This window comes from Longimicrobium sp. (assembly GCF_036399255.1).
GTDB lineage: Bacteria > Gemmatimonadota > Gemmatimonadetes > Longimicrobiales > Longimicrobiaceae > Longimicrobium.
In genome coordinates this window covers 1-98873 of the sequence record NZ_DASWNM010000166.1, presented here as the reverse complement: position 1 = coordinate 98873, position 98873 = coordinate 1, and the positions used below count along the sequence as shown (strand labels likewise).

87 protein-coding genes are annotated in these 98873 nt (G+C 70.4%); 47 read left to right on the top strand and 40 right to left on the bottom strand.

Features of this window, described 5'->3' with window-relative positions:
- Window positions 1-491: 491 nt before the first annotated feature.
- On the top strand, window positions 492-695 hold the full coding sequence (locus VGC13_RS31980; protein WP_331129421.1) for a DUF4177 domain-containing protein: 204 nt from the start codon (window positions 492-494) through the stop codon (window positions 693-695).
- Here the strand turns inward: VGC13_RS31980 and VGC13_RS31975 are convergent.
- Window positions 688-1104: a DUF6010 family protein gene (locus VGC13_RS31975; RefSeq protein ID WP_331129420.1), complete on the bottom strand. Its 417-nt coding sequence runs from the start codon at window positions 1102-1104 to the stop codon at window positions 688-690. The two genes, VGC13_RS31980 and VGC13_RS31975, sit on opposite strands and share 8 nt — an antisense overlap.
- 331 nt (window positions 1105-1435) lie before the next feature.
- On the opposite strand from VGC13_RS31975, the gene VGC13_RS31970 reads away from it, so the two are divergent.
- Entirely contained in the window at window positions 1436-3745 is a 2310-nt protein-coding gene (locus tag VGC13_RS31970; RefSeq protein ID WP_331129419.1) for a DUF2723 domain-containing protein, read from the top strand.
- Between the two features lie 334 nt (window positions 3746-4079).
- On the opposite strand, the gene VGC13_RS31965 is transcribed toward VGC13_RS31970, so the two are convergent.
- Complete coding sequence (locus VGC13_RS31965; RefSeq protein ID WP_331129418.1) at window positions 4080-6797, bottom strand: TonB-dependent receptor; 2718 nt, start codon at window positions 6795-6797, stop codon at window positions 4080-4082.
- Window positions 6798-7004: 207 nt separating this feature from the next.
- Here VGC13_RS31965 and VGC13_RS31960 point away from each other — a divergent pair, with 207 nt between their 5' ends.
- The 11 genes from VGC13_RS31960 to VGC13_RS31910 all read left to right on the top strand — a co-directional run bounded on the left by VGC13_RS31960 (window position 7005) and on the right by VGC13_RS31910 (window position 17120).
- Window positions 7005-7286 carry a hypothetical protein gene (locus VGC13_RS31960; RefSeq protein ID WP_331129417.1) on the top strand — a complete coding sequence of 94 codons (282 nt, stop codon included), beginning with the start codon at window positions 7005-7007 and terminating at the stop codon, window positions 7284-7286.
- A 104-nt stretch (window positions 7287-7390) separates the two neighbouring features.
- Complete coding sequence (locus VGC13_RS31955) at window positions 7391-7744, top strand: hypothetical protein (protein ID WP_331129416.1); 354 nt, start codon at window positions 7391-7393, stop codon at window positions 7742-7744.
- 69 nt (window positions 7745-7813) lie between these two features.
- The gene (locus tag VGC13_RS31950; protein WP_331129415.1) at window positions 7814-8200 is read left to right on the top strand and encodes a hypothetical protein; all 387 of its coding nucleotides are present in this window, start codon (window positions 7814-7816) and stop codon (window positions 8198-8200) included.
- Window positions 8201-8514: 314 nt separating this feature from the next.
- Window positions 8515-10110 carry an alkaline phosphatase family protein gene (locus VGC13_RS31945; RefSeq protein ID WP_331129414.1) on the top strand — a complete coding sequence of 532 codons (1596 nt, stop codon included), beginning with the start codon at window positions 8515-8517 and terminating at the stop codon, window positions 10108-10110.
- A 1028-nt stretch (window positions 10111-11138) separates the two neighbouring features.
- Complete coding sequence (locus VGC13_RS31940) at window positions 11139-12053, top strand: metal ABC transporter solute-binding protein, Zn/Mn family (RefSeq protein ID WP_331129413.1); 915 nt, start codon at window positions 11139-11141, stop codon at window positions 12051-12053.
- A 4-nt stretch (window positions 12054-12057) separates the two neighbouring features.
- Window positions 12058-12870 carry a metal ABC transporter ATP-binding protein gene (locus tag VGC13_RS31935; RefSeq protein WP_331129412.1) on the top strand — a complete coding sequence of 271 codons (813 nt, stop codon included), beginning with the start codon at window positions 12058-12060 and terminating at the stop codon, window positions 12868-12870.
- Window positions 12871-13060: 190 nt separating this feature from the next.
- Window positions 13061-13351 (top strand): hypothetical protein, encoded by a 291-nt coding sequence (locus VGC13_RS31930; RefSeq protein WP_331129411.1) that lies wholly within the window; start codon window positions 13061-13063, stop codon window positions 13349-13351.
- 7 nt (window positions 13352-13358) lie between these two features.
- Window positions 13359-14477, top strand: a complete 1119-nt coding sequence (locus tag VGC13_RS31925) for a metal ABC transporter permease (RefSeq protein WP_331129410.1) — start codon at window positions 13359-13361, stop codon at window positions 14475-14477.
- A 2-nt stretch (window positions 14478-14479) separates the two neighbouring features.
- Entirely contained in the window at window positions 14480-15601 is a 1122-nt protein-coding gene (locus VGC13_RS31920) for a metal ABC transporter permease (RefSeq protein ID WP_349264272.1), read from the top strand.
- Between the two features lie 509 nt (window positions 15602-16110).
- A complete protein-coding gene (locus VGC13_RS31915; protein ID WP_331129408.1) occupies window positions 16111-16371 on the top strand; it encodes a hypothetical protein in 261 nt (86 codons plus the stop codon).
- A 98-nt stretch (window positions 16372-16469) separates the two neighbouring features.
- Window positions 16470-17120: a hypothetical protein gene (locus VGC13_RS31910; RefSeq protein ID WP_331129407.1), complete on the top strand. Its 651-nt coding sequence runs from the start codon at window positions 16470-16472 to the stop codon at window positions 17118-17120.
- A gap of 905 nt (window positions 17121-18025) precedes the next feature.
- Here the strand turns inward: VGC13_RS31910 and VGC13_RS31905 are convergent.
- Window positions 18026-18895 (bottom strand): cyanophycinase, encoded by an 870-nt coding sequence (locus tag VGC13_RS31905; RefSeq protein ID WP_331129406.1) that lies wholly within the window; start codon window positions 18893-18895, stop codon window positions 18026-18028.
- Between the two features lie 366 nt (window positions 18896-19261).
- Here VGC13_RS31905 and VGC13_RS31900 point away from each other — a divergent pair, with 366 nt between their 5' ends.
- Window positions 19262-20566, top strand: coding sequence for a 4-hydroxy-3-methylbut-2-enyl diphosphate reductase (locus VGC13_RS31900; RefSeq protein ID WP_331129405.1), 1305 nt, complete (start codon window positions 19262-19264; stop codon window positions 20564-20566).
- Here VGC13_RS31900 and VGC13_RS31895 read toward each other — a convergent pair.
- The 8 genes from VGC13_RS31895 to VGC13_RS31860 all read right to left on the bottom strand — a co-directional run bounded on the left by VGC13_RS31895 (window position 20556) and on the right by VGC13_RS31860 (window position 29113).
- Complete coding sequence (locus tag VGC13_RS31895) at window positions 20556-22169, bottom strand: HD domain-containing phosphohydrolase (protein ID WP_331129404.1); 1614 nt, start codon at window positions 22167-22169, stop codon at window positions 20556-20558. The genes VGC13_RS31900 and VGC13_RS31895 overlap by 11 nt on opposite strands.
- 118 nt (window positions 22170-22287) lie before the next feature.
- Window positions 22288-22491, bottom strand: coding sequence for a hypothetical protein (locus VGC13_RS31890; RefSeq protein ID WP_331129403.1), 204 nt, complete (start codon window positions 22489-22491; stop codon window positions 22288-22290).
- Between the two features lie 244 nt (window positions 22492-22735).
- Window positions 22736-23098 (bottom strand): hypothetical protein, encoded by a 363-nt coding sequence (locus VGC13_RS31885; protein WP_331129402.1) that lies wholly within the window; start codon window positions 23096-23098, stop codon window positions 22736-22738.
- Window positions 23095-23613 (bottom strand): cytochrome c, encoded by a 519-nt coding sequence (locus VGC13_RS31880; protein WP_331129401.1) that lies wholly within the window; start codon window positions 23611-23613, stop codon window positions 23095-23097. Before VGC13_RS31880 ends, VGC13_RS31885 begins: the two co-directional genes overlap by 4 nt.
- Before the next feature lie 195 nt (window positions 23614-23808).
- Window positions 23809-24288 (bottom strand): SufE family protein, encoded by a 480-nt coding sequence (locus tag VGC13_RS31875; RefSeq protein ID WP_331129400.1) that lies wholly within the window; start codon window positions 24286-24288, stop codon window positions 23809-23811.
- A 128-nt stretch (window positions 24289-24416) separates the two neighbouring features.
- Window positions 24417-26045 carry a phosphoenolpyruvate carboxykinase (ATP) gene (pckA, locus tag VGC13_RS31870; protein ID WP_331129399.1) on the bottom strand — a complete coding sequence of 543 codons (1629 nt, stop codon included), beginning with the start codon at window positions 26043-26045 and terminating at the stop codon, window positions 24417-24419.
- A 200-nt stretch (window positions 26046-26245) separates the two neighbouring features.
- Window positions 26246-26644: a hypothetical protein gene (locus VGC13_RS31865; RefSeq protein ID WP_331129398.1), complete on the bottom strand. Its 399-nt coding sequence runs from the start codon at window positions 26642-26644 to the stop codon at window positions 26246-26248.
- 405 nt (window positions 26645-27049) lie between these two features.
- Window positions 27050-29113, bottom strand: coding sequence for a TonB-dependent receptor (locus VGC13_RS31860; RefSeq protein ID WP_331129397.1), 2064 nt, complete (start codon window positions 29111-29113; stop codon window positions 27050-27052).
- Between the two features lie 378 nt (window positions 29114-29491).
- Here VGC13_RS31860 and VGC13_RS31855 point away from each other — a divergent pair, with 378 nt between their 5' ends.
- Window positions 29492-30061 carry an NYN domain-containing protein gene (locus VGC13_RS31855; protein WP_331129396.1) on the top strand — a complete coding sequence of 190 codons (570 nt, stop codon included), beginning with the start codon at window positions 29492-29494 and terminating at the stop codon, window positions 30059-30061.
- Between the two features lie 140 nt (window positions 30062-30201).
- Entirely contained in the window at window positions 30202-30573 is a 372-nt protein-coding gene (locus tag VGC13_RS31850; protein WP_331129395.1) for an addiction module protein, read from the top strand.
- 375 nt (window positions 30574-30948) lie between these two features.
- On the opposite strand, the gene fadI is transcribed toward VGC13_RS31850, so the two are convergent.
- Window positions 30949-32247 (bottom strand): acetyl-CoA C-acyltransferase FadI, encoded by a 1299-nt coding sequence (gene fadI / locus VGC13_RS31845; protein WP_331129394.1) that lies wholly within the window; start codon window positions 32245-32247, stop codon window positions 30949-30951.
- Window positions 32248-32793: 546 nt separating this feature from the next.
- On the opposite strand from fadI, the gene ybaL reads away from it, so the two are divergent.
- Window positions 32794-34584, top strand: coding sequence for a YbaL family putative K(+) efflux transporter (gene ybaL, locus VGC13_RS31840; protein ID WP_331129393.1), 1791 nt, complete (start codon window positions 32794-32796; stop codon window positions 34582-34584).
- A 729-nt stretch (window positions 34585-35313) separates the two neighbouring features.
- Complete coding sequence (gene gcvP / locus VGC13_RS31835; RefSeq protein ID WP_331129392.1) at window positions 35314-38187, top strand: aminomethyl-transferring glycine dehydrogenase; 2874 nt, start codon at window positions 35314-35316, stop codon at window positions 38185-38187.
- Between the two features lie 87 nt (window positions 38188-38274).
- On the opposite strand, the gene VGC13_RS31830 is transcribed toward gcvP, so the two are convergent.
- Entirely contained in the window at window positions 38275-39336 is a 1062-nt protein-coding gene (locus VGC13_RS31830; protein WP_331129391.1) for a serine hydrolase domain-containing protein, read from the bottom strand.
- A gap of 210 nt (window positions 39337-39546) precedes the next feature.
- Here VGC13_RS31830 and VGC13_RS31825 point away from each other — a divergent pair, with 210 nt between their 5' ends.
- Together VGC13_RS31825 and VGC13_RS31820 are read left to right on the top strand one after the other, a co-directional pair.
- On the top strand, window positions 39547-39855 hold the full coding sequence (locus VGC13_RS31825; protein WP_331129390.1) for a type II toxin-antitoxin system MqsR family toxin: 309 nt from the start codon (window positions 39547-39549) through the stop codon (window positions 39853-39855).
- 1 nt (window position 39856) lies between these two features.
- Entirely contained in the window at window positions 39857-40330 is a 474-nt protein-coding gene (locus VGC13_RS31820; protein ID WP_331129389.1) for a type II toxin-antitoxin system MqsA family antitoxin, read from the top strand.
- 100 nt (window positions 40331-40430) lie between these two features.
- Here VGC13_RS31820 and VGC13_RS31815 read toward each other — a convergent pair whose 3' ends face one another.
- Complete coding sequence (locus VGC13_RS31815) at window positions 40431-41612, bottom strand: HAMP domain-containing sensor histidine kinase (protein WP_331129388.1); 1182 nt, start codon at window positions 41610-41612, stop codon at window positions 40431-40433.
- A 178-nt stretch (window positions 41613-41790) separates the two neighbouring features.
- Here VGC13_RS31815 and VGC13_RS31810 point away from each other — a divergent pair, with 178 nt between their 5' ends.
- A complete protein-coding gene (locus VGC13_RS31810; RefSeq protein ID WP_331129387.1) occupies window positions 41791-42507 on the top strand; it encodes a class I SAM-dependent methyltransferase in 717 nt (238 codons plus the stop codon).
- Between the two features lie 736 nt (window positions 42508-43243).
- Here VGC13_RS31810 and VGC13_RS31805 read toward each other — a convergent pair.
- From VGC13_RS31805 to VGC13_RS31790, 4 genes are all read right to left on the bottom strand, one after another.
- Complete coding sequence (locus tag VGC13_RS31805; RefSeq protein WP_331129386.1) at window positions 43244-44137, bottom strand: TraB/GumN family protein; 894 nt, start codon at window positions 44135-44137, stop codon at window positions 43244-43246.
- A gap of 79 nt (window positions 44138-44216) precedes the next feature.
- Window positions 44217-45383: a M20/M25/M40 family metallo-hydrolase gene (locus VGC13_RS31800; RefSeq protein WP_331129385.1), complete on the bottom strand. Its 1167-nt coding sequence runs from the start codon at window positions 45381-45383 to the stop codon at window positions 44217-44219.
- An 89-nt stretch (window positions 45384-45472) separates the two neighbouring features.
- A complete protein-coding gene (locus VGC13_RS31795; protein ID WP_331129384.1) occupies window positions 45473-46018 on the bottom strand; it encodes a hypothetical protein in 546 nt (181 codons plus the stop codon).
- A 229-nt stretch (window positions 46019-46247) separates the two neighbouring features.
- A complete protein-coding gene (locus VGC13_RS31790) occupies window positions 46248-47135 on the bottom strand; it encodes a hypothetical protein (RefSeq protein WP_331129383.1) in 888 nt (295 codons plus the stop codon).
- Window positions 47136-47458: 323 nt separating this feature from the next.
- On the opposite strand from VGC13_RS31790, the gene ispG reads away from it, so the two are divergent.
- From ispG to VGC13_RS31775, 3 genes are all read left to right on the top strand, one after another.
- On the top strand, window positions 47459-48709 hold the full coding sequence (gene ispG / locus VGC13_RS31785) for a flavodoxin-dependent (E)-4-hydroxy-3-methylbut-2-enyl-diphosphate synthase (RefSeq protein ID WP_331129382.1): 1251 nt from the start codon (window positions 47459-47461) through the stop codon (window positions 48707-48709).
- Between the two features lie 244 nt (window positions 48710-48953).
- On the top strand, window positions 48954-49550 hold the full coding sequence (locus VGC13_RS31780) for a Uma2 family endonuclease (RefSeq protein WP_331129381.1): 597 nt from the start codon (window positions 48954-48956) through the stop codon (window positions 49548-49550).
- Window positions 49547-50152, top strand: a complete 606-nt coding sequence (locus VGC13_RS31775) for a Uma2 family endonuclease (protein WP_331129380.1) — start codon at window positions 49547-49549, stop codon at window positions 50150-50152. Before VGC13_RS31780 ends, VGC13_RS31775 begins: the two co-directional genes overlap by 4 nt.
- Window positions 50153-50158: 6 nt before the next feature.
- Here VGC13_RS31775 and VGC13_RS31770 read toward each other — a convergent pair whose 3' ends face one another.
- Window positions 50159-50668 (bottom strand): AAA family ATPase, encoded by a 510-nt coding sequence (locus VGC13_RS31770; protein WP_331129379.1) that lies wholly within the window; start codon window positions 50666-50668, stop codon window positions 50159-50161.
- A 241-nt stretch (window positions 50669-50909) separates the two neighbouring features.
- Here VGC13_RS31770 and VGC13_RS31765 point away from each other — a divergent pair, with 241 nt between their 5' ends.
- Window positions 50910-51284, top strand: coding sequence for a hypothetical protein (locus VGC13_RS31765; protein ID WP_331129378.1), 375 nt, complete (start codon window positions 50910-50912; stop codon window positions 51282-51284).
- 81 nt (window positions 51285-51365) lie between these two features.
- Window positions 51366-51782, top strand: coding sequence for a hypothetical protein (locus tag VGC13_RS31760; RefSeq protein ID WP_331129377.1), 417 nt, complete (start codon window positions 51366-51368; stop codon window positions 51780-51782).
- Between the two features lie 101 nt (window positions 51783-51883).
- On the opposite strand, the gene VGC13_RS31755 is transcribed toward VGC13_RS31760, so the two are convergent.
- Together VGC13_RS31755 and VGC13_RS31750 are read right to left on the bottom strand one after the other, a co-directional pair.
- Complete coding sequence (locus VGC13_RS31755; RefSeq protein WP_331129376.1) at window positions 51884-53206, bottom strand: APC family permease; 1323 nt, start codon at window positions 53204-53206, stop codon at window positions 51884-51886.
- 114 nt (window positions 53207-53320) lie between these two features.
- The gene (locus tag VGC13_RS31750; RefSeq protein WP_331129375.1) at window positions 53321-54919 is read right to left on the bottom strand and encodes a M14 family metallopeptidase; all 1599 of its coding nucleotides are present in this window, start codon (window positions 54917-54919) and stop codon (window positions 53321-53323) included.
- Between the two features lie 492 nt (window positions 54920-55411).
- Here VGC13_RS31750 and VGC13_RS31745 point away from each other — a divergent pair, with 492 nt between their 5' ends.
- A complete protein-coding gene (locus VGC13_RS31745; RefSeq protein WP_331129374.1) occupies window positions 55412-56386 on the top strand; it encodes a DUF4097 family beta strand repeat-containing protein in 975 nt (324 codons plus the stop codon).
- A gap of 271 nt (window positions 56387-56657) precedes the next feature.
- Complete coding sequence (locus VGC13_RS31740) at window positions 56658-57956, top strand: amidohydrolase (RefSeq protein WP_331129373.1); 1299 nt, start codon at window positions 56658-56660, stop codon at window positions 57954-57956.
- Between the two features lie 214 nt (window positions 57957-58170).
- Here the strand turns inward: VGC13_RS31740 and VGC13_RS31735 are convergent, their stop codons facing one another.
- Window positions 58171-58404 carry a hypothetical protein gene (locus tag VGC13_RS31735; protein WP_331129372.1) on the bottom strand — a complete coding sequence of 78 codons (234 nt, stop codon included), beginning with the start codon at window positions 58402-58404 and terminating at the stop codon, window positions 58171-58173.
- Between the two features lie 600 nt (window positions 58405-59004).
- On the bottom strand, window positions 59005-59436 hold the full coding sequence (locus VGC13_RS31730; RefSeq protein ID WP_331129371.1) for a hypothetical protein: 432 nt from the start codon (window positions 59434-59436) through the stop codon (window positions 59005-59007).
- A gap of 353 nt (window positions 59437-59789) precedes the next feature.
- On the opposite strand from VGC13_RS31730, the gene VGC13_RS31725 reads away from it, so the two are divergent.
- Window positions 59790-60674 carry a transglycosylase domain-containing protein gene (locus tag VGC13_RS31725; protein WP_331129370.1) on the top strand — a complete coding sequence of 295 codons (885 nt, stop codon included), beginning with the start codon at window positions 59790-59792 and terminating at the stop codon, window positions 60672-60674.
- Here VGC13_RS31725 and VGC13_RS31720 read toward each other — a convergent pair.
- A complete protein-coding gene (locus VGC13_RS31720; RefSeq protein ID WP_331129369.1) occupies window positions 60589-61188 on the bottom strand; it encodes a nuclear transport factor 2 family protein in 600 nt (199 codons plus the stop codon). The two genes, VGC13_RS31725 and VGC13_RS31720, sit on opposite strands and share 86 nt — an antisense overlap.
- Before the next feature lie 179 nt (window positions 61189-61367).
- Here VGC13_RS31720 and VGC13_RS31715 point away from each other — a divergent pair, with 179 nt between their 5' ends.
- On the top strand, window positions 61368-62078 hold the full coding sequence (locus VGC13_RS31715; protein WP_331129368.1) for a hypothetical protein: 711 nt from the start codon (window positions 61368-61370) through the stop codon (window positions 62076-62078).
- Window positions 62079-62201: 123 nt separating this feature from the next.
- Here VGC13_RS31715 and VGC13_RS31710 read toward each other — a convergent pair whose 3' ends face one another.
- Complete coding sequence (locus VGC13_RS31710; protein ID WP_331129367.1) at window positions 62202-62684, bottom strand: SRPBCC family protein; 483 nt, start codon at window positions 62682-62684, stop codon at window positions 62202-62204.
- A 30-nt stretch (window positions 62685-62714) separates the two neighbouring features.
- Window positions 62715-63062 (bottom strand): hypothetical protein, encoded by a 348-nt coding sequence (locus tag VGC13_RS31705; protein ID WP_349264271.1) that lies wholly within the window; start codon window positions 63060-63062, stop codon window positions 62715-62717.
- 99 nt (window positions 63063-63161) lie between these two features.
- Here VGC13_RS31705 and VGC13_RS31700 point away from each other — a divergent pair, with 99 nt between their 5' ends.
- The 5 genes from VGC13_RS31700 (at window position 63162) to VGC13_RS31680 (ending at window position 67925) form a co-directional block, all read left to right on the top strand.
- Window positions 63162-63704 carry a hypothetical protein gene (locus VGC13_RS31700; protein ID WP_331129365.1) on the top strand — a complete coding sequence of 181 codons (543 nt, stop codon included), beginning with the start codon at window positions 63162-63164 and terminating at the stop codon, window positions 63702-63704.
- Between the two features lie 41 nt (window positions 63705-63745).
- A complete protein-coding gene (locus VGC13_RS31695) occupies window positions 63746-65581 on the top strand; it encodes a DEAD/DEAH box helicase (protein ID WP_331129364.1) in 1836 nt (611 codons plus the stop codon).
- Window positions 65582-65897: 316 nt separating this feature from the next.
- Window positions 65898-66296 carry a hypothetical protein gene (locus tag VGC13_RS31690; RefSeq protein WP_331129363.1) on the top strand — a complete coding sequence of 133 codons (399 nt, stop codon included), beginning with the start codon at window positions 65898-65900 and terminating at the stop codon, window positions 66294-66296.
- Window positions 66297-66456: 160 nt separating this feature from the next.
- Window positions 66457-67239, top strand: a complete 783-nt coding sequence (locus tag VGC13_RS31685) for a hypothetical protein (RefSeq protein ID WP_331129362.1) — start codon at window positions 66457-66459, stop codon at window positions 67237-67239.
- Between the two features lie 116 nt (window positions 67240-67355).
- On the top strand, window positions 67356-67925 hold the full coding sequence (locus tag VGC13_RS31680) for a hypothetical protein (RefSeq protein ID WP_331129361.1): 570 nt from the start codon (window positions 67356-67358) through the stop codon (window positions 67923-67925).
- A 396-nt stretch (window positions 67926-68321) separates the two neighbouring features.
- Here the strand turns inward: VGC13_RS31680 and VGC13_RS31675 are convergent, their stop codons facing one another.
- The 14 genes from VGC13_RS31675 to VGC13_RS31610 form a co-directional block, all read right to left on the bottom strand.
- Complete coding sequence (locus VGC13_RS31675; RefSeq protein WP_331129360.1) at window positions 68322-69626, bottom strand: RagB/SusD family nutrient uptake outer membrane protein; 1305 nt, start codon at window positions 69624-69626, stop codon at window positions 68322-68324.
- 13 nt (window positions 69627-69639) lie between these two features.
- Window positions 69640-72702, bottom strand: coding sequence for a SusC/RagA family TonB-linked outer membrane protein (locus VGC13_RS31670; protein ID WP_331129359.1), 3063 nt, complete (start codon window positions 72700-72702; stop codon window positions 69640-69642).
- A 572-nt stretch (window positions 72703-73274) separates the two neighbouring features.
- Window positions 73275-74192 carry an N-acetylmuramoyl-L-alanine amidase-like domain-containing protein gene (locus tag VGC13_RS31665; RefSeq protein ID WP_331129358.1) on the bottom strand — a complete coding sequence of 306 codons (918 nt, stop codon included), beginning with the start codon at window positions 74190-74192 and terminating at the stop codon, window positions 73275-73277.
- A gap of 2 nt (window positions 74193-74194) precedes the next feature.
- Window positions 74195-74755: a hypothetical protein gene (locus tag VGC13_RS31660; protein ID WP_331129357.1), complete on the bottom strand. Its 561-nt coding sequence runs from the start codon at window positions 74753-74755 to the stop codon at window positions 74195-74197.
- Window positions 74756-74817: 62 nt separating this feature from the next.
- The gene (locus VGC13_RS31655; protein WP_331129356.1) at window positions 74818-76713 is read right to left on the bottom strand and encodes a hypothetical protein; all 1896 of its coding nucleotides are present in this window, start codon (window positions 76711-76713) and stop codon (window positions 74818-74820) included.
- A 222-nt stretch (window positions 76714-76935) separates the two neighbouring features.
- Window positions 76936-77559, bottom strand: coding sequence for an LON peptidase substrate-binding domain-containing protein (locus VGC13_RS31650; protein ID WP_331129355.1), 624 nt, complete (start codon window positions 77557-77559; stop codon window positions 76936-76938).
- 296 nt (window positions 77560-77855) lie between these two features.
- Window positions 77856-78380 carry a hypothetical protein gene (locus VGC13_RS31645; RefSeq protein WP_331129354.1) on the bottom strand — a complete coding sequence of 175 codons (525 nt, stop codon included), beginning with the start codon at window positions 78378-78380 and terminating at the stop codon, window positions 77856-77858.
- Window positions 78381-78421: 41 nt separating this feature from the next.
- Window positions 78422-78892, bottom strand: coding sequence for a Uma2 family endonuclease (locus VGC13_RS31640; RefSeq protein ID WP_331129353.1), 471 nt, complete (start codon window positions 78890-78892; stop codon window positions 78422-78424).
- Between the two features lie 151 nt (window positions 78893-79043).
- Complete coding sequence (locus tag VGC13_RS31635) at window positions 79044-79598, bottom strand: Uma2 family endonuclease (RefSeq protein WP_331129352.1); 555 nt, start codon at window positions 79596-79598, stop codon at window positions 79044-79046.
- A gap of 164 nt (window positions 79599-79762) precedes the next feature.
- A complete protein-coding gene (locus VGC13_RS31630) occupies window positions 79763-80740 on the bottom strand; it encodes a hypothetical protein (RefSeq protein ID WP_331129351.1) in 978 nt (325 codons plus the stop codon).
- A 7-nt stretch (window positions 80741-80747) separates the two neighbouring features.
- A complete protein-coding gene (locus tag VGC13_RS31625; protein ID WP_331129350.1) occupies window positions 80748-83264 on the bottom strand; it encodes a xanthine dehydrogenase family protein molybdopterin-binding subunit in 2517 nt (838 codons plus the stop codon).
- Window positions 83261-83761 carry a (2Fe-2S)-binding protein gene (locus tag VGC13_RS31620; RefSeq protein WP_331129349.1) on the bottom strand — a complete coding sequence of 167 codons (501 nt, stop codon included), beginning with the start codon at window positions 83759-83761 and terminating at the stop codon, window positions 83261-83263. Before VGC13_RS31620 ends, VGC13_RS31625 begins: the two co-directional genes overlap by 4 nt.
- Before the next feature lie 439 nt (window positions 83762-84200).
- Complete coding sequence (locus tag VGC13_RS31615) at window positions 84201-85940, bottom strand: ATP-binding protein (RefSeq protein ID WP_331129348.1); 1740 nt, start codon at window positions 85938-85940, stop codon at window positions 84201-84203.
- Between the two features lie 292 nt (window positions 85941-86232).
- Window positions 86233-86412, bottom strand: coding sequence for a hypothetical protein (locus tag VGC13_RS31610; protein ID WP_331129347.1), 180 nt, complete (start codon window positions 86410-86412; stop codon window positions 86233-86235).
- 630 nt (window positions 86413-87042) lie between these two features.
- On the opposite strand from VGC13_RS31610, the gene VGC13_RS31605 reads away from it, so the two are divergent.
- From VGC13_RS31605 to VGC13_RS31550, 12 genes are all read left to right on the top strand, one after another.
- Complete coding sequence (locus VGC13_RS31605; protein WP_331129346.1) at window positions 87043-87672, top strand: nucleotidyltransferase family protein; 630 nt, start codon at window positions 87043-87045, stop codon at window positions 87670-87672.
- Entirely contained in the window at window positions 87669-88490 is an 822-nt protein-coding gene (locus tag VGC13_RS31600; RefSeq protein ID WP_331129345.1) for an XdhC/CoxI family protein, read from the top strand. Before VGC13_RS31605 ends, VGC13_RS31600 begins: the two co-directional genes overlap by 4 nt.
- A 141-nt stretch (window positions 88491-88631) precedes the next feature.
- Window positions 88632-89681: a hypothetical protein gene (locus VGC13_RS31595; RefSeq protein WP_331129344.1), complete on the top strand. Its 1050-nt coding sequence runs from the start codon at window positions 88632-88634 to the stop codon at window positions 89679-89681.
- Window positions 89682-89753: 72 nt separating this feature from the next.
- On the top strand, window positions 89754-90749 hold the full coding sequence (locus tag VGC13_RS31590) for a hypothetical protein (RefSeq protein WP_331129343.1): 996 nt from the start codon (window positions 89754-89756) through the stop codon (window positions 90747-90749).
- An 81-nt stretch (window positions 90750-90830) separates the two neighbouring features.
- Window positions 90831-91919, top strand: a complete 1089-nt coding sequence (locus tag VGC13_RS31585) for a hypothetical protein (protein WP_331129342.1) — start codon at window positions 90831-90833, stop codon at window positions 91917-91919.
- 57 nt (window positions 91920-91976) lie between these two features.
- Entirely contained in the window at window positions 91977-92963 is a 987-nt protein-coding gene (locus VGC13_RS31580) for a hypothetical protein (protein WP_331129341.1), read from the top strand.
- A 65-nt stretch (window positions 92964-93028) separates the two neighbouring features.
- Window positions 93029-94045, top strand: a complete 1017-nt coding sequence (locus VGC13_RS31575) for a hypothetical protein (protein ID WP_331129340.1) — start codon at window positions 93029-93031, stop codon at window positions 94043-94045.
- A gap of 2 nt (window positions 94046-94047) precedes the next feature.
- Window positions 94048-95064: a hypothetical protein gene (locus VGC13_RS31570; protein ID WP_331129339.1), complete on the top strand. Its 1017-nt coding sequence runs from the start codon at window positions 94048-94050 to the stop codon at window positions 95062-95064.
- 121 nt (window positions 95065-95185) lie between these two features.
- Window positions 95186-96277: a hypothetical protein gene (locus VGC13_RS31565; RefSeq protein ID WP_331129338.1), complete on the top strand. Its 1092-nt coding sequence runs from the start codon at window positions 95186-95188 to the stop codon at window positions 96275-96277.
- Between the two features lie 57 nt (window positions 96278-96334).
- Entirely contained in the window at window positions 96335-97363 is a 1029-nt protein-coding gene (locus tag VGC13_RS31560) for a hypothetical protein (protein ID WP_331129337.1), read from the top strand.
- A gap of 228 nt (window positions 97364-97591) precedes the next feature.
- Complete coding sequence (locus VGC13_RS31555; RefSeq protein ID WP_331129336.1) at window positions 97592-97909, top strand: XdhC family protein; 318 nt, start codon at window positions 97592-97594, stop codon at window positions 97907-97909.
- Between the two features lie 230 nt (window positions 97910-98139).
- Window positions 98140-98505 (top strand): TraR/DksA family transcriptional regulator, encoded by a 366-nt coding sequence (locus VGC13_RS31550; protein WP_331129335.1) that lies wholly within the window; start codon window positions 98140-98142, stop codon window positions 98503-98505.
- Window positions 98506-98873: the final 368 nt, after the last annotated feature.

Sequence of the window (98873 nt, the reverse complement as noted above, 5' to 3'; positions counted from 1 at the left end):
CATCGCCGCGGCGGCGAAATCGCCAGACGGGGCCGGTCCGGGGCTTCGCGGCAGGCCACGAGGAAACGGACAGTAGAGTCCTCGGTCGCGCGCCAGCACCGGAGAGAGCGGAGAAGGTGGGGTGGGCGCTCCCTCGGAATGACAGATGGGGGGAGTGCGGCCTGTCATTCCGAGGTCCGGCGACACCGCCGCCCAATGATCGCGCCACCCGTTGCAGGGCCGAGGAATCTACCTTCGGCCCGCGCGCGGCCGGACGCGGCAGCCCGCACCATCGCCGCGGCGGCGAAATCGCCAGACGGAGCCGGTCCGGGGCATCGCGGCAGGCCACGAGGAAACGGACAGTAGATTCCTCGGTCGCGCGCCAGCACCGGAGAGAGCGGAGAAGGTGGGGTGGGCGCTCCCTCGGAATGACAGATGGGGGTGCGGCCGATGGTTTTTCGATTTCGCGGAGCTCCGTTCCGCAACTACCGCAACTACACGGGGGAGGAACGATGGCCGGGTGGGAGTATCAGACGCTGAAGGTGGAGCCGGGGGGCTGGCTGGGCGGCAAGGTAGACATCGACGAGCTGCGCGACCGGCTGAACGCGCTGGGACGCGAAGGGTGGGAGCTGGTGAGCGCGCTGGACACGGCGTACGGCCAGGGCCAGGGCGGCACGCGGGAGATCATCGCCATCCTCAAGCGCCCGCTCAGCTGAAGAAGACCACCATCGCCGCGATGGCCCAGTCCCACGCGGCGCAGAACGGGGGAAACCACCGGCGCACGCCGTGCCGCACACCGCCGGTGTGGTGCACCAGGTCCCACACACCGTGCAGCACGAACCCCAGCGCCATCCACAGCGGCGTCCACGTCAGCGACAGCAGCCCCAGCACCACCATCACGGCACCGAAGACGCTCTCGACGATCAGCTTGCCGCGCGATTCCCCCTGCAGCGCCGCCCCAAGGTAGATGCCGCCCGTGAACGCCAGGATGAGCGCCAGCAGGTCGAACGCGCCATCCGGATGGATGCGGAACAAGCCCAGGAACGGCAGCGCCAGCGCGAACCCGATGAACAGCGGGATCAGCGGCGAGCGGCGTCGGGGCGCGGGGGCGGTTTCGGCGTGCATGCGGCTCGTGGTCGGGCGGCGGCGGTGCGTGAACGGGGCACGATAACGCGCGGGCGCCGCACCTGGCTAGCGGTCCGCCCGCCGGATCGATCGGCGAACCGCATCCCCATCCAACAATCCGCCCCGCGCCGGCATCCCATTCCCCACATGGATGCGTAAGGGAGCCAGCGCGAATCCGTACGCGTCCGCGCGGCGGGATGCGGCGCGGCGCCCCGCTTTCGCGCCGCCGGACCCCGGCACTCCTTCCCACGCCCCGGCCAACCGCTTACTTTCCATGCGTTTTGCCCCCAGAGCACAGTCCACGTCCCGGACCTCACGGCCGAGTGGTTTCATGAACCAGGCAGCACAGACCGCGCGGGCAGGCGCCGCCCGCGCGGAGCCCGTCTCCCTTTCCGTCGCCGCCCACCGCCCGCCCTACCTGTGGGCCGGGGCGTCGGCGCTGGCGCTGTTCATCCTGTACGCCCTGACCCTGGCGCCCACCACGGCGTTCTGGGATACCAGCGAGTACATCGCCACCGCGCACATCCTGGGCATCCCGCATCCGCCGGGGAACCCGCTGTTCGTGCTGCTGGCCCGCGCGTGGGAGCTGCTGCTGTCGCCGCTGGGGCTGTCGGTGGCGGTGCGCATCAACCTGTTCTCGGCGGCCATGAGCGCCGGGGCCGCGTTCTTCTGGTTCCTGGTGGTGCACCGCATTCTCGTGGCGTTCACCCCCAACGAGACGGTGCGGCGGGTGGGCGCGTTTGCGGCGGTGTGGGTGTCGGGGACGGCGTTCACGGTGTGGAACCAGAGCAACGTGAACGAAAAGGTGTACACCGTCACGCTGTTCACCATCGCGCTGATCTCGTGGCTGGCGTTTCTGTGGCGCGACAACGTCGAAGAGCACCGCGGCCAGCGCAACCGCCGCTTTCACGACGACAACGCCATCCTGCTGGTGATCTTCATCCTGGCGCTGTCGGTGGGCAACCACCTGATGGCGTTCCTGGCCGCGCCGGCGCTGTTCGTGTTCCTGCTGCTGGTAAAGCCGCAGTCCCTCGCCAACTGGAAGCTGTACCCGCTGCTGGCGGGCGTGGCCGTGCTGGGGTTGAGCGTGCAGCTGTACCTGCCCATTCGCGCCAACCAGGACCCGGTCATCAACGAGGCCGCGCCCAAGTGCGAAAGCCTGGTGACGGCGGTGATGTCGTCGGTGACGATGGGGCGCTACGTGGGCGACTGCCCTGACCTGGCGTCGGCGCTGAAGCGCGAGCAGTACCAGAAGCCGCCCATGACCCAGCGCATGGCGCCGTTCCCCGCGCAGATGGCCAACTTCTTCCAGTACTTCGACTGGCAGTGGTCGCGCTCGCTGGACGGGCATTCGGGCTACTTCGCGGCCATGCGGATGCCGTTTACGCTGCTCTTCCTGCTGCTGGGGCTGTTTGGCGCGGTGCAGCACTACGCACGCGACCGGAAGAGCTTCTGGTACGTGGCGGTGCTGTTCTTTACGCTGTCGTTCGGCCTGGTGTACTACATGAACTTCAAGTACGGCTACCGCCAGCAGCAGGTGATGGGGTACCCGGACTCGGAGGTGCGCGAGCGCGACTACTTCTACGTCATCACCTTCAGCGTGTGGGGGCTGTGGGTGGGCGTGGGGCTCACCGCGCTCTGGCTGCGGCTGGTGGAGGCGCTGGGCAACCGCCGGGGAATGCTGGCGGCGGCCAGCCCCATCATGGCGCTGGCGCTGATCCCCCTGCTCACCAACTGGAAGTACGCCACCCGCACGGGCGACTACGCCGCGCGCGACTTTGCCTACAACGTGCTGCAGTCGGTAGAGCCGTACGGGGTGCTGATCACCAACGGCGACAACGACACCTTTCCGCTGTGGTACCTGCAGGAGGTGGAGGGAATTCGCCGCGACGTCACGGTGATCGTGATGTCGTACTTCAACACGCCGTGGTACGTAAAGCAGCTGCGCGACCTTACGCGCCCCTGCCCCACGCCCGGCGCGGCGATGCAGGACCCCACGCGCATCATCTGCCAGCGCCCGTTCGATCCCTCGAAGGCGCCGCGCATCTACGGGAATCCCAAACCGCCCACGCGCTCCATCCTGGACCTGAGCGACGTGCAGATCGAGCAGCTCACCAGCAGCGGCGGCATCCTTTCCACCGAGGGGATGGGCTTCGAGGCGCGCGGGATCACCTTTCAGCTGCCGCCCAACCAGGAGATCTACCCGTCGCACCAGTTCGTGACGCTGATGGTGACGGGCACCTGGGGCGACCGGCCTATCTACTTTGCGGCCACCACCAACACGCACATCGAGCTGGGGCTGGTGCAGCAGACGGCGCGGCAGGGGCTGGCGTACAAGCTGATGGGGCCCGACGAGACCGCGGGGCTCATGCCCATGCCGGCGGACCCCAACGTGATGCAGTTCACGGGCGGGTACTTCGACGTGCAGCGCAACACCGAGCTGCTGGACCGCGTCTTCATGTTCCGCAACATGCCCGACCGCGCCGTGTGGGCCGACGACGCCACGCGCAACATTCCCATGCAGTACTACTACGCGTACGCGGCCCTGGCCACCGTGGCCGACATGCGCCGCGACGAGCCCACCGTAATCCGCTACAGCAAGCGGGCCGAGGCCTTTCAGGAGCTCGCCCAGAACCGGTAGCGGCAGGGGACGCGGGGTGGATGACGTGAAGCGCCCCGCCGGATCCGTCCGGCGGGGCGCTTCGTCGATATCCGGCCGCGCCATCCACCCCAGCAGGGCCTTATACCGAATCCGGGGAAACGACACCTTCATGGGGTACAGAGGAACAGAGCAGACAGAGGAACCGGGAGGATGTTCAGCTCGCTTTCTCTGTCTGACTCTGTTCCTCTGTACGATCATTTCTTTTTCAGGATCTGGCCTCACGTAGAGGCGCGGAGGCGCGGAGAGGACAATTCTTCCTTTCTCTCTCCGCGTCTCCGCGCCTCTGGTGAGGTCTTCTTCTACGAGGCCGGCGCTACAGCCCCTGCCAGCTCAGGCGCACGTAGTAGAAGGCGCCGTTGAAGCCGAACGGGCTCACCTGGTTGTACGGAAAGATCCCCGCGTTGCTGTTGTCGGCGCCGGTGGGGCTGCGGAAGTTCTGCTCGGGGTACACGCCCAGCACGTTGTTGGCTCCGATCGCCGCCGTAAGCCCGCCGCGCACCCGGTAGCTCACGTCCACGTCCGTGATCCACCGCGCCCCGAACGTCTGGTCGGTGTTGGTGGGCGAGTCGGCCGGCGCCGCGCCGTACACCGTCACCTCGCCGAAGCGGCGGTTGTTCAGGTTGAAGGTGAACCGCTCCATCGCATAGTTCAGCGCCAGGTTCAGGCTGCTGCGGGGCTGGCCGCGCTCCAGCCGCCCGCGCTCCACCCGCCCGAACAGCACCTCGCCCAGGCCGACCAGCTGCGGCGGCGTGACCACCGAGTCCGTCAGCACCTCCGTCTTCGTCAGGTTGCCGCCGCCGGTAAAGCGCAGCATCCCGGGCCCCACCGGACGCGCGTACTGCAGCACCACGTCCACGCCCGTGGTGCGCGTGTCGATGGCGTTGGTGAAGAAGCGCCCGCCCGTTACCCCCACGAAGCCCGCCGCCTCGAACAGCTGGCGGATGGCCGTGCCCGTAAAGTTTTCGGAAAAGACGATGCGGTCGTCGATGTCGATGCGGTACGCGTCCACCGTCAGCGACAGCTCGCGCGCGGGCTCCCAGGCGAACCCCGCGCTGTAGTTCACCGACTCTTCCGGCCGCAGCGGCGTGGCGCCCAGCACCGCCGCCTCGTCGCTCCCCGCGGGAAAGGTGCGCACGTCCACCGGCGTGTTGACGCCGTTGATCACCAGGAAGTTGGTGGCCGTGGACGAGAAGTAGCTCTGCCCCAGCGACGGCGCGCGAAAGCCGGTGCCCACCGCGCCGCGCACGGCCAGCGCGGGCATCACCTGCAGCCGCGCGGCCAGCTTGCCGTCGCGGGTGCTGCCGAAGTCGCTGTAGTCCTCGAAGCGCCCCGCCACGTTCAGCAGCAGCCCGCGCACCGGCGTCACCTCCACGTCCACGTAGCCGGCCCAGTTGTGGCGCGACACGTCCTTGGCGTCCGACGGGCGAAAGCCGGGAAACACCTGCGCGCCCACCGCCGCCAGCTGCCCCGCCGAGGGGCCGTCCAGGATGGCCACGCCGCCGTTCTTGTACGACGCCTCGTCGCCCGCCTCGATGCCGTAGCCGTCGCGGCGGTACTCGGCGCCAAAGGCCACGTTCACCGCGTCGGGAAGCCCCAGCGCCAGCTCGCGCGACAGGTCCAGGTTGGCGGTGGCCTGGTCGAAGCGCAGCGTCCCCGCGTAGAAGTCGGTGGGGCTGTCGTTGCCCATCGACACGTTGTTGCTGTTCAGCACGTCGAAGGCGAACGTGTTGCGGCCGTACACGCCGCTCAGGTCGTAGCGGAACCCCGCCGCCGTGCCGCGCACCCCCGCCACGCCGGACCCGTCCACGATGGTGGTGGAGATCAGGGGGAGGAACCCGTCGGGGTGGATGGAGCGCACCGTGCGGGCGTCGTTGGCCCGGCGAAAGAAGCCGGCCGCCTCGCCGTCGCGCCGGGACAGGCCGCCGAACGCGTACGCCTCGACGACCGGGCCCAGCGGGACGGCGGCGTTCAGAAAGAGCCCCGCGTCGCGCGAGTCGCTGTCGCCCTGGCGGTGGTTGACCCGGGCGCGGTTGTTGTTGCGCGGGTCGCCGGGAAAGTACTGCTGGCGCGTGTCGGGGAGGGAGCGGTTGGTGTTCTCGCGGTCGCGCAGCTCCACGCTCAGCGACACGAACCCCGCCTCGCCGAAGTCGCGGCCGCCGGTGCCCGCCAGCTGCAGCACGCGCCCGTCGCCCTCGGTGGTCTGCCCCGCGCTCAGCAGCGCCTCGCGGCGGCCGCCCTGCTTGAGGACGATGTTGATGACGCCCGCGATGGCGTCGGAGCCGTACTGCGCCGCCGCGCCGTCGCGCAGGATCTCGATGCGCTCGATGGCCGACGCGGGAATGGCGTTCAGGTCCACCGCGGTGCTGCCGCGGCCCACGCTGCCGTTTACGTTCACCAGCGCGCTGTTGTGGCGCCGCTTGCCGTTCACCAGCACCAGCACCTGGTCGGGCGCCAGGCCGCGCAGGGTGGCGGGGCGCACGTGGTCGGTGCCGTCGCTGACGGTGGCGCGCGGAAAGTTCACGGAGGGCGCCAGCCGCTGGATGATCTGCGCCGTCTCGGTAAGGCCGGTGGCCTGGATGTCGGCCGCGGTCAGCACGTCCACGGGCACCGTCGCGTCGGTCACGGTGCGGTCCGGCCGCCGCGTGCCCACCGCCACCACCGCCTCCAGCACCTGCGCCGACTCGAACAGCGCCAGGTCCAGCGTGGTGGTCTCGCCCGCCGTCAGCCGGACGGGGCCGCGCGCCGCGCTGAAGCCCAGGCGCGTCACGGTGACCTCGTAGCTGCCGGCCGGCGCCTCCAGCCGGTAGGTGCCGTTCGCGCCGGTGGTGGCGCTGGGGCCGCCGCCCAGGCGGACCACGGCGCCGGACAGCGGCGCGCCGTCGCCCGCGTCGGTCACGCGGCCGGTCAGGGTCCCGTTCTGGGCCGCCAGCCCCGGGGCGAACACGGCGGCCAGGAGCAGCGCGGCGGCGTACAGCAGGCGCCGCGGGCGGTGGGTGCGGGCGTGCGACGGCTGCACACGGGATGGATTCATGGGATCGACGGGGGTACAGGTGCGCCGTCCGCGTTCAGGGGCCGCGGGAGCGCGGCGCGGGCGGGTGCTGCCGGACTGGCGAGACGGCTTTGTATCGAACAGATAGGGACGGATTCCGGTAGATGCAAGAACCTTGTCACACCGGGATGCCGTTCCGGCCCGGTGCTACAGTCGCACGATCATCGCGTTCACGAAAGGGAGGGATGAATGGACTGGAAGCCGTACGATCCCGCATGGCTGGCGGAGTGGGTGCGAACGAGCCGGCCGGACCTGCCGTGGCTGCCGGACGCGCTCGCCTGCTGCACCCGCGCGGCGGAGGACGGGCGCGCGTACCTGTGCTTCGTGGATCCGGCGGATGCCAACCAGCCCGGCGCGGAGTGGCAGATCGCCGAGAACGTCATGCTGGAGCACCCCAGGGAGGGCACACTGGTGCTGGACGTGCTGGAGGGCCGGCGGATCGGGGGCATCGAGTTCCTGCGCCGGCTGTGACCGCTCCGGTATCGACGCGCCATTACGTCCGGATCTTGCGTGCACGGCCGGGGACCTGCCCGGGTGCGCCGGCCGGGAGGCCATTACGCGTTCCCCATCCGACGATGAAGCTCGTCCGCCACCTTCTGCTCGCCGGCCTGGTCGCCGCGACGCCCGGGTGCATGGGCTGGCGGCGGGCGAGCCTGCCCGCCCCGGCGCCCGATGCCCCGGTCCGGCTGGCGTCCACGCGCGTCACGCACGTCGACGGCTACTCCGTGGTTCTGAGCTCGGTGGTGGTGACCGCCGATAGCCTGGCCGGGTTTCGCGCCCGGGAGCCCATGGCCGGCCGGCGGCTGGCCCTGCACAGGTCGGAGGTGCGGCACATTCAGCATGAGGGGTTCGACCTGGTGAGGACGGCGCTCCTCTTCCTGGGGGTCGGGGCCGCGGCGCTGCTGGTGGAAGGCGCCGAGGCCCCCTGACGGTCGCACCCGCTGCCTCGGGCCCCGCGATGCGGTGGCGTCCATCCACCAGCACCTGGAGCCGTCCTGATGAACCTCGCCCTTCGCCTTGCGCTGGTGGCCCTGGCCATCGCGTCGTCCGGGTGCACGCAGTGGCGGCACGTGCCTGCGATGCCGTCGCCGCGGGAAGAGGGCGTGGTGCTGATCGGCGCGGCGCGCGTCACTCCCAGCGGCGCCGGGACGATGATGGAGTTGCGCAACGTGCAGATCACGATGGACAGCGTGATCGGCTGGCGCGAGGGCGCGGCGGACCCGTCGGGACTGCTGCGCGGTCCTCGCACGCGTGTGTCGCTGCACCGCAGCCAGGTGCTCATCTACGAGCCGGCGGTCCCGGACTCCTGGGCCACCGCCGGCGCGGCGCTGCTCGCCGGGCTCGTGGCGTATGGCCTGTACGTCCTGAACAGGCTGAGCATTTGATCCTTGCTCAAACCGAACCGCGGAAACGCCTGTCATTCCGAGAAAGCGCCCACTCTCGACTGTCGGGAAAACCGCGGAGCCAGGTGGCGCGACCGAAGAATCCCGCACCCCTCGCGCGGACCCTTTCCCGGGCATCGCCCCGGAATTCTGTGTGACAAAAAGATCCCGCCGTCCAGCATACACGCTCTATCGCCGCCGCGATTCCTGTCCTCCCTCCGCCTGGGCAAGGCGCCGGTCCGGTAGCGTATGTACGTGCGGATGCCTAGGTTGGACCCGCTCGCATCCGTCATCGACCTGACGACCCGCAGGACCCCATGATCAGACGATTCTTCGCGTCCCTCGTCGCCGCGCTGGCGCTCGCCCCCACGTCCGCGCGCGCGCAGGTGCAGGCGGAGCGGCCGGCGCTGGTGGTGTTCATCACCGTGGACCAGCTGCGGCCGGACTACTTTACCCGCTACCAGCGGCAGCTCACCGGCGGACTGGCGCGGCTGGCGCGCGGCGGGGCGTTCTTCAGCCGCGGGTACCAGGACCACGCCGTCACCGAGACGGCGCCGGGGCACGCCAGCACGCTTTCCGGGCGCTTTCCCGCCAGCACGGGCATCGTGGGCAACGCATACGGCGTGCTGGATTCGCAGACCACGCTGATCGGCGGCGGGACCGGCGCGTCGCCCTTCCGCTTTCGCGGCAGCACCCTGATCGACTGGATGCGCACGGCGGACGCCCGCAGCCGCGCGCTCTCCATCTCGCGCAAGGACCGCGGCGCCATCCTGCCGCTGGGGCGCGCGCACCAGTCCGTGTTCTGGTACGACTTCCGCGGCGGGTTCACCACCAGCACCTACTACGCCGACACGCTGCCGGACTGGGTAAAGGCGTTCAACGCGCGGCGCATCCCGCAGTCCATGGCGGGGCGCCAGTGGACCCTGCTGATGGACCGCCGCCAGTACCCCGAGCCCGACACCGTCCGCTGGGAGAGCGCGTCGCCCATCGCCGGGGGGCGGCACGAGCCCGCCTTTCCGCACCGCATTCCCGCGCACCCGGATTCGGCCGCGAAGTACTTCACCGAGTTCCCGTTCATGGACCAGCTGACGGCCGACGCCGCCATCGCCGGGCTGCGGGCGATGAACCTGGGGCGCGGCGCCGCGCCGGACCTGCTGGCGGTGTCGTTCTCCACCACGGACGCGGTGGGGCATCGCTACGGCCCCGACTCGCGCGAGATCCACGACCAGGTGCTGCGGCTGGACCGCACGCTGGGCGCCTTCATCGACTCCGTGTACGCGCAGGTGGATTCGTCGCACGTCGTCTTCGCGCTGACGTCGGACCACGGCGTGGCCTCGTTTCCGGAGGTGGCGTACGGCGACAGCGCGGGGGCGTTCCACGTGAGCGTCGACACCATCATCCGGCGCCTGGGCGGGCAGGTGAGCGCAATGGGCGCCGGCGCCGCGGCCATCGAGTGGGACGACGGGCTGCTCTTCGTCCGGCGGGACCGGCTGCCGGCGGGGATGGATGCGGACGCGTTCCTGCGTGACTTTGCCGCGGCGGCGCGGCGGGTGCCCGGTGTGGCGCGCGTGGACCGGATGGAGGACCTGCGGGCGATGGATACCGAGGCGGTGCAGCGGGACGAGGTGGCGCGCCGGTGGCTGCACATGATCCCCCGCGACCAGCCCATCCCCCTGGTGGTGACGCTGCGGCCCGGCGCGGTGTGGGGCGCGCGCAGCTACGCCATGCACGGCACCCCGCACGGGTACGACGCGCACGTCCCCGTGATCTTCTACGGCGCCGGCATCCGCCCCGGCCGCTATGACACGTTCGCCCGGGTGGTGGACATGGGCCCCACCCTGGCGCACGTGCTGGGCGTGGCGCCCACGGAGACGCTGGACGGGCGGGTGCTGGAGCAGGCGCTGGCGCGGTAGGGGGCCCCCTACCCCACCCCCCCCCGGCCGAAAAGCAGCGCGACGCTTCGAACGACATCGAGCTGCGCCGGCGGGCGCCCCCTCCGGCTCGCTTAGGCTCGCCACCTCCCCCAAAATTGCTGGGGGAGGTTGAGGTGTCCGACGGATCAGGGCTCGGCGAATGGGTCGAACTGCGTCCGAGGCGGCCCCCTCTCCCGGCCCCTCCCTGCTCGTTCCTCGCGGAGAGGGGAGAATTCGATCCCGCTCCGATACCTGTTGAGCGCGTCACCCTCCCCCGCGCAGTTCGCGGGGGAGGGCCGGGGAGGGGGGCGGCCCACCATCTCGCCCCACACACACGGCAACACCCGATCTCCGCTTCACCCCCAACCTCCCCCAGCAGTTTTGGGGGAGGTGGGCGAGTAATGCGAGCCCGGAGGGGGCGTGCCCCTCGGGCAGAACTCTCCGAAGCGCGATCGAATTCTCCCCGTTCTCCCGCTCCGCGGGGAGAGGGGCCGGGGGAGAGGGGGCTCTGTCGGGCGCCAGTTGGATCTCCTTCGACGAGCCTCCACTCTCCGCTTCACCCTCAACCTCCCCCAGCAGTTTTGGGGGAGGTGGGCGAGTAATACGAGCCCGGAGGGGGCGTGCCCCTCGGGCAGAACTCTCCGAAACGGGATCGAATTCTCCCCTTTCTCCCGCTCCGCGGGGAGAGGGGCCGGGGGAGAGGGGGCCCTGTCGGGCGCCCGTTTGATCTCCTTCGACGAGCCTCCACTCTCCGCTTCACCCCCAACCTCCCCCAGCAGTTTTGGGGGAGGTGGGCGAGTAATGCGAGCCCGGAGGGGGCGCGCCCCTCGCGCTGAATCTGCCGAAACCTCCCTCCACCCGCTCTCATCCCGCCACATGTGACATCCCCCAATCCACAGCCCCCTTGACGCCAGCTACAGCAAAGTGTATCCTGGCTGAGAGAAATTTAAGCGACTCTAAAAATCTTCTACGGGCGGATGAAGCAAATGGACGGGCGGGGCCTCGGAAGGAGGATCGGCAAAGTAGGGATGGCGTTCGCGCTGGTCTTCGCCGTGGCGGCCGGGGCCTGCGCGCCGCCCAACCCGCCGGAAGAGGCGGGGCGGGTGAACGTGGTCACCACCATTGGCATGATCCGCGACGTGGTGGAGAACGTGGGGGGCGAGCACGTGCGCGTGGTGGGGCTGATGGGGCCCGGCGTGGACCCGCACCTGTACAAGGCCAGCGAGGGCGACGTGCGCCGCCTGTTCCGCGCCGACGTCATCTTTTACGGCGGCCTGCACCTGGAGGCCCGCATGGGCGAGGTGCTGGAGGAGATGGGCGGCCGCACCCGCGTACGCGCGGTCACCCGCGGCATTCCCGTGGACCAGCTGCTCACCCCGCCCGAGTTCCAGGGCGCGCACGATCCGCACGTGTGGTTCGACGTGCGCCTGTGGGCGTACACGGTGGACGTGATCGCCCAGACGCTGGCGGAGGAAGACCCCGCCCATGCCGCCGACTACTACGCCAACGCGCAGCGCTACCACACCCGGATGGCCGCGCTGGACCAGTACGTCCGCGCCCGCGCGGCCCAGGTGCCGCGGGACAAGCGGGTGCTGATCACCGCGCACGACGCCTTCAACTACTTCGGGCGGGCCTACGGATTCCAGGTGCGGGGGCTGCAGGGCATCAGCACCGCCTCCGAGGCGGGCACGGCCGACGTGCAGGCGCTGGCCGAGTTCATCGCCACGCGGCGCATTCCCGCCGTGTTCGTGGAGTCGTCCATCCCCCGCCGCACCATCGAGGCGGTGCAGGAGGCGGTGCGGGCGCGCGGCTTCGACGTGCGGATCGGCGGGTCGCTGTACTCCGACGCCATGGGCAACCCGGGCACGTCGGCGGGGACGTACGAGGGGATGGTCCGCCACAACATCGACACCATCACGGGCGCGCTGCTGCGCGAGCCCTGACGCCATGAGAGAACCCGTCATGCACGACCAGACGCCCGCCATCGAGGTAAACGACCTCACCGTGGCCTACCGCGAAAAACCGGTGTTGTGGGACGTTGACCTGCAGGTCCCCGCGGGGGTGCTGATGGCCATCGTGGGCCCCAACGGCGCGGGCAAGTCCACGCTCATCAAGGCGGCGCTGGGGCTGGTCCGCGCGGCGGCCGGCCAGGTGCTGGTGCACGGGCGCCCGTACGCCGAGCAGCGCAAGCTGGTGGCCTACGTCCCCCAGCGCGGCAGCGTGGACTGGGACTTCCCCACCAGCGTGCTGGACGTGGTGATGATGGGGTGCTACGGCGCCCTGGGGTGGCTGCGGCGGCCGGGAAGGAAGCAGCGCGAGTCGGCCATGGCGGCGCTGGCGCAGGTGGGAATGCAGGACTTTGCCGAGCGGCAGATCTCGCAGCTCAGCGGCGGGCAGCAGCAGCGGGTGTTCCTGGCGCGCGCGCTGGTGCAGGACGCGCGGCTGTACCTGATGGACGAGCCGTTCCAGGGCGTCGACGCCAAGACGGAGCGCGCCATCGTCACCGTCCTCCAGCAGCTGCGCGAGGAAGGAAAGACGGTGGTGGTGGTGCACCACGACCTGGAGACGGTCTCGGAGTACTTCGACCAGGTGCTGCTGCTGAACGTGCGCCGCATCGCCAGCGGCCCGGTGGACGAGGTGTTCACCGAAGAAAACCTGCGCCTTACCTACGGCGGCCGCGTTCCCTTCCTGCAGCGGCGGCGCGAGGAGCAGGTGGAGGCGGCGGATCCCGCTCCCCACCTGCACGCCGCCGCGGACTGAAGGGCAAGCCGGAGAATCCGGGGCGATGTGACGCACTCGGCAGCCGTTCGAGCGGGATCGAATTCTCCCCTCTCCGTGAGGAACGAACGGGGAGGGGCCGGGGGAGGGGCACCCCGCGGACGCAGCGTGATGCCTGTCGCGGGACGAGGGAAACAAGCTCCCTGGAGCCAGCACATATCCGGAGGGAACCATGTACTTCGAGCTGTTCATCGCCGCGGGGCTGCTGTGCCTGGGGCTGGTCCTCTTCGGCCGGTTCGAGGAGGGAACGTCCAAGGCGCGCCGCATCCGCAAGGTCGTGCTTTTCTTTGCCATCACGGCGCTGCTCTCGAACTTCGCGGGGCGGACGGCGGCGCTGGCGTGGGTGTTCGGGGCAATGGCGCTGGGGCTGGCGGTGCACGCGTGGTGGACGCGCAGGCACGGCATCGCCTTCTGGAACCCCGAGCCGTGGGACCGCTACCGCGCCCTCCGCGGGTGGAGCTGATCCGGTGATGCAGCTTCCCGACCTCTTCGGCGACTACACGCTCCGCACGGTGGCACTGGGCGCGGCGGCACTGGGCGCCACCAGCGGCGCGCTGGGCTCGTACGCCGTGCTCCGCAAGCAGAGCCTGCTGGGCGACGCCATCAGCCACGCCGCCCTTCCCGGCATCGCGCTGGCCTTTCTGCTCACGGGGAGCAAGGCGCCGCTGGTCCTGGTCCTCGGCGCCGCCGTGGCCGGGTGGCTGGGCACGCTGCTGGTAATGCGCATCGTCAGCGCCACGCGGGTCAAGGAAGACAGCGCGCTGGGCATCGTCCTCTCGGTCTTCTTCGGCTTCGGGCTGGTGCTGCTGACCTTTATCCAGAAGCGGCCGGACGCCAGCCAGGCCGGGCTGGACCGCTTTCTCTTTGGCCAGGCGGCCACGCTGCTGCAGCGCGACGTGGTGATGATCGCCATCCTGGGCGGCATTGCCCTGGGGATCGCGGCGCTGTTCTGGAAGGAGTTCAAGCTGCTCTCGTTCGATCCCGACTTCGCCGCCAGCCTGGGCTTCAACGTGCGCTGGCTGGACGTGCTGCTGACCTCCGTCCTCGTCCTCTCCATCGTCATCGGCCTGCAGACGGTGGGCGTGGTGCTGATGAGCGCCATGGTGGTGGCCCCCGCCGCCGCCGCGCGCCAGTGGACGGACCGCATGGGGATGATGGTGATCGTCGCCGGCGGGATCGGCGCGCTGGCCGGCGTCTCGGGCGCCGTCATCAGCTCCTCCGCCGAGCACGTGCCCACGGGGCCCACGATCGTCCTCTGCCTGACGGCGATCGTGCTGGTCTCGCTGGCGCTGGCGCCCAACCGGGGGCTGGTCTGGGAGTCGGTGCGGCAGGCGCGCAACCGGCGGCAGCTTCACGTGACGGCGGTGCTGCGCGACCTGCACGCGCTGGCGGTGCAGCACGGCGGGCAGGAGCACGTGCACACCTCCGCCGTGCTCGAGGCCATGCACCCCGGCGCCCGGCACGAGCTCGACGCGCTGGCGGAGCGCGGCTGGGCTCGGCGGACGGGGGCGGACGGCTGGTCCATCACCCCCGAGGGCCGCACGGAGATGGACCGCCGCGGCGGCGGCGCGGACGAGGAGGGCTCGTGATGATGGTTCCCGAACAGGAGATCCAGTGGATCGCGGCCGTCACCGCGGCGGCGTGCGCGCTTCCCGGCGTGTTCCTGGTGCTGCGGCGGATGTCGCTGATGAGCGACGCCATCAGCCACGCCATCCTGCTGGGCATCGTCCTGGCCTTCTTCGTCACCGAGAACATCGCCAGTCCGCTTCTCGTCCTGGCGGCGGCGCTCACCGGCGTGCTGACGGTGTCGCTGGTCGAGGTGCTCAACCGCACGCACCTGGTCAAGGAGGACGCGGCCATCGGCCTGGTCTTTCCCGCGCTGTTCAGCGTGGGGGTCATCCTGATCTCGCGCTACGCGGGAAACGTGCACCTGGACGTGGACGCGGTGCTGCTGGGCGAGCTGGCCTTTGCCCCCTTCAACCGGCTGGTGGTCGGCGGCACGGACCTGGGCCCGCGCACGCTCTGGCTGATGGGCGTGGTGCTGCTGCTGAACGCGGGGTTCATCCTGGCGTTCTACAAGGAACTGAAGCTGACCACGTTCGATGCGGCGCTGGCCGGCGCGCTGGGGTTTGCGCCGGGCCTCATCCACTACCTGTTCATGACGCTGGTCAGCGTGACGGCGGTGGGGGCGTTCGACGCGGTGGGGTCCGTACTGGTGGTGGCGCTGATGATCGCCCCGCCGGCCAGTGCATACCTGCTGACGGACCGGCTGCCGCGGATGATCGGGCTGAGCATGGGGCTGGGGGTGGTGAGCGCGCTGGCGGGGTACTGGATGAGCTACCTGCTGGACGTGTCCATCGCGGGGTCGATGGCGACGATGACGGGCGTGGTCTTTCTGCTGGTCTTTCTCCTTGCGCCGGAGCGGGGGCTGCTGGCCATCGCGCGGCGGCGGGCGCGGCAGCGGTGGGAGTTCGCGCAGACCATGCTGGCCATTCACCTGCTGAACCACGAGGGCTCGCCCGACGCCGCCGAGGAGTGCCGCGAGGCGCACCTGCACGAGCACCTGCGCTGGCAGAACGACTTTGCCCACCGCGTGGTCCGCGGCGCCGAGAAGACCGGCCTGCTGACCCGCGCCGGCGACGACCGCCTGGCGCTGACGGAGCGGGGGCGGACGGCGGCGCGGGAGGCGGTGGGGATGGGGGTGGCGGGGTGAACGGGTGAAGGGGTGAAGGGGTGAAGGGGTGAAGGGGTGAACGGGACGTCGCCGGCGGGTTTCGTCCCGGGCGGGTGAACCCGCGGCTGGAAAAGCGGGAAGCCCCGCAAACTGCGCGCGGGCTTCAACTGCGCAACGGCGATTTTGATTTCCTGAGGGAGCGCCACACCACGACCTGCCGTACCGAAAACCCGGCGCGCGACCGAAGGACCTCGCGTCGGCATCCATGGGGAACATCGAAGCGCCTGGTCACCCGCGGCTGGAGGGGCAGCCGGCAAACTGCGCGGGTCGGCACCCGCTGATTGGATCACGCAACACCCGTCCGCGAAGGCGGACACCGCGTTGTCACAGTCGCGAATTCATTCGCCTCGGGCCGCCAAGGCCGTGCTTCTCTGCTTCTTCTTTGCTCCTCCGCGTGACATTCCTCTCGTGGATCTCGGGACGGCACCCGCCTTGCCCCCTGGAACCGGCTGCAGGATGCGGCTGATTCCAGACCAGAGAGGATTTCGATGGCGTGTCCCACGTTCACGCTGACGGGCGTGACTCCGCCGGTGTGGGAATGTGTGCGCAGGCGGGCCGCGGAGATGGGGGTGCCGGTGCCGCCGGGCGACCGCGGCTCCGTGCACCACACGCTGGCCGACGCCGACTACGTGTGGGACCCCGCCGCGGCCACGCTGTCCATCACCTTTACCCGCAGCCCCAAGTGGATCGGCTGCGGCGCCATGGCCGCGCGCGTGCGAAAGGTGGCGGCCGGCTGCGGCGCGTCCTGAGCCGGCGCGGGGTCCGCGACTTGCGACTGCCGCACCCCTTGAGCGGCTCCGGGGAGGTGCCCCGGGCCAGGTGTGACGACGCGAGGGAGGGTAACACGATGGCACGCTACGAGCGCGATTTCATCGGCCGGGTTCGCGGGATGTTCCACCGTCTCGCCGCGGACGACGACCGCCCGCGCCGCCCCATGATGGACGCCTCCGGACCCGGCGGAGAAGGCTACTACCTGACCCGCGGCATGCGGTACGACGCCGAGTACGGCTCCAGCGGCGGCCGCGGAGGATACGACCGCGGCTACGGCATGGCCCAGTTCGGGCGCGCGGGGCGGGGCCGCGGCTACGGCGGCGACTTCCAGACCGGCCGCGGCGGGCCCGACCGTGACGAGTTCTTCGTCAACCGCCGCCCCGGCGACAGCGGGTACAGCGGCGGCGCCTACGAACGCGACCTGGGCCCGCGTGGCGCGATGGGCTACGGCGGCGCCCAGCCGCGCGGCCGCGGCTACGCGGGCGACTACGGATCGGAGCCGGGCCTGCAGGGCTTTCCCATGGGCTACGACCGCGGCTACCGCGCCGGCCGCGGCGTCCCGCGCAACGCCGACGACATGGATTCCGGGCTGCGCGGCTACTACAGCGGCACGGCGCGCGTGGGCGGCGTCATCGGCCAGACCTCCACCGAGCCGGGAATGGTGTACCCGCCGGACCAGGGCGACCGCTACGGCCGCGCCCGCAATCCGCGCAACTACGGCCGCTGACCTCCCCGCCGGGAGGGATGCACGCGGGCGCTCCACGGGGCGCCCGTCGGCGTTCATCCACGGATCGATCGTACCCGTGTGACCGCTGGACGGCTGGGACGTCCTGTGACCGATTCATCACGATCGGATCACACCTCCCCAGCCACACCACTGCCCATGTTCCGCATCACGCGCGGGATGCACGTGCAGCACATCCAGTTCCCGTTCCCCGTCCTCGGCCCCCGCGACCTGGATGCCGGCGACGGCGAGACCCCCGCGGACGCCGAGGCCCCCCACGGCGGAAGCCGCACCCGCCGAGGCCCAGGGCGCCGCGGAGGACATCGTCGGCTGGCGTTCTCCGGCTTCCGCACGCTGCATCTGTACGGATCCGCGGATGCTGGAGGCCTGGCATCTGTTCCACGAGGACGGCGACGCCTCCGTCTTGGCCTGCTTCTTCGCCGAGGCGCGGCAGCCTGCCTGGCCGGCATCGGGGGATCGATGACGGCGAGGCGCCCCGCGGAATCCCGCGGGGCGCCTCGTCTCGTGCTCGGTAGATGCCGCGAGTTCTCAGAGGGTGTTGCCAAACCCTCAACGAAGCGATGACTTCGTGAGAAGGTGTTGCCAAACCCTCAGACTCCCCACGAAGCGGTGACTTCCTGAGAGGGTGTTGCCAACCCCCAAACTCACAACGACGCGATGACTTCCTGAGGGAGCGCACCACGGGTACCCAGAAGCCACACCGCCGCCCGCGCGCGACCGAAGGACCTCGTCTCGGTGGCGCAGGAGCCAGATCAGGGCACGGGACCCGACCCGTCGTTCTGCTGGCGAGGTCCTTGGGTCGGCGTGAAGGTGCAGTGTACAGGCGAGTTGCCGGGCGGTGTCTCCCTCAGGAAGCCAATCACGCCGGGAGGCTTGGCAACACCCTCTCAGGGCAGGCGCGCGCGCCCCGTCCGTGGATCGAAGACGGCGCCGGGCGGAAGCAGGTGCATCCGCACCTCCGCCGTCCCCAGCACCGGCGCGTCGGGGGCGGTGATGCGGGCCCGCCGCGCGTCGTAGATCACCACCGCACCGCTGCCGCGCACCGTCCAGCGCCCGTCCGGCCCCACCTCTACCGCCGTCGACTCGTCGATCCCCACGCCGATCAGCGCCGGCCGCTCCAGCACCGCCGCCAGCAGCCGGTTGTGCCGCTCGCGGCGGATGAAGTGCTGGTCGATGATGGTCCCCGGCAGAAACCCGAGCCCGGGCGCCACCTGGATGGTCCGCCGCGCCACGTCCGGGTACTCGTCGCCGTAGTAGCCGGCCGTGTCCGTGCGGAACTGGTTGCCGGTCAGCATGGAGTCCGGCATCACCGCCGCGCCCGCGGAGGTGCCGCCCACCACCGCGCCCTCCCGCCAGCGCGCGAGGATCGCCCGCAGCACCGGCGAGCCCAGCAGCACCGGCGTCACCCGCGCCTGGTCGCCGCCGGTGAACCAGATGCCCGTCACCCCATCCAGCAGCCGCGCCGCCGAGTCCGTCATCGCCGCGTCACGCGCCAGGTTCATCACGAACGTCTCCGCGCCCAGCACGCGCAGCTCGTCCGCCTTCTCCCGCCCCGACGCCTCCGGCTCCGCGCTGGCCATCGGCAGCACCGCGATGCGCGCCCGCCCCGGCCCGCCCGCCAGCTCCACGAACCGCGCGACCAGCTCCCGCGGCTGCTGCCCGCCGCCCACGATCAGCAGGTGCCCGCGACCGCTCTCCGCCGCCGCCGCGGCTCCCCCCGCCGCCGCGCATCCGCCGAGCAGCAGCAGCGGGAGCATGGCCGTGAAGGACCAGCGGAGGGTTCGATGAACAGGGATCATCCGTAGATGCCGTCGAGGGCAAGGGACTGGCGCGCGAGGGCGTGGTGGCCGTCGTCACCGCCGAGGACCTGGGCGACTACTGGTAGCCGGCGAGCGGGTGGCCCCGAATCTAAAAGAGCCTGCCCCGCGTACAGGTGTCGAGACACAGCCGGAAAACGGAATCGTGGCCCTCTCGGCGCCTCTGCGTGAGGATTGCTGTTGCGAATCCCGATCCCGCGATCGGTGCGCGGGTCGGCACGAGTGCCCGAAATCAAGCCGCCGCAACGGCTTCGCGCGCGCGCCGGTGGCGTGGCGGGGCCGGTGCGGTTACCTTTCGGGGCCGCGATGCACCCGCGTCCCGGCCTTTACGACGCCCCGCGCACGCTGATGGAGCAGACCTACTTTCGCCGCGGCTTCGGCCTTCGCAAGCAGATCGAGCCGCTGATCCGTTCCGAGTACCACAGCGCGCTGGTGGAGCGCATCCGCGCGAACGGCTACGAGGAAAGCTGGGGGGACGGCGACGCCCGCGTCACCGTGCGCCTGGCCGAGGAGTTCGGCTTCTGCTACGGCGTGGACCGCGCCGTGGAGTACGCCTACGAGACGCGCACCCAGTTCCCCGGGCGGCGCATCTTTCTGCTGGGCGAGATCATCCACAACCCGCACGTAAACCGGCGCCTTACCGACATGGGCGTCGTCTTTCTGCAGCCGGACGCGCAGGGCCGCTTCGACTTCGGCGGCATCGTTCCCGAGGACGTGGTCATCCTTCCGGCCTTTGGCGCCACCGTGGACGACTTCCGCCGCCTGCAGGCCATCGGCTGCATCCTGGTCGACACCACCTGCGGCAGCGTGCTGAACGTGTGGAAGCGCGTGGAGCAGTACGCGCGCGACGGCTACACCGCGCTCATCCACGGCAAGCACCACCACGAGGAAACGCGCGCCACCGCCAGCCAGGCCCTCAAGTACCCCGAGGGACGCTTTCTCATCGTCCGCGACATGGACGACACGCGGCGGGTGATGGACTACCTGGAGGGCCGACCGGGGGCGATGACGCGCGAGCAGTTCCTGGCGCACTTCGCGGAAAAGATGTCGGCCGGGTTCGACCCCGACCTGCACCTGTCGCGCATCGGGGTCGCCAACCAGACCACCATGCTCTCCGGCGACTCGCTGGGCATCGCCGCCGAGGTTGGAAGGTCGCTGCAGCGGCGCTTCGGCGGCGAGCCGGGCTTCGACATCGGCCAGCACTTTCGCTCGTTCGACACCATCTGCTCCGCCACGCAGGAGCGCCAGGACGCCGTCGAAAAGCTGATGAGCGGACCGGAGGGCGCGCCGGACGTGATGGTGGTGATCGGGGGATACAACTCGTCCAACACCAACCACCTGGCCGTGCTCTGCGCCCGCCACGCCGTGACCTTTCACGTGGCCGACGCGTCATGCATTGATCCCGAGCGTGGCACCATCCGCTTCAAGCCCGCCGGAACCCCGCTGGACGCGCCCGAGGTGGAGGCCGAGGACTGGCTGCCCGCCGGCCCCCTGGTGGTGGGGCTGACCGCCGGCGCCTCCACGCCCAACGTAAGGATCGGCGAAGCGGTGGAGCTTTTGCTGCGCGTTCGGGGCCTGCAAGTGCAGGAAGAATCAGTGGCTACGGCGTAAATGTTTTCGCCGTGGCGTTAGATGAGCGTTGCTCGGTGCCGGCGAAAGCGGCGTTGATGGCGGTGGGCGCGAACTCGGGGAACAGCTCCAGGAAGATGGCGAAGAGCTCGGGGTCGAACGAGCCCGCGTCGTCTTCCATGATGGCGAGCGCCTCTTCCGGGGTCAGCGGGGCGCGGTAGCTGCGGGCCGTGGTCAGCGCGTCGAACACGTCGGCGATGCGCATGATGCGGGCGGAGCGGGGGATCTCTTCGCCCACCAGGGCGTCGGGGTAGCCGCGGCCGTCCCACCGCTCGTGGTGGCTGCGCACCATGGGGCGGATGTCCCAGGGAAACTCCACCGGCGCCAGCATCTCGTCGCCGATCACCGTGTGGCGCTCCATGATGGCGCGCTCCTCGTCCGTCAGCCGCCCCGGCTTGTTCAGGATCTCCTCGGGCACCTCCGTCTTCCCCACGTCGTGCAGGAAGGCGCCCATCCGGAACCACACCAGGTCCCGCTCCGACAGCCCCGCCCGCTCCGCGATGCGGCAGGCGTAGTCCGCCACGCGGGCGCAGTGGCCCAGCGTGTAGCGGTCCTTGGCCTCGATGCTCTCGCCCCAGAACCGCACCAGCGAGAGGAAGTCCACCTCCAGCTCGGCCACCCGCTCGTCGATGTCGGCGAGGTCGGGCCGCGCCTGCAGGCTGGTGAAAAGCGCGTGCGAGCGGTTCAGCGCCTCCAGCGCTTGCCGGTTGCGCCCCTGCAGCCGCAGCACCCGCGCCATCTCGCGCTGCGCCTCGGCTTCCAGCAGCGGCTCCTCGCGGGCGGCGATGTCGATCGCCTGCCGCAGGTGGATTTCGGCGAGGTGCAGCTTTCCGCTTTCCCGGTAGATGATCCCGTAGAACTTGAGCGCCTCGGCTTTGCGGACCGCGTGGTTCACGCGGCTGAAGATTTCGAAGCCCTCATCGCAGCTCTGCCGGGCGCGCTCCAGCTCACCGCGCGCCAGGAACAGCTCCACCATGTTCACGTGGATGACACCCTCTTGGACGATGTCTCCGCGCGTCTCGCAAAGTGCCAGGGCCTGCTCGAAATACTCTTCGGCGGTGTCGAGGCTCCCCAGGTCCACGTGGAGCATTCCCAAGTTGTTGAGCACGGCTATCTGGGCGCCGACGTTGCTGGCGGCCTGAAGGTGTCCCAGACCGGTGCGGTACAGGTCGGCGGCTTTCTCGAGGTCGCCGCGGATGTTGGCGACGATGCCCAGGTTCTGGACCGCGGCGCCCAGTAGCCAGTGGTCGCCCAGCCGCTCGGCCCGGTCCCGTGCCGCCCCGAAGTAGCCTTCGGCGCGCTCCAGGTCACCGCGGGCCTGCGCCATCTGCCCAAGGCCGTTGAGGGCGCGGCTGGCCACGTCGTCGCTGGCATGCCGCTCCGCCAGCGTCAGCGCCAGCTCGAACAGTTCCAGCGCAAGCTCGTGCTGCCCCGCGTAACGGCGCGTGTGGCCCAGGCGCACCACGACATCCAGCACCCCGGCCGCGTTATGCGCCGCCAGGTGCTCGCGGTACACGGCGTCGTACGTACCCGCGGCGGCAGCCCAGTCTCCGGACCGCTCCTGTTCGGCTGCGCGCTCCAGCAACGGGTGCAGTGAAGGGTTCAACACAGCGGCGGGCAGAGAAAGTGACGCGGGGGCCTCTGCGCAGCGGCGCAGGGACCCCCGTCGTGCCGGGTGCAGCGTGGGCCGGGCGGCGAACCGCTCAGCCGCCGACGGAGATGTAACCCGACTGGACCGTGACTTCGCCGGTCTCGGTTTCCTCGACCGGCTCGGGCGCCTTGCGGCTGCTCGCCTCGACGCGCTCGGCGGTGGCGGCCTCAGGGGCCGTGGCCGAGTTGCTGCAGCCGCCGGTGCTGATCAGGATGCCAAAGAAGGCCAGGACGTAGCTTACACGAACACGGGACATAAGTCCTCCACAGTGAGAAAAGGAGCAGGAAACGTATGGGTACTTGGGCCATTCGCATTTGGGATGTGAGACACAATACGTTGCAGAGTGCTCGCTGTCAACTCCTCGAGACGCTCCTTAACGGTCCTGCCGTCCATTCATCCCCGTAGAGCAGATTCAGGCGCGGCGATTTTCCGCCGCCGGCCCTCGGTCCGCCCCTTCCGGTTCCGGCCTTTTCGTCGGGCGAAAAGGCCGGCTTCAAGGCTCAGTGGTGCTCCGGCGCTTCGCCGGGGATGATGCGGAACACGTGGTTGTACGTGGCCGCCAGCGCCCCCAGCCCCGCCAGGATCAGAAAGAACGTGGCGATGGAATATGCAACCGCCGCGCCGCTGCGGTCCACGCGCGCCCACGATGCCGCGGCCGTGGCCGTGACGGCCGCCAGCAGCAGGAGCAGCGCCCCCGCGCCGAAGCCCGCCGCCATCCCCAGCGTCTTCTCCACCGCGTCGCTCATCTCCGGCACCTTGATGGCGGAGGGGCCGCGGCGGCGCGGGTTGGCCTCGCTCCACTTCTGGTGCCGGCCCTTCACCGTGCCGAAGGTGTCGTCGGCGTTCTGGTCTTCGCGGCTCATGCGCCCCCCTGATGGCTCAGCGCGTATACGTAGGCGGCGATGGCGGCCACCTGCTGGTCGTCGAAGCTGCCGCCGCCCTTGGGCGGCATGACCCCCGGGTACTGCTTGGGGTTCGCCACGCCGACGTTGATGATGTTGATGATCTCGGGGTACTGCCCCGTGATGTTGAGCCACTGTGCGTCATTCAGCGCCGGTGCCGCCGGGCTTCCCGCGCCGCCTTGGCCGTGGCAGCTGGCGCAGACGGTGCCGAACTGGTCCTGGCCCTGGTCCACCATGGCTTGGGTGACGCCCTGCGGCAGGTTGGTGGCCACGATGCGCGCCGCGGTGGCGCCCACGGTGGTGCCGGGGGTCACCGCCGGCGGGTCGGGGAACGCGGCCTTCGGCACCTGCGGTTCGCCGCGCCACGACACGCGGTCAAAGCCACCCTCCGCGCCGGGTTCGCACCCGGCCAGCAGCACCGCCACCGGCAGCCAGGCGGCCCCGCGCATGCGCCGCCGAAACACGTCAGCCTTCACGACTCGTTCTCCTGTGTCTACACGCCGCGCGGCCAGGAGGCGCTTTCCCCCGGCCGGGCCGGTAAAAGAAGCGCTGGCCTCTGCTAGCGCAAGGGGCGCGCCGTTCGGCGGCGCACGCGTGCCCGCCGTGCAGCGAGCGGGTAAGTGATTGGGAAAGAACTGCTTGCGTATTCCACGGCGGTTCCCGGAACGGGCTCACGCCGCGTCCGGTTCCCGGACGGCGTCGCGTTCCCGCACGGCGATGCGGGCGGCGCGCTTCAGCCGCTCCACCATGGCGGTGAGCCCCGCCTCGCGCGCGGAGAGGCCGATCTTGCCCATCACCTCCCGCACGAAGTCGGGCGGGATGGCGATCACCGTCTCGGGCGGCTGGCCGTTGACGGCGTCGAAGATCATCGCCAGCAGGGCGCGGATGGCGGCGCTTTCCCGCGGCACCTCGGCGTGGTAGTACATCTTTCCATCCACCACCTCGGGAAAGATGGCCACCGGCGTCTGGCACTCGTGCACGCGGTACTGCTCCAGGTCCACCCCGCGCAGGTGCTCGGGAAGGGGCGGCAGCCTGTTGGCGTACTGCACCAGCGCCTGGCGCGTCATGTCGGGCGACAGGGTGGCGAAGCGCCGCAGGATCTTTTCGATGGACGGCGGAATCTGCCGCGGGGCCGGCTGTGTGTCTGTCATGGTCGGTCTTGGGGTCCCTGGGGTCCACGTCCGGAAATCTACGTCCCGCGCCGCCGGGCACAAAGCAAAGGCGGGCCGGAGCGCCCGTCGGCTCCGGCCCGCCTTCCCTCATCCACCGGAGCCGCCGTTTACGAAGACTTGGGCCCGGCGTTGCGCACGGCCTCGGGGACGCGGTCGGCAAAGCGCTCGAAGTTGGTGCGGAACGCCTCGGCCAGCTCGCTGGCCTTGGCATCGTACGCGGCCGCGTCGGCCCACGTGTCGCGCGGGTTCAGCACCTCGGAGGGCACGCCGGGGACGCTGGTGGGGATCTGCAGGCCGAAGAAGGGCGCGGTGGCCGTCTCCACGTCGTCCAGCTGGCCCGCCAGCGCGGCACGCACCATGGCGCGCGTGTACGACAGCTTCATCCGGCTGCCCTCGCCGTACGGGCCGCCCGTCCAGCCGGTGTTCACCAGCCACACCCGCGCATCGTGCTCGCGCAGCTTGTCGCCCAGCATCTCGGCGTACACGCCGGGGTGCAGGGGGATGAAGACGGCGCCGAAGCAGGCCGAGAAGGTGGGCTGCGGCTCCTTTACCCCCCGCTCCGTGCCGGCCACCTTGGCCGTGTAGCCCGAGAGGAAGTAGAACATGGCCTGCTCGGGCGTGAGCCGGGCGATGGGAGGCAGCACGCCGTACGCGTCGGCGGTCAGGAACACCACGTTGCGCGGATGGCCGCCCTGCGCCTGCGGAACGTGGTTGTGGATGTAGTGCAGCGGGTACGAGACGCGGGTGTTCTCGGTGATGGACTGGTCGTCGAAGTCCACCCGGCGCTCCTCGTCCAGCACGCAGTTCTCCAGCACCGTGCCGAACATGCGCGTGGTGGCGTAGATCTCGGGCTCGCCCTCGGGGGACAGCTTGATGGCCTTGGCGTAGCAGCCGCCCTCGAAGTTGAAGATCCCCTCGTCGCTCCACCCGTGCTCGTCGTCGCCGATCAGCGCGCGCTCGGGGTCCGCCGAAAGCGTCGTCTTGCCGGTGCCCGAGAGGCCGAAGAAGAGCGCGCTGTCACCCTCGGGGCCCACGTTGGCGCTGCAGTGCATCGACAGCACGCCCTGCTTGGGAAGCAGGTAGTTCAGCAGGCCGAAGACGGACTTCTTGATCTCGCCCGCGTACCGCGTGCCGCCGATGAGCACTTCCTTCCGTCCGAAGTGGATGAGGATGAAGGTGCTGGTGCGGGTGCCGTGGCGCTCGGGGTCCGCCTGGTACTCGGGTGCGTGCAGGATGGTGAACCCGGGGACGAACTCCTCCAGCTCGGCGGCGGAGGGGCGGCGGAACATGTTGTACGCGAACAGGTTGTGCCACGCGTTGGGCGTGACCACCCGTACGCCCAGCCGGTAGCGCGGATCCGCGCCGCCCCACATGTCGCGCACGAACAGGTCCTGGCCCTCCAGGTGCCCCATCACGTCTTCGCGCAGCCGGTCGTAGTTCTCGGCCTCGAAGGGGATGTTGACCTTGCCCCAGTCGATGTCGCCCTCGGACGCGGGCTCGCGCACGATGAAGCGGTCCTGGGGCGAACGCCCGGTGTGCGGGGTGGTGACGGCGTTGAACGGCCCGCCGTCCACCAGGCTTCCCTCGCCCCGGCGGATGGCGTGCTCCACCAGCTCCACCGGGTTCAGGTTCCAGAAAACGGTTCCGGGGTTCCGGATGCCGTGGTTGTCCAGCCCGTAGCGGCTCTCACGCCCGAAGGTGGGCGCCGGGGCCTCGGGGTTCAACGTGGTGGCCATGGTCGGTGTCGGTGCGGGTCGTGCGGCCCCGCCGCGGCCGCATCTGCGGCGGCGGGACGGAAACGGCAACTCTAGCACGGCCCGCCGGGCACGGCAAGGTGAGCGCCATCCACCACCCGCCGGCGGGCCGCGGTGTCACACGCGGAGCGGGGCCGCTCCCGGTGGTGGAAGCGGCCCCGCGAATTCCGATCCGGCCCGGTTCAGCGCAGGACCACGTCGAAGGTGTGCGACGCGGCGTTGCGTCCCACCCGCGCCATCATGCTCTGCCCCAGGTGCCAGATGAGCGGCGCGGAGGCGAAGGCGCGTCCCCCGCCCACCGGCTGCGCGATCAGCGACACCTGGTACGAGGAACGCTCCTCGGGGCGGGGGAGCTGGAACTGCGCCGTCTCCATCCGGCTCACCCGTCCCAGCCGGAACCGCACGCCGTCGCGCACGGCGTACAGCACCATGTCCTGGTGGCCGTCGTTCACCACCTCCACCTCGCCGTCGGCATAATTGGGAGCCTCGAACTGCGACTCTCCACCCCCGGCCGATGCGCACGCGGTGGCGAGCGAGAGAAGGAGCACGCCGAAGAGCGGGGTGCGGATGGTGGTACGCATGGCTCCCTCCAGGGTCAAACCGGTTCAGGACGCATGGGTGTCATCAGACACCCGGCAGTGGCTCCGGGCGCGTCCTGATCCCATTGTCGCGCCGCCGTTTGCGGCGCCGGGGTATCGATTGGACGGGGCATAAGGCATGCCAGATTTCACGTCACAAAACGCGCGCGGGAGCCCGGGTTTCCCATCCCCCGCCCGCACATCGACTTGCGCCGGATCCGCGGTTGCTCGTGGAGGGCAGGCCGGATCATTTTCGAGCGCCGCGGCTGCCCCGTCCCGGCACAGGTGGGATGATCCTGTCCCGCACGCAGGCAGCCGCCTTCCGCGGAAATGCATCGGGATGGTACGATCCAGCGCCGCTCGCCCTGCCGAGGGTCGACCCGACGACGGGGTGAATGGGTCCGTGCACTATCGATCCGGCATCCCCAGCGAGAGGCGGACGCCCGCGTAGACGGTGCGGCCCGGGCCGGGCTCGTAGTAGCGCCGCCCGAACGCGTTCACCGTGACCGACGTGTTGTACGCGCGGTCCAGCAGGTTCATCACCCCCGCGAACGGCGACAGCGCGAGTCCGCCGATGCGCGCGCCCTCCCAGCCGCCGCGCAGGTCCACCAGCGTGTAGGCGGGCGAGCGGAGCCGGCCCTCCGCGTCGTCGTCCGCCACGGGCGTGCTGGAGACGTGGCGCAGGTCAATCCCGGCGAACGGCCCGCGCGCCGGGCTCGCCAGCAGCGACAGGTCCAGCCGGTGCGGCGCCACGCCGGGGACGGGGTTCCCCTCGCGGTCCTGCCCGTTGACCACGTACCGGCCGAAGCGCGCGTCCGTCCAGCTGTAGGCCGCCCGCGCCGTCCATCCCGCGCGCGGCGTGAGGACGGCGCTGGCCTCCACGCCGCGGTGCCGCGCCCGGCCCGCGTTGCGGTAAAAGACGCGGCCCGGCGCGCCGGCCACCTCGAAGGGGATCAGCGCATCGTGCACGCGGGCCAGGTAGGCCGCTCCCTCCAGCCACGCCCACGGCGCCACCCGCGCCTTGGCCCCCACCTCGCCCGACACGGTGCGCTGCGGCTGCAACTCCGGGTTAAAGCCGCCCGCGCCGGTGGGGCGGTTGGCCAGCTCCGTCGTCGTCGGCGTTTCGAACGCCGTCGCCACGTTGGCGTACAGCGCCAGCCGCTCCGTCGCGGCGAAGGAAACGCCCAGGGCGGGGCTCAGCCGCTGCATCGTCCGCGCGCCGGAGTCGTCCGCGTTCTCGGCGGAGACCAGCCGGTCGCGCACGGCAAAGCGGAAGCGGTCGTAGCGCAGCGCGCCCAGCACCTCCACCCGCGACAGCGCCGCCGTCCCCTGCGCGAACGCGGAGGCCGAGGCCACGCGCTCGCGCTGGTCCAGCGTACGCGCGCCGCGCTCCCCCGCCTGGTTGGCGAAGTTCAGCCGGTCGTCGCGCTGCCCCTCCATCTCCCCACCCGCCAGCCAGCGCAGCGGCCCCGCCTCCGCCGACCACGACGCGCGCACCCCGCCCACGCGCCGGTCCAGGTCGATGACGGCGTTGGGGATGGGGTTGTCGATGGATCTGCCCAGCGCGTACGCCGCCACCTCCAGCGCACCGGCGCCCGCCTGGTGCCGCCACCACACCCCGGCCTGCCCCTGGCGCCCCTCCTCGCCCGTGCGCTGCTCCACGTTGCGCGCGAACGCCGCGCCCCGGTCCACCCGCAGGAGCGAGTCGGTGAGCGAGCCGGGGTTCAGCGCGTCATAGCGCACGGCGGTGAACGACAGCCGCACCTCGTCCGGGCCGCGCGCCAGGTGCAGCATTCCGCCCGCGTTCAGGTTGTCGGCGGACGCGTGCTCCCGGTAGCCGTCGTACGACAGCCGCGACACGTAGGCGCGGTACGCCGAGGCGCCGGTGCGTCCCCCCACGCTGGTCTCCATCCGCAGCAGTCCGTGGCTCCCCGCCAGCACGCGGTGCTCCGAGGCCAGCGGCGCCAGCGGCGGCGGCGCGGTGGAGAGCCGGATCACCCCGCCCGACGCGTTGCCGTACAGCGCCGACGCCGGTCCGCGGATCACCTCCACGCGCCCCAGCGCGGACGGATCCACGTGGTTCAGCGTCGTCTGCCCGTCCGGAAGCGTGGCGGGAATGCCGTCCACCAGCACGCGCACCCCGCGCATGCCGAACTGCGCCCGCGCGCCCTGCCCGCGCACCGAGATCCGCTCGCCCAGCGCGTAGTTGAAGCGGTTGTCCACCTGCACCCCGGGCACCGCCGACAGCGCCTCGGTGAGCGCCAGCCCCGGCCGCGCCCGCCGGATCTCCGCCTCCTGCACCACGGAAACGGGGAACGGCGCCCGCAGCACAGGCCCCGGCGTGCCGAGCACCTGCACGCTCACCGTGTCCAGCGGCACGATGCGCACGGTGTCCTGCGCCAGGAGGGCCGCCGGCGTGCTGAAGAGCAGCGCCGCGAAAAGGCCGGCGGCGCGTGCGTGGCGCAAAGTCATCGCGAACGTGAGCGAGGGCTGAGGGCGGATGAGACGGAGCCGGCGGGCGGACCCGCAAAAGCGCTGCCCCGGCGCCGGTCAGCCCCTTCCGCGGCGGGTAGATCAGGGCCGTTGCTGGCGCGAAAAACTCGTTCGCGTGTTGGCGGCCGGGGGTTTTGAGAATCGCCGCCCGGCGACTATCCTGCGGCCCGGCTCGCGACCGTTCACAACGTTCACGTCGGGGGCGAATCACGAGCCGCATCAACCCCCTTGACCGAGCTGCCCAGCGCGTTTAGCTTGGATGCAGACGGTCGCCCCCTGCCTGCGGGCAGTGTGGGTACTCACCTCCGGGGGGTTGTGCCAGCAATGGTGCAACCCCTCGTTATTTGGGTCATCCTGATGACCGTCTCCTCCGCTGTGCGGCCTCCGAAGCTCGAGATCTTCGTCGACGGCAGCAACTTCAACCTCGCCCTGATGCACGACGGGTTTGGCCACTCCGTCGACCTGAACCTGCTCGCCACCCGGCTCAGCCGCGAGCATCACTTCGTAAAGCTGCACTACTACACGTCGCCGCTGCCGGATGCCCATAGCCCGGCCTACCGGCGCCAGCAGAAGTTCTTTGACCAGCTACGCCGCAGCCGCCGCATCGAGCTGGTGCTGGGCCGCCACGAGCCGCGCTGGGACGACAGCGGCCGCCGTTACCACGTGGAGAAGGAGACGGACGTGAACCTGGCCGTGGACATGGTGAGCGGCGCGTACGAGGACCGCTTCGACGTCGCCATGCTTGTGGCCGGCGATACCGACTACGTCCGCGCCATCCGCGCGGTGCAGGCCCGCGGCAAGCGCGTGGTCTGGTGCCACCTTCCCACCCAGCGCCACACGCACCAGCTCGCGCAGCTCTGCGACGAAAAGCGCGAGCTCACGGCGAAGTTTCTTCGCACCTGCGCCCTCGGTGCTCACGTGCGGTGACCCGGCCGGCGCTCTCCCGTGCCGTGCAGCCCGCCGCCCATGGACCACGTGGGTTGGAAGACCGCCCGGCCCGTGTTAACCTCCATCCCAGGAACCGGCCGTTCCGGCCAGGGAGGCCCCGCGTAATGAGCAGTGCAACCATGGACGTCTCGATCGACCAACTCCGCCAGCTTCCCTTGGAAAAGCGCCTCGCGATCATCGAAGCGCTCTGGGAGAGCGTCGAGGAGGAACTCGGACCGGTCCCGATCCCGGATGATGTTCTGGATGAGGCGGAACGGGAGTTCGAGGCGCACCTCGCGGACCCCTCGACCTCCGTTCCGTGGGAGCAGGTGCGTGCCGAAATGCGGAGGCGCCTCGAGGATTCGGCCGGGGAGGAATCTCCGGGGGAAATGCACCTGTCGGAGCGCGAGCAGGCAGAGATCGACCGCCGGCTTGCGGCGCACGAGCGCGATCCGGGCGCGGCCAGGCCGGTGGATGCGTTCCTGGATGAACTGGACCGCCGGTACGCGTGAGCCGCGCGTTCGTCATCCTGCCGGATGCCCAGCGCGAGATCACCGAGGCGGCCGACTGGTATCACGCAGGAACTCGCGGCTTGGGGCTGCGTTCCGCCGGGAGCTGCGCTCCACGCTGGCGACCATCCGGGGGCACCCGCTGCGATTCGCGCCCGTGTACAGAAACGCTCGCGCCGCGTTCCTGTCCCGGTTTCCGTACCGCGTCACCTATGTAGCGGATGATGCCGGGATCGTCGTCGTCGCATGCACGCACCACCGGCGCGACCCGCAGGTCTGGATGGAACGCGTTCGCTGACGCAGCGGGCGGGGAGGTGAGAATACGAAGCTCCCCGCCTGACGGCCGGGAGCTTTCGTGTAAATGGAGCTGCCGACCCATCAGGCCGGCGCGGCCTCGACGATCATCACGAAGCCCATGGCGCCGGCGGCACAGACGGAGATCATCCCGAACTGCTTGCCGCGGCGGCGCAGCTCGTTCAGCAGGGTGACCGTGATGCGCCCGCCCGTGGCACCGAAAGGATGGCCGATGGCGATGGAGCCGCCCATCACGTTGATCTGGTCCACCGGCGGCAGGCCCAGCGCCCTGTCGCGCCCCAGCCGCTCGCGAGCAATCTTGTCGGAATCGAACCACTGCAGGTTGCTCAGCACCTGCGCCGCGAACGCCTCGTGCACCTCGAGCAGGTCGATGTCCTTCATGGTGAGCCCCGCGCGGTCAAACGCCGTGGGCGCGGCGTAGACGGGGCCCTGCAGCAGCTGGTCGCCCGGGTCCAGCGCGGCGTAGGCGTAGCTGCGGATGAAGCCCAGCGGCTTGTACCCCAGCGCGGCCGCCTTTTCCTCGCTCATCAGCAGCACCGCGCTGGCGCCGTCCGTCAGCGGCGACGCGTTGCCCGCCGTCACGCTGCCGTACCTGCGGTCGAACACCGGCTTCAGCGAGGCCAGCTTCTCGTACGAGGTGTCCGCGCGGATGCCGTTGTCGCTGGTGACCACCTGCTCGTACTTCGGCGGCACGTAGAACTGCGCGATCTCCGCCGTCAGCCGCCCGTCGGCCGTGGCCGCCGCGGCCAGCTGGTGCGAGCGCAGCGCCCAGCGGTCCTGCTCCTCGCGGCTGATGCCGTTCTGCTTGGCCATCTTTTCCGCGCTCTCGCCCATCGTCTCGCCCGTGGTGGGCTCGGCGATGGCGGGGGTGATGGGGGCCAGGTGCCGCGGCCGGATGGCGCGAAAGGCCTGCAGCCGGTCGCCCAGCGACTTGGCCTTGCTGGCGCGCACCATCGCCTCGCGCATCTCCTTGCTGAACAGGATGGGCACGTCCGTCAGCGACTCGGCGCCGCCGGCGATCACGATGTCGGCCATCCCCAGCGCGATCTGCTCGGCGCCCGAGGTGATGGCCTGGTTGCTGGACGCGCACGCGCGGCCCACGGTGAACGACGGCACCCGCGGCGGGATTCCCGCGCCCAGCGTGACCTCGCGGGCAATGTTGGGCTCCTGCACCGACTGCACGACGGTGCCGTAGACCACGTGGTCCACCAGCTCCACGTCCAGCTCGGTGCGGGCGATGAGCTCGCGGACGGCGGCCTTGCCCAGCTCGGTGCTGGTGACGTCCTTGAAGTCCGTCCCCGACTTGGCGAAGGGCGTGCGGCACCCGTCGATGATGGCGACCCTGCGGCCGATGTTGTTCATGTGCACCCGTCGTTCGCGCGGCGTAAGTCGTTCGTGGGCGCGACAATCTCAGTGTGAACGCTGCTCATAACAAGGGATGCGCCGGCTGAGGTCGATGCGTCGGCTCGGAACCACGACTGCAACGGCGGGTTGGGCGTGTCCCTCCGCTGCGCTCCGGGCCGGGCTGCGCGCGCCGTAGGCAACGATACAACTGTTGCCAACGGCGCCGAGCCCCCGGCGCTCACCTGCATCGTCGCGTCTCCGCTCCTCTCGTGCATGCGCGCCGGTGTCTCGGCCCTGCGGGCGCGCATCCCTCACGCATGCGAAGCGCCAGGCCTCCATCGTCGAGGCCGATCAGCGTCATTCACCACGTCGGATGCCGCCGCGCGGAGGCGGCGCGGCCGGTGGAGGACCGATGGGCTGGCGTCGGCGGCCAATGCTTGCCCCGGCCGCCGGATGTGGCTAAGTAGGGAGTTCGCTCCGGTTTGCGGACCCCTGAACCGATGATGCCCGTGCGCCAGAAACCCGGTCCCACCGCCTTGCCCAACGCCACGCGGGAGATCCGCCATGCATCATGAGACGGGGCTGATCGCCCTGCTGGCCGTGGGGTTCGGGCTGGCGTTCGTGCTGGGCTTTGCGGCCAACCGGCTGCGCCTGCCGCCGCTGGTGGGATACCTGCTCGCGGGCGTGGCGGTGGGGCCGTTCACGCCGGGGTTCGTGGGCGACGCCGGGCTGGCGTCGCAGCTTGCGGAGATCGGCGTGATCCTGCTGATGTTTGGCGTGGGGCTGCACTTTTCGCTCGACGACCTGCTGGCGGTGCGGAAGATCTCCCTTCCCGGCGCCGTGGCGCAGATCACCGCGGCCACGGGGATGGGCGCCCTGCTGGCGCGGCTGTGGGGGTGGCCGTGGGGGCAGGGGGTGGTGTTCGGCCTCTGCCTTTCCGTGGCCAGCACGGTGGTGCTGCTGCGCGCGCTGGAGCAGCGGGGGCTGGTGGACTCGGCGGAAGGGCGCATCGCCATCGGCTGGCTGATCGTGGAGGACCTGGCCATGGTGCTGGCGCTGGTGCTGCTTCCGGTGCTGGCGGGGGTGCTGGGCGGCACGCCGCCGGAGGGCGGCGGAAGCATTGCCGCCGCCGTGGCGATGACGCTGGTCAAGGTGGCGGCGTTCCTGGCCGTGATGTTCGTGGGGGGGCGGCGTGCGGTGCCGTGGCTGCTTGGGTGGGTGGCGCGCACCGGCTCGCGCGAGCTGTTCACCCTCAGCATTCTGGCGGTGGCGCTGGGGGTGGCGGTGGGCGCGGCGGGGCTCTTTGGCGTGTCGTTCGCGCTGGGGGCGTTCTTCGCGGGGGTGGTGATCAGCGAGTCGGACCTCAGCCACCAGGCCGCGGCCGATGCGCTCCCCTTCCAGGACGCCTTCGCGGTGCTCTTCTTCGTCTCGGTGGGGATGCTGTTCGATCCGTCCGTGCTGGTGGAGCAGCCGCTGCAGGTGCTGGGGACGGTGCTCATCATCCTGATCGGCAAGTCGCTGGTGGCGCTGGCCATCGTGCTGGCGTTCCGCTATCCCGTGCGGACGGCGCTGGTGGTCTCCGCCAGCCTGGCGCAGGTGGGCGAGTTCTCGTTCATCCTGGCCGGCCTGGGCATTACCCTGGGGCTGCTGACGCCCGAGGGGCAGAGCCTGGTGCTGGCGGGCGCGCTGCTCTCCATCACCGCCAACCCGCTCGTCTTTGGCGCGGCGACCTGGCTGGAGCGCCGGGTGCGCGCCAGCCCCCGTCTGGCCGCCGCGCTGGAGCGGCCCGCCGGCGCGCTGGCCGAGCTCCCCGCGGGGGTGGACGAGGCGGGGCTGCACGGCCACGCGGTCCTCATCGGCCACGGCCGGGTGGGGGCCCCGGTGGCGCACGCGCTGGAGCGGCAGGGGATTCCCTACGTGGTGGTGGAGCAGAACCGGGAGGAGGTGGAGGCGCTGCGGGCGCGCGGAATGCCCGCCCTGTTCGGTGACGCCAGCCGGCCCGGCATCCTGCGGCACGCGCACCTGGAGCGGGCGCGGCTGCTGGTGGTGAGCGCGCCCGACGCCTTCCAGGCGCGCCTCATCCTGGACCACGCCCGCAAGATGAACCCCGACATCGACGCGGTGGTGCGCACCCACAGCGACGAGGAGCGCGCGCACCTGGAGCGCACGGGCGTGGGCCGCGCCGTGGTGGGCGAGCGGGAGCTGGCGCTGGCCATCATCCGCTACGCGTTCGGCACCTTTGGCGTGCGCGAGGACATGGCCGCCGTCGCCGCCGAGACGCTGCAGCTTCCCGATCCTCACACCGGGCGGGGCGGCGGCAGGGGGCAGCCCATCCCCGGCGCGCGCGACGGCTGATCCCGGATCCGCAGGAAAAACACACACAGGTTCATCGCAGATCTGGTTGCAGGCAACGCTGCGGGTGCGTCACGCGGCGAGGCCTGCCGTCGTGCCGTCGCAAGCTCCCGCAACGGTGAGTATCGCGGAATCTTCCGCAGACACCTTTCCGGCCGTGTACGCGCTGCAACCGGCGGCCGCCTTCACCTGCCGCGCGTCTTTTCCAGGAGCCTGCCTCGCCGTTGAGCCGGACGGGAGCGCCGGTGCGTCCGCCGGACCGGGACGTCGCTCCAGAGCTTTGGTGCGTCCGGGAGTCCGCGGGATCGCGCGGCGGGTGTCGGTGACGGCTTGCTCCCGGAGCGCTACGGCGGCATGGGTGCCTCCCCCGAAAAACGCGGATGGCCCCCTGCCGCGCTTCCATCCCTCTGCCGACCCTCCGCTTCGCCCCGACCCCGGCGCCGTGCCGCAGCGATGGATCGGGTGCTCACCCCGCCCGACACATGATCTGCCGCCCCTGCATCGAAAGCGGACGGAGAACCAAAAACAACGGAAGACCTCACGCAGAGACGCGGGGAGAGAAGGAAGAACGTTCTCTCCGCGTCTCTGCGTGAGGCTTTTCTTCATCGGTTGCGCGCAGGGGCACTTGACGCCCGGTGTACTGTATTCAACGCCGTCACGGGGTTTGCCATCCGGCGCGGGGACGGATAGATTCCGCCGCCTTCACCGCCCCCTTCAAAAGAGACGTAGATCGTGGATCGATCGGCACTTACCCATACGGACACCTTCGTGCGCCGGCACGTGGGGCCCGACGAGGCAGAGATCCGGCGCATGCTGGACACGGTCGGCTACGGGTCGCTGGACGAGCTGGTGGACGCCACCATTCCCTCGTCCATCCGCCTTGACCGGCCGCTGGCGCTGGGCCCGGAGCGCAGCGAGTACGAGCTGCTCAAGGAGCTGCGCGCCATGATGTCGCGCAACCGCGTCTTTCGCAGCTACCTGGGGATGGGCTACCACGACTGCATCACCCCGCCCGTCATCCAGCGCAACATCCTGGAAAACCCGGGCTGGTACACGCAGTACACGCCCTACCAGGCCGAGATCGCGCAAGGGCGGCTGGAGGCGCTGCTCAACTTCCAGACGATGGTCGTCGATCTTACCGGCCTCCCCATCGCCAACGCGTCGCTGCTGGACGAGGGCACCGCCGCGGCCGAGGCCATGGCGATGGCGTACGGAATCGGCGGCGGGGAGAAGAAGAACACCTTCTTCATCTCGTCACTCTGCCATCCGCAGACCATCGACGTGGTAAAGACGCGCGCCCGGGCCCGCGGCATCGACGTGGTCGTCGGCGACTTGGAGCACTTCGACTGGACGCAGCCCGTCTTTGGCGCGCTGCTGCAGTATCCGGCCACCGACGGCGAGGTGTCCGACTACCGGCCGTTCACGCAGCGGGCGCGCGAAGAGGGTGTCGTTGTCGTGGCGGCGGCGGACCTGCTGTCGCTGGTGCTGCTGACGCCGCCGGGGGAGTGGGGCGCGGACATGGCCGTGGGGACCACGCAGCGCATGGGCGTGCCCATGGGCTTCGGCGGGCCGCACGCGGCGTACTTCGCCTGCCGCGACGAGTACAAGCGCCAGATCCCCGGCCGCATCATCGGGGTGAGCGTGGACGCCAACGGCAACCCCGCGCTGCGCATGGCGCTGCAGACGCGCGAGCAGCACATCCGCCGCGAAAAGGCCACCAGCAACATCTGCACGGCGCAGGTGCTGCTGGCGGTGATGGCGGGGATGTACGCCGTCTACCACGGGCCGGACGGCCTGCGGAAGATCGCGGAGCGGGTGCACACCCTGGCGGAGCTGCTGGCCGCCGGCGCCGAGCGGCTGAACTACCGCGTGGTGCACGGCGCCTTCTTCGACACCGTGCGCATCGACGTGGGAACGCGCGTGGGGGGCATCCTGGCCTCTGCCCGCGACCGCGGCATCAACCTGCGTGCCTGGGACGACGCCTCCATCTGCATTGCCCTGGACGAAACCACGGGCGTGGAGGACGTGGAGGAGATCCTGGTCTCGCTGAACCGCGGGGCGCCGCTGGACTTCACGGTCGACGAGCTGCTGGACGGGTTGACGTCGGGGATCGCGGAGGGCTTCCGCCGCAGGAGCGACATCCTCACCCACCCCGTGTTCAACCGGTACCACAGCGAGACCGAGATGCTGCGGTACATCCGGTCGCTGGAAAGCCGCGACCTGTCGCTGACGCACAGCATGATCCCGCTGGGCAGCTGCACCATGAAGCTGAACGCCACCGTCGAGATGATCCCGGTGACGTGGCCCGAGGTCAGCCGCATCCACCCGTTCGCGCCGCCCGAGCAGACCGCCGGCTACCTGGAGCTGTTCCGGTCGCTGGAGTCGGACCTGGCCGAGATCACCGGCTTCGACGCGGTGTCGCTGCAGCCCAACGCCGGCAGCCAGGGCGAGTTCGCGGGGCTGCTGGTGATTCGCGAGTACCACGAGGGGCGCGGACAGGGGCACCGCAACGTGTGCCTGATCCCGCAGTCCGCGCACGGCACCAACCCCGCCTCCGCGGTGATGGCGGGGATGAAGGTGGTCGTCGTGGCGTCGACGAACGAAGGCAACGTGGACCTGGACGACCTGCGCAAGAAGGCCGACCAGCACGCGGACGACCTCTCCGCGCTGATGATCACCTATCCCAGCACGCACGGCGTGTTCGAGTCGGAGATCCGCGAGATCTGCGACATCGTCCACAAGCGCGGCGGGCAGGTGTACATGGACGGCGCCAACATGAACGCGCAGGTGGGGCTGTGCCGCCCGGGCGACTTTGGCGCGGACGTGTGCCACCTGAACCTGCACAAGACGTTCTGCATTCCCCACGGCGGCGGCGGTCCGGGGATGGGGCCCATCTGCGTGGCCAGGCACCTGGCGCCGTACCTGCCCGGCCACCCGGTCATCCCCGTGGGCGGCGGGGAGCACGGCTCCATCTCGGCGGCGCCGTGGGGCAGCCCCAGCATCCTTCCCATCTCGTGGGTCTACATCCACCTGATGGGTGCCGAGGGACTGACGCACGCGACCAGGGTGGCGATCCTGAACGCCAACTACATCGCGAAGCGGCTGGACGAGCACTACCCGGTGCTGTACCGCGGCGCCAACGGCACCGTGGCGCACGAGTGCATCGTCGACATGCGGCAGCTCAAGGGGAGCGCGGGGATCGAGGTCGAGGACATCGCCAAGCGGCTGATGGACTACGGCTTCCACGCGCCCACGGTCAGCTTTCCCGTCGCGGGGACGATGATGATCGAGCCCACCGAGAGCGAGGCGCTGGGCGAGCTGGACCGCTTCATCGAGGCGATGGTGATGATCCGCGACGAGATCCGCGAGATCGAGGCGGGGATCGCCGACCGGCAGGACAACCTGCTCAAGCACGCCCCGCACACCGCCGCCGCCGTGACGGCGGACGCGTGGACGCACGCCTACGGCCGCGAGCGCGCGGCGTTCCCGGCCGCGTGGGTGCGCGAGCGCAAGTTCTGGCCGGCCGTGGCGCGCGTGAACAACGCCGCAGGCGACCGCAACCTGGTGTGCAGCTGCCCCCCCGTGGACATGTACGCGCAGGTGTAGCGTGCTGCGTCGCTGCGGTGGATGAAAAATCGGCCCGGCGCTCTCCTCGAGCGCCGGGCCGATCCGCGTTTGGGTGGATGGAGAGACTCAGTCCGATCCCGTGGGCGGAGGCGTGCCGTACAGGACCGCGAGGATGCGCTCGCCGATCTCCTGCAGGGCGGGGCCTTCGTGGCTGTCCAGCAGGATGATGACGCCGTCGTCGTCGGGAATGCGCAGGAACCACGCGCCAAAGCCGCCCAGGCTGCCGCGCCGGTCCACCAGCGTCAGCGTGCGCCCGCCGCCGAACGGCCGCGCGTACACCCAGCTGCCGAACGCGGCGGCGCCCGGCCCCGGCGCGTACATGGTGTCGCGCCAGGCGGGTGCCAGCAGGCGCCCGTCCGCCAGGGCCCGGTCCAGGCGGTACAGGTCGCCCGCGGTGGAGAACATGGACGCGGCGCCGTGGAAGTTGCGCAGGTCGATCTCCGGCGGGCGGCGCAGGCCGCCGCTGTCCGTGGCCGCGTAGCCCACCGCCTCGCCGGGGAGCGCGGCCGGGTACGGATGCTCGCCCGTGTGCCGCATGCCGGCAGGGCGCAGCACGCGCTCCGCGAGAAGATCGGCGAAGGTGCGACCGGTCACGCGCTCCAGGATGCGCGCCAGCAGGTAGTAGTCGCGGTTGTTGTACTGAAAGGTGGACCCGGGCTCCGCTAGCAGCTCCGCATCCAGCCCCTCCTCCGGGTGGTACTCGTGCGAGGGCGTGCTCTGGTCGTGCGGCAGGCCGGACCGGTGCGTCAGCAGGTGCCGCAGCGTGATGCGGTCCCCCGTCGCGCGCCGGAACTCGGGAAGCCAGGTGGTGACCGGCGCGTCCAGGCGCAGCCGGCCCTCCTGTACCTGCTGCATCACCAGCAGCGCCGTGAACGCCTTGGTGACGGAGGCGATGCGCATCGGCGTCGTGGGCGTGAGCCGCGCCCCCGTCTCGCGGTCCACCGTGCCGAACGCCCCCTCGTAGACGACCTCCCCCCGGCTGGCGACCAGCGCCGTCCCGTTGAACCGCCCCGCCTCCGCGTACGACCGCAGGATGGAGTCGATGCGCGCGCCGTGCTCCTGCGCCGCAAGCGGCGTCGCCGCCGCGGCAATGCAGACGAAGCCGACCCGGAGGATGACGGGATGCACGTGACTGCCTCCGCTGTATCGGGCTTGTTCAATGTAGGATTCGGGAGGATACGCTTCCGTGGCACGATCGGCAATGGCGAGACGATTCCGCGCAGCTTCGGGGCTGGCGCAAACCGCACACTCTGTCTATCTTCAGCCGTTCACTCCGAGCACTTGACGGGCGCGAACCACTTGTGCGGCGGGTAGCAAGATGCTACCATTGGAGGGCGGATGGGCAGAGGGGAGCCAGCGTATGATCTGCGGGAGCTGCAGCGGCTGATTGGGCAGGGACCGATATCCTCATCCATCACCAATGTGGCGGACGAGGGAGCATCGGAACTCGGCTTGAGCCGCAGCGACATCGTGGAAGCCGTGCTCGAGCTTTCGAGCCGGAACTTCTACAAATCGATGGAGTCCGAGCGATTGCCCGGCCTGTGGCAGGATGTCTATCACCTGGAGTTCAGGGGCGTCTGGTTGTACATCAAGCTGCAGTTGGCAGTGAACGGACGCGCGTTCGTGGTGCAGTTCAAAAGGAGGTGAGATGATTCCGAAGAACGATACCTGCCCGTTGTGTGGCGGCCCAGCCACCTTGGTGGAAGAGCCACACTCCATGCGCATGGGAGATCGGCCCGTCACCTTCATGGACTGCTTCTACCGTTGCGCCAGGTGTGGTGAGGAGTACTTGAATGGCGAGATGATGGATGACTCGCAACGTCGTGCGAGCGCCGTCATCCGCGCGGAGGACGGGCTGCTGGCGCCGGCGGAGATCGTGGAATTGCGCCGCAAGTACTCGCTGACGCAGGCGCAGCTGGAGCGGCTGATCGGGGCGGGTGAAAAGACGGTGGTGCGGTGGGAGCGCGGCACGGTGGCGCAGAACAAGACCGCCGATACGCTGCTCCGCGTCCTGCGCGATCATCCCGAGGTCGTCGCCGATCTCGCGAAGCGGCATACGCGTCCGGCGAAGCCCCGCCGCGCGCCCGCGGCTCGCCCCCGCCGGAAGGCCGGCAGCGGCTGACCCGTTGAGGAGCCTCCGCATCCATCAGGCGAAACGCCGCCCCGGATCACCGGGGCGGCGTTTTCGCAGGCGGTCAGGTTCGCGCTTCGGGCGGAGCCGGTCAGGCCGACAGCGCCTCTTCGGGCACGGCGGCGCTGGCGGGGAGCGCGACGCCGAACTCGGCGCCGCCTTCCAGGCGGTTGCGGGCCCACACGCGGCCGCCGTGCGCCTGCACCGTCTGCCGCACCAGCGCCAGCCCCAGCCCCGTCCCGCGCGTCTTGGTGGTGAAGTCGGGCTCCCACACGCGCGCCACGTGCTCCGGCGCGATCCCCGGGCCGTCGTCCATCACCCGCACTTCCAGGTTGCCGTCCGCCTCGCGCACGTCCACGGTCACCGATCCGCCGCCGGCCTGCGTCACCACCTCACCCGCGTTCAGCAGCAGGTTGGCGAAGGCGCGGGAGAGCGCGTCGTGGTGGCCCAGCACGGCCGGCAGCGCGTTGGGCGCGCGCAGGTCGTGCCGCACCTGCGGCGGCAGGTGCGTGCGCAGCAGGTAGTCCAGCATCTCGCGTACGTCCACCTCGCTAGGCGGGCCCTCGGGCATGCGGCCCATCTGCGCGAAGGTGCGCGCCAGCTCCTCGAGCCGCGCGGACTCGGCCTCCAGCACCTCCAGCGCCTCGCGCGCGTCCGGGCGCTCCGGCGTGGTGCGCTGCAGCGTGTGCAGCGCAAAGCGCATCGGCGTGAGCGGGTTCTTGAGCTCGTGCGCCACGCGGCGCGCCATTCCCACCCAGGTGCGCGCGCGCTCCGCCTCGAGTTCGGCCTCGCGCGAGGCCTCCAGCTCCGCCGCCATCCGCCGGAAGGCGCGGCGCAGCACCGCGAACTCGTCCGCCGCGGCCACGCCGTCGTTCTCCGGCAGCGCCTCGCGGCGTCCCACCATCCGCGCCCACCCGGCCAGCTCTTCCACGGGGTGCGAGAGCCGCCGCCCCATGCCGCGCGACGCACGCAGCGCCAGCACGGCCAGCACGCCGCCCACCAGCAGCCCGGCCAGGGGGATGAGCGCCACCGAGCGGCTGAGCAGGTAGTCCCAGCGCCGCGCGTTGGTGATGGAGGCCTCCAGCTCGCGCCGGTGGCGGGCGGCGGCGCGGGCCAGCGCGGGATCGCCCGAGCGCTCGGCGCGGCGGATGAGCTCGCCGCCGCTGGCGCCCGCGCGCTCCCACGCACCGTCCGCGTCCGAAAGCTGCACGGCGCGCGACACGGCGTACGCACCCAGCCCCACCAGCAGCAGCGAGGGGAGCACGGAAAACATCAGCAGCGCACGGCGGAGCCGGCGTTCAAAGGGACGGCGCCAGGCCATCACACCCCCCTTGGTGCACGCGACGGGTTGACCGGAAGCCGCGCGCGGCGAGAGCTTGTCGCGCGCAGCCGGCGCAAAGGTATGCCCAAAGCGGGCGCCGCGGCAAGCAACGCGTTGTGGACGGGAGCGGATGACGGGGAGCCTTGAGGCGGAGCTGCGCGCGCGGTTCGACGTGCGCGAAGAGCGGTTCGAGCACGGCGGGTGGGGGGTGGAGCTCATCCTTCCCCGCGCCGCCGACGAGCTGATCGACGAGGCGGAGTTCGAGGGCGACGAGCGGCTGCCGTACTGGGCGGAGCTGTGGCCGTCGGCGCGGGCGCTCGCGCGCTACCTGCTGGAGAACGGCAGTGCGAACGTGCGAGAGTGCGAAAGTGCGAGAGTGGATGATTGGACCGGCCTCCGTGTGCTGGAGCTGGGGTGCGGGGTGGCGCTGCCGTCGCTGGTGCTGGCGGCCCGCGGCGCCGGCGTGCTGGCGACCGACTGGTACGACGACGCGCTGCGCTTTGCCCGCGCCAACGCCGAGCGCAACGGCCTGCCGCCCCTGCAGACGGAGCTGCTGGACTGGCGCCAGCCGCGCGGCGGGTGGGGCTACGACCTGGTGATCGCCGCCGACGTGCTGTACGAGCCGCGCAACGGGCCGCTGCTCACCGCCCTCTTTCCCCGCGTGGTGGCGCCGGGCGGCACGGTGCTCATCGCCGATCCCGGCCGCGTGTACGCCGGCGACTTTCTGCGCCTGGCGCGCGGCGAAGGCTGGAGCGTGGACGAGGCCGCCGTCCGCATGGAGCCCTCCGCCGCCGGCGCCGAAAGCCGCGTCCGCATCCACCGCCTGCGCCGCGCCGACGGTGGCTGATCGGCCATCTACGGCCCCGCGCCGGCCACCGGGCGAATGAATTCGCGGCTGGGAAAACGCGATGTCCGCCTTCGCGGACGAGTGTTTCGCGATCCGCTCAACAGGTGCAGCCCCGCGCAGTTTGCGGGGCTTCCCGCGGTTGTTGCGGCGAGTTTACTCGCTCCCGCGGGCTCGGGCGGGGGAGATGGGCATCCCGCCACCGCCCGCCCGGGCGAATGAATTCGCGGCTGGGACAACGCGATGTCCGCCTTCGCGGACGAGTGTTTCGCGATCCGCTCAACAGGTGCAGCCCCGCGCAGTTTGCGGGGCTTTCCGCAGTTGTTGCGGCGAGTTTACTCGCTCCCGCGGGCTCGGGCGGGGAGATGCGGGCACCCCGCCACCGCCCGCCCAGGCGAATGAATTCGCGGCTGGGAAAACGCGATGTCCGCCTTCGCGGACGAGTGTTTCGCGATCTGCCCAGCAGGTGCAGCCCCGCGCAGTTTGCGGGGCTTTCCGCAGTTGTTGCGGCGAGTTTACTCGCTCCCGCGGGCTTGGGCGGGGAGATGCGGGCATCCCGCCACCGCCCGCCAAGGCGAATGAATTCGCGGCTGGGAAAACGCGATGTCCGCCTTCGCGGACGAGTGTTGCGCGAGCCGTTAGCAGGTGCAGCCCCGCGCAGTTTGCGGGGCTTCCCGCTTTTCCAGCCGCGGCTTCAGCCGCCCGACACCGGGCCGCGCCGAACCGGGCTCGAGCGTTTCTACAGCTGCTCCACCGTGTGGCCGCGCGCGCGGAGCATGGCCACCACGCTGTCGTCCCCCACCAGGTGGCCGGCGCCCACCACCACCAGCACGTCTTCCCAGCCGCGCAGCAGCGCCTCGATCTGCGGCACCCAGGCGGCGTTGCGGTCCGTCAGCAGGCGGGCGTACATCTCCGGCGCCTGGGCCCGCGACTCGTTCATCAGCGCGTCGATGGCGTCCGCGTCACCGGCGCGCCAGGCGGCCACCATCTGCCGCATCACCTCCGTGCTGCGCGGAAGGTCCTGCAGCGACTGCCGCAGGTAGCTCACCTGCTCCCCGGCGCTCAGGCCGTCGAACAGGTCCATCTGGAAGTCCACCGACTCCAGCCCGCTCACGGGCTTGCCATCGGCCCGGGCGCGCTCGGTAAAGTGCACGTCCACGCCGTGCTCCGGTGCCAGCCCCACCTTCAGCGACTCCGCGCTCTGGAACAGCAGCGCCACCAGCCAGGGCTCCATGCGGTCCACCGACACCATCCCCACGCCCAGCGGGGCCAGCGCGGGGGCCGCCTTCTCCACCTGCGCGTACAGGTCCTCCGGAAGCTCGCCGCGCAGCGTCTTGCCGCCCTGCAACAGCCCCCGCGCCGCCATCTCGGCCTGGCGCGCCATCAGGCTGTCCATGCTGGTTTCGAAGACCAGGCGCTCGGCGTCGGCGTATGCGTCCTGCACCGGCTGCGGCAGCGGGTACGCGTCCGCGCTCAGCAGGTGGATGGAGCCCAGCAGGTACACCGTCGCGCCGCCCGCCCCTTGCACGCGGTAAAGGATGCTGCGCGCCTGCTGCGCCTCCGCACCCTCCGCCGCGAAGAAGGAGCCGGCCGCGACCAGCGCCGCGGCGGCCATCCGGATCAGGCGCTTCATCATGTCACTCGCCCGCATACGATCGATCGGGACGTCGTCGGGGTGCTGCCGCGCAGGATCTCGGGAAGATCGTACCGCATCATGACTCCATGGCGGCGCCGCAGAACTCCACGGCCGTGCGCACCAGGATCTCGGCGGTCTGGCGGACGGACTCCAGGTCCACCCACTCCACCGCCGCGTGCGCCCCCCCGCCCGCGGGGCCTAGGACGATGGTGTCGATGCCGGCGGCGCCCAGCAGCGACGTGTCCATCCAGTACGGCGCGCCCATACGCTCCACGGCGCGGCCCAGCACGTCCTCCGCCGCGCGCGCCACGATGCCGGTGATGGCGGACCCGGGCCGTGCCTCCCACGCCTGGCGCGTAAGCACGGGGCGGACGGTGGCGCGGAAGGCGGGGTCCTCCGCGGCCAGCTGGTCGATGATCTCCTGCACCTGGGCGACCACGTCCGCCTCCGTCTCGCCGGGGATGGTGCGGCGCTCGATCTGCAGCCGGCAGCTCGCGGCGTAGGTGCTCCATCCCGTGCCGCCCTGCAGCGTGGCCGCGTGCAGCGACGGCGGGCCCACCACGGGGTGCGGCGGAGACGTCACCAGCCGCGCGCCCAGCGCCTCCAGCCGCGCCAGCACCCGCCCCATCCGCAGGTTGGCGTCGATCCCTTCATGCCAGCGGCTGCCGTGCGCGGCGCGGCCCTCCGTCTCCACCTCGATCCAGCAGAACCCCTTGTGCGCCACGACCATCGACAGCTCGGTGGGCTCGGTGACCACCGCCGCGTCGGCCGTGTGGTGGCGCAGCACGTCCATCATCCCCAGGCTGGCCTCCTCCTCGTCCGCCACGGAGACGATCATCACGTCCCCCGCCAGCCGGGTGCCCGAGTCCACCAGCGCGCGGACGGCGGCAAGGCAGGCGGCCAGGCCGCACTTCATGTCGTACGCGCCGCGGCCGTACATCCGCCCGTCGCGCACCTCGGCGGACCACGGGTCCGGCATCCCCTCGATCCCCACGGTGTCGTGGTGCGCGTACAGCATCAGCGAGCGCCCGCCGCCGGTGCCCAGCAGCCGCCCCACCACGCTTACCCGCCCCGGGGCCGGCTCGTGCAGCTGCGTCTGCATCCCCCGCACCTCCATGGCCGCCTGCACGTACGCCGCCACCTGGCGCTCGTCCGTGGTGCCCCCGCTGAAGGCCGGGTTGATGGAGCCGATGCGCACCAGCTCGCCCAGCGTGCGCACCATCCCGTCGAAGTCCACCGTCATCGGCCTCCCCCCGGATCCGCGGATACGAAAAAGCGGGAGGGCCGCCGTGCCCTCCCGCCTCCCAATCTACTCCGTTGCCCGGCGCCGCGTCAGAAGGCGTAGCCGATGGACAGGCGCAGCGTGGGAAGCGCCATCTCGGCGCCGCTTTCCTCGCCCGAGACCATGAACAGGCGCTTGAAGCCGGCGCCGTATCCGTAGTAGAAGTGGCGCTCCACGCCCATCAGGTGGCTGCGGGCGATCTCGAAGCCGATCCCCACCGCCGTGACGTCGTCGTCCACGTCGGCGGCGTCGCTCTCCGCCGACAGGAAGGTGGGGCCGGCGGTCAGGCCGAACGACAGCCCGTTCAGCGGGTCGCCCGAGGGGTAGTAGCGCACCTTGGCCTCCACGGACGAGTAGCGGAACCCGTCCTCGTCGCCCCCCAGCGAGAAGTAGCTCCCGCCCAGGCCGGCGGTGACCGTCTGGCCCACGGCGCGCTCGTAGTCGCCGGCGTAAAAGCCGAACGCGGCGTGCAAGGGCAGGATGGAGATGGCCTGCGCGGGAACGTACGCCGCGGCGGAATCCGCGGCCTGGGCGGCGGCGGGCGCGGCGGCAAACAGAAACGCGAGCGCGGCGGCCGCGGCAAGGCGATGCTTCATGTCAGGAATTTCCAGGATGTGCGTGGAGAGAAGAACGTCCGCAACGGGGATGGCGGTGCGACTGAGACACGATTTGCGCGCCATTGTTCCGTCCCGGCGCGCAGCGTGGCTTGCGTCGGAGAACGCGCGACGGTGCGGATCGGGACACCCGCGTGCCCGGAAGCGCGTCGCGCGGGGGAGCGGAATCCACTCTGCTCCCCCGCTCGACACCTTCTGTGCGGATGACGGATCAGAAGCTGTAGACGAAGTTCACCAGCGGAAACCAGCACCCGTCACTGCAGTTCGTGGGCGACGTCACCACACCCAGGTCCGCGGAAAGCCGCTCGCCGAAGAAGCGGATGCCGCCGGAAAGGATGGCGCCTTCGCCGCCGTCCGCGCCGGGGATCAGGTAGTTCTCGGTGATGAACTTGGTGCTGCGGCCCGTGCGCAGCTCGCCGCCCACCATGAGCACCGCCTGGTTGTGCAGGTCGCCGTCGCTGAACCCCCAGCCCACCCCCACCGTCGCCGCCCGGTCCGACGCACCGAACGTCCCTACGCCGTACACGATCCCCGCCGTCTCGCCCTCCGCCGCCAGGGCCAGCACGCCCGTGGCGACCGCCGTGCTTTCCGTCTGGTACACGGTCAGCTTGGGCGCAAAGTACCAGATCTCGCCGATGATCTCGGGGATGATGGGCGTGCCCCCGGAGATGCTGAAGTTCTCCGTTACGCCAAAGGTCAGAAAGGGAAACAGGATCTCGTAGACGCCCAGGTACCCCTCTCCCGCGCCCACGGCCCGGCCGGTGGGGCCAAAGAACAGCCGCGTCTGGTTGGGATCGTCGGGCCACACCCGCCCCTGCACCACGCGTCCGCCCATGGGCGTGATGGACTCGATCTGCGCGCGCCGCAGCTGAATCGTCACCCCCGCCTGCGTCGCCACCGTCAGCGTGGCGCCCGCGTCTTCGACGATGCGCCCGTAGATCACGGACCCATCCGTAAGTCGAATGGTGTACAGGCTGTCGGCGGATACCGCGACGGTGTCGCTCACCTGCGCCGCGGCGGGGGCGGGAAGCGCGGCGGCGCAGGCGCACAGGAGCGCGGCCAGCAGCAGCGGGCGAAGGGTGCGGATGCGCGGCGTCATCAGGATGGCCTTGTGTGGCGGTGGATGGACGGGAGCGGTAAGACGGGGCCGGCGGAGAGAAGCGACAGTTTACGGCGGAATGGCATCGGTCCGCAAACGGATGGGGCACCGGCGTGTGGATCTGCGAATCGATCGAAGGAGAGCGATTTCACTCCGGAACGGGCCGGATGGGTCCCCGCTCCTCCGCACCCGGGCGTCACGCCGCACGCGGATGAATCATTCGGGATGCCGGCAACGTTCCAGAGCAGCGGCGGCAGGTTTCCGAACCGCGCCGTGCGGCGTTAGATTCCCAGGCTGACAGCAACTCGCGACCACACATGCAGATGCAGCAGATACAGCGCAGGCGTACGGTTACCGTGAACGTGGGCGGCGTTCCCGTGGGGAGCGCGCACCCGGTGGTGGTGCAGTCCATGACCAACACCGACACGGCCGACGTGGAGGGCACCGTCCGGCAGGTGGCCGCCCTGTGGCGCGCCGGCAGCCAGATCGTGCGCGTCACGGTGAACAACGAGCAGGCGGCGCAGGCGGTGCCGTACATCGTGGAGTTCCTGAACGCGCGCGGGGTGGACGTGCCCATCGTGGGCGACTTTCACTACAACGGCCACCTGCTGCTGGCAAAGTATCCCGACACCGCGCGGGCGCTGGCCAAGTACCGCATCAACCCCGGCAACGTGGGCGCCAAGCGCCACGACGAGAACTTTCGCGCCATCATCGAGCGCGCCATCGAGTTCGGCAAGCCGGTGCGCATCGGGGTGAACTGGGGCTCGCTGGACCAGGCGCTGCTCACGGAGATGATGGACGTCAACGCGCTCCTTCCCGAGGCGGTGCGCAAGGACGCCAAGGAAGTGATGATGGACGCGATGACGGAGAGCGCCATGCGCTCCGCCGCCTTCGCCGAGGCGTGCGGGCTGGCGCACGACCGCATCATCCTGAGCGCCAAGGTGAGCGGGGTGCAGGACCTGGTGCGCGTGTACCGCAAGCTGGCGCCGCTCAGCGATTATCCGCTGCACCTGGGCCTTACCGAGGCCGGGATGGGCACCAAGGGGATCGTCTCCAGCGCGGCGGGGCTCAGCATTCTGCTGCAGGAGGGGATCGGCGACACCATCCGCGTCTCGCTGACCCCCAAGCCCGGTGGCGACCGCACCGAAGAGGTGCACGTGGCCCAGCAGATCCTGCAGTCGCTGGAGATCCGCTCGTTCAGCCCCCAGGTCACCAGCTGCCCCGGCTGCGGGCGCACCACGTCCACCTACTTCCAGCAGCTGGCCGAGAGCATCCAGGGCTACCTGCGCGACCAGATGCCCGTGTGGCGCGACACGCACCCGGGCGTCGAGGAGATGAAGGTGGCGGTGATGGGATGCGTGGTGAACGGCCCGGGCGAGAGCAAGCACGCCAACCTGGGGATCAGCCTTCCCGGCACCTTCGAGGAGCCCAAGGCGCCCGTGTACGTGGACGGCGAGCACTTCACCACCCTCCGCGGCGACCACATCGCCGACGAGTTCAAGCGTATCCTGGACGAGTACGTCACGTCGCACTACCCCTCCCGCGCCGCCGCCGCGGAGCCGATCGGCGTCTGACGCGCGGAACTGGTTGATGAAATGCGAAGGCCGCGGACACAGCAGTGTCCGCGGCCTCCGTCGTTTTGCCCCGGGAAGCTCTTCCGCTCCGGCGCCTGGAAGCTATCCTGATTCCGTCACGTGGCGTATCACCCTGCCATTCAGCATGCCGCACGTGGCGCGTTCGTTGCGGCCAAGCCCAAGCCACTTGTGCGGTTGCGCAGCGTAACCTTACACTCGGACGCACCCCGTCCGAGAGGAGAGCATGGCCACGGCAGCCCTGAACCGCTACACCCCGGAAGAGTACCTCGCGCTGGAGCGCAACGCCGAGTTCCGCAGCGAGTACATCGACGGCCGCATCGTCGCGATGACGGGCGGGAGCATTCCGCACAACTACATCGGGGGGAACATCTACGCGGGACTGCTCGCGCGGTTTTCCAGCCGGCCCTGCCATGTCTTCTTCGCGGACGTAAAGGTCCGCTTTGGCCGCGGTACCGACTACACGTACCCGGACGTGATGGCGTTGTGCGGTGCTCCGGGCTATGGCGACGAGCACAGCGACATCCTCACGAATCCCGCTCTCATCGTGGAGGTGCTCTCCAGGAGTACGGAGCCGTACGATCGCGGAGACAAGTTCAAGGGCTACAAGGCGATCGATTCTCTGCGCGAGTACCTGTTGGTGTCGCAGGACGAGGTGAAGGTCGAGCATTTCATCCGCGAGGGTGACTTCTGGCCGTCCAGGGTTGTGACGGATCTCGATGCAACCGTCGAGTTGCGGTCGGTCGGATGCACGCTGCCCATGCGTGAGATCTATCGGCGGACACGCTTTGTCCCGGAAGACATGGTCGAGGAATCGGCATGACGGCGCCGGACCGCTACACCCCGGAAGAGTATCTCGCCCTCGAGCGCAACGCCGAGTTCCGGAGCGAGTACATCGCTGGCCGGGTCGTCCCGAAGGCGCCCGGCGAGACGCGTCCGCACAACCTGATCGTCACGGCCCTCGTTTCCGAGCTTCACGGATACCTGATCGAGAGGCCCGGTGAGGTCTACTGCAGCAGGCAACGCGTAAAGGTCAGCGCCTCGGGCGATTACCTGTATCCTGACGTAGTGGTCTCGTGCAATCCTCTGTTTGAGGATAGCACCAGCGACACCTTGCTGAACCCGGAACTGATCGTCGAGGTCCTCTCCGAGGCCTCCGAGGGCTACGATCGGGGAAAGAAGTTCGCGTGCTGCCGGCGGATCGATTCGCTGCAGGAATTCGTGTTCATTTCGGAGAAGAAACCCCTGGTCGAGCAGTACGTGCGCCAGGGAGACGTCTGGCGGTTCATCCCGACGGACAATATCGATGCAGCGATGAACCTTGCGTCCGTCGATTTGCGGATCCCGCTACTGCGTATCTACCGCAAGGCGCTCATGCCGACGCGCAGGCGAATGGACGGCTTCAGAGACGATCCGGAGACGTGATGCTGCTCATTCCGGCTGTGGGGGAAGCGTGAACGGCTCCACGACGAACTCGTTGGAGGAGGTGAGGGTGACGGCGTACATCTCGTCGAAGCCCTCGTCCATCCGCGGCTCCTCCAGCTTCTTGTAGGTGCCCAGGATGCCGGGGATGGGGACGACGGCCTTGCCCTGCCGCAGCCGGTTGCGCGCGATGGCGGCGCGCGTCTCCGTCCGGAAGAAGTAGCACACCGCGCGGAACCCCGCCGCCTTCGCCGGGCCGACGTACCGCGCCCGCTCCTCGGCCAGCACGTTGGTGTTGTCGACCACGAACGGCTGCCGCGTCTCCAGGCACGCCGCCAGCAGCTGACGCTCGCGGTTGCGCGTCTTCAGCAGGTCGCGGCTGATGCGCACGTGCGTGTCGAAGAACCGCTGCTGGTAGAACGTCGACTTTCCCGACGCCTGGATCCCCACCAGGATCACCGCCTCCATCACTCCGCCTTTCTTCGGAACCGCCAGCCCCGTCCCATCATGCCGTACCACGCCACATCCGGCAGCCGCAACGGCAGGGTGATTGGCGGATCGGCTGGATGGATCGTCCGCGCTCCCAGGACGCTCGGCGGGTGGCAAGGATCAGGCGAGCCCGCGCCAGTGCGAGCGGCACCATCCGGCAATGGAAATTCTCTTTTCAGGACTAACATTGATCGGATGGCGCATCTCCACTACGTTGCGGAACTACCGGCGCGCGACTCGTACCCTGAACATCTCCTTGGGAGGAAACCTCATGCAGCGCATGGTGAAGTGGACAGCGGCGGCCATCCTGGCCGTAGCGGCCGGCGTCAGCGCCGACGGATTCGCGGCTGAGGCGGCGGTGGCGGACAATTCGCCCAGCGTCATCATCGACGGTCCCAGCAGGGTGCGCCCGAACACCATGTGCGCCTGGTGGGCGGTCGCTTCCGGTGGCACCACGCCGTATACGTACACGTGGAGCGGTCCTTCGTCCAACGCCTCCACGGGCGGTGAATACTACGGCACCAGCCCGTCGTCCGGCAGCTTTACCGTGACCGTGACCGTAACCGTCACCGACGCGAACAACGACTCCGACGTGGAGAGCAAGCAGGTGACCGTCGACTCCAGGGCACCCATGTGCGCCCTCTGAGGCGAACGATCATCCGACTCCGCCGTACCTCCCGTCCGGGGGGAGCGGGCTTGTCTGGATCACCTTTGCGGAAGAAGCCTCATGATCCGATCCATCGCGTGGATTTCGGCCGTCATCCTGGGGGCGGCACCTTTCAGCCTGGGCGCGGGCGCGGGGACGTCGCCCAATCTTGGGGCGGCCGAATCACCCGCGGCACGGGCTGCCCGTGTCGGCAACGCCCCCGCCGCGTTCCTCAGCGCCAGCCTGAACGGTCCCAACAGTGTGCGGCCGAACGTGCAGTGCTACTGGTGGGGACAGGCGGCAGGCGGAACGCCGCCCTACTCCTGGACCTTCAGCGGCGGGCTGAGCGGCTGGAGCATCGGCTACGAGTATTTTACCACCAGCCCCGGTTCCGGCTCGTTCACCGTGTCCGCCACTGTGACGGATGCGCTGGGCGCAACCGCCACAACCAGCCAGGTGGTGAGCGTGAATTCGCGGGCATCGATCTGCCCTTACTGAGCCCTGCGCCCCAGCAACCGTGCCGGTCCGCTCGCCGCTGAAGAAACGCCCCCCGGAGGCATGCATCCGGGAGGCGTTTCGTTTGGCGGCGGGCAGTGCGGCTACCGGACCGCGGGGCTCGCCCTCCGCGCAGCGGCGGTGACGAAGTAGAGGATGGCGGAGATCACCAGCACCGCGCCGGCCATGGCCCACTCGTTCAGCTTGATGGAGGTGAGCAGGTAGGCGATGGCGCCCAGCGCCAGGAAGGGGACCACCGCGCCGCCGGGAACCTTGAACGGGATGCCGCCGGCCCGCACGTTCTTGCGCCGCAACTCCCACGCGGCCAGGCAGCACGCCGCGTACAGCAGCAGCGTCGCCAAGTTGGCCAGGATGGCCAGCGCCTCGAATCCGCTGCTCAGGGCCAGCGCCAGCACGATTGCCACCTGCGTCCAGATGGCCACGTGCGGCGTGCGGTGGCGCGGGTGCACCGACGCCAGCGCGCGCGGAAGAAAGCCGTCGCGGCCCAAGGCGAACAGCGCGCGCGGCACGGCCAGCGTCATGCCCCCCACGTAGCCGAACATGCTGATGGAGGCGCCGACCAGCAGCAGCGTGCGGCCCGTAGGCCCCATCACCCGTCCCGCCGCCTCGGCCAGCGGGGTGGGGTGCCCGGCCAGCGCCGCGCCCAAAATGCCCTGCGCCACCAGGTGGATGGCCACGTACAGCAGCGTGATCCCCAGCATGGCCATCAGGATGGCGCGGGGAACGGTGCGCGCCACGTCCTTTACCTCGCCGCTGGGCACCAGCGCGCTTTCAATCCCCGCAAAGGCAAAGATCAGCACGGCCGATGCGCGGGCCACGTCGCCGGCGGCGGGCGCGTCGGTCCACGCCAGGTTGCCGCCCCGGATGGCGAACACGCCCACGATCACCAGCAGCAGCAGCGGGAGCAGCTTGGCCACCGTCGCCACCGCGTTCACCGCGCTTCCCTGGCGAATGCCGGCCACGTTGATGGCGGCGTACATCCCCAGCACCGCCACCAGCAGCACGATGCGCGCGACGCCGCCGGAGAGCGCCGGCACCAGCGCCCCCACCGAATCCGCGAACAGCGCGGTGACGGCGGAGAGCGCCAGCGTCCCCACCACCCACAGCATCACGCCCGCCAGAAAGCCCACGAACGGGCCGAACGCCACCTCCACGTACGCGTACGGCCCGCCGGTCAGGTCGACCCGGCTTCCCGCCTCCGCAAAGCAGAGCACGATGAGCCCCATGGCCACGGCGCAGACCACGTAAGCCATGGGCGCCGCCGTACCCAGCTGCGTCGCGGCGGCGGAGGGCAGTCGAAAGATGCCGCCGCCGATGGTGACGTTGATGATGCCGGCCGCGAGCCCCCACACGCCCAGCGCGCGGATGAGCCGTGCCTCGGGCGCGGCGGTCGTATGCTCCTGCATTGCCTGTCGACGGGGTGCGAGGGGGAGGTCGGATTGTCGGAGGGAGGCGAAAGCTGCGTCCGCCGGGGCGCCGCGCGCAAGCGGGCGGCGCCCCGGCTTCGTTTCGACACCGCGTCAGGGAGAGGCCGGAACGCGTAGGATCGGGTACGTCCGCCCGTTCTCGATCTGGCTGTCCAGCAGGTTCCACGCGGCGAATCCATCATCCGAGCGTGGCTCCAGCAGCGTAAAGATCAGCCGCGCGAGGGGCTGGTCCATCGGCACCGCCAGTACTTGAGGCATGAAATCGAGTGTCGTCGTCGCCCAGCGTCCCCAGATGCGGCGCTCGCGGTGGCCCTGAAAGGCGCGCTCGGCGACGGATGTGGAATCAATTCGGAATATCTCCACCACCTCCGTGGGCGGCGCTGCCAGGGTGTCCACGCGCACGCCGTGCATTTGCAGCCGCGCGACGACGCTGTCCATGGCCGGTACCATCGGCAGCAGGTACATCGCCGGGACGCGCTCCGTCTCCGCCGCGTCGAAGGATTGCAGTTCGGGCATGCGCTCCTCGCGCACCGTATCCACCCGGCGCAGCATCATGTGGCCGGTGACGGGATTGGCCTCTTCGCGCACCTCGCCCATCAGGATGGTCACGGGTCCTTCGCGCCGCAGGCGCGCGTTCAGCGCCAGCGGGCGGCCGCGCAGGTCCTCGCGGTCCGCGGCTTCGGTGGCGCGGCGGATCTCGGCGGCGTGCGTCCGCGCCCACTCCAGCGAGCGGGCCACGAAGTCCTGCGTCACCCGCACGCGCTCTTCGAAGGTGATGTACGAGTACGCTTCGCTCAGGATGCCGAAGCGGTTGCGCAGGCCGGCGTAGTTGGTGCCGAAGCGCGGCCGGTGGTCGAAGGTGTACCAGCCGCGCTCCGCCTCCGCGTTCCCGTCCTCCGCCGAGGGGACGTTGCCGTAGTAGTACAGCAGCCACCCCGTCCCCCGCGCGCCCTGCGTTACCGCCGGCAGCCACTCGCGGCGCAGCACGCGGTCGATCTCGGGCGGCGTGTTGGGGTGCAGCGGCGGGGCGTACGTCAGGTGGTAGCCGTGGTACGTGCCGTTGGTGGTGTGCAGGTCGATGACGACGTGCGGATCGTACTCCGTGAGCATCCGCGCCAGCCCGCGCGCCTCGGGCGACTCCAGCTTGGTGTGGTCGCGGTTCAGGTCCAGCCCCTGCGCGTTGGGCCGCACCCCCATCCCGCCGATGGGCCCGTGCTGCCGCGGCCGGTTCTGCGGGTCGATGCGCTCGTTGCCGTCGGCGTTGTAGATGGGCGCGACCAGCAGCACCAGCGAGTCCAGCAGCGCCCCGTGCCGCCTCTGGACGATCTCGCGCAGCAGGATCTGCAGCGCCTCCTTTCCTTCCACCTCGCCCGCGTGGATGTTGCCCTGCAGGTAGACGACGGTCTTTCCGCTGGCGCGGACGGCCGCCGGCGTCGCATCCGCCACGCGTCCGACGACGGCGAGCGGCAGGTCGCGTCCCTCGTTGGTCCGCCCGAACGTGGTCAGGTGGATGAGGGGCGACGCGCGGTCCGCCGCCTCCACGAACGCCACCACTTCGTCGTAGCGGCTGGTTTCGCGGTACTCCGTGCGCTCCGGGCGCGTGGTGAGCGCCCGCGGCACCCGCGCCGCCGTGGCGCACCCCGCCAGGTTCGCGGCCAGGGTGAGGACCAGGATGGGGGTTCTGCGGATCATCGCGCGTGCGTCTGGTGGATGGGAGCTGCGCGAGCAAGCTACGGGATGCGGGCCGCGCCGCAAAGGTGACGGACTTCTGATCCGGAGCCACCATGAAGAAGGCTCTCGGAGTGTGTTGCCAGACTTGTCTCTACGATTGACTTCCTGAGGGAGGCGCCGCGCCATAACCTGCTTGTGTGATGCACTTTGGCGCCGACTGAAGGATCTCGCCGGCAGAACCGTGGGGCTGGATGCATACCCTGAAGCAGGTCCCACAACACGGCGGAGTAGATCCTTCGGTCGCGCACAACCTCTTTCGTATCCTTTGGTTGTACGTGGTGCGCTCCCTCAGGAAGTCACCTCCTGTGTGATTCCACGTGCGGTCCGGCATCCCGGTAAACCATTCGCGGCCCTGCTGCATCAGATGCGTTCGGATGCGGCCGCGGCCGGTGCCCGTAAATGCGTGGCCGCCGCACCCGTACCCCTCATCCGTACATGAACAGGAGACAGAAGATGCGGTACGCGGCAGTGGTGGCGGCCTCGGCGGCCCTGGTGGGAACGCTGGTATCCGCCCGCGACGGGCGCAGCGAGACGGCGCCGGCCGTGCGGGCGGCGGCGCAGACGGTTTCGGCGGCGGAGGCCCCGCAGCGGTCCACCGTGACCCGGCGGACGGCGCAGCGCGGGCAGGAAGACTTTCGCTGGGCAGGCCGCGTGGCGCGCGGGCAGCAGATCGAGATCCGCGGCATCGTAGGCGACGTGCGCGCCGAGGTCGCGTCCGGCGACCAGGTGGAGGTCGTGGGCCGGCGCAGCGGCGACAACGCAGACCGCGTGCGCATCGAGGTGGTGGAGGGCGACGACGGCGTCACCATCTGCGCCATCTATCCCCAGCGCCGCCGTGAAGGGCGGCCGGACGGCGACCGGGGCGGCCGCGGCGGAAGCCGGGACTGGTGCGGCGGCGACGATACCAACGAAGGAGAGATCGACGCGGAGGAGGCCCGCATCGACTTTACCGTCCGCGTGCCCGCCGGAGTGAAGTTCGCCGCGCAGGTCGTGGCTGGCGACGTGTACGCCACCTCGCTGCGCAGCCCGGTGGACGTGGCCACCGTCAGCGGCAACGTGGAGGTCAGCACCACGGGCACCGCCCGCGCGGCCAGCGTAAGCGGCAACGTGAACGCCACCTTCGGCCAGACGGACGGGGAAGAGATGGAGTTCGCCACCGTAAGCGGCGACGTGGTGCTGCGCATGGCCGGCAACGTGGGCGCCGAGGTGAGCGCGCAGACCCTTTCCGGCGAGATCGAGTCGGACTTCGACCTGCGGATGGGCTCCATGAGCGGGGACGACGAGGAGAACGAAGACGAGGACGACGAGGGCGGATTTCACGTCAACCTAGACATCGGGCGGCAGGCCAAAGGCACCATCGGGCGCGGCGGGCCGGAGCTGAGCGTGACCACGGTGAGCGGCGACATCCGGCTGGAGCGGGCTCAGTAAAAGCAGGGAATAGGGAACAGGGAACAGGGAATAGGGAATAGCGGGCAACGGCAACGGATGCCGAAACCTGACGGAGCCGGCCCTGTAGAAGGAGAAGGAGTACCGGAAGGAGCGGAGAGCATCCGCCTGATTCACATAGATCGCGGGACGGGGCCGAGGGGCGGATGAGAATCCGCCGTTCGGCCCCTGCGCGTTGCGGGGGATTGACTTTCGTCGCCAGGGGAGAGAAGAATGCGGGCGAACGGATCATTCCTCATCCATCCGAGGTCCCATGAAGCTCGCCCGTACGCTGCCCCTGCTGGGCGCGTTCACCCTCGCCGCCGGGCCCGCCGCGGCGCAGACGGCAGACCCGCGCGTGGCCGCGGCCGTGGAGCGGTTCGCGCCCCGCATCACCGAGATTCGCCACGACCTGCACCAGCACCCGGAGCTCAGCAACCGCGAAACGCGCACGGCCGGCATCGTGGCCGCGCACCTGCGCGCGCTGGGGATGGAGGTGCGCACCGGCGTGGCCCACACCGGCGTGGTGGGCATCCTGCGCGGCGGGCGCCCCGGCCCCACCCTCGCCATCCGCGCCGACATGGACGCGCTGCCGGTGACGGAGGACACGCCGTACCCGTGGAAGAGCACCGCGCGCGCCGAGTACCTGGGCAACCAGGTGGGTGTGAGCCACGCCTGCGGCCACGACGTGCACACGGCGGTGCAGATGGGCGTGGCCTCGGTGCTGGCGGGAATGCGGCAGGAGATCGCGGGGACGGTGCTGTTCATCTTTCAGCCCGCGGAAGAAGGCTCGCCTCCGGGAGAGCAGGGGGGCGCGAAGCTGATGCTGGACGAGGGCGTGTTCCGCGACCTGCGGCCCGAGGCCATCCTGGGCCTCCATACCTTTGCGCACATGCCGGTGGGGCAGGTGGGGTACACGCCGGGGCCTGCCATGGCGGCGGCGGACCGCTTCATCATCCGCATCAAGGGCCGGCAGTCGCATGGCGCGTCGCCGCACCTGTCCATCGACCCCATCGTCATGGCGTCGCAGGCGGTGATGACGCTGCAGACCATCCGCTCGCGCAACCTGTCGCCCTTCGAGCCCAGCGTGGTGACCATCGGCCTCATCCGCGGCGGCGAGCGCAACAACATCATCCCCGAGCAGGTAGAGATGCACGGCACCGTGCGCACCTTCGACCCGCGGGTGCAGGCCGAGGTGGAGCGGCGCATGCGCGAGATCCTGGACGGCGTGACGCGCGCGGGCGGCGGCACCTACGAGCTGCAGTACGAGAAGCAGACGCCGGTCACGGTGAACAACCCCGAGCTGTCCGCGCGGCTGCGGCCCACCATGGAGCGCATCATGGGCGCGCAGAACGTGATGACCGTGGCGCCCACCACCGGCGCCGAGGACTTCGGGTTCTTCGCCAACGAGGTGCCGGGCTTCTTCTACCGGCTGGGGACGGTGGCGCCCGGCACCACCTCCGGCGACCACCACACCCCCACCTTCATGGCCGACGACGCCGCCATCCCCATTGGCATGCGGGTGATGACGGGCCTGGTGCTCGACTACCTGAACTCCGCCGGCGCCCGCTGATTACACCCGCCCGACGAAGAAGCGCCCCCGCGGACCGTCTCCGCGGGGGCGCTTCGTTGCTGCGATCGATCCGTCATACGAGATCTGGAAAAAGAATGATCGTACAGAGGAACAGAGTCAGACAGAGGAAACGAGATCATGCTTCCACTCGCTTCTCTGTTTGACTCTGTTCCTCTGTACCCCGAAGGTGTTGTTTTCCAGATCCGGTATCAGCTCACCAGATGCTGCGCGTCTCCACGACCCGGCGCGGACGAGGTCTCGGCCGTGTTCCGGGGATGTGCCATGCGCTGGTCTCCGACAGGTGCTGAAGGCACGCGCCGCATACGTGGATCTGCTCACCCTCTGCCGTGGTGACGGCGGTCAGCGCGCCGATCTCACGCGCACGGCAGACTTCCGTCCGGACTGCACACTGTCCCTCGAAGATGCGTCCCGTCGTCTCGACCTTCATAGCGATCTCTCCCAGGCTGCGAGCCAGCCGATGATTAGCGTGCTATGCTGGCGGACCAGCTACGGGCGTTGGCTCGTGCGTCTCCGCGCGTGCCAGTGGGCGAGGCTGCGGACGAGTTCCGGGGATGTGCCACGCGCCTGTGTCCGCCATCTTGTCCAGGCAGGCACCACACACGACGATCCGCTTACCCTCTGCCGTGGTGACGGCGGTCAGCGCGCCAAAGTCGCGGGCTCGGCAGACCTCAGTCTGTACAGAGCACTTTCCGTCGAAGAACAGCCCCGTCGCTTCGACCTGCATTGCGATTTACTCTGGCGATAGTCTACTCACTCAGCACATGCCGAGCGTCTCCTGTCGGTCAGGCCGGTGGCAGATTGACCAGCGCAGGTGCAGCCCGCTGAATTGGCCTTGGGGACGGCCGTGTTCCCGGGATCTCCCAGCGGCCAGTGTCTGCCATCTCCTCCAAGCAGGCACCGCACACAGTTACCTCACCCCGGGGGGTCTTAACCGTTCCGACCGCACCGGAATCGCGTGCGTAGCAGACGTCCGTCTGAACTTCACACCGTCCCTCAAACATCCGATCAGTAACTTCGATTCGCATGGCTACTCCTTGGGGAACGCCAGCCAGTCGATAAGCCGGTCCCGGGCATCTTCAACCAGATCCTCGCGGTCCTGACGGGAGAGATGCTTCAGGAAAGAAGCGTGAACACTCGTTTCCGCCTCATCGAGATGAGCGTCAGGGAGCGCAAGAGGGCGCTGAAAGCCGATCTCTGCCCGTAGCAGGTGCGCTAACTCGTGTGCCAGGCATGCCCGCGCCGACATCCGCGCATTGGCGCTCTGTCCGGCGCCACTGAGCACATCCGCTCCCAAGATAACGACCCGACGGCGTTCGTCGTAGCGCGTTCTTGAACCGTGCTGTGCAGCTTCGGATAAATCCAGCAGCCGTGGCGTTCTACCGCATAGGAACCGCCAGGCTTCAACACACATACGGATCTGACCGTCCGTGAGTCCGACGCGATTTCTGGCACCCAGCATTCCTGATCGGAGGACAGAAGGTAGACGGGGTGAACGCACCTATGATGATGGGTGAAAGCGAGTTGCGCAATGGGTTTGCGCTGAGGCGGGAAAACACATGCGAACGCTGGCGGACCAGTGCCGGCCGGCGCTCCTGTCGGTGCAACGGTGGCACGGATGTGCGGCCGCAGACTAAGATTCGGGGTCAGCGGCGCGGATGGCCGGAGGGGGGTGCCCGCGGTGCGGGACGATCTCAGCGGCGCCCACGGTTGCGTCGGGCTGCCGCCCCGCCACGCCGTAGGGGGAATGCTTCTTGCCCGCCCGCGCGGCTTGAAACGCACGCACTTTCGTACTCTCTCGTACCCGCGTACCTGATGAAGCCCGGCAAGGGAAAGACGCTCGGCGGCGCGCCGCGCAGCGGCAAGTGGACCAAGCACGCCGAAGACACCCGCGTGGGCGGCAAGCACCGCGGCTCGCTCATCGCGCTGATCGTGCTGGGCGTGCTGGTGCTGGGGGGCATCGGGGGATACATGGCCGTGGCCAACTCGCAGCTGCACGCCGGGCTCATGCGCCAGCAGAAGGAGATGCGGCGCCGGCCCGACTACGTGCCGCTGGCCCAGATGCCCCGCTACGCCCGCGACGCCTTCGCGGCGGTGGTCGACACCACCTCGGCCGCGCGGCGCAGCCTGCGGCGGGGAATGCCGCTGCCCTCCGCCAGCCGCGACCTTGTGCGGCAGGTGCACCTGCTGGACAGCGGGCTGGCCAGCCAGGCGCGCGAGATGGCGATGGCCCCGCTGCTGGAGGCGCAGACGTCGTCCACGGGGCTGCTGGAGCTGTACGTGAACCGCGTGGCGATGGGGCGTACGGAGAGCTGGGCGGTGTACGGGGTGCAGCAGGCGGCGCAGGAGTACTTTGGCAAGGACGCGCGGCGGCTTACGCTGAGCGAGGCCGCCACGCTGGCGGGGATCCTGCTGCCGCCGCGGGTGGCGGACCCCGAGGCGGACCCGGGGGCCATGGGAACGCGGCGCAACGAGGTGCTGCGGATTCTGCGCGCCACCGGAAAGATCGACCAGGCGGCGTTCCAGGCCGCCATGGCGGAGCCGCTGGCGTTTCAGCCGGGCGTGGACTACGCGCCCATGTCGCGCCCGGCCGACTGGCAGGCCGAGCCGCAGGTCATTCGCCTGCCGGAGGCGCTGCGCCCGAAGCCGGATTCGGCTGCTGCGAGTCCGGCCGGGGCAGGGAGTCAGGCCGGGGCGTAGGGGCGGGCGTCTCGGCCCGGGACAGGTGCACCTGCGCCAGCCGCCACTCGCCCTCGCGGCGGGTGAACACGCCCGAAACGCGCAGCCGCTGGGCCTGCCCGCCGGCGCCCACCACCGGGAGCAGCTCCAGGTGGGTGGCGAACCACGCCACGCTTTCGCGCGCGTCCGTCTCTACCCGCAGGTCCGGGGTGCGCCCCACGGCGCCGCGGGGCAGGTTCAGGTCGCCCAGCGCCGCGGCCAGCCCCAGCGGTCCAAAGCGCGGCCGCCCCTCGTTGAATCCCACCCCCATCACGTGCGTGTCGGAGGCGGGGAGCAGCGCGGCCACCGCGTCGGCCTGGGCGCCGCGGCCCAGCGCCTCGCTGAACGCGCCGACCCGCGCCGCGATCTCGTTCTCCGTTTCGCGGCGCTCCACCTGCGCGGCGTCGCGCGGGTTCAGGTACTCGTCGGGCGTGCGTTCCACGCGGCAGGCGCTCAGCGCCAGCAGGGCGGCGGCCAGGGCGGGGGCTCGGTGCACGGGGTCCTTGGGGTTGGTACGTTGCGGCCGGCGGCGAACCGACAAGATGCGGAGCGTGTACTACCTGTCAAGCTCCGCGCCACCGCGTCCGGTGCCCCGCGCGCAACGCTTGACGGATGGACCGGGTTTCATCATCCTCCATCCGAACGATCCCGCAACGAACGCCTGGCTGGTACCTGATGATCTGGTTCGGCAAGCCGCTTTCCGAGGTCCTGTACACGCCCCCGGCGGGGGTGAACCCCATCGGGGACGAGAACACCCGCATGGAGCACGCGCTTCGCTGGGTGGCCGCCCGCGACCCCCACCTGGAGGGCGCCGCATTGGTGGACGCCCTCGCGGGGACGGGGTGGGTGGACCGGGCCACCGCCGCGCGGCTGCTGCCGTGCTTTCGCCACTTCGACCCGGACCGCTACTTCGCCGAGGCGCTGCGGGGGCTCTCGTTTCGCGGCCCCACGGCGGCGGGCGAGTTCCGGCAGCGCATCGGCCGGGTGATGGAGGACCTTACGGGGACCGCCGCGCTGGGCACCGTGGCCGCCGAAGAGTGCGTGCGCTTTGGCGCGGGCGAGCGGCAGGGCGTGGTGCTGGCGTATCCCCAGGTGCAGTTCACGCTGGGCGGCGAGAGCGCCAAGGCCGTGGCCGCGGCGGCGGACGAGATGCCGGACGCGCTGGTGATCGTCGCGCGCAACTTCCAGGAGGGCACGGCGGGGCAGCTGGCGTCGCTGCTGTCGGGGCTGGAGGTGCCGGGGACGCTGGTGACGGTGAACCTGCTGCTGGGCATTCGCGCCACCACGCTGCGCTACCAGCCCGGCGCCGACCGCGTGATCGAGCTGCTGGGCCAGGGGCGGCCGTTGCGGTCCAAGGACGTGGCGGTGCTGGGCAACCGCAACTGACGCGACCAGGTCTCGGTGGATGAGGAAGGGCGGATCGGCTGGGTGCCGGTCCGCCCTTCTTACGGATTGGTCTCACACAGAGTCAACAGAGTCAGCAGAGGACCAGCAACTCTGTTGACTCTGCTAACTCTGTGTGAGGCTTTTCTTTTCGTGATTCGCGACGAGCGCGCGGTTGATGGACGACTCCCAGGTTTCCATCCATCCCGCGAACCCATCCATCATCTCCGCGACCGCGTCGTTGCCGGCGGGGGTGAGGGCGGTGAAGGCGTAGGAGACGTCGGCCAGCGTGCCGCCATCGTTCCCGGGGCGCAGGCGGACGTCGACGACCACGGCGTGCAGCCCGGGAGTGACGCGGGAGTAGACGGCACGTGCAGGTGGATGATGCGCGATGGTAGTCCAGATCGTCTCGCGCCCGGCCGCGCGGGTGACGAAGACGGAGCCCTCGCACGCTTCGCCATCCGCGGGATGCAGGAAATGGGGATCCCACCCTTCCGCCCAGGCGCGCTCGCCCAGCGGTGTGAACATCCCGAACGCACGCTCTGGCGGCGCGTCCAGACGGATGGTGGCGCTGCGCGTCTGGTGCATGGGGACGAAACCGATCGTCATCCGCTCCCGCTATTCCCTATTCCCTATTCCCTATTCCCTGTTCCCTGTTCCCTGTTCCCTGTTCCCTGTTCCCTGTTCCCTGTTCCCTGTTCCCTGTTCCCCGGACTCCCGCAGCGTGTGGCTGGCCTCGGCGCCGTAGTCCAGGCCGTAGACCTCCTTGAGCTTGCGGATGAGCTCCAGCGACGGCGCGCCGAACGGCGTCCTGTGGTCGAAGGCGTGCAGCACGATGCCCTCCAGCAGCTCGCCCAGCGACACGTCGTGGTACTCGGCCAGCGCCTTGAGCACCTTCACCAGGCGCTTTTCCATCCGCACCCCCGTCTGCACCCGCTCTACGTACATCCCGCCTCCTCTGTCGCGCGCGGTGTTACCATGGTACATTGGTAACAGCGTCCGGCGGCGGTGTCAAACCCGCGCGGTGCGGACTGGTCCGTCCCTTGCGCCCCCGCGTGCGGATCAACCGCGAGCGGAGCGAAAACAATGACGGACCAGACGGACTGGGACATGACGGAGCGAGAGGTGCGGGCGGACCACGCCCTGGACGCGTACCGGGAGCGGCGCCGCCTGCGGCGCGGCGAAGACACCTGGTTTGGCGGCGGGGGCGAGGGGCTGCTGGAGAGCGTGGAGCAGGGGCTGGACGCCGAGGAACTGAGCCGGCGCCGCATCGACGTGATCCAGGAAGCCGTGGACGTGGGGATGGGCGACGAGCTGGCCGAGATGCTGTACGACGTGGCCCGCGACGAGGGGGTGGACCCGGTGCTGGCCTTCGAGCTGGTGCGCTGCGGGCTGGGGGTGATGCCGCCCAGCGGCGGCGTGGAGAACGCGCCCAACTTCGCCACCACCGACAAGTACCGCCCGGAGTGGCTGGAGCCCCCGGTGGACCCCGACAGCATGCTGCGGGAGCGCACGCTGCGCTTCAGCTTCCGTCGGCTGCGCGCGCTGCTGGAGCAGCACACGGGCAGCGCGGCCGACGCGTTCCGCGCCTTTGCGCGCGAGCCCGACGTGGGGCCGGTGGGCTACTGAAGCCCCCCGGCCTCCATTTCATCCCGATTCCGGTTTTCACCATGAGCGAAGACGTAGAGACCCCGCCCGCCAACGCGTTTGCCGCGCTGGGGCTGCAGCCCCAGGTGGTGGCCGCGCTGGAGGCGCTGGGCTATGAAGAGCCCACGCCCATCCAGGAGCGTGGCATTCCCCTGCTGCTGGCGGGGCGCGACGTGATCGGCCGCGCGGCCACGGGCACCGGCAAGACGGCGGCGTTCGCGCTGCCGCTGGTGCAGCGCATCGACGCGCGCGCGCACCACGTGCAGGCGCTGGTGATGGCGCCCACCCGCGAGCTGGCCGTGCAGGTGGCCGAGGCCACCCACAAGTACGGGCAGGGGCTGGGGGTGCGCGTGCTGGCCGTGTACGGCGGGCAGGACATCAGCCGCCAGCTGCGCGAGCTGCGCCGCGGCGTGCACGTGATCGTGGGCACGCCGGGGCGGCTGCTGGACCACATCCGCCGCGGCTCGCTGGACCTGTCGGCCACGGGCTACGTGGTGCTGGACGAGGCCGACGAGATGCTGGACATGGGCTTCATCGAGGACATCGAAGCCATCCTGGAGTCGCTGCCCACCGAGCGGCAGACGGCGCTGTTCAGCGCCACCTTTCCGCCCCGCATCCAGGACCTGGCGCGCAAGGCGCTCAAGGAGCCGGAGCGGGTGGTCATCACCCCCGAAAAGCTGGACACGCCGCTGGTGCGCCAGGTGGCGTACCTGGTGAACCGCCACCACAAGCTCGAGGCGCTGGCGCGCATCCTGGACGTGGAGGCGCCCACCTCGTCCATCCTGTTCTGCCGCACGCGGACCGAGGTGGACCAGCTGACCGAGGCGCTGGGGGTGCGCGGGCACCACCCCGAGGCGCTGCACGGCGGCCTGGCCCAGGCGCAGCGCGACCGGGTGATGCAGCGCTTTCGCGCGGGAACGGCCGACCTGCTGATCGCCACGGACGTGGCGGCGCGCGGGCTGGACGTGGAGCACGTGAGCCACGTGATCAACTACGACATCCCGCAGACGCCCGAGGTGTACGTGCACCGCATTGGCCGCACCGGCCGTGCGGGGCGCGAGGGCACGGCGGTCACGCTGGTGGTGCCGCGCGAGAAGTTCCTGCTGCGCGCCATCGAGCGGACGACGGGGCAGCCCATCGAACACGCCAAGGTGCCGCGCCCGGGCGAGGTCAAGGCGCGCCGGCGCGAGCGCATGCGCGACGCCATCCGGGGGGTGCTGACGGGGGACGTGGACCTGGAGCCGTTCCGCGACGTGGTGCGGTCGCTGGCCGACGAGTTCGACCCGCTGGAGATCGCGGCGGCGGCGGCGCGCGTGGCGGCCGAGGCGCGCGGCACGGAGCAGATGCAGGACGAGACGGAGATCCCCGACATCGACCCGCGCGAGCGCGAGTCCGGGCCGCCGCGCGAGCCGCGCCGGGGCGAGGGCGGGCGGCAGGCGGCGCGCGGGGGCGGCACGCGGCGCGGCCCCGGCGCGGGAAAGGCCACGCTGTACATCGGGATCGGGCGGCGGCGGGGGGTGCGGCCGGCCGACATCGTGGGCGCCATCGCGGGCGAGGCCAACGTGCCGGGCGACCGCATCGGCGCCATCGAGATCACGGACCAGTTCACGCTGGTCGACGTGGACGAGGGCGACGCCGACCGCATCGTGCAGGTGCTGAGCGGCGCGGCCATCCGCGGGCGGCAGGTGCCGGTGCGGCGCTCGCGCGAGGACCGCGGCGAGGGCGGCGGCGAGTACCAGGGCCGATACGACCGTGGCGGCGACGGCGGTGGGGGAAGCCGCCCGTACCGCGGCGGCGGCGGTAGGGACGGCGGCAGCCGCCCCTACCGCGCCAAGCCCTACCGCCGCGACGACGACTGACGGCGGCGGGTCTCACGCGGAGGCGCAGAGGCGCGGAGAGGATAAGCGGAGGGAACGGAGATGATCTTCCGTTCCCTCCGTTTCTGCATGAAACACCTTTATGGGGTACAGAGGAACAGAGTCAGACAGAGGGATAAGATGATATTTCAGCTCGCCTCCTCTGTCTGACTCTGTTCCTCTGTACGAGCATTCTTTTCCGGGATCTGCTATCACACGGACGCAACGGAGTCACGGGAGGAGAGATGTCGCGATGAGGGGGCGCGGGACGTTCTATCGGCGATGAAGTGGTGCTGACGTACCTTTCAGAAGAGGCAGGATGGAGATGAGGCGATTGGCGGCGGTGTTGGGGCTGGCGGTGTTGCTGGCGGCGCCGGGGTGCTCGCGCGCGCCGGGAGATCCGGACGGGCTCGGCCTGAGCGCGAACGTGCCCGCCGAGGCGGCCAGCATCCGCGGCGACATCAAGGAAGTGGACCGCAGCCGCGGCGGACTGCGGTTCCTGGTGGAGCAGAACCCCGCCCGCGGCGCCGGCGAACCCATCGCGTGGGTCGACGTGGTCCGCGAGACGCGGGTGCTGGCGCGGACGGATGGGCGTACGGCGGACGCCTCATCCGCCGAGCTTGCCGTGGGAACGCGCGTGCAGGTGTGGTTCACGGGCCCGGTGCGGGAGTCGTTCCCCGTGCAGGCGACCGGCGGCACCGTCCTCATCGAGCGCTGAATCCATCGCTTCAACGAAGCACCGGTGCCGCGGCGAGCGGCGCCGGTGCTTCGTCGTATCCTCATCCACGACGCTGACGATCGCCGCGCGGCTTGACGCGTCAGGCGTTTCGCGTATCATGGTTTCGGCTGGTTTAAATTTCACCTGCACGCCATCGAAAATGATCAGCCGGTTCCTTCGCGTCTGCTTCGTCCTGTCCCTCGCGCTGGCGTCCACGCTCCACGCGCAGGATGCGCCCGCGCCCATCCAGGACAACAGCTTTCTGGTGGAAGAGGCGTACAACCAGGAATCGGGGGTGGTGCAGCACATCAGCACGGTGGAGCGGGCGGATGGCGGCGGCGCGTGGGGGTATGCGCTGACGCAGGAGTGGCCGCTGCTCGGACTGCGGCACCAGCTCAGCTACACGGTTCCGCTGGTGCATCCGGGCGGCGGCGGCTCCGCGGGGATCGGCGACGTGTCGGTGGATTATCGCTACCAGCTGGTGGGGGATGCGTCCGCGCGGCTGGCGGTGGCGCCGCGGCTGAGCCTGCTGCTGGCCACGGGCGACGAGGACGCGGGACGCGGCGGCGGGCGCACGGGCGCGGAGGCGGCGCTGCCGGTGAGCTTCGTCCTCACGCCGGCGCTGGTGGCGCACAGCAACGCGGGGCTCGCCTGGTTTCCCGCGGAAGGCGGGGACGCCGCGACCACGTTCAGCCTGGCGCAGGGCGTGGTGTGGCTGGCGCATCCACGCGTGAACCTGCTGGTCGAGACGGCGTGGGAGCGGGAGGATGCGGGGGACGGGGCGGTGGAGAGCCTGTTCGTATCGCCCGGCGTGCGGGCCGCGTTCGACGTGGGCGGCGTGCAGGTGGTGCCGGGCATCGCGGTGCCGGTCGGCGCGGGGGCGAGCAGCGGCGAGCGGATGCTGTTCCTGTACCTGAGCCTGGAGCATTCCTACCGCCGCTGAATCACGCTCCACCCGCGGCGGCGCCGGCATCCCTCCCCTTGCCGCGCCCGCCGCGCGGACGCATCCTGCCCGCGGACCGATCTCCGCCCGCGACATCCGCCCTTTCGCATCCCCGCATGAACACCGGCGAATACCTGTCCGTCCTGGTTTCCATCATCGTGGGGCTGGGGCTTTCGCACCTGCTGGGAAGCGTGGGCAAGCTGCTGAGCCGGCGCCAGCGCGTGCGGGTCTACGCGCCGTCGGTGCTGTCGGCGGTGATGGTGTTCCTGGTGCACGTGCAGTTCTGGTGGGGCAGCTTCGAGTTCGGCGAGCGGATCGAGAACAACTTCTTTGCGTTCCTGGTGTTTCTGGTCACGCCCATCCTGCTGTACCTGATCGCCGTGCTGGTGCTGCCGGAGCTGGACCAGGACGACAGCGGCGAGGTGTCGCTGCGGGACCACTACTACCAGGCGCGTCCCTGGTTCTTTGGCCTGACGGTGCTGATTCCCGTGGCGACGGCGGTACGCAACGCCGGCTTTCAGGGCGACCCGCTGTGGAACCAGGACCGCCCCTTCGAGCTCGCCTTCTTTCTGCTGGCCCTGGTGGGCCTGCTGACCGCCCGCGAGCGCGTGCACCGCATCCTGCCGCTGCTCATGCTCGCGCTGTTCATCGCCATGGTCGTCCTGACCAGCCTGCGGCCCGGCTGATTCCACGTCTATCCTCTTTTATCAGATTCTCGTCCCGATTGTGCATTCTCCCACGGGCCGTCTCATCCTCATCCCAGATCCTTGAAAAAGAATAATTGTACAGAGGAACAGAGTCAGACAGAGAACGCGAACTGAAATATCAGCTTGGTTCCTCTGTCTGACTCTGTTCCTCTGTACTCAACAAGGTGTTGTTTTCCCGGATTCGGTAACACGGAGGACACGGAGAAGATAAGAGGACCGGTTTCTCCTCGGTGCCCTCCGTGCCCCTCCGTATCAGTCGGCAGCAGAAGTCTGGGTGCACAATGGACTGCGGGATTCGGTATTTGAGGATTGGGATCGAAACGGCCCCGCCGGCGGTGTGCCGGCGGGGCCGTCTTCATCCATCTTCCCGCGGCCTCAGCCCGTGAAGCAGCCGGAATTCTGGTTGCGCTGGCACTCGGCCGTGGGGTACGGCAGGAACTCCATCGTGGGCCGGCGCGTGGTGTAGGTGCTCAGCCGCCGCAGGTCTTCCCAGCGAAGGCCCTGCGCGTACAGCTCGTAGCGGCGCTGGTACAGGATCTCGGTCAGCAGCTCCGCCTCGGTGTCCAGCGACTGGGCCGGCAGCGCCGTCATGCACGCCAGCGGCTCGGCCACGGTGGACGAGCACTGCGTACGCACCGCGTTCACCAGCGTGCGGGCCTGGTCGAGCTGGCCCAGGCGCGTGTGCGCTTCGGCCCGGATCAGCCGCATCTCGTCGGGCAGGTACACCGGGAACGCGTCGTTGCGGCCGCCGTAGCGGTTGAAGTTGAACACCGAGTCCGGCAGCCCCGCCACGCCCGTGCGCGTGGACCAGTACGCCGGACGCGCGTCGCCCGCCTGCGCCTCGGTAAAGAGGACGCGGCGCGAACCCACGTAGTCGAGCCCGAAGCCGTAGTTCTGCACGGGGTTGATGCCCGGGTTGGGATACAGCAGCTGCGACAGCACCCCCGGGTTCACCCGCTGCGCCGCGTCGATGGCGTTCTGGTACTGCCCATCGAGCAGGTAGTACCGCGCCAGCATGGCGTCCACCGTGTTGCGCAGGTTCAGCCCGCTCGAGAGCACCCGCGTGTTGAAGTCCGACAGCTGCGCGTCGGTCACGCCGGCCAGGTCCGTCCTGGCCGACTCCAGCAGCGCCAGCACCTCGTCGCGCACCTGGTCGCGCGGCACCGGCGCCGCGCCCGCGGGGTCGTCGTCCAGGGGCATCTCGCGGTACTGCAGGGTCAGGTAGCCCAGCGCCATCGCCTTCAGCAGCTTGGACAGGGCGACGGTGCCCGTCTGCAGCCCCGGGCCCAGCCCCACCTGCGGCGCCGCCTCGATGAGCAGGTCGGCCGTGCGGGTGATGCGGTACGCCCGGTCGAACGGGTCCGACACGCTGCCGAACGCCGGGTCCACCGTGCCGGTGACCAGCGAGCGGTCGGACTCCAGCGCGCGCTGGCGCACGCCCCACTCGTCCGTGACCAGCGCGGGGGCGCGGACGAAGATGTGGATGGCGTCGGCCAGCTGCGCCTGGATGCCCACCGCCGCGGTGAGCACCAGCTCGGGCGAGTTCAGCACCTCTTCTTCACGAGGCGCGTTGGGGTCGGTAAGGTCCAGCTCGCACCCCGTGGTGGCCAGGGCGGCGGCCAGGAGCACGCAGCCCCGGAGCAGCCGTGCCCCGGCCTGCCTGGAAAGCCAGTGTTGCATGGTCGTTGCCCGTTCAGAAGTTGAAGTCGAGGCTCAGCACGAAGGTGCGGGGGATGGGCGTGGTGGCGAAGTCCACCCCGCGCGCCACCGTGTGGGCCGAGAACATGTTCACCTCCGGGTCCATGCCGGAGTAGTTGGTCCAGGTGTACAGGTTGCGGGCGGCCAGCCGCACGCCCAGCTCGCCCGCGCCAAAGGTGCGCGCCACCCGCTGGCCGAAGCGGTAGCCCAGGGCGATCTCGCGCAGCTTTACGAACGACCCGTCCTCCACGTACTCCTCCAGCAGGCCGTTGCGCTCGGCGTTGCGCACGAAGGTGCCCACGATGGTGTCGCCGCTCGCCTCCACGCCCGCGTTGGGCGACGAGCCGAAGAAGTCGCTGCTGCGGCGCGTGAAGTTGATGACGTCGTTGCCGAAGCGGCCGTCGAACAGCACCCCGATCTCCACCCCGCGCACGTTGAAGGTGTTCAGGAACGACGCGGTGAAGTCGGGGTTGGGGTCGCCCAGCACCTTCAGCACCAGCGACGAGTCGGCGTTGGTGGGGCACCCCGCCGGACGCAGGCAGGCGCGCGCCCGGCGCGGAACGCCGTTGGGGCCGCTGAGGATGATGTTGCCCTGCGCGTCGCGCGGGTACACGGCGCCGTAGAACACGCCCAGCGGCTGCCCCTCGATGACCGCGTTGGGATAGCCGCCGCCCGGGAAGAACAGGGTGTCGCTCTCCTGGTTGAGCTCCACCACGCGGCTGCGGTTGCGGGCAAAGAGCAGGCGGCTGCTCCACTCGAAGCCTTCGCGCTGCACGTTCAGGCTGTTGAGCGAAACCTCGACCCCCCGGTTGCTCACCGAGCCGATGTTGCGGAACTGCGAGCCGAAGCCGCTGGTGGGCGCCAGCAGCACGTTCAGGATGAGCCGGTTGGTGAACTTGTCGTAGTAGGTGAACTCCACCGACAGGCGGTCGTTCAGCAGCCCGGCGTCGAAGCCCGTCTCCCACTCGCGCTGGCGCTCGGGCGCGATGTCGGGGTTGGGCGCCTGCGTGTTGGGGCGCAGTCCCGGCCGGCCGCCGTAGTTCTGGTTGACGTAGGTGACCTGGTTCAGGTACGGGCCAAAGGGCTGGGCGCCCGTCTCGCCGTACGCCAGGCGCGCGCGCAGCGTGCTGAACACGCCGCCCAGCGGCCCGCTCTCGAAGCCCGGCTGGTCGTGCACCACCCACGAGCCGCTCACGCGCGGATACATCTGCCAGCGCTCGTCGGCGCCAAAGGCCGACGAGGCCTCGACGTTCACGCCCGCGGTAAGGAACAGGCGGTCGGCGATGGACAGCCGCTCCTGCAGGAAGGTGCCGAAGATGTTGAGCTCGGTGCGCGACTGCGACGCCACCTGCACCGCGCCCACCACCGTGCGCTGCCCCGGCGCCAGCTCCGACGCCGCCGCGCGCACCGTGTTCACCCGGTCCTCGCTGTAGCGGACGCCCAGCGTGCTGCTGAGCCCCAGCCCCGTGCCGAGCCCCGCCTCGTGCGTGGCCGTGAGGTCGCTGTTGAACTTGCGCACCTGGCGAATGGGGTTCTGGATCTCGCCGGTGAACGCCGCGCTCAGCGCGCCGCGGGGCTGCAGGTACGTGTCTTCCTGCCGCCCGTCGTCCAGCCCCGCCAGGTAGCTGATGGTCAGGCTGGGGAGCGGGTTGGCGGTGGCCTGCACGCTCCCCAGGAAGCGGGTCACGTCCGTCCGCACGATCCAGTTGTTCAGGATGTCGAAGACGTTGGCGCCCAGGATGGGGTTGTACGGGTACTGCCCCGTGGTCTCGTTGAACGCGGGGTTGAACGAGGTGGGGGTAAAGATGATGCTGGTGAGGATTCCCTGCGTCTGCTCGCCCTCGGGCACCAGGTTGGTGCGCGAGCGCATGTAGCTGGCGGTGGCCCCCACCTCGAGCCAGTTGGACACGCGCTGCGTCACCCGCCCGCGCCCGCCCATGCGGCCGTAGTCGGTGGACTGCACCACGCCCTCTTCGTCGCTCCAGTTGCCCGACAGGTAGTACGAGGTGCCCTCGCTGCCGCCGGAAAGGGACAGCTGGTTGCTGGTGCCCAGCCCCGTGCGGTAGATGTCGTCCTGGATGTCGAAGCGCTCGATGGGCTGCCCCAGCCGCGGCCCCAGCGCGCGGTTGGCCACGGTGTCGGCCGTGCCCACGATGGGCACCTGGTTCAGGTCCAGGCGGCGGTTGGTGTTCACCGCCTGCAGCTCGGTGCGGAAGTTCACCTGCGGGCGCCCCTGGGTGCCGCGCCGGGTGAAGATCTGGATGACGCCGTTGTTGGCGCGCGAGCCGTACAGCGCGGCGGCCGCGGCGCCCTTGATGACCTCGACCCGCTCGATGTCGGCGGGGTCGATGTCGGACAGGCGGTTGGTGAGCGCCGCGTTGCCGCGGGTGGCGTTGGCGCCCAGGCCGATCAGCGCGTCGGAGTTGTTCTCCACCAGCACGCCGTCGATGACGATGAGCGGCTCGGCGTTGCCGGTGATGGTGCTGGTGCCGCGCAGGCGAATGCTTACGCCGCCGCCGGGCTGCCCCGAGTTCTCGCTGATCTGGGCGCCGGCGATCTTGCCCTGCAGCGCCTGGTCCACGGTCTGGGCGCCGGGCGCCTGGGCCACCTCTTCGCCGGTGACCGAGGCCACGGTGTTGCCCACCTGGCGGCGCTCCACGGGGGCGCCGGTGCCGGTGACCACCACCTCGTCCAGCTGCAGCACGGCGCCGGACAGCAGCACCGGCTCCACCGTCACGGCGCCGGCCGAGCCCAGCGCCACCTGCCGCGTGACGGTGCCGCGGCCGATCTGCGCGAACTGCAGGGTGTAGGTGCCGGCGGCCACCCGCGCGCGCAGGGTAAAGCGGCCGGCCTGGTCGGTGACCGTGCGGATGTTGCTGGCCTGCGCGCCGGTGCGCAGCTCCACGTTCACGTTGGCCAGCGGGTCGCGCGAGTCGGCGTCGAGCACGCTGCCCGTGATGGTGTACGCGGGCTCCTGCGCGGCGGCGCGCCCTGGCAGCGCTCCGCACAGCACAAGAAGGGTCGCGCCGAGCCACCGGCGCAGACGGGATGGGCGCATCAAGGGTGCCTCCAGGGGAGAGTGGTGTGAACGCGCCGCCCCGGCCGGGCCTGGAAGTGCCGGGGGATGGCTTCGGGAACCGCCGGACGGAAGATCGGGCCGGTGTGACGCGTTTGCGACGTGCGTTTGCGTTGCCGTTTCAATAGCATTCGGGCGAATGTGGCGCAAGGTTCCCGTGCGGATTTTCGGTATATTTCGCGGAGCGGGCCCGGGTTCGATGAACCTGGTGGCGGGTTCCGGATGCGGGCTGTGGCGCCCGGACGGCGTCGTACCGATCTACGAAAAGAAAATGGGCCCATGCCAGATCCGCAGAAACAGCCCGTGCCATTTGATCCGTGAAAAGCGGGAGGTACAGAGGAACAGACAAAAGCCGGAGGAACAGAGGAAGATCGCTTGTCCTCTGTTCCTCTGGCCGTTCTCTGTCCTTCCGTACCCTCGCTTTTGTCTTTTCCGGATTCGGGATTACGCAGAGGGGCAGCGTGTGTTCTTCCCCTTCGCGACGAGAGGACGCGAAGGCGTGTGCCCCCGCGTCCTCTCTCGTCTCGCCGTGGATCGGGATCGATGCCGGCCGCTCAGCCGCGCAGGGGGCGGGCGGCCAGGATGCCGGTGGAGCTGCGCAGGCCGTTGACGTAGTCGGCCACGGTGCCGGAGCTCACCTGCACCACGCCGCCGGAAAGCGGGGCGTGCAGCACCCGCATCACCCCCGCGCGGTCGCGCCAGGCGAAGCCCGTGTGCGTTACGTCCAGCCCGGCGATGGAGGTGGCGAAGGCCAGCACGTCGCCCGTCTCCAGGCGGCTGGCGACCTCGGGGATGCGCGCCCTGGGGACCAGGTTGCGCGGGCAGCAGTCCAGCGCGCGCTCCCGCTGCACGATGGCCTGGAACGTCGCGTCGTCGCGCAGGGCGGCGTAGCTGCCGCGGTGCTCCGACATGAAGCGCAGGGGCCGCTCGTCGCGCACGGCGCCCAGCGCCGGGCCCAGGTCGCGCAGCAGGCCGCGGCGCTCGCCGTCCCGCATCCACTCGCTGAAGTAGTGCAGCCGGCTGGCGTACCCCCGCCGCACGCCACCGCGGTAGCGCATTCGCTCCACCTCCGCCGCGAACCGGTCCCACCCCCCGTCCGGAGCCGCCGCCGCCCGCGCCACCGCCAGGGCGGACTCCACCAGCGACACGCAGTCGAACTTCGAAAGGTGCAGCGTCAGCGGCTCCGCCCCGGGCGAGCCGCCGTCCGCCAGGTAGTGCTCCAGGGTGGACGCCGCGTACGGCGCCCCCAGCGCCAGCTCGCCCACGCGCGCCACGGCGCGGCCCAGCGGCACGGACCCGTCGCCCAGCCCCTCGGCGCGCAGGGTGCGCAGCCACGCGGCCAGCCGCTCCCGGTCCCCGTCCTCCGGTCCCGCGAGCGTCATCGCCCGCGCGCGGAGGGGAAAGGGAAGGAGCAGCGCCGCGGCGCCCGCGTATCCCAGGAACGCCCTGCGGGTGATTCCGTTCTGGTCCATCGTCACATCCGGATCCTCAGTCCCACGTCGCCCACCAGCATCGCCACGCCGTCGCCGCCCGCGGCGCCGTAGCGAACGTACCGGATGCCGGGGGTGGCCGCCAGCGTCCGTCCCACCCGCACCTCCAGCCCCCCGCCCACCTCGAATCCCACGCCGCCGGCCGCCCTGCCGCTGGCGGGCTCGGCGCCGTCCGGCGCGCGGCCGTAGTCCAGCGTGTGGCGCACCACGCCGACGCGCAGCCACGGCGACGCCGCGAAGGGAAGGCTCAGCCGCACCCCCGCGTCCACGCCGTGCGAGGTGAAGCGCATGCCGCGCTCGGGGCAGAACCCGCCGGTACAGCCAAAGCCGGTGCGGCTGTATCCCGCGTACACCTCCACCCGCGGCCGCGGCGCCCACGAGAGCGCGGCGCCGATCGATGGGCCCGGATCGAACCCGAACTTCGTGATCGCCGCCGCGTGGTTGCCCACCCCCGCGCCGCCGCGCACCTCCACCGCCAGCTGCGCCCGCGCGGGCGGCGCGGCCGCCGCGGCGGCGATTCCCATCATCCACAGAACCCGTTTCATGCGCGCTCCTCCGCGTCCGCGGGGCGTGCCGGGGACGGCGCAGGGGGCCGCCGCGCGCGCGCTCACCGGACCCTCACCCTGTGGGCGGTGGTGCGCACGCCGTCGGAAAGCAGCAGGTCCAGCTCGGCCGCGTCCGTCCGCACCTCCACGCGTCCGCCGCGGGCAAAGCTGAGCACCTGGCCGGTCGCGGGATCGCGCACCAGCACCATGGGGTGCCGCGCCGGCTCCCAGCGCAGCGCCACGCCCCCCGTGCCCCCGCGCTGGACGGAGACGCGGGGCGCGGCCGCCTGCAGCCGCCCCGCCGCCGGCGCGGGAGAGAGGCGGGCCGCCTGTGCCCCGGCCGCGCGCAGGTGCAGCGACGCGGCCCGGTCCAGCCGCAGCGCGCGGCGGGGGATGGCGAAGGCGAAGTGGCGCTCGCCCGGCGCGCCGTCCATCACCTCCATCGCGTCGAAGGCAAGGGAATAGAGCGTGGCCCCGGCCGCGTCCCGCGCCTCCAGCGCGTAGGGGCCGGGCCGCTCCGGCAGGCGGGCGGGCGCCGTCAGCTCGAACGCGGGCTCCAGCACCACCTCGCCGTCGCGGATGCTTCCCCACACCAGCAGCACCGGCTCCGGCGCGGCCGGCCGGGGGACCCGCGCCCAGTCGTGCACCTGCCGAAAGTCCAGGATGCTGCGCCAGGTGTAGTGCGTGATCCACTCCGGCGCGCAGTACGACATCAGGTCCGAGCTGGCGTGCGGCGCCATCAGCTGGCCGGTGCGCACGTTCCAGCCGGGAACGTCCAGGCTGGCGTCGGGGGTGGGGAACGCCGGGTCCACCCCGCCCGCGCCCCCGCACGGCGCGTGGCGCCGGTCGAAGGTGTGCCCCAGCTCGTGGGCCAGCGTCTGCGCGGCGTCGGGGAGCTGGTCCCACCCCACCGCCGCCGGCTGCCCCAGAAAGGCGAGCCCCGTGAGCCCCTGAAAGCCGCGCCGCACCACGCCGTAGTAGTAGCTGTGCGAGCCCTCCGCCGTCCGCAGCGCGTAGATCTCGCGCAGCAGCTGGCTCCATGCGTCCCCCTCCACCACCAGCGAGGTGGTGTACGGCGCGTGCACCTCCGCGTGCACCTGGGCCACCGGGAACATGTCCGCCAGCGGCTCCATGAACTGCTGCAGGTTCGCGCCGTTCACGCCGCCCGTGGTGCCGCCGCCGGCCTGGTGTACGGGCACCAGGCTGATGTGGAACGGCGGCACCGGGCGCACGTCCACCGCCAGCGGCACGCCGGAGCCCGGGTACACGGCGGCGCTCCCCGGCGCGAGGGGAACCGTGCCCTCGGGGTCCGCCTCCACCAGCACGCGCATCCCCGGCACCACCAGCTCCGCGGGGATGTGCAGGTTCCAGCTTTCCGCCGGCCGCAGCGGGTCGGGCGTGGTGGGCACGGCGTCGGCAAAGGTGCCGACGGTGCGCACCAGCGTCTCGCCGTGGTACACCTTCACCCGCACCTCCGGCGCAAAGAAGCTGGGCCGGTCGCCCCGCAGAAGCACGCGCAGGGTGGCCGCGCGCCCCTGTACCAGCGGCGCGTCTCCGCCCGGGGGCTGGGCCGCCTGGGTAAGCTGGATGGACGCGATGGCCAGCCGCAGCGACACCGGGTTCACGCGCACCCGCGCCGTGGCCGCAAGCCCGGCCACCTGCACCGTCACGTGCGCCTGGCCGGGCTCCGCGGCCAGCAGCCCGTCCTCATCCACCACCACCGCGCCGTTCTCGCTGGTCCACCGCGGCGCGGCCCAGCCCGGCAGCCGCTCGAACGGCTGGCCCACCTGGTCCAGCACGGTCACGCCGATCTCCACGCGCTCTCCCTGCACCGTGGTGACCCGGGAGGAGGACAGCTCCAGCGAGGTGGGAATGCGCTCGCTCTCCATGAACAGGTCGGAGCACGCGGCCGCAAGCGGCAGCAGCAGCGCGGCACCCAGGCGGGGAATGCGGTTCATCTGGCGTGGCGGGGAAGAGCGGGGGAAATGTGTGGCGGTGCCGGCGGATACACCCGGCGGGCGGATGGAGGTCCGGAGGGTCATAGACCCGGCTGGAAGCGCGGCGTAAGATCCCGAAAAAGAATGATCTGTACGCTTGATTTGTTTTTCCCGGGGTATGAGCGGGACTGCCTGCCTTCGTGCCCCTCCGTGTGAGCTCGGGATCTTTCGCCGGATCCGGGATCAGCCGCCGAACGGGTTCTGCGGAGGGTCGCCCACGCTGCCGGAATCCAGCACCGCGCGCAGCAGGTCGTCCAGCAGCGAAAGCCGCTCGCGCTCGCGGCGCGTCTCCAGCAGCTCCTGCTGCCACGCGGGGTCGATGCGGATGGCCTGCGCGATCTGGAACCCCGTCTCGGCGTAGGGATCGATCTCGGGGAACGGCTGCTTGTAGCGCACCACCTCGTCCAGCACCCGGTAGAAGAGGTCGATGGAGCGGCGGCGGCGGGGGACCAGGCCGCGCTTGTCCTCCTTTTCGTCGTCGTACGGCTGGGTCAGGGCCTCGAAGTACGCGGTGCCGCTCTCGATGCCGTCCTCGATGCGAAAGCGCTCCAGCCCGCGGCACAGGATGAGCGAGCGGCCGTCGGGGAGCGGCTGGAACTTGAGGATGCGCGCCACGCACCCCACCCCGCCGTTCTCCATGCTGAACGGGCCGTGGCGGTCGGGGTCGTGGTAGATGAGCCCGAACTGCTCGTTTCCCTCCACCGCGTGCGCCACCATCTGCCGGTACCGCGGCTCGAAGATGTGCAGCGGCATCGGCGCGCCCGGAAAAAGCACCACGGGGATGGGAAAGAGCGGTAGGCGCATCATGCAGGGGGCGGGGGATGAAGTGCTCGTGCGAAAGTGCCGCATCCGCTCCGCCACCGCAAGCGGCCCTCCGTGCGTTTGTTCGCGCCTGCTGCGACGGATCTTCAGTCCCCGTCAGGGCGGGGACCCGCGCAACAGGCCTCCTACGGATCCGCAAAAAGATTGTCTCACGCAGAGGAAGCAGACTCTGCCTCCTCTGTGCGAGACGATTGTTGCCGGAGCTGGCCGGCTGTTGCAGGATTGGGGATCAGGCGGAGCCGGCCGATACGGCGATGGAGGGACGAGGAGCGCCGGAGGCGTCAATCCACCCCTTCCGGAAGACGACGCCATCGGTCCGCCGTCACCGGCGCGGCGCCTTGCAGCCCGCCGGGCGGCAGCGGCGGCGTCAGCGCCCAGGTGCCCGGCTGAAAGGGCGGCGTGTCGATGACGTACTCGGAGGGCCCGGGCCTCGCGTCCGTGTCCACGCGCAGGTTCAGCCGCAGCCGCATCACGTGGCCTCCACGGGTGAGCACCACCTCGTCCAGGTGCACGCGGCAGTCGCCCCGCCCCCACCACAGCAAGGCGTGCGTCCCCGCCGGCGCCAGCGAGCTCCGGCCCAGCCGCCGCACGCCGAAGCCCATGTCGGCGGAGTCCGGGCGCTCGGGCGTCCAGGTGTAGCCGTCCAGCTCGCGGGGATGGATCAGCGCGCCCTGCTCGTCGCGCACCAGCAGCGCCACGCTGCTGGGCCAGCAGTGCTGCGCCGCCGCCGGCGTGGCCAGCGCCGCGCAGGCCAGCAGGACGAAGAGGATCGTGAGGACGTGGGTGGGGCGGAAACGGGGGTGCATCGCCACCTCCGGAGGGGGCGGCGCCGGGGAGGCGCCGCGCGTCAGTCGAACAGCTCGTCTACGGCAAAGCGCCATCCGGGCACCGCCGGCTCGGCGTCGGCCACTTCGCCGCGGCGGTATACCACCGCGTGTTGCGGATGGTTCGCCCGGTACGCGCGGATCAGGTTTTCGCGCAGCACGTCTACGTCCCACACCACCTGCGTCCCCGCCGCGAAGTAGTCGGCCCGCTTCGCCGCCATCCGCCGCTCCGCCTCGTCGCCGTGATCGATCCAGTCGCGCACCTCCACGGCGAAGACGGGTGCTCCAACAGGATAGCCGGGGCTGGCACGCGGTCCCGTGTACCAGCTTACATCGGGACTGATCGACCTGCGATGGGGAAGGTCCAGGAGATACATGAGGCGCGACGTGTACACGGTTCCACCGCCGTGCCGCTCCTTGTGCATGTGGAGGCTGAAGACGAGGTTCCCCATGGCGATCGCCGGCCCGCCACCGGAGGGGCCGGTAACCAGCATCTCCCGTTGACGATCTCCGCCTTGTGCTTCGTCAGCCTCAGGTCGTCGAGGGTCGCCGGCCGGCCGAGCGGGACGGTGATGATCTGGCCCGGCTCCCAGATCCAGTTTTCCTCTTCGAAGACCTTGAGCACCGACGCCAGGGTGCTGTCCATCAGCGGAACAACTCGTCTACCGGAAAGCGCCAGCCGGGCACCGCCGGCTCCGCGTCCGCGATCTCTCCGCGGTGGAAGACGACCGGGTTCTCGGGATCGGCAGCGTGATGGGCACGAATCCAGCCCTCGCGCAACACATCTACGTCCCACACCACCAGCGTGCCCGCCGCGAAGTAATGGCCGCGCTTCAGCCTCATTTTGCGCTCGGCGGCAGGACCATAGTCACCGTTACTGCGGATTTCCACGGCCAGAGCAGGGGCGCCGCGCACGATCTCGTTGTCCTGCACCCGGCCCACGAACCACGCAACGTCCGGGTGAAACGCCTGCGTGCGCGGCGTCTCCATGACGAACGTAACGCTCTCGCTGATCGCGAAGCCGCCGCCGTACGCCTGCCCGTGAATGTGCAGACTGAGCCGGATCGTGAACGCGGCGTTTCCGGGACCGAATTGTGTCCCGGTCATCGGAACGATCTCCCCGTCGATGAGCTCGGCAGGGCCTTCGAATTCCCAGAGATCCTCAAGCGTCGCCTCACGGCCCAGGGGTGCGATGTTCATACAGCCTCCGGTGTGGTGTCGGCGTGAGGTGTCAGTGGGCGGCGACCCTTGACGCCAGCGACAAGTTAACGAAGTAAACAGTGGAATGGAAGTGACACTCCGCACGCTCTAACCCCCCGCGTCGATAGGCCGGGTGAGGCGGCGCAGGCCGGTTCCGTCGGCATTCACCATCCAGAGTGAATGGCCACGGTTGTGGTGCGCGCAAAGACGATGCGGCGGCCGTCGGGCGACCAGAGAGGAGACTCGGGGATCCCGTTGGCCCGCGTCTCGAGGTTCCACGTCCGGCCGTACGCGTGGGCGAACACCGTCCGCTCGCCGCCGCCGTTCACGCGGATGATCCGCAACGAGACGCGTGGCCTGCGGGACGCATGGTCGTCGCCGATGAAGGCGATCCACCGCCCGTCCGCGCTCCAGGCCGGGTCGCTGCCGTGCGCGACCACCCGCTCCGCGCCGGTGGCCAGCTCCAGGTGGACGATGGTGTCGGCTTGCCCGCGGAGAAGGAGTGCGCGTCCGTCGGGCGACCACACCGGATCACGGTGTCCGGGGCGGCCGATGGGGCGCTCACCCGAGCCGGACGCGGCGAACAGGCGCATTCGCCCGTCTGGCGGCGCCACGCACCCGGGCGGCCGAACCTGCGGCGGTTCGCCTCCACCCCAACGCTTGCTGCACGTGCGGTAGCCGACGAACGCGCGCCCGTCCGGCGACACCGCCACCTCGGCCAGGTTCGTGACGCACGTACGGTAGAGCTGCGACCAGCGTCCCCGTTCCAGGTCCAGTGCCCGCAGATTCCCGCAATCGCCCCTGTCGTACTGTGGGACGGCGAACAGGCGGCGGGCATCGCTCGACAGGGTAAACGTGGTGTGCGCCACTCCGCCCGCCGTACCGCACCACGCGCGCCCGGTCAGCGCCGGACGCGGATTCCCCCGCCGCAGCGCGTACACCCCGGAGCCGCCGCACGCATACTCGCGCCAGTCGTAGCCGCCGGTCTCTTCCTGGTGGATGAAAAGCAGCTCGCCGCGCGCGTTCCAGCCGAGCGGGTGCACAGACGGCCGGTAGGTGGTGCCACCCGTCACGCACTGCCCCGCCCCCACAATCACCGTGGCGATCGCCAGAAAGCGGAGGCGGCGGCGCAGTCCGCGCATCGGTGCCTCAGTCCGCGGCGATGCGCTCGGGCTCGTGCTGGCGCGCGGCCTGGTCCTGCAGCGCACGCCACATGCGCGGCGGCGAGAAGGGAAGCGAGTCCATCCGCACCCCCACCGCGTCGTAGATGGCGTTGGCGATGGCGGGGATCGAGGGGTGCAGCGGGCCCTCGCCGGCCTCCTTGGCGCCGTACGGGCCCTCGGGGTCGATGCTTTCCACGATCAGCGACCGCAGCTCCGGCGTGTCCAGCGACGTGGGGATGCGGTAGTCCAGCAGCGACGGCGCGTTGTGCAGCCCGGCGCGGCCGTGGTCCGCGTCCTTGAAGATGTGCTGCTCCATCAGCGCCTCGGCGAAGCCCATGTACGCCGAGCCCTCCATCTGCCCCTCGACGATCATGGGGTTGAGCGCGCGTCCGCAGTCGTGCGCCACCCAGATGCTCTTCACCTCCACGAACCCCGTCTCGGCATCCACCTCGACCTCCGCCACGTGCGCGGTAAAGGAGTAGGCTGGCGACGCGCCGATGGTGCCGCCGCGGTACTCGCCGTGGACGTCGCGAGGCGTGTTGTACGACCCCACCGTGCCCAGCGTGCCGAACTTCGCCTCGGCCAGGTTGAACGCCTCGACGATGGTCATCGACCGCCCCGTGTCCTGCCCGTCCATGGCCCGGCCGCCGGCCAGCAGGACGCGGGCGGGCTTGATCTCCCACTCCTCGGCCACCGCCTCCTGCACCATCGCCTTGAGCTTGCGGGCCGCGTCCACGCAGGCGTTGCCCAGCATGAAGGTGACGCGCGACGAGTAGGCGCCCAGGTCCACCGGCGTAAAGTCCGTATCCGACGGCAGCACGCGCACGTAGTCCAGCGGCACCCCCAGCTCCTCGCAGACGATGTAGGCGACGAGCGAGGTCGAGCCCTGCCCGATGTCCGACGCGCCGGAGAAGACGGCCACGCGCCCGGAGCGGTCCACCTGCAGCTGCACGGCGGACTGCGGCATCCGGTTGGGATAGATGGGATAATTCGTCCCCGAGATGTAGCACGACCCCGCGACGCCCAGGCCGCGGCCGTACCCCAGCTTGCCGCGCCGCTCCTTCCACCCGCTGGCGCGCTCCACCGCGTCCAGGCACTCCATGAAGCCGTTGCTGGTGACGCGCAGCTCGTTCACCGTGCGCCGGAAGCTGCCCATGAAGTTGCGGCGCCGCAGCTCGATGGGGTCGATGTCGAGCCGCTGGGCCAGCTTGTCGAGCGTGACCTCGAAGGCAAAGCGCGGCTGAACGCTGCCGTGGCCGCGCTTGGGCCCGCACGCCGGCTTGTTGGTAAAGACGCGCGTGCTGTCGAAGCGGTACGCGGGAATCTCGTACGGCGCCGCCAGCAGCTGCCCGCTGTAGTACGTGGTCACCAGGCCGAACGACGAGTACGCGCCGCCGTCCAGCAGCGTCTTTGCGTCCACCGCCTTCAGCTTGCCGTCCGCGGTGGCGCCCACGCGGTACTTCATGTGGAACGGGTGGCGCCCGCGGTGGGCGTAGAACACCTCTTCGCGCGTGTAGAGGCACTTCACCGGCCGCCCCGTCTTCATCGCCAGCTTCGCGACGCAGAACTCCAGGTCGAACGGCTCGCTCTTGCCGCCAAAGCCGCCGCCCACGTGCGGCTGGACCACGCGCACCTTGGCCGCATCCAGCTCAAGCACCTTGGCCAGCTCGCGGTGCAGGTAGTGCGGCACCTGCGTGCTGGACCACACCGTCAGCCGCCCACCCGGCGCGCCGCCCGCTTCCCACATCCCGATGGCGCAGTGCGGCTCGATGGGGACGTGCGTGGTGCCTTCGAAGTAGTACTCGCCCTCGATCACTACGTCCGATTCCGCCAGCCCGCGCTCCACCTCGCCGAAGTCCAGCTTGACGATCTTGCTGATGTTGCCGTTGTGCCCGGCCTTCTTGGCCTCGTGGATCTGCACGTCGGTGCGGCGCGCGGCCTCGAAGGGGTCGAGGATCGCCTCCAGCACCTCGTACTCCACCTGGATCAGCTCCACGGCGCGGTTGGCCGTGTCCTCGTCCACGGCCGCCACCGCCGCCACCGCGTCGCCGATGTAGCGCGCCTTGTCGACCGCCAGCGCGTTCTCGTCCGGCGTCCAGACGATGATGCCGAAGGGGATGGGCATCTCGGCGCCGGTCACGACGGCGTGCACGCCCGGGAGCGCCAGCGCGGCGGAGGCGTCGATGGAGACGATGCGGGCGTGCGGATGCGGGGAGCGCAGGATCTTGGCGTGCAGCATCCCCGGCAGGGTCATGTCGTCGGTGTAGCGCGCGCGGCCGGTGCTCTTTTCCAGCCCGTCCGTCTTGCGCTGGCGGGTGCCGAGGACGTTCAGCGGCTTCGCCTTTTCCTCGCGGTCGCCGTACAGCTTTACCCGCTCGCCCACCGGCTCGCCGGCGTGCGATTCGGCGTGGTCCACGACGGGCGTGCCGCGCTCCGCGACTTCGGGCTCGTCCAGGGGAACGCCGCCGCGGGCGCTCTCGAACTCCTGCCGATCCGCGCTCATGCCGGCACCTCCGTCGTCTGGCGCATGCGCTCCGCCGCCAGCTCCACCGCGTCCAGGATCTTGGTGTAGCCGGTGCAGCGGCACAGGTTGCCGCTCAGCGCGTCCTTGATCTCGTCGCGGGTGGGGGCGGTGTTCTCTTCCAGCAGCGCCGCCGCGCTCATCAAAATCCCCGGCGTGCAGAACCCGCACTGCGCCGCGCCGCACACGTCGAAGGCGTCCTGCAGCGGGTGCGCCACGCCCACGGGCGTGCGGAGCCCCACCAGCCCCTCCACCGTGCGCACCTCGCGCCCCACCGCCTCGTAGACGGGGGTGATGCATGACAGCGTGGGAACGCCGTCCAGCCACACCGTGCACGCGCCGCAGTCGCCCTTGTCGCACCCCTGCTTGCTGCCGGTAAGCTGCACGGCGTAGCGCAGCGTCTCGAGCACGCTCCAGTGGGTGGGCACCGCGACCTCGTGGGTGTCGCCGTTTACGGTGAGGGTGAGAAGGTCCTTCATCGGGCCGCTGTGGGAGGGATGAACGGAGCGCCGCACCTGCCGGAAGTGCACGCGCCGCGCGGGTTTGACCAGCCTTGCAACTTAACCCGCGCCCTCCGGAGGGTCAACGGAGCGTCCGCCCCGTTTCGAACACGCGTTCGGTGCTGATGGGGTGCCTGCCGACGGAGCACGCCGGCACTCGCCAATCAGCTTGACAGTCGGCTTGCCAACAGCTCGACAGTTGGCAAGCAGTTGTCGAGCCAGCCTCGCTCGCTCCACGGAAGCACGGTTGAGCAGGTTGCCAGCCGCCGCTGGATGAAGTGCCACCGGGCGCTGATTGCGCTGATTGCACTGTGTAATCCAACGAGGCTGGCCGCTGCATCGGGGAAAGGCTCGCCAGCTTGCTCGACAGGCGCTTGCCAGTTGGCTTGACAGCAGCTTGCCAATTGGCAAGCCGCTGTCAAGCTGATTGATCAGCCGGCACTGCCGAGTACCGGTTCTCGGGCGAAGTCGGTGTGCGGGCGCTGGATTGCACGCGTCCAGCCCGCCGCAGACGCGAAAGCCAGTAGCGAACCCCGGAGGCGGACAGTCCGAGCTTCGCGGCGATCTGGCGCGCCGTCAGTGGCTCTGCGCCAAGCAGGTCTACGATCTCGTCGGCACGGTCTCTTCGCCGCCGCGGGCTGGTGCGCGGTTCCGCGTGATCGGCAACGGCGTAGGTCGACCATCTTCCCACCCCCGTCCGCTCCAGCAGGCCGCGGTCCATCATCTCGTTGAGCTCGCGGGTGGCTACGCGCGAGTCACTTCCGGTTACGCGGCAGTAGTCCCCGTTGGTCATGCTGCCGTTGTGCCGCACGAACGCGAGCGCCTGCCGCTGCGCTTCCGAGACGGGCTCGCCGCGTGCGAGCTCCTGCAGCCAGCGCAGTGTTGCTTCGTCGTACAGGGTGTGGTTCGGCAGCACCACCCGGAACCGGGTGAGGGGTACGTCGAACCGCGGCGGCGACATTCCCGCCCGGCGCAGCTGCTCGATCATAGCGGTGAGGCCTGTGCCGCGGTTTTCGCACAGGGGGCGAGTGTCGCCGGGCGGTGGCAGGTCTTCGAGCACCTTCATCAAGAACGCGTTGCGCGAAGACTGCACGCCGGGTTCACCCAGCTGGTCCGGCTGAATGGGCCCGAAGAGGCCCCCCGGGCTCTGGAACTCGATGCGGTCGGGGAACATGTGCACCTGCACCTGGCTGCCGCGCGCCTGGGCCGAAAGGTCGCGGTGCCCCAGCGCGTTTACCAGCGCTTCGCGCAGCACCATCTCGGGATATTCCCACAGGTCTTCGCGAAACAGCCCCTGGACGATGCCCCGGCGCTGCATGTTCCGCTTGATGACCCGAAGCGTTTCCACCACCATCACGGGTACCGGCCCCTCGACCTTTACGTTGTCGAGAAAGCGCTCGCCGTTGGGGCCGGGCTTGCCGGCATCGGTGCCGGGGTACCGCAGAAAGGTGACGCACAGGTTGGGGAATCGCTCCTGCGGGTACGGGGCGAAGCACGTCCATCCCTGCAGCGAGACGGCCAGCTTTCCGTCCGCGCCGGGCACCAGCACCTTCAGCGCGCGCAGCACCTGCTCGTCGGTCCAGCTCCGGTACGGGCCGCTCTCCCGCGCTCGCAGCCGGCGCAGCAGTCCCCCCAGCAGCTCGGGATCCAGGTCGTCCGGCGAGGTGCCCTCGACGGGCTCCACGTCGTGGCGGGGCTGGCCTCGCGCCTCGAACAGGGCCTGGACCTCGTAGGGAGTGAGCTTGCGGTCGCCGTCGCCCACGCGGATGAACGCTCCGTTGGGCAGCCCGGCGCCCTGGTAGTAGCATGGCTTTGCACTGGCGGGCAGCTCCGGAACCTCCGCCACCACGACCGCGGCGCCATCGATCTCGAACACCTGCAGCAGAGGGCGCAGTGGCGGCTCCATCTGGTCCGCCGCCACGGCTCCCAGGTCCGCCTGCACCTTTGCGGCGTCCGAAACGCCGGTCGGCGCAAAGCCCTGCTGCCCGTCCACGCCCAGAAGGAGCACGCCGCCGCCCGGCGTGTTCGCGAACGCCGAGAGGGTTTCCCATATGCGGCGCGGAATGCCGTCACGTGCGCGTTTGGCTTCTACGTTGGTCAGCTCGGTTCCCTGGCGCTGAAGCTGTTCCAGCAGATCCCGCAGCTCGTCAGACGTCATCCGCGTATGCCCTGGTGAACTTGCCAACCAAGCTTGCCAATAGCTAAGCAGTTGTCGAGCTAATTGTCAAGCCAGTTGTCGAGTCAGGGAAAACGCCCGGCCTGCCGCGGCTGATCGGCAGCGGGCGGGACGATCCTGGACGCGCTGTCGATCCGTGACCGTGGATCCGCGGCTCGTGAGCCGGGCTTGTTGGCAAGCCGCAGGCGTGTCGCCGCGCGGCTGAATGATGGCATCGAAAAGCGCCGCGGCGAATCATTCGCCGCGGCGCTTTCCCGCCGAGCATCTGCCGGGCCTAGCGGTCGCCCTTGTCGCCCTGGCCGGGGGCGGCCTTGGTCTTGGCGTGCTGGCGCCGGTCGGCGGCCAGCGAGCGGCCCACGTCTACCTGGTCCTTGGTAAAGCGGCCGTTCTCGTCGCGCCGGACGTAGCGCTTGTCGCCCGGGTTGGGCTCGATCAGCTCGCGCTTGCGTGCCATCTCATCCTCCGGAAAGGGTCGTGATCGTTGTAAACAGCATCCCTGGATCGGCTTCCATTTGCATGCTCCGCGCCGTGGCGCAAAACAAGGCCTCGGCCGGCTCAATGTCATTCTCCATCCCCCATGGGACGCGGGGAAGTTTCGACCGGCATCCGCGGGGCGCCCCCTCCGGGCTCGCATTACTCGCCCACCTCCCCCAAAACTGCTGGGGGAGGTTGGCGTGGGGCTGGGATCTAGGCTCGGCGAATCACGTCGAACTGGCGCCAGACGGGGCCCCCTCTCCCCCGGCCCCTCTCTCCCCGCGGAGCGGGAGAAAGGGGAGAATTCGATCGCGCTTCGGCCGGTCCACGACATTGGCCGCTTCCCTCAGCCAGCCACGTGGCAGGCACTCATCCATACCGACGAGCCGCCTGTCCGCGAAGGCGGACTTCGTGTGGTCGTTGCAGCGAATCCATTCGCCATCGCCTTTCCATCTCCAAACCTTTTACGCGGCTGAGTGCCGCTCATCCGCCGCAACGCATTTGACTCCAGACGGTTGACGGCGCGAACCGTTGGTGCCATACTCCATCCGCGGATGCTTCGTTCGAACGCTCGTACCTGCCCTGCGGCGACCCGCCGCGTCTTCTCCCGATGATTTGCGGAATCGTGCTGGCCGCCGGCCGCTCGCGCCGGATGGGCGAGCCCAAGGCCATGCTGTCCGCGGGAGACGAGACCTTCTTGCAGCGCGCCATACGCGCGCTTCAGGAAGGCGGCTGCGCGTACGTGGTGGTCGTCACCGGCCCGCCGGACGACGACACGGCGCGGCTGATCGCCAGGGACGCGGCGGGGATGGGTGCGGAGGTCGCCGTGAACCCGGCGGTGCAGTCGGAGCAGGCGGACTCGCTGCGGATCGGGCTGGCGGCGCTTCCCGGTGAGGCGGAGGCGGCCGTGGTCGCGCCGGTGGACGTTCCCGACGTCTCCGGCGCGCTCGTCCGTGCGGTGATCGACGCCTTCGTTCGCACCGGCGCCCCGGTGGCGCTTCCCGCGCGCGGCGGGCGCCACGGCCACCCGGTGCTCTTTGCCCGCCGCGTCTTTGCCGAGCTGATGCGGCCGGAGCTGCCGCAGGGCGCGCGCACCGTGGTCCACGCGCACGCGGCGGAGCTGGCGGAGGTGCCGGTGGACGCGCTTCCCACGGACCTCGACACGCCGGACGAGTACCGGCGCTGGCGCACCGCGCGTGACCGATCCACCGCACCCGATCCCGAATCCCGACGCGCGTGATTGAAAGACTGAGCCTGGCGGACGCCGTCCACCACGCCCGCGAGGCGCTGGAGGGCGGCGCCCCTGTCGTTGGGCTCACGGTGCTGGACTGCGACGATCCCGCCGTCCCCCCCGGCGCGCGGATGTGCGTGTGGGCCGAGCGCGCCGCCGGCACCCTGGGCCGCGCGAATCTCGACGAGGCCGCCGTCCGTATGGCTCAGGGCGTCCTGGCGGAGGACGGGCCGGCGGGGCCGCGGACGGTGGAGGCGGACGGAACGCGGTGCACGCTGTACGCCGAGCCGCACCGGGCGCCGCCGGAGCTGGTGATCGTGGGCGCGGGGCATGTGGCGCGGCCGCTCTGCCGCATCGGCGCCATGCTGGGCTTTCGGGTGACGGTGCTGGACGACCGTCCCGAGTTCGCCACCCGCGAGCGCTTTCCCGAGGCCGCCGAGGTGCGGCCGGCGCGCTTCGACGACCCGTTCCGCGGGCTGCGCATCACGGGGCGCACGTACCTGGTGCTGGTGACGCGCGGCCACAAGTACGACTTCGAGGCGCTGCGCGACGTCCTCCATCGACCGGAGCTGCCGGCGTACGTGGGGATGATCGGCAGCCGGCGGCGCACCCGGGCCGCGCTGGAGCAGCTGGCCCGCGACGGCATCGACGACGCGCGGCTGCGGGCCGTGCACGCGCCCATCGGGCTGGACGTGAACGCCGAGACGCCCGAGGAGATCGCGGTCGCCGTCTGCGCGGAGCTGGTGCTGGCGCGGCGCGGCGGCACGGGGCGCCCCCTGCGCGACGTGGAGCGTGTGGCGGAGCGCTGGATCAAGCCGGGGACCTAGTGCCACGTATCGAGTGCCGAGTGCCCGATTCGCACCCGGCGCATGCACCAGACACTCGATCCCAGGCACCAGGCACTCGGCACTTGATCTCGGCACTAGGCACTAGGCACTTGATCCTCGGCCCAGGCACTCACACATCCCATGTATCGCACGTGCATCTTCTGCTCCGGCGACCTGGGCGCCAACGAGGCGGTGGAGGCGTTCCCGGTGGGGCGCAGCATCGCCTTCGACGCGTGGAAGGGGCGGCTGTGGGCCGTCTGCCGGCGCTGCGGGCGGTGGAACCTGGCCCCGCTGGAAGAGCGCTGGGAGGCGGTTGAAGAGGCGGAAAAGCGCTTTCGCGACTCGCGGCTGCGGGTGCAGAGCGAGAACATCGGCCTGTGCAAGCTCCCTGACGGCACCCGGCTCATCCGCGTGGGCGACGCCATGGCCGGCGAGCTGGCCGCGTGGCGCTACGGCGACCAGCTGGTGCGGCGGCGCCGCCAGTACCTCATCGTGGGCGCGGCGACGGCGGCCGCGGGGCTGGCGGTGGTGGGCGGGGTGATGGCGCTGGGCGTGGGCGGCGGGTTGGGCGGGTTCTGGAGCATCTTTGCCCAGGGGTGGGAGGAGCGGCAGTCGCGCAAGGTCATCCACCGCGTCCCCGCCCTTCTTTCGCCCAGCGGGCAGCCGCTGGACATCCGCCGCTGGCACGTGCAGGGCGCGCGGCTGGAGCAGGCGGACGGCGGCGAGATCGCCCTGCGCATCCCGGACGTGGACCGCGAAAAGCGCAAGACGGACGGCTGGGGGCGGGCGAAGTACGGCGCGGGGACGGAGCTCATGCTTCCCGGCGAGCAGGCGCGGCTGGTGCTGAGCCGGGCGATGGTCACGGTGAACATGAAGGGCGCCTCGCGCGACCGGGTGAGCGACGCCGTGCGCCTGATCGAGCACGCGCGCTCCGCCGACGAGTACCTGCGGCAGGCGGCGGCGCGCGGGGGCGTGCTGGGCAAGCGCCCGGGGATGGAGAAGCAGCAGCTTACGCCCGTGGGCGCGCTGGCGCTGGAGATGGCGCTGCACGACGAGTCGGAGCGCCGCGCCATGCAGGGCGAGCTGGGCGCGCTGGAGGCCGCGTGGCGCCAGGCGGAGGAGATCGCCGAGATCGCGGACTCGCTGCCGGACGTTCCCGCGCCCGAGCCGCCGCGGCTGGTGAGCGGGTGAAGGGGTGAACGGGTGAACGGGTGAAGGGACGCGAGCGACGCAATCGTTCAGCCCTCTGATCATCGATCGCACATGTACCGCAGCTGCATCTTCTGCTCGGCCGCGCTGGGATCCAACGACTCGATCGAGCGCTTTCCCGTGGGGCGCAGCCTGGCGTTCGACGGGGAGAAGGGGCGGCTGTGGGCGGTCTGCGACCGGTGTACGCGGTGGAACCTGGCGCCGATCGAGGAGCGCTGGGAGGCCAACGAAGAGGCCGAGCGCCTGTTTCGCGACGCGCGCCTGCGGGTGCAGAGCGAGAACGTGGGGCTGGCAAAGCTGCCGGACGGCACGCGGCTCATCCGCGTGGGCAGGGCGCTCCCCGGCGAGCTGGCGGCGTGGCGCTACGGAAGCCAGTTCCTGAGCCGCCGCCGCGAGCGGCTGGCGATGGACGCGCTGGCGCTGCTCGTCGGCATTCCCTTCCTGGGCCTTCCCGTGCCGGGGATCGACCGGATCGTGGACGCAGTGCGGTTCGGGTGGAAGGACCGGGGGCGGATGCGCGAGCACCGGGTGCCGGCCAGCCTGTCGCCCACCGGGCGCCCGCTGGTGCTGCCCCTGGGGGCCGTGCAGGACGGGCACCTGGACCGCGGCGAGGACGGCGCGCTGCTGTTCCGGGTACGGCTGCACGATCCGGTGCGCTGGGACGCCTGCGCCGAGTTCCGGGACGATGCCGCGCGCTCCGTGCTGGCCCGCGCGCTCCCCAAGCTGAACCGCGACGGCGCCAGCAAGGGCGAGGTGAAGGCGGCGGTAGAGGTGCTGGCCGAAGCCCCGTCCGCGGAGGCGTACATCCGCACCGTCGCCAGGAACCGCGGGATGCTGGGCGGGCCCAGGGCGCAGGGGACGAAGAAGCTGACCCCCACCGGCCTGCGCGCGCTGGAGATGGCGCTGCACGAGGAGCAGGAGCGCCGGGCGATGGACGGCGAGCTGGCCGCCCTGGAGGCCATGTGGCGGCAGGCGGAGGAGATCGCCGCCATCGCCGACGCGCTGCCGGACCTGCCCGCGCCCGAGCCGCCGCGGTTGGTGAACGGGTGAAGGGGTGATGGGGTGAACGGGTGAACGGGTGATGGGACGTGCTCGACGCGATCGTTCGGCCCTCTGATCATCGTACTGTCTATGTACGGCAGCTGCATCTTCTGCTCTGCGGCGCTGGGATCGAACGAGTCGATCGAGCGCTTTCCCGTGGGGCGCAGCCTGGCGTTCGACGCGGCGAAGGGGCGGCTGTGGGCCGTCTGCCCCAAGTGCGCGCGGTGGAACCTGGCGCCCATCGAGGAGCGCTGGGAGGCCATCGAAGACGCCGAGCGGCTGTTTCGCGGCACTCGCACGAGGGTGCAGAGTGAGAACATCGGCTTGGCGAAGCTGCGGGACGGCACCCGGCTGGTGCGCGTGGGAGAGGCGCTGGCGGGCGAGCTGGCGGCATGGCGCTACGGACGCCAGCTGGTGAAGCGCAAGCGCCGGGCGCTGTGGTACGGGCCCGCGGTGGCGGCGGGAGGGCTCGTCGTATATGTGGGCGCTGGCCTCGCTTTCCCGGTGATCGGGATGGTGGGTTCGTCGGTCCTCTTCGAGGTCTACAAGCACCTGGTGGAGGCCGCGCCCGGCAAACGCGTGGTGGGACGGGTGGATGCGGAGGTCGAGGGCGTACGCACCACGGCGCGCCTGCGGGCTGCGCACATGAAGGGCGCGTGGCTCAGCGACCCCGACGACGGGTGCGGGATCGCGTTGAACGTGCACCAGGACGTACAGGTGCCCCATCCACGCCTCCGGGGCCACACACTCGACGTAAGCCTCGTATTGCGCGGCGACACCGCGCTGGGAGTCCTGGGCCGCGGGATGGTACAGGTCAACGCGCGTGGCGCCTCGCCGGGCGAGGTGCGAATGGCGCTCCAGCGGATGCAGAGGGTGGGCAGTCCTGGGGAGTTCGTCCGCGAGTTCGCCCGCCAGGAGCTGATGCTGACCGGAGAGGCCACGCGGCAACCCGGGCAGGCCCCGCGCCGCAAGTTCGGGCGCTCCCAGGCCCCGGGGGGTGACCGGATGCTCGCGCTGGCGCTGGAGATGGCGCTGCATGAAGACACGGAGCGGCGCGTGCTGGAGGGTGAGCTGGCCATGTTGGAAGGGATGTGGCGCGACGCCGAAGCTATCGCCGGCATCGCCGACCGGCTGCCGGACGTGCCCGCGCCGGAGCCGCCGCGGTTGGTGAAGGGGTGAAGGGGTGATGGGACGCGCTCGACGCGATCGTCCGGCCTTCTGATCATCGTACCGCTTATGTACGGCAGCTGCATCTTCTGCTCGGCGGCGCTGGGATCGAACGAGTCGATCGAGCGCTTTCCCGTGGGGCGCAGCTTGGCGTTCGACGCGGCGCGGGGGCGGCTGTGGGCCGTCTGCCCGAAGTGCGCGCGGTGGAACCTGGCGCCGATCGAGGAGCGCTGGGAGGCCATCGAGGACGCCGAGCGCCTGTTCCGCGACACGCGCCTGCGGGCGCAGAGCGAGAACGTGGGTGTGGCGAAGCTGCTGGACGGGACACGGCTGGTCCGCGTGGGCCAGGCACTCCCCCGCGAGCTGGCGGCGTGGCGCTACGGGCGTGGGCTCATGCGGCGGCACCAGTTGCGGCACCGCTGGCGGATGACGCTGGACACGCTGGGATTCTGGCTTCCCGGCGCCGACCGCCTGGTGGCGTGGGTGGCGGAGGCGATGCGCTCCGGTCCGGACCGCGCGCGGCTGCGCGAGCAGTGGGTCCCCGCCAGCTTGTCGCCCACGGGCGCGCCGCTCGTGCTGCCGCGGCCCGTGCTGGAGGGCACGCGGTTCTCCGAGGCCGGCGACGGCACGCTGCTGGTGCGGGTTCCGCTACCCGGGACGGGCGCTGCGCGCGCGTTCGCCGAGTTCCGCGGCCAGGCTGCCCGGACGGTGCTCGCCCGCGCCATGCCCATTCTGAACCACGACGGCGCCGACTCGTGGGAGATGAAGGTCGCGGTGGGGCTGGTGCTGCAGGCCCCCTCGGCCGAGGCGTACATCCGCACCCTGGCGCAGCGCGGCGGACTGCTGGGCGGCCCCCTGGCGCCGCCGGAGCGACTCACCGGTGCCGCACTGCGCGCGCTGGAGATGGCGCTGAACGAAGAGACGGAGCGGCGCGCGCTCGATGGCGAGCTGGCGATGCTGGAGGCGATGTGGCGCGAGGCGGAGGAGATCGCCGCCATCGCCGACCGGCTGCCGGACGTGCCCGCGCCCCAGCCGCCGCGGTTGGTGAAGGGGTGAAGGGGTGAAGGGGTGATGGGACGCGCTCGACGCCATCGTTCTGCCCTCTGATCATCGAACCGTTTATGTACCGCAGCTGCATCTTCTGCTCGGCCGCGCTGGGATCGAACGAATCCATCGAGCGCTTTCCCGTGGGGCGCACCCTGGCGTTCGATGCGGCGAAGGGGCGGCTGTGGGCTGTCTGCCCGAAGTGCGCGCGGTGGAACCTGGCGCCCATCGAAGAGCGCTGGGAGGCGGTGGAGGACGCCGAGCGGCTGTTTTGCGACACCCGCCTGCGCGTGCAGAACGAGAACGTGGGCCTGGCGAAGCTGCGTGACGGGACGCGGCTGGTTCGCGTGGGGCAGGCGCTGCCGCGCGAGCTGGCGGTATGGCGCTACGGCCGAAAGCTGCTGCGCCGGCGCGCGATGCACGCTGCCGTGGTGGGGGTGGCGGCGGGGGTGCCCGTGGCCGCCATCGCGTCGGTTGCCACGGGCTTCGTGGCGGGGGCGGCGACGTTCCTGCTCCTTTCCAATGCCCTGCTGCTGGTAGCGGAGTCACGCCCGCGGCTGCAGTCGCGCTCGCTTCTGCCGTACTCGGGTCTGGACGTGGACGCGGCCGATCTGGCACGGGCCCGCTTCGCGTTCACCTTCGGGGGTGAGGTAAGCGTGGAGCTGAAGGTGCAGCCCGGCGATCACCTCCTCGGCCTGGGCGCCGGGAACGACGAACTGCTGGTGCTGGACGCGGAGCACGGGCGGGCGTTGCTGCGCCGGGGGATGGTGGCCCTGAACGCCAGCGGAGCGGCGCCTGGCCAGGTGGAGAGCGCGGTGAATCTGCTCACCGCCAGCGGGTCTGCCGACAGGTTTCTGCGCCGTGCCGCCGCCGACCGCGTGCTGATCCAGGATCCCGCGCTGGACGGCCGGCTGCGGAAGGTGCACATGCTGGCCATGGAGATGGCGGTGCACGACGAGCTGGAGCGTGACGCCATGCAGGGTGAGCTGGCCGCCCTGGAGGCGGCGTGGCGCCAGGCGGAGGAGATCGCCGGGATCGCCGACGCGCTGCCGGACATGGACCCGGAGCCGCCCCGGCTGGGTGCGGCGAGCTGACGATGTACGGCAGCTGCATCTTCTGCTCGGCGGCGCTGGGATCGAACGAATCCATCGAGCGCTTTCCCGTGGGGCGCACCCTGGCGTTCGATGCGGCGAAGGGGCGGCTGTGGGCCGTCTGCCCCAAGTGCGCGCGATGGAACCTGGCGCCTATCGAAGAGCGCTGGGAGGCGGTGGAGGACGCCGAGCGCATCTTCCGCGACACGCGCCTGCGCGCGCAGAGCGAGAACATCGGACTGGCGAAGCTGCGGGATGGGACGCGGCTGATCCGCATCGGCCAGGCGCTTCCGGGCGAGCTGGCGGTGTGGCGGTACGGAAGCGAGCTGGGCCGGCGGCGGCGCAGGTTCATGCTGACCACCGCGGGCCTGATGATCGCCACGGCCGGTGTCACGGGTTCTGCCCTGATCGCCTTCGGCACCGTTGCCCCGCTCATCCAGGCCGGGTTGAGCTGGCGCAGCCACCTGGCCGGCGGGCAGATGCATCGGTTCAAGCCCGGCAAGCTGCTCCCGGGCCAGGACGTGCGGCTGACCACGCGTGACTTTCGCGCGGCACGGCTTTCATCGACGCCGCAGGGCCTGGAGCTGGTGGTCTCCATGCACGTGATGCAGCACGATGGAGTGGGAATCGACTGGGTTCCCAACGAGCGGCGGTTCGTTGGGCCGGACGCTGAATCCGTGCTGTGGCGCGCGATGATTCACGTCAACGGCAGCGGAGCCAGGCGAGCGCAGGTCGACGAGGCGGTGGACCTGCTGGAGGCGGACGGCACGGCGTCCGGCTATCTCCAGCGCGTCGCCGGGCGCCGCGAGCCCCTGATGGACCCGGAGCTCCCCGCCCGGATGCGCCGGGCGCGGTCGCTGGCCCTGGAGATGGCGCTGCACGATGAGACGGAGCGGCGGGCGCTCGAAGGCGAGTTGGCGATGCTCGAGGCGATGTGGCGCGATGCGGAGCAGATCGCTGACATCGCCGACCGCTTGCCGGACGTTCCCGCGCCCGAGCCGCCGCGGTTGGTGAAGGGGTGAAGGGGTGAAGGGGTGAAGGGGTGAAGGGGTGAAGGGGTGATGGGGTGATGGGGTGATGGGGTGATGGGGTGATGGGACGCGCTCCACGCCATCGTCCGGCCTTCTGATCATCGTACCGTTTATGTACGGCAGCTGCATCTTCTGCTCGGCGGCGCTGGGATCGAACGAGTCGATCGAACGCTTTCCCGTGGGGCGCAGCCTGGCCTTCGACGCGGCGAAGGGGCGGCTGTGGGCCGTCTGCCCGAAGTGCGCGCGGTGGAACCTGGCGCCGATCGAGGAGCGCTGGGAGGCCATCGAGGACGCCGAGCGCCTGTTCCGCGACACGCGCCTGCGGGCGCAGAGCGAGAACGTGGGGCTGGCGAAGCTGGCGGATGGGACGCGGCTCATCCGCGTGGGCCAGGCGCTGCCGGGAGAGATGGCGGCGTGGCGCTACGGGGAGCAGCTGGCGCGGCGGCAGCGGCGGGCGCTGTGGTACGGCGGCGTGGCGGCGGCGGCCGGGATCGGCATCCTGGCCGCGGGGGTCGCGGCGACCTCCATCGGCTTCGTGGGCGGGGTCAACCTGTACAACGGCTACCGATACCTGGCCCGCCGCGCCCGGGGCCTGCGCCCGGTGGGGCGGGTGGAGGCCGAGGTGGGCGGCGTGCAAACGCAGGTGCGGCTGCGCGGCGAGGACGTGACCGGGGCCTGGCTCAGCGATCCGGACGACGGGCTGGGGATCGCGCTCAACTTTCCGCGCGCCGTGGACGTGCCCGATCCGCGCCGCGCCGGCCAGGTCCGCAAGGTTCCCCTGGTGCTGCGGGGCGATGCCGCCCTCCCCGTCATGGGCCGCGCGATGGTGCACGTCAACGCGAGCGGCGCGTCGGCCGCGGGGGTGCAGATGGCGCTGCGGCGCATGCAGCTGGCGGGGTCTCCCGAAGAGTTCGTGCGCACGGTGGCGCGGCGCCGGCTGCTGCTGACGGGGGGCGATACCAGGGGCGCGCCGCTGGACACCAAGTTCGACGCCATGTTCGATCCTGAGGACGAGCCGCGGTCGGACTGGGCGGTCGCGCTGGCGCTGGAGATGGCGCTGCACGAAGAGACGGAGCGGCGGGCGCTGCAGGGCGAGCTGGCGATGCTGGAATCGATGTGGCGCGAGGCGGAAGAGATCGCCTCCATCGCCGACCGGCTTCCCGACCTTCCCGCGCCCGAGCCGCCGCGGTTGGTGAAGGGGTGAAGGGGTGATGGGGTGCGCTCCACGCCATCGTTCAGCCCTCTGAGTATCGTACCGTCCATGTATCGCAGCTGCATCTTCTGCACGGCCGGCCTGGGATCCAATGATTCCATCGAGCGCTTTCCCGTGGGGCGCAGCCTGGCGTTCGACGCGGCCAAGGGGCGGCTGTGGGCGGTGTGCCCGGGGTGCGCGCGATGGAACCTGGCGCCGCTGGAGGAGCGCTGGGAGGCCATCGAGGAGGCCGAGCGCCTGTTTCGCGACACGCGCCTGCGGGCGCAGCGCGAGAACATCGGCGTGGCGAAGCTGCGGGACGGGACGCGGCTGGTGCGCATTGGGCGGGCGCTGGCCGCCGAGCGGGCGGTGTGGCGCTACGGCGGCCAGTCCGGCGCCCCCCGGTGGCTGCGCGGGGTGCGGGACGCCGCGGCGGACGCGGCGCGGGGGGCGGTCCGGGCCGTACCGGGATTCGGCCTCTTCGACGAGGTGTTCAGCGGCTCCGCCCGGTCCATCCGCGGCAGGCGGGTGATGCACCGGCTGGGCGCGGATGGGCTCCTCATCCGCCGCTGGCACCTGGAGACGGCTACCCTGGCCCCCGACGGACGGGGCGGCGTGGAGCTGCAGTTTCCGTACGGGCTGGATGCGCATCCGGAGGGCGAGGCGGTGCGGCGCATTCGCCGCGCGCCCGTTACGCTGGTGGTGGGGGGGCGGGAAGCGGACGTGCTGCTGGCCAAGGCCGTGACGCTGGTGAACCGCGCGCACACCCGGCGCCCGCAGGTGCTGGAGGCGGTGGGGCTGCTGGAGGGGTTCCCTTCGCCCGCGGAGTTCGTGGGCTGGGTGGCGGGGGAGCGGCTTCCGCTCAGCCGCGGCGGGTTCGTGCGGCTGGACCGCGTGGACGACACCGCCGTGCTGAACCACCGCGGTGCGCTGGCGCTGGAGATGGCCGTGCACGAGGAGCAGGAGCGCCGCGCCCTGGACGGCGAGCTGGCCATGCTCGCCGCGATGTGGCGCGATGCGGAAGAGGTCGCCGCCATCGCCGATCGCCTGCCCGACGTGCCGCCGCCGGAGCCGCCGCGCATTGTGCGGACGGGGTGAGCAGGGGCCGCCGGTGAGCCGAGGCCGCCCGGGACGGGGTTGCCGTCCGGCACGGCCGGCATCATTCGTTCAGTGATTTGACATAAGACGATGTGCCGCATCCGCATCCCCGCCCGGCGGTGGAACGGGGCGGATCGGTGTGGCGGCGATGGAACAGATGTCGCGGGAAGAACGGGCGGATCGCGGTGATCCGCGCCGCCGTCTCGCCGGACTGACGGAAGAGGCTGGATGAGCGAAGACCTGGCGGTGTTTGCGGCGGCGGAGCAGGCGGCGCGCGAGGGAAGGCCGGCGGTGCTGGCGACCATCGTGCGCTCGCGCGGCTCCACGCCGCGGGGAATCGGCAGCAAGATGCTGGTGGATCCCGAGCGGGGGCTTACCGGCACGGTGGGCGGCGGGTGCGGCGAGGCCGAGGTCATCGAGGCCGCCGCCGACGTGATCGCCACCGGCCGGCCGCGGCTGCTGCGCATTGACCTTACGGAAGACCTTTTTTCGTGGAGCCCCGCCGTGTGCGGCGGGGTGTTCGACGTGTTCCTGGAGCGCGTGTGACGCGCGCCCGCATCCATCGTCCCCTTTCCGTCGCATGACCGCCGCCGCCGCACGCACCCCTGGCCGGGTGTGCACCTGGAGCACGCGCCCCCTGGGGCAGCTGGCCCGCCCGTAGCACGAAAATCCGCTTTTCACCCGACGATTCGGACCCTGGCCGGACGCAGCGTGTTGCGCCGGCCCCGCTTCGCGAGCAAAACCCCACAGAACTCCGTTAACGGAAGGACCAACGCATGACCACCGCAGTGCAGCAGCCGCTCGCGTCCGAGCAGCGGGACATGATCCGGGACGAGCTCCTGCGCAGCCTCACCAGGCTGGAGCGCAGCATGAAGGCCAACGGGCTCGCCGTGCGTCCGCGCGACCTGGAGCAGGACACCGTGGGCCGGCTGTCGCGCGTCGAGGCGCTGCAGAGCCAGGGGCTCACCAAGACGCTGGCCGCGCGCGAGCAGGCGCAGCTGGAGCAGATCGTGGCCGCGCTGCGCCGCCTGGAAGAGGGCACGTACGGCTCCTGCAACTGCTGCGGCGGCGCCATTCCCATGGAGCGGCTGATGATCTATCCCGAGACGCTGTCGTGCAGCGTCTGCGCCTGCCGCGCGTAAAGCAGGGAATAGGGAACAGGGAATAGGGAATAGCCTGCGAACGGATCGCGGGCTCCTCTACCCTCCCGGTGCCCATCGATCGATCAGCCTGTTTTCCAATCGATACTGACGGAGCCTGCCCGCGAACGCCCTCACGGCCTTCGCGGGCCGTCGGCGTTCGGTAAAACACAAGCGGCCGCGGGCGTCCTGTTCTTTTGCCCGCTATTCCCTATTCCCTATTCCCTGTTCCCTATTCCCTAACCCGGCGTAGCCGGAACCAAACACGAGTTGGGCTTGACATGGCAGAGTTTCGTTGCATGGTGTTTACCCTGTTCACCTGCTCGCGAAAACTGCCATGCTCATCGACCGCTACGCAGCTCGTATCCTCG

Excerpts from the sequence above, each read along its gene's own strand:
- VGC13_RS31755 (WP_331129376.1), bottom strand. The coding sequence starts at position 53,206 with ATGCAGGAGCATACGACCGCCGCGCCCGAGGCACGGCTCATCCGCGCG.
- VGC13_RS31740 (WP_331129373.1), top strand. The coding sequence starts at position 56,658 with ATGAAGCTCGCCCGTACGCTGCCCCTGCTGGGCGCGTTCACCCTCGCC.
- VGC13_RS31570 (WP_331129339.1), top strand. The coding sequence starts at position 94,048 with ATGTACGGCAGCTGCATCTTCTGCTCGGCGGCGCTGGGATCGAACGAA.
- VGC13_RS31670 (WP_331129359.1), bottom strand. The coding sequence starts at position 72,702 with ATGCGCCCATCCCGTCTGCGCCGGTGGCTCGGCGCGACCCTTCTTGTG.
- VGC13_RS31790 (WP_331129383.1), bottom strand. The coding sequence starts at position 47,135 with ATGACGCCGCGCATCCGCACCCTTCGCCCGCTGCTGCTGGCCGCGCTC.
- VGC13_RS31760 (WP_331129377.1), top strand. The coding sequence starts at position 51,366 with ATGATCCGATCCATCGCGTGGATTTCGGCCGTCATCCTGGGGGCGGCA.
- VGC13_RS31800 (WP_331129385.1), bottom strand. The coding sequence starts at position 45,383 with ATGACGGTGGACTTCGACGGGATGGTGCGCACGCTGGGCGAGCTGGTG.
- VGC13_RS31765 (WP_331129378.1), top strand. The coding sequence starts at position 50,910 with ATGCAGCGCATGGTGAAGTGGACAGCGGCGGCCATCCTGGCCGTAGCG.
- VGC13_RS31795 (WP_331129384.1), bottom strand. The coding sequence starts at position 46,018 with ATGAAGCATCGCCTTGCCGCGGCCGCCGCGCTCGCGTTTCTGTTTGCC.
- VGC13_RS31715 (WP_331129368.1), top strand. The coding sequence starts at position 61,368 with ATGATCTGGTTCGGCAAGCCGCTTTCCGAGGTCCTGTACACGCCCCCG.
- VGC13_RS31980 (WP_331129421.1), top strand. The coding sequence starts at position 492 with ATGGCCGGGTGGGAGTATCAGACGCTGAAGGTGGAGCCGGGGGGCTGG.
- VGC13_RS31815 (WP_331129388.1), bottom strand. The coding sequence starts at position 41,612 with ATGTTTTCCGTGCTCCCCTCGCTGCTGCTGGTGGGGCTGGGTGCGTAC.
- VGC13_RS31820 (WP_331129389.1), top strand. The coding sequence starts at position 39,857 with ATGATTCCGAAGAACGATACCTGCCCGTTGTGTGGCGGCCCAGCCACC.
- VGC13_RS31930 (WP_331129411.1), top strand. The coding sequence starts at position 13,061 with ATGTACTTCGAGCTGTTCATCGCCGCGGGGCTGCTGTGCCTGGGGCTG.
- VGC13_RS31620 (WP_331129349.1), bottom strand. The coding sequence starts at position 83,761 with ATGAAGGACCTTCTCACCCTCACCGTAAACGGCGACACCCACGAGGTC.
- VGC13_RS31585 (WP_331129342.1), top strand. The coding sequence starts at position 90,831 with ATGTACGGCAGCTGCATCTTCTGCTCTGCGGCGCTGGGATCGAACGAG.
- VGC13_RS31855 (WP_331129396.1), top strand. The coding sequence starts at position 29,492 with ATGACCGTCTCCTCCGCTGTGCGGCCTCCGAAGCTCGAGATCTTCGTC.
- VGC13_RS31650 (WP_331129355.1), bottom strand. The coding sequence starts at position 77,559 with ATGATGCGCCTACCGCTCTTTCCCATCCCCGTGGTGCTTTTTCCGGGC.
- VGC13_RS31750 (WP_331129375.1), bottom strand. The coding sequence starts at position 54,919 with ATGATCCGCAGAACCCCCATCCTGGTCCTCACCCTGGCCGCGAACCTG.
- VGC13_RS31580 (WP_331129341.1), top strand. The coding sequence starts at position 91,977 with ATGTACGGCAGCTGCATCTTCTGCTCGGCGGCGCTGGGATCGAACGAG.
- VGC13_RS31710 (WP_331129367.1), bottom strand. The coding sequence starts at position 62,684 with ATGACGATCGGTTTCGTCCCCATGCACCAGACGCGCAGCGCCACCATC.
- VGC13_RS31555 (WP_331129336.1), top strand. The coding sequence starts at position 97,592 with ATGAGCGAAGACCTGGCGGTGTTTGCGGCGGCGGAGCAGGCGGCGCGC.
- VGC13_RS31945 (WP_331129414.1), top strand. The coding sequence starts at position 8,515 with ATGATCAGACGATTCTTCGCGTCCCTCGTCGCCGCGCTGGCGCTCGCC.
- VGC13_RS31550 (WP_331129335.1), top strand. The coding sequence starts at position 98,140 with ATGACCACCGCAGTGCAGCAGCCGCTCGCGTCCGAGCAGCGGGACATG.
- VGC13_RS31705 (WP_349264271.1), bottom strand. The coding sequence starts at position 63,062 with ATGTACCATGGTAACACCGCGCGCGACAGAGGAGGCGGGATGTACGTA.
- VGC13_RS31850 (WP_331129395.1), top strand. The coding sequence starts at position 30,202 with ATGGACGTCTCGATCGACCAACTCCGCCAGCTTCCCTTGGAAAAGCGC.
- VGC13_RS31590 (WP_331129343.1), top strand. The coding sequence starts at position 89,754 with ATGTACCGCAGCTGCATCTTCTGCTCGGCCGCGCTGGGATCCAACGAC.
- ybaL (WP_331129393.1), top strand. The coding sequence starts at position 32,794 with ATGCATCATGAGACGGGGCTGATCGCCCTGCTGGCCGTGGGGTTCGGG.
- VGC13_RS31575 (WP_331129340.1), top strand. The coding sequence starts at position 93,029 with ATGTACCGCAGCTGCATCTTCTGCTCGGCCGCGCTGGGATCGAACGAA.
- VGC13_RS31655 (WP_331129356.1), bottom strand. The coding sequence starts at position 76,713 with ATGAACCGCATTCCCCGCCTGGGTGCCGCGCTGCTGCTGCCGCTTGCG.
- VGC13_RS31690 (WP_331129363.1), top strand. The coding sequence starts at position 65,898 with ATGGAGATGAGGCGATTGGCGGCGGTGTTGGGGCTGGCGGTGTTGCTG.
- VGC13_RS31810 (WP_331129387.1), top strand. The coding sequence starts at position 41,791 with ATGACGGGGAGCCTTGAGGCGGAGCTGCGCGCGCGGTTCGACGTGCGC.
- VGC13_RS31920 (WP_349264272.1), top strand. The coding sequence starts at position 14,480 with ATGGTTCCCGAACAGGAGATCCAGTGGATCGCGGCCGTCACCGCGGCG.
- VGC13_RS31695 (WP_331129364.1), top strand. The coding sequence starts at position 63,746 with ATGAGCGAAGACGTAGAGACCCCGCCCGCCAACGCGTTTGCCGCGCTG.
- VGC13_RS31910 (WP_331129407.1), top strand. The coding sequence starts at position 16,470 with ATGGCACGCTACGAGCGCGATTTCATCGGCCGGGTTCGCGGGATGTTC.
- VGC13_RS31560 (WP_331129337.1), top strand. The coding sequence starts at position 96,335 with ATGTATCGCAGCTGCATCTTCTGCACGGCCGGCCTGGGATCCAATGAT.
- VGC13_RS31890 (WP_331129403.1), bottom strand. The coding sequence starts at position 22,491 with ATGTCCCGTGTTCGTGTAAGCTACGTCCTGGCCTTCTTTGGCATCCTG.
- VGC13_RS31565 (WP_331129338.1), top strand. The coding sequence starts at position 95,186 with ATGTACGGCAGCTGCATCTTCTGCTCGGCGGCGCTGGGATCGAACGAG.
- VGC13_RS31915 (WP_331129408.1), top strand. The coding sequence starts at position 16,111 with ATGGCGTGTCCCACGTTCACGCTGACGGGCGTGACTCCGCCGGTGTGG.
- VGC13_RS31605 (WP_331129346.1), top strand. The coding sequence starts at position 87,043 with ATGATTTGCGGAATCGTGCTGGCCGCCGGCCGCTCGCGCCGGATGGGC.
- VGC13_RS31595 (WP_331129344.1), top strand. The coding sequence starts at position 88,632 with ATGTATCGCACGTGCATCTTCTGCTCCGGCGACCTGGGCGCCAACGAG.
- VGC13_RS31635 (WP_331129352.1), bottom strand. The coding sequence starts at position 79,598 with ATGAACATCGCACCCCTGGGCCGTGAGGCGACGCTTGAGGATCTCTGG.
- VGC13_RS31625 (WP_331129350.1), bottom strand. The coding sequence starts at position 83,264 with ATGAGCGCGGATCGGCAGGAGTTCGAGAGCGCCCGCGGCGGCGTTCCC.
- VGC13_RS31965 (WP_331129418.1), bottom strand. The coding sequence starts at position 6,797 with ATGAATCCATCCCGTGTGCAGCCGTCGCACGCCCGCACCCACCGCCCG.
- VGC13_RS31975 (WP_331129420.1), bottom strand. The coding sequence starts at position 1,104 with ATGCACGCCGAAACCGCCCCCGCGCCCCGACGCCGCTCGCCGCTGATC.
- VGC13_RS31885 (WP_331129402.1), bottom strand. The coding sequence starts at position 23,098 with ATGAGCCGCGAAGACCAGAACGCCGACGACACCTTCGGCACGGTGAAG.
- VGC13_RS31615 (WP_331129348.1), bottom strand. The coding sequence starts at position 85,940 with ATGACGTCTGACGAGCTGCGGGATCTGCTGGAACAGCTTCAGCGCCAG.
- VGC13_RS31780 (WP_331129381.1), top strand. The coding sequence starts at position 48,954 with ATGGCCACGGCAGCCCTGAACCGCTACACCCCGGAAGAGTACCTCGCG.
- VGC13_RS31825 (WP_331129390.1), top strand. The coding sequence starts at position 39,547 with ATGGGCAGAGGGGAGCCAGCGTATGATCTGCGGGAGCTGCAGCGGCTG.
- VGC13_RS31610 (WP_331129347.1), bottom strand. The coding sequence starts at position 86,412 with ATGGCACGCAAGCGCGAGCTGATCGAGCCCAACCCGGGCGACAAGCGC.
- VGC13_RS31805 (WP_331129386.1), bottom strand. The coding sequence starts at position 44,137 with ATGAAGCGCCTGATCCGGATGGCCGCCGCGGCGCTGGTCGCGGCCGGC.
- VGC13_RS31935 (WP_331129412.1), top strand. The coding sequence starts at position 12,058 with ATGAGAGAACCCGTCATGCACGACCAGACGCCCGCCATCGAGGTAAAC.
- VGC13_RS31875 (WP_331129400.1), bottom strand. The coding sequence starts at position 24,288 with ATGACAGACACACAGCCGGCCCCGCGGCAGATTCCGCCGTCCATCGAA.
- VGC13_RS31630 (WP_331129351.1), bottom strand. The coding sequence starts at position 80,740 with ATGCGCGGACTGCGCCGCCGCCTCCGCTTTCTGGCGATCGCCACGGTG.
- fadI (WP_331129394.1), bottom strand. The coding sequence starts at position 32,247 with ATGAACAACATCGGCCGCAGGGTCGCCATCATCGACGGGTGCCGCACG.
- VGC13_RS31865 (WP_331129398.1), bottom strand. The coding sequence starts at position 26,644 with ATGCGTACCACCATCCGCACCCCGCTCTTCGGCGTGCTCCTTCTCTCG.
- VGC13_RS31955 (WP_331129416.1), top strand. The coding sequence starts at position 7,391 with ATGAAGCTCGTCCGCCACCTTCTGCTCGCCGGCCTGGTCGCCGCGACG.
- VGC13_RS31745 (WP_331129374.1), top strand. The coding sequence starts at position 55,412 with ATGCGGTACGCGGCAGTGGTGGCGGCCTCGGCGGCCCTGGTGGGAACG.
- pckA (WP_331129399.1), bottom strand. The coding sequence starts at position 26,045 with ATGGCCACCACGTTGAACCCCGAGGCCCCGGCGCCCACCTTCGGGCGT.
- VGC13_RS31645 (WP_331129354.1), bottom strand. The coding sequence starts at position 78,380 with ATGCACCCCCGTTTCCGCCCCACCCACGTCCTCACGATCCTCTTCGTC.
- VGC13_RS31970 (WP_331129419.1), top strand. The coding sequence starts at position 1,436 with ATGAACCAGGCAGCACAGACCGCGCGGGCAGGCGCCGCCCGCGCGGAG.
- VGC13_RS31730 (WP_331129371.1), bottom strand. The coding sequence starts at position 59,436 with ATGCTGGGTGCCAGAAATCGCGTCGGACTCACGGACGGTCAGATCCGT.
- VGC13_RS31940 (WP_331129413.1), top strand. The coding sequence starts at position 11,139 with ATGGCGTTCGCGCTGGTCTTCGCCGTGGCGGCCGGGGCCTGCGCGCCG.
- VGC13_RS31640 (WP_331129353.1), bottom strand. The coding sequence starts at position 78,892 with ATGCTGGTTACCGGCCCCTCCGGTGGCGGGCCGGCGATCGCCATGGGG.
- VGC13_RS31960 (WP_331129417.1), top strand. The coding sequence starts at position 7,005 with ATGGACTGGAAGCCGTACGATCCCGCATGGCTGGCGGAGTGGGTGCGA.
- VGC13_RS31735 (WP_331129372.1), bottom strand. The coding sequence starts at position 58,404 with ATGAAGGTCGAGACGACGGGACGCATCTTCGAGGGACAGTGTGCAGTC.
- VGC13_RS31725 (WP_331129370.1), top strand. The coding sequence starts at position 59,790 with ATGAAGCCCGGCAAGGGAAAGACGCTCGGCGGCGCGCCGCGCAGCGGC.
- VGC13_RS31950 (WP_331129415.1), top strand. The coding sequence starts at position 7,814 with ATGAACCTCGCCCTTCGCCTTGCGCTGGTGGCCCTGGCCATCGCGTCG.
- VGC13_RS31775 (WP_331129380.1), top strand. The coding sequence starts at position 49,547 with ATGACGGCGCCGGACCGCTACACCCCGGAAGAGTATCTCGCCCTCGAG.
- VGC13_RS31680 (WP_331129361.1), top strand. The coding sequence starts at position 67,356 with ATGAACACCGGCGAATACCTGTCCGTCCTGGTTTCCATCATCGTGGGG.
- ispG (WP_331129382.1), top strand. The coding sequence starts at position 47,459 with ATGCAGCAGATACAGCGCAGGCGTACGGTTACCGTGAACGTGGGCGGC.
- VGC13_RS31905 (WP_331129406.1), bottom strand. The coding sequence starts at position 18,895 with ATGCTCCCGCTGCTGCTGCTCGGCGGATGCGCGGCGGCGGGGGGAGCC.
- VGC13_RS31700 (WP_331129365.1), top strand. The coding sequence starts at position 63,162 with ATGACGGACCAGACGGACTGGGACATGACGGAGCGAGAGGTGCGGGCG.
- VGC13_RS31860 (WP_331129397.1), bottom strand. The coding sequence starts at position 29,113 with ATGACTTTGCGCCACGCACGCGCCGCCGGCCTTTTCGCGGCGCTGCTC.
- VGC13_RS31900 (WP_331129405.1), top strand. The coding sequence starts at position 19,262 with ATGCACCCGCGTCCCGGCCTTTACGACGCCCCGCGCACGCTGATGGAG.
- VGC13_RS31660 (WP_331129357.1), bottom strand. The coding sequence starts at position 74,755 with ATGAAACGGGTTCTGTGGATGATGGGAATCGCCGCCGCGGCGGCCGCG.
- VGC13_RS31665 (WP_331129358.1), bottom strand. The coding sequence starts at position 74,192 with ATGGACCAGAACGGAATCACCCGCAGGGCGTTCCTGGGATACGCGGGC.
- VGC13_RS31925 (WP_331129410.1), top strand. The coding sequence starts at position 13,359 with ATGCAGCTTCCCGACCTCTTCGGCGACTACACGCTCCGCACGGTGGCA.
- VGC13_RS31675 (WP_331129360.1), bottom strand. The coding sequence starts at position 69,626 with ATGCAACACTGGCTTTCCAGGCAGGCCGGGGCACGGCTGCTCCGGGGC.
- VGC13_RS31685 (WP_331129362.1), top strand. The coding sequence starts at position 66,457 with ATGATCAGCCGGTTCCTTCGCGTCTGCTTCGTCCTGTCCCTCGCGCTG.